The organism is Mycolicibacterium septicum DSM 44393, assembly GCF_000455325.1.
In the GTDB taxonomy this organism is placed as follows: domain Bacteria; phylum Actinomycetota; class Actinomycetes; order Mycobacteriales; family Mycobacteriaceae; genus Mycobacterium; species Mycobacterium septicum.
In genome coordinates this window covers 2893700-3001889 of record NZ_HG322951.1, presented here as the reverse complement: position 1 = coordinate 3001889, position 108190 = coordinate 2893700, and the positions used below count along the sequence as shown (strand labels likewise).

At 67.4% G+C, this 108190-nt stretch carries 100 protein-coding genes and 1 pseudogene; 28 read left to right on the top strand and 73 right to left on the bottom strand.

Translation table 11 applies throughout. The features are described 5' to 3' along the window. From TX88_RS14145 to TX88_RS14115, 7 genes are all read right to left on the bottom strand, one after another. On the bottom strand, positions 1 to 690 hold a 690-nt coding region (locus TX88_RS14145; RefSeq protein WP_044517592.1), incomplete at its 3' end, for an alpha/beta hydrolase. A gap of 3 nt (positions 691 to 693) precedes the next feature. Next, positions 694 to 2226, bottom strand: coding sequence for a flavin-containing monooxygenase (locus tag TX88_RS14140; RefSeq protein WP_044517590.1), 1533 nt, complete (start codon positions 2224 to 2226; stop codon positions 694 to 696). Then, positions 2208 to 2939: an SDR family NAD(P)-dependent oxidoreductase gene (locus tag TX88_RS14135; protein WP_044517589.1), complete on the bottom strand. Its 732-nt coding sequence runs from the start codon at positions 2937 to 2939 to the stop codon at positions 2208 to 2210. Before TX88_RS14135 ends, TX88_RS14140 begins: the two co-directional genes overlap by 19 nt. Before the next feature lie 11 nt (positions 2940 to 2950). Continuing rightward, positions 2951 to 3763, bottom strand: coding sequence for an HpcH/HpaI aldolase family protein (locus TX88_RS14130; RefSeq protein ID WP_044517588.1), 813 nt, complete (start codon positions 3761 to 3763; stop codon positions 2951 to 2953). Next, a complete protein-coding gene (locus TX88_RS14125; RefSeq protein WP_044517587.1) occupies positions 3760 to 4728 on the bottom strand; it encodes a zinc-binding dehydrogenase in 969 nt (322 codons plus the stop codon). Before TX88_RS14125 ends, TX88_RS14130 begins: the two co-directional genes overlap by 4 nt. 1 nt (position 4729) lies before the next feature. Next, positions 4730 to 5959 (bottom strand): cytochrome P450, encoded by a 1230-nt coding sequence (locus tag TX88_RS14120; RefSeq protein WP_044517585.1) that lies wholly within the window; start codon positions 5957 to 5959, stop codon positions 4730 to 4732. A gap of 7 nt (positions 5960 to 5966) precedes the next feature. Further along, a complete protein-coding gene (locus TX88_RS14115) occupies positions 5967 to 6671 on the bottom strand; it encodes a hypothetical protein (protein ID WP_044517584.1) in 705 nt (234 codons plus the stop codon). Positions 6672 to 6746: 75 nt separating this feature from the next. Between TX88_RS14115 and TX88_RS14110 the strand changes: the two genes are divergently transcribed. Together TX88_RS14110 and TX88_RS14105 are read left to right on the top strand one after the other, a co-directional pair. Then, positions 6747 to 7607: an SMP-30/gluconolactonase/LRE family protein gene (locus tag TX88_RS14110; RefSeq protein ID WP_044517582.1), complete on the top strand. Its 861-nt coding sequence runs from the start codon at positions 6747 to 6749 to the stop codon at positions 7605 to 7607. Positions 7608 to 7616: 9 nt separating this feature from the next. Further along, positions 7617 to 8438 carry a thioesterase family protein gene (locus TX88_RS14105; protein ID WP_044517581.1) on the top strand — a complete coding sequence of 274 codons (822 nt, stop codon included), beginning with the start codon at positions 7617 to 7619 and terminating at the stop codon, positions 8436 to 8438. Between the two features lie 45 nt (positions 8439 to 8483). Here the strand turns inward: TX88_RS14105 and TX88_RS14100 are convergent, their stop codons facing one another. Then, the gene (locus tag TX88_RS14100; RefSeq protein WP_044517580.1) at positions 8484 to 9662 is read right to left on the bottom strand and encodes an alpha-hydroxy acid oxidase; all 1179 of its coding nucleotides are present in this window, start codon (positions 9660 to 9662) and stop codon (positions 8484 to 8486) included. Next, positions 9659 to 10567 carry a cyclase family protein gene (locus TX88_RS14095; RefSeq protein ID WP_044517577.1) on the bottom strand — a complete coding sequence of 303 codons (909 nt, stop codon included), beginning with the start codon at positions 10565 to 10567 and terminating at the stop codon, positions 9659 to 9661. Before TX88_RS14095 ends, TX88_RS14100 begins: the two co-directional genes overlap by 4 nt. Before the next feature lie 29 nt (positions 10568 to 10596). On the opposite strand from TX88_RS14095, the gene TX88_RS14090 reads away from it, so the two are divergent. Further along, positions 10597 to 11826, top strand: coding sequence for a cytochrome P450 (locus TX88_RS14090; protein ID WP_084621902.1), 1230 nt, complete (start codon positions 10597 to 10599; stop codon positions 11824 to 11826). 3 nt (positions 11827 to 11829) lie between these two features. Here the strand turns inward: TX88_RS14090 and TX88_RS14085 are convergent, their stop codons facing one another. Both TX88_RS14085 and TX88_RS14080 read right to left on the bottom strand, forming a co-directional pair. Further along, positions 11830 to 12021: a ferredoxin gene (locus TX88_RS14085; protein WP_044517572.1), complete on the bottom strand. Its 192-nt coding sequence runs from the start codon at positions 12019 to 12021 to the stop codon at positions 11830 to 11832. An 11-nt stretch (positions 12022 to 12032) separates the two neighbouring features. Further along, entirely contained in the window at positions 12033 to 13289 is a 1257-nt protein-coding gene (locus tag TX88_RS14080) for a cytochrome P450 (RefSeq protein WP_044517571.1), read from the bottom strand. A gap of 87 nt (positions 13290 to 13376) precedes the next feature. Here TX88_RS14080 and TX88_RS14075 point away from each other — a divergent pair, with 87 nt between their 5' ends. Then, positions 13377 to 13913, top strand: a complete 537-nt coding sequence (locus TX88_RS14075; protein WP_044517567.1) for a TetR/AcrR family transcriptional regulator — start codon at positions 13377 to 13379, stop codon at positions 13911 to 13913. A 36-nt stretch (positions 13914 to 13949) separates the two neighbouring features. Continuing rightward, entirely contained in the window at positions 13950 to 16172 is a 2223-nt protein-coding gene (locus TX88_RS14070; protein WP_044517566.1) for a glycoside hydrolase family 3 C-terminal domain-containing protein, read from the top strand. Here TX88_RS14070 and TX88_RS14065 read toward each other — a convergent pair. Next, positions 16160 to 17341 carry a CaiB/BaiF CoA transferase family protein gene (locus tag TX88_RS14065; RefSeq protein ID WP_044517565.1) on the bottom strand — a complete coding sequence of 394 codons (1182 nt, stop codon included), beginning with the start codon at positions 17339 to 17341 and terminating at the stop codon, positions 16160 to 16162. The genes TX88_RS14070 and TX88_RS14065 overlap by 13 nt on opposite strands. A 55-nt stretch (positions 17342 to 17396) precedes the next feature. Between TX88_RS14065 and TX88_RS14060 the strand changes: the two genes are divergently transcribed. The 4 genes from TX88_RS14060 to TX88_RS14045 all read left to right on the top strand — a co-directional run bounded on the left by TX88_RS14060 (position 17397) and on the right by TX88_RS14045 (position 21167). Then, positions 17397 to 18536, top strand: coding sequence for a phosphotransferase (locus TX88_RS14060; RefSeq protein WP_044517564.1), 1140 nt, complete (start codon positions 17397 to 17399; stop codon positions 18534 to 18536). Positions 18537 to 18579: 43 nt separating this feature from the next. Next, on the top strand, positions 18580 to 19137 hold the full coding sequence (locus TX88_RS14055) for a TetR/AcrR family transcriptional regulator (RefSeq protein ID WP_044517563.1): 558 nt from the start codon (positions 18580 to 18582) through the stop codon (positions 19135 to 19137). 138 nt (positions 19138 to 19275) lie between these two features. Further along, a complete protein-coding gene (locus TX88_RS14050) occupies positions 19276 to 20760 on the top strand; it encodes an aldehyde dehydrogenase family protein (RefSeq protein WP_044517562.1) in 1485 nt (494 codons plus the stop codon). Further along, positions 20760 to 21167, top strand: coding sequence for a nuclear transport factor 2 family protein (locus TX88_RS14045; protein WP_044517561.1), 408 nt, complete (start codon positions 20760 to 20762; stop codon positions 21165 to 21167). The genes TX88_RS14050 and TX88_RS14045 overlap by 1 nt, the downstream gene beginning before the upstream one ends. Before the next feature lie 116 nt (positions 21168 to 21283). Here TX88_RS14045 and rlmN read toward each other — a convergent pair whose 3' ends face one another. Both rlmN and TX88_RS14035 read right to left on the bottom strand, forming a co-directional pair. Next, complete coding sequence (rlmN, locus tag TX88_RS14040; protein ID WP_044517560.1) at positions 21284 to 22375, bottom strand: dual-specificity RNA methyltransferase RlmN; 1092 nt, start codon at positions 22373 to 22375, stop codon at positions 21284 to 21286. Positions 22376 to 22388: 13 nt separating this feature from the next. After that, positions 22389 to 23240: a LysR family transcriptional regulator gene (locus TX88_RS14035; protein WP_044517559.1), complete on the bottom strand. Its 852-nt coding sequence runs from the start codon at positions 23238 to 23240 to the stop codon at positions 22389 to 22391. Positions 23241 to 23437: 197 nt separating this feature from the next. Here TX88_RS14035 and TX88_RS14030 point away from each other — a divergent pair, with 197 nt between their 5' ends. After that, positions 23438 to 24388, top strand: coding sequence for a DMT family transporter (locus TX88_RS14030; RefSeq protein WP_084622005.1), 951 nt, complete (start codon positions 23438 to 23440; stop codon positions 24386 to 24388). Here the strand turns inward: TX88_RS14030 and TX88_RS14025 are convergent. The 4 genes from TX88_RS14025 to TX88_RS14010 all read right to left on the bottom strand — a co-directional run bounded on the left by TX88_RS14025 (position 24299) and on the right by TX88_RS14010 (position 27338). Then, complete coding sequence (locus TX88_RS14025; RefSeq protein ID WP_409365860.1) at positions 24299 to 25153, bottom strand: phosphatidate cytidylyltransferase; 855 nt, start codon at positions 25151 to 25153, stop codon at positions 24299 to 24301. The genes TX88_RS14030 and TX88_RS14025 overlap by 90 nt on opposite strands. 23 nt (positions 25154 to 25176) lie before the next feature. Next, entirely contained in the window at positions 25177 to 25734 is a 558-nt protein-coding gene (gene frr, locus TX88_RS14020) for a ribosome recycling factor (protein WP_044517557.1), read from the bottom strand. Positions 25735 to 25749: 15 nt separating this feature from the next. Beyond that, the gene (gene pyrH / locus TX88_RS14015; protein WP_044517556.1) at positions 25750 to 26499 is read right to left on the bottom strand and encodes a UMP kinase; all 750 of its coding nucleotides are present in this window, start codon (positions 26497 to 26499) and stop codon (positions 25750 to 25752) included. Between the two features lie 146 nt (positions 26500 to 26645). After that, complete coding sequence (locus TX88_RS14010; protein ID WP_044517555.1) at positions 26646 to 27338, bottom strand: class I SAM-dependent methyltransferase; 693 nt, start codon at positions 27336 to 27338, stop codon at positions 26646 to 26648. Between the two features lie 36 nt (positions 27339 to 27374). On the opposite strand from TX88_RS14010, the gene TX88_RS14005 reads away from it, so the two are divergent. Beyond that, positions 27375 to 27815: a MarR family winged helix-turn-helix transcriptional regulator gene (locus TX88_RS14005; RefSeq protein WP_044517554.1), complete on the top strand. Its 441-nt coding sequence runs from the start codon at positions 27375 to 27377 to the stop codon at positions 27813 to 27815. 74 nt (positions 27816 to 27889) lie between these two features. After that, a complete protein-coding gene (locus TX88_RS14000) occupies positions 27890 to 29011 on the top strand; it encodes a glycerate kinase (protein ID WP_044517553.1) in 1122 nt (373 codons plus the stop codon). Between the two features lie 71 nt (positions 29012 to 29082). On the opposite strand, the gene TX88_RS13995 is transcribed toward TX88_RS14000, so the two are convergent. The 12 genes and pseudogenes from TX88_RS13995 to rpsB all read right to left on the bottom strand — a co-directional run bounded on the left by TX88_RS13995 (position 29083) and on the right by rpsB (position 41851). After that, positions 29083 to 29538, bottom strand: coding sequence for a DUF350 domain-containing protein (locus TX88_RS13995; protein ID WP_044517552.1), 456 nt, complete (start codon positions 29536 to 29538; stop codon positions 29083 to 29085). 18 nt (positions 29539 to 29556) lie between these two features. Continuing rightward, on the bottom strand, positions 29557 to 30720 hold the full coding sequence (locus tag TX88_RS13990; protein WP_044517551.1) for a glutathionylspermidine synthase family protein: 1164 nt from the start codon (positions 30718 to 30720) through the stop codon (positions 29557 to 29559). Beyond that, positions 30721 to 31275, bottom strand: coding sequence for a hypothetical protein (locus tag TX88_RS13985; protein ID WP_044517550.1), 555 nt, complete (start codon positions 31273 to 31275; stop codon positions 30721 to 30723). It abuts the gene before it with no gap. A gap of 153 nt (positions 31276 to 31428) precedes the next feature. Continuing rightward, a pseudogene (locus tag TX88_RS13980) lies at positions 31429 to 33406 on the bottom strand (primary-amine oxidase). After that, positions 33403 to 34938, bottom strand: coding sequence for an APC family permease (locus TX88_RS13975; RefSeq protein WP_044517549.1), 1536 nt, complete (start codon positions 34936 to 34938; stop codon positions 33403 to 33405). The pseudogene TX88_RS13980 and the gene TX88_RS13975 overlap by 4 nt, the downstream one beginning before the upstream one ends. Positions 34939 to 34964: 26 nt before the next feature. Beyond that, a complete protein-coding gene (locus TX88_RS13970) occupies positions 34965 to 35693 on the bottom strand; it encodes an ABC transporter ATP-binding protein (RefSeq protein ID WP_044517548.1) in 729 nt (242 codons plus the stop codon). A gap of 7 nt (positions 35694 to 35700) precedes the next feature. Beyond that, the gene (locus tag TX88_RS13965; RefSeq protein ID WP_110917939.1) at positions 35701 to 36267 is read right to left on the bottom strand and encodes an FtsX-like permease family protein; all 567 of its coding nucleotides are present in this window, start codon (positions 36265 to 36267) and stop codon (positions 35701 to 35703) included. Next, complete coding sequence (locus tag TX88_RS13960; protein WP_044517547.1) at positions 36264 to 37457, bottom strand: FtsX-like permease family protein; 1194 nt, start codon at positions 37455 to 37457, stop codon at positions 36264 to 36266. The genes TX88_RS13965 and TX88_RS13960 overlap by 4 nt, the downstream gene beginning before the upstream one ends. Before the next feature lie 145 nt (positions 37458 to 37602). Continuing rightward, positions 37603 to 39087 carry an amidase gene (locus TX88_RS13955; RefSeq protein WP_044517546.1) on the bottom strand — a complete coding sequence of 495 codons (1485 nt, stop codon included), beginning with the start codon at positions 39085 to 39087 and terminating at the stop codon, positions 37603 to 37605. 23 nt (positions 39088 to 39110) lie between these two features. Beyond that, on the bottom strand, positions 39111 to 39965 hold the full coding sequence (locus tag TX88_RS13950) for an LLM class F420-dependent oxidoreductase (protein ID WP_044517545.1): 855 nt from the start codon (positions 39963 to 39965) through the stop codon (positions 39111 to 39113). A gap of 209 nt (positions 39966 to 40174) precedes the next feature. Continuing rightward, entirely contained in the window at positions 40175 to 41002 is an 828-nt protein-coding gene (gene tsf / locus TX88_RS13945; RefSeq protein WP_044517544.1) for a translation elongation factor Ts, read from the bottom strand. A gap of 18 nt (positions 41003 to 41020) precedes the next feature. Continuing rightward, on the bottom strand, positions 41021 to 41851 hold the full coding sequence (rpsB, locus tag TX88_RS13940; RefSeq protein ID WP_044517543.1) for a 30S ribosomal protein S2: 831 nt from the start codon (positions 41849 to 41851) through the stop codon (positions 41021 to 41023). A gap of 326 nt (positions 41852 to 42177) precedes the next feature. On the opposite strand from rpsB, the gene TX88_RS13935 reads away from it, so the two are divergent. Next, positions 42178 to 42651 (top strand): M23 family metallopeptidase, encoded by a 474-nt coding sequence (locus TX88_RS13935; protein ID WP_110918073.1) that lies wholly within the window; start codon positions 42178 to 42180, stop codon positions 42649 to 42651. Here TX88_RS13935 and TX88_RS13930 read toward each other — a convergent pair. From TX88_RS13930 to TX88_RS13885, 10 genes are all read right to left on the bottom strand, one after another. Further along, positions 42632 to 43501, bottom strand: a complete 870-nt coding sequence (locus TX88_RS13930; RefSeq protein ID WP_244438422.1) for an alpha/beta fold hydrolase — start codon at positions 43499 to 43501, stop codon at positions 42632 to 42634. The two genes, TX88_RS13935 and TX88_RS13930, sit on opposite strands and share 20 nt — an antisense overlap. Before the next feature lie 45 nt (positions 43502 to 43546). Continuing rightward, positions 43547 to 44443, bottom strand: coding sequence for a tyrosine recombinase XerC (locus TX88_RS13925; RefSeq protein ID WP_044517541.1), 897 nt, complete (start codon positions 44441 to 44443; stop codon positions 43547 to 43549). Between the two features lie 68 nt (positions 44444 to 44511). Next, a complete protein-coding gene (locus tag TX88_RS13920; protein WP_044517540.1) occupies positions 44512 to 46434 on the bottom strand; it encodes an acyl-CoA dehydrogenase family protein in 1923 nt (640 codons plus the stop codon). After that, positions 46431 to 47477 carry an oxygenase MpaB family protein gene (locus TX88_RS13915; protein WP_044517539.1) on the bottom strand — a complete coding sequence of 349 codons (1047 nt, stop codon included), beginning with the start codon at positions 47475 to 47477 and terminating at the stop codon, positions 46431 to 46433. Before TX88_RS13915 ends, TX88_RS13920 begins: the two co-directional genes overlap by 4 nt. Before the next feature lie 22 nt (positions 47478 to 47499). After that, complete coding sequence (locus tag TX88_RS13910; protein ID WP_044517538.1) at positions 47500 to 48123, bottom strand: TetR/AcrR family transcriptional regulator; 624 nt, start codon at positions 48121 to 48123, stop codon at positions 47500 to 47502. A gap of 171 nt (positions 48124 to 48294) precedes the next feature. Then, positions 48295 to 49455 (bottom strand): lactate 2-monooxygenase, encoded by a 1161-nt coding sequence (locus tag TX88_RS13905; protein WP_044517537.1) that lies wholly within the window; start codon positions 49453 to 49455, stop codon positions 48295 to 48297. Between the two features lie 23 nt (positions 49456 to 49478). Continuing rightward, entirely contained in the window at positions 49479 to 50345 is an 867-nt protein-coding gene (locus TX88_RS13900; RefSeq protein ID WP_044519386.1) for a siderophore-interacting protein, read from the bottom strand. A gap of 138 nt (positions 50346 to 50483) precedes the next feature. Next, entirely contained in the window at positions 50484 to 51662 is a 1179-nt protein-coding gene (gene dprA / locus TX88_RS13895) for a DNA-processing protein DprA (RefSeq protein ID WP_044517536.1), read from the bottom strand. Beyond that, positions 51659 to 53170: a YifB family Mg chelatase-like AAA ATPase gene (locus tag TX88_RS13890; RefSeq protein ID WP_044517535.1), complete on the bottom strand. Its 1512-nt coding sequence runs from the start codon at positions 53168 to 53170 to the stop codon at positions 51659 to 51661. Before TX88_RS13890 ends, dprA begins: the two co-directional genes overlap by 4 nt. Position 53171: 1 nt before the next feature. Beyond that, positions 53172 to 53540, bottom strand: a complete 369-nt coding sequence (locus tag TX88_RS13885; protein WP_044517534.1) for a YraN family protein — start codon at positions 53538 to 53540, stop codon at positions 53172 to 53174. A gap of 184 nt (positions 53541 to 53724) precedes the next feature. Between TX88_RS13885 and TX88_RS13880 the strand changes: the two genes are divergently transcribed. The 5 genes from TX88_RS13880 (at position 53725) to TX88_RS13860 (ending at position 60579) form a co-directional block, all read left to right on the top strand. Next, positions 53725 to 54294 (top strand): hypothetical protein, encoded by a 570-nt coding sequence (locus tag TX88_RS13880; RefSeq protein WP_168441822.1) that lies wholly within the window; start codon positions 53725 to 53727, stop codon positions 54292 to 54294. 116 nt (positions 54295 to 54410) lie between these two features. Then, positions 54411 to 55427 (top strand): iron ABC transporter substrate-binding protein, encoded by a 1017-nt coding sequence (locus TX88_RS13875; RefSeq protein ID WP_044517532.1) that lies wholly within the window; start codon positions 54411 to 54413, stop codon positions 55425 to 55427. Further along, positions 55428 to 57002, top strand: a complete 1575-nt coding sequence (locus TX88_RS13870; RefSeq protein ID WP_044517531.1) for an ABC transporter permease — start codon at positions 55428 to 55430, stop codon at positions 57000 to 57002. After that, positions 56999 to 58057: an ABC transporter ATP-binding protein gene (locus TX88_RS13865; protein WP_044517530.1), complete on the top strand. Its 1059-nt coding sequence runs from the start codon at positions 56999 to 57001 to the stop codon at positions 58055 to 58057. The genes TX88_RS13870 and TX88_RS13865 overlap by 4 nt, the downstream gene beginning before the upstream one ends. Continuing rightward, positions 58054 to 60579: an AMP-binding protein gene (locus tag TX88_RS13860; RefSeq protein ID WP_044517529.1), complete on the top strand. Its 2526-nt coding sequence runs from the start codon at positions 58054 to 58056 to the stop codon at positions 60577 to 60579. Before TX88_RS13865 ends, TX88_RS13860 begins: the two co-directional genes overlap by 4 nt. Here TX88_RS13860 and TX88_RS13855 read toward each other — a convergent pair. From TX88_RS13855 to TX88_RS13830, 6 genes are all read right to left on the bottom strand, one after another. Next, complete coding sequence (locus TX88_RS13855; RefSeq protein ID WP_044517528.1) at positions 60499 to 61311, bottom strand: acyl-CoA thioesterase; 813 nt, start codon at positions 61309 to 61311, stop codon at positions 60499 to 60501. The genes TX88_RS13860 and TX88_RS13855 overlap by 81 nt on opposite strands. Beyond that, positions 61308 to 62537: a CoA transferase gene (locus TX88_RS13850; RefSeq protein WP_044517527.1), complete on the bottom strand. Its 1230-nt coding sequence runs from the start codon at positions 62535 to 62537 to the stop codon at positions 61308 to 61310. The genes TX88_RS13855 and TX88_RS13850 overlap by 4 nt, the downstream gene beginning before the upstream one ends. Positions 62538 to 62550: 13 nt before the next feature. Then, positions 62551 to 64698: a thiamine pyrophosphate-dependent enzyme gene (locus TX88_RS13845; RefSeq protein ID WP_044517526.1), complete on the bottom strand. Its 2148-nt coding sequence runs from the start codon at positions 64696 to 64698 to the stop codon at positions 62551 to 62553. Position 64699: 1 nt separating this feature from the next. Continuing rightward, positions 64700 to 65473 (bottom strand): HAD-IIA family hydrolase, encoded by a 774-nt coding sequence (locus TX88_RS13840; protein ID WP_044517525.1) that lies wholly within the window; start codon positions 65471 to 65473, stop codon positions 64700 to 64702. Between the two features lie 291 nt (positions 65474 to 65764). Then, the gene (locus TX88_RS13835) at positions 65765 to 67150 is read right to left on the bottom strand and encodes an aspartate aminotransferase family protein (RefSeq protein WP_044517524.1); all 1386 of its coding nucleotides are present in this window, start codon (positions 67148 to 67150) and stop codon (positions 65765 to 65767) included. A 13-nt stretch (positions 67151 to 67163) separates the two neighbouring features. Next, positions 67164 to 68657, bottom strand: coding sequence for a CoA-acylating methylmalonate-semialdehyde dehydrogenase (locus TX88_RS13830; protein WP_044517523.1), 1494 nt, complete (start codon positions 68655 to 68657; stop codon positions 67164 to 67166). A 112-nt stretch (positions 68658 to 68769) separates the two neighbouring features. Here TX88_RS13830 and TX88_RS13825 point away from each other — a divergent pair, with 112 nt between their 5' ends. From TX88_RS13825 to TX88_RS13810, 4 genes are read left to right on the top strand one after another with little or no spacing between them, the layout of a single operon-like run. Beyond that, on the top strand, positions 68770 to 70374 hold the full coding sequence (locus TX88_RS13825) for a PucR family transcriptional regulator (protein WP_044517522.1): 1605 nt from the start codon (positions 68770 to 68772) through the stop codon (positions 70372 to 70374). A 26-nt stretch (positions 70375 to 70400) separates the two neighbouring features. Next, positions 70401 to 70787 carry a DUF2237 family protein gene (locus TX88_RS13820; RefSeq protein WP_044517521.1) on the top strand — a complete coding sequence of 129 codons (387 nt, stop codon included), beginning with the start codon at positions 70401 to 70403 and terminating at the stop codon, positions 70785 to 70787. A 19-nt stretch (positions 70788 to 70806) separates the two neighbouring features. Next, on the top strand, positions 70807 to 72261 hold the full coding sequence (locus TX88_RS13815) for a protein adenylyltransferase SelO (protein WP_044517520.1): 1455 nt from the start codon (positions 70807 to 70809) through the stop codon (positions 72259 to 72261). Between the two features lie 24 nt (positions 72262 to 72285). Next, positions 72286 to 72990, top strand: a complete 705-nt coding sequence (locus TX88_RS13810; RefSeq protein WP_044519385.1) for a dienelactone hydrolase family protein — start codon at positions 72286 to 72288, stop codon at positions 72988 to 72990. Here TX88_RS13810 and TX88_RS13805 read toward each other — a convergent pair. The 5 genes from TX88_RS13805 to rplS form a co-directional block, all read right to left on the bottom strand. Continuing rightward, positions 72977 to 74179 (bottom strand): amidohydrolase, encoded by a 1203-nt coding sequence (locus tag TX88_RS13805; RefSeq protein WP_084622004.1) that lies wholly within the window; start codon positions 74177 to 74179, stop codon positions 72977 to 72979. The genes TX88_RS13810 and TX88_RS13805 overlap by 14 nt on opposite strands. A gap of 72 nt (positions 74180 to 74251) precedes the next feature. Continuing rightward, positions 74252 to 74557, bottom strand: a complete 306-nt coding sequence (locus TX88_RS13800) for a DUF2469 domain-containing protein (RefSeq protein WP_003881082.1) — start codon at positions 74555 to 74557, stop codon at positions 74252 to 74254. Then, the gene (locus tag TX88_RS13795; protein ID WP_044519384.1) at positions 74554 to 75339 is read right to left on the bottom strand and encodes a ribonuclease HII; all 786 of its coding nucleotides are present in this window, start codon (positions 75337 to 75339) and stop codon (positions 74554 to 74556) included. Before TX88_RS13795 ends, TX88_RS13800 begins: the two co-directional genes overlap by 4 nt. A gap of 22 nt (positions 75340 to 75361) precedes the next feature. Beyond that, on the bottom strand, positions 75362 to 76222 hold the full coding sequence (gene lepB, locus TX88_RS13790) for a signal peptidase I (RefSeq protein ID WP_044517518.1): 861 nt from the start codon (positions 76220 to 76222) through the stop codon (positions 75362 to 75364). Positions 76223 to 76289: 67 nt separating this feature from the next. Beyond that, positions 76290 to 76631: a 50S ribosomal protein L19 gene (gene rplS, locus TX88_RS13785; protein WP_029111328.1), complete on the bottom strand. Its 342-nt coding sequence runs from the start codon at positions 76629 to 76631 to the stop codon at positions 76290 to 76292. Between the two features lie 324 nt (positions 76632 to 76955). On the opposite strand from rplS, the gene TX88_RS13780 reads away from it, so the two are divergent. After that, positions 76956 to 77912, top strand: a complete 957-nt coding sequence (locus TX88_RS13780; protein WP_044517517.1) for a serine hydrolase — start codon at positions 76956 to 76958, stop codon at positions 77910 to 77912. On the opposite strand, the gene trmD is transcribed toward TX88_RS13780, so the two are convergent. The 5 genes from trmD to TX88_RS13755 all read right to left on the bottom strand — a co-directional run bounded on the left by trmD (position 77909) and on the right by TX88_RS13755 (position 80470). Beyond that, a complete protein-coding gene (gene trmD, locus TX88_RS13775; protein WP_044517516.1) occupies positions 77909 to 78592 on the bottom strand; it encodes a tRNA (guanosine(37)-N1)-methyltransferase TrmD in 684 nt (227 codons plus the stop codon). The two genes, TX88_RS13780 and trmD, sit on opposite strands and share 4 nt — an antisense overlap. Before the next feature lie 13 nt (positions 78593 to 78605). Then, positions 78606 to 79133, bottom strand: a complete 528-nt coding sequence (gene rimM / locus TX88_RS13770) for a ribosome maturation factor RimM (RefSeq protein ID WP_044517515.1) — start codon at positions 79131 to 79133, stop codon at positions 78606 to 78608. Positions 79134 to 79143: 10 nt separating this feature from the next. Further along, positions 79144 to 79386: an RNA-binding protein gene (locus tag TX88_RS13765; protein WP_003881089.1), complete on the bottom strand. Its 243-nt coding sequence runs from the start codon at positions 79384 to 79386 to the stop codon at positions 79144 to 79146. Positions 79387 to 79394: 8 nt separating this feature from the next. Continuing rightward, entirely contained in the window at positions 79395 to 79871 is a 477-nt protein-coding gene (rpsP, locus tag TX88_RS13760) for a 30S ribosomal protein S16 (protein ID WP_044517514.1), read from the bottom strand. Positions 79872 to 80050: 179 nt separating this feature from the next. Continuing rightward, positions 80051 to 80470, bottom strand: a complete 420-nt coding sequence (locus TX88_RS13755; protein WP_044517513.1) for a nuclear transport factor 2 family protein — start codon at positions 80468 to 80470, stop codon at positions 80051 to 80053. A 32-nt stretch (positions 80471 to 80502) separates the two neighbouring features. Here TX88_RS13755 and TX88_RS13750 point away from each other — a divergent pair, with 32 nt between their 5' ends. The 3 genes from TX88_RS13750 (at position 80503) to TX88_RS13740 (ending at position 83960) form a co-directional block, all read left to right on the top strand. Next, positions 80503 to 81405 carry a D-alanyl-D-alanine carboxypeptidase family protein gene (locus TX88_RS13750; RefSeq protein ID WP_044517512.1) on the top strand — a complete coding sequence of 301 codons (903 nt, stop codon included), beginning with the start codon at positions 80503 to 80505 and terminating at the stop codon, positions 81403 to 81405. A 78-nt stretch (positions 81406 to 81483) separates the two neighbouring features. After that, a complete protein-coding gene (locus TX88_RS13745) occupies positions 81484 to 82311 on the top strand; it encodes a D-alanyl-D-alanine carboxypeptidase (protein ID WP_044517511.1) in 828 nt (275 codons plus the stop codon). A 143-nt stretch (positions 82312 to 82454) separates the two neighbouring features. Continuing rightward, positions 82455 to 83960, top strand: coding sequence for a diflavin oxidoreductase (locus TX88_RS13740; RefSeq protein ID WP_244438512.1), 1506 nt, complete (start codon positions 82455 to 82457; stop codon positions 83958 to 83960). Between the two features lie 77 nt (positions 83961 to 84037). Here the strand turns inward: TX88_RS13740 and TX88_RS13735 are convergent, their stop codons facing one another. From TX88_RS13735 to ftsY, 6 genes are all read right to left on the bottom strand, one after another. Further along, the gene (locus TX88_RS13735; RefSeq protein WP_044517509.1) at positions 84038 to 85096 is read right to left on the bottom strand and encodes a metal-dependent hydrolase family protein; all 1059 of its coding nucleotides are present in this window, start codon (positions 85094 to 85096) and stop codon (positions 84038 to 84040) included. Between the two features lie 4 nt (positions 85097 to 85100). Then, a complete protein-coding gene (ffh, locus tag TX88_RS13730) occupies positions 85101 to 86654 on the bottom strand; it encodes a signal recognition particle protein (protein ID WP_044517508.1) in 1554 nt (517 codons plus the stop codon). Positions 86655 to 86717: 63 nt separating this feature from the next. Further along, positions 86718 to 89216: a [protein-PII] uridylyltransferase gene (locus TX88_RS13725; protein WP_044517507.1), complete on the bottom strand. Its 2499-nt coding sequence runs from the start codon at positions 89214 to 89216 to the stop codon at positions 86718 to 86720. 81 nt (positions 89217 to 89297) lie between these two features. Continuing rightward, positions 89298 to 89636 carry a P-II family nitrogen regulator gene (locus tag TX88_RS13720; RefSeq protein WP_003881099.1) on the bottom strand — a complete coding sequence of 113 codons (339 nt, stop codon included), beginning with the start codon at positions 89634 to 89636 and terminating at the stop codon, positions 89298 to 89300. A gap of 6 nt (positions 89637 to 89642) precedes the next feature. Beyond that, the gene (locus tag TX88_RS13715; protein WP_044517506.1) at positions 89643 to 90947 is read right to left on the bottom strand and encodes an ammonium transporter; all 1305 of its coding nucleotides are present in this window, start codon (positions 90945 to 90947) and stop codon (positions 89643 to 89645) included. A gap of 234 nt (positions 90948 to 91181) precedes the next feature. After that, the gene (gene ftsY / locus TX88_RS13710; RefSeq protein ID WP_044517505.1) at positions 91182 to 92546 is read right to left on the bottom strand and encodes a signal recognition particle-docking protein FtsY; all 1365 of its coding nucleotides are present in this window, start codon (positions 92544 to 92546) and stop codon (positions 91182 to 91184) included. A 404-nt stretch (positions 92547 to 92950) separates the two neighbouring features. Between ftsY and TX88_RS32805 the strand changes: the two genes are divergently transcribed. After that, positions 92951 to 94522, top strand: coding sequence for a PE-PPE domain-containing protein (locus TX88_RS32805; protein WP_162563138.1), 1572 nt, complete (start codon positions 92951 to 92953; stop codon positions 94520 to 94522). Positions 94523 to 94600: 78 nt separating this feature from the next. On the opposite strand, the gene smc is transcribed toward TX88_RS32805, so the two are convergent. Genes smc through TX88_RS13690 form a run of 3 tightly spaced genes read right to left on the bottom strand, consistent with a single transcriptional unit; the run spans position 94601 to position 98927 of the window. Continuing rightward, positions 94601 to 98188, bottom strand: coding sequence for a chromosome segregation protein SMC (gene smc / locus TX88_RS13700; RefSeq protein ID WP_044517504.1), 3588 nt, complete (start codon positions 98186 to 98188; stop codon positions 94601 to 94603). A 26-nt stretch (positions 98189 to 98214) separates the two neighbouring features. Further along, positions 98215 to 98523 (bottom strand): acylphosphatase, encoded by a 309-nt coding sequence (locus tag TX88_RS13695; RefSeq protein WP_044517503.1) that lies wholly within the window; start codon positions 98521 to 98523, stop codon positions 98215 to 98217. Continuing rightward, positions 98520 to 98927 (bottom strand): OsmC family protein, encoded by a 408-nt coding sequence (locus TX88_RS13690; protein WP_044517502.1) that lies wholly within the window; start codon positions 98925 to 98927, stop codon positions 98520 to 98522. Before TX88_RS13690 ends, TX88_RS13695 begins: the two co-directional genes overlap by 4 nt. Positions 98928 to 99065: 138 nt before the next feature. Between TX88_RS13690 and TX88_RS33330 the strand changes: the two genes are divergently transcribed. Continuing rightward, a complete protein-coding gene (locus TX88_RS33330) occupies positions 99066 to 99908 on the top strand; it encodes an Rv0361 family membrane protein (RefSeq protein ID WP_044517501.1) in 843 nt (280 codons plus the stop codon). Between the two features lie 10 nt (positions 99909 to 99918). On the opposite strand, the gene mutM is transcribed toward TX88_RS33330, so the two are convergent. The 8 genes from mutM to TX88_RS13645 all read right to left on the bottom strand — a co-directional run bounded on the left by mutM (position 99919) and on the right by TX88_RS13645 (position 108133). Next, positions 99919 to 100785: a bifunctional DNA-formamidopyrimidine glycosylase/DNA-(apurinic or apyrimidinic site) lyase gene (gene mutM / locus TX88_RS13680; RefSeq protein WP_044517500.1), complete on the bottom strand. Its 867-nt coding sequence runs from the start codon at positions 100783 to 100785 to the stop codon at positions 99919 to 99921. A gap of 6 nt (positions 100786 to 100791) precedes the next feature. Beyond that, on the bottom strand, positions 100792 to 101493 hold the full coding sequence (gene rnc / locus TX88_RS13675; protein WP_044517499.1) for a ribonuclease III: 702 nt from the start codon (positions 101491 to 101493) through the stop codon (positions 100792 to 100794). Then, on the bottom strand, positions 101490 to 102107 hold the full coding sequence (locus TX88_RS13670; RefSeq protein WP_044517498.1) for a YceD family protein: 618 nt from the start codon (positions 102105 to 102107) through the stop codon (positions 101490 to 101492). Before TX88_RS13670 ends, rnc begins: the two co-directional genes overlap by 4 nt. A 67-nt stretch (positions 102108 to 102174) precedes the next feature. Continuing rightward, on the bottom strand, positions 102175 to 102912 hold the full coding sequence (gene sepIVA / locus TX88_RS13665; RefSeq protein WP_044517497.1) for a cell division protein SepIVA: 738 nt from the start codon (positions 102910 to 102912) through the stop codon (positions 102175 to 102177). 110 nt (positions 102913 to 103022) lie between these two features. Beyond that, positions 103023 to 103499, bottom strand: a complete 477-nt coding sequence (gene coaD, locus TX88_RS13660; RefSeq protein ID WP_044517496.1) for a pantetheine-phosphate adenylyltransferase — start codon at positions 103497 to 103499, stop codon at positions 103023 to 103025. 38 nt (positions 103500 to 103537) lie between these two features. Further along, the gene (rsmD, locus tag TX88_RS13655) at positions 103538 to 104092 is read right to left on the bottom strand and encodes a 16S rRNA (guanine(966)-N(2))-methyltransferase RsmD (protein WP_084621900.1); all 555 of its coding nucleotides are present in this window, start codon (positions 104090 to 104092) and stop codon (positions 103538 to 103540) included. Continuing rightward, entirely contained in the window at positions 104089 to 107472 is a 3384-nt protein-coding gene (locus TX88_RS13650) for a pyruvate carboxylase (protein ID WP_044517494.1), read from the bottom strand. The genes rsmD and TX88_RS13650 overlap by 4 nt, the downstream gene beginning before the upstream one ends. A 34-nt stretch (positions 107473 to 107506) precedes the next feature. Beyond that, entirely contained in the window at positions 107507 to 108133 is a 627-nt protein-coding gene (locus tag TX88_RS13645; RefSeq protein WP_044519382.1) for a vitamin K epoxide reductase family protein, read from the bottom strand. Positions 108134 to 108190: the final 57 nt, after the last annotated feature.

Here is a 108190-nt window from a genome sequence, read left to right as displayed (position 1 = left end):
CCGGGCGGGCACAGCCGCCTCCGGCACGTCCCGGCCGCCCACATAGTGCCGCCACATCGCGACGGTCGCCGGGCCGTCGAACCCCGGGGTGTCGGCGAACTCCTCCTTCGACCGGGTGGGCCGGTCGTCGAGCACCGGCTGGTGCAGCGACTGGAACACGATGGGGGGCGCGGAGCCGGCCGCCGAATGCTGCGCCAGCAGCGCGGCCAGCGAGCCGCCCGCGCTGTTGCCGGCCACCGCGATGCGGCCCGCGTCGATGTCGAGCTCGCCGGCCAGCGTGGCCGCCCAGTTGAGCACCACCATCGCGTCGTCGAAGGCGGCCGGGTAGGGATATTCGGGCGCGAGCCGGTAGTCCATGGCGATCACCGTGCACCGGGCCCGCCGGGCCAGCTCCACACATTGGATCTGGTCGGTGTCGAGGTTGCCCAGGACGAAGGCACCGGAATGGCAGTACACCACCGCGGGTGACGGCGAGGGGCCACCGCGGTAGATCCGCACCGGGATGGTGCGTCGTCCGAGCGCGACGCGGGCGCCGACGATCTCGACGCCGGGCGTGTCCAGGACCTGGGCAGCGTCCCGGCGTCGCTGATCCAGCGAGGTACGCACCACGCCCAACTGCTCCGTGGACAGGTCGGTGCGCGCCTCGGCAAATCCGTGCAACGCGGGGTCGAGGCGCTCCAGCCAGGGCATGGCTCAGCCGTCCGTCCGATCGGCGGCCGCGGAGACCGGGGCCGGGTAGTTGGTGGGCGGTTCGAAAGTGTAGTCGGCGGACCGGAACCGGCGGGTCATCGACCAGAATGCGCGGGCACTGCGTGGCCATTGGGTGACCACCCGGCCGCTGGGTGCCCGGAAATAGCTGCTGCACCGGGTCAGCCACACGGTGCCCTGCATCCACCGGTCGATGTCGGCGAGAAACGCGGCCATGGCGCCGGGACGCACCGCCACATAGGACTTGTGTTTGCGCCGAAGGTGTTTCAGTGCCCGAACCACGTATCGGGCCTGCGCCTCCAGGATGAAGATGACGCTGTTGGAGCCGACGTTGGTGTTGGGTCCGTAGAGCATGAAGAAGTTGGGGAAGCCGGGCACCGCCATCCCCAGGTAGGCGAATGCCCCGTCACTCCAGGTGTCGTGCAGCGACACCCCGTTCTCGCCGGTCACCTCGATCTGCCCGAGATAGTCGGCGGCCGCGTACCCGGTGGCGCACACCACCACATCGACGTCGAGTTCCCGACCGTCCTCGGTGACCAGGGACCGGGCCCGCAACGCACGGGCCGGGCTGGACACCACCTCGACGTTGGGCCGGGTCAGGGTGGCGATGAAATCCGGCGAGAACACCAGCCGCTTGCAACCCAGCGGATGGTCCGGGGTGAGCCGTGCCCGCAGTTCGTCGTCGGCCACGGTTGATTCGAGGAGGTTGAGCGCGAGCGCCTTGAACTCCTGGGTCTTGTCGCTGCCGTTCTCGATGACGGCGATGTTGGACTCGCTGCGCAGCCAGAGCCGGGTCCGGTAGATCTTCTTCGCGAACGGCACGTGGGCGAACAGCCAGCGTTCCCGCTCGGTGTACGGCCGGTCGGGTTTCGGCAACACCCAGGTCGCCGAGCGCTGGACCGAATACACCTTCTCGGCGACCTTCGCCATCTCCGGAACCACCTGGGAGGCAGTCGATCCGGTACCGAGTACGGCCACCCGAGCCCCGTCGATGGCGACGCCGTGGTCCCATTCGGCGGTGTGCATGAGGGTGCCGGTGAACGGCTCCTCCTGTACCAGATCCGGTTGCAGCGGTTGGGTGAACAGGCCGATCGCCGAGACCACGAAGTCGAAGCGGTGCTGCACACCGGACCCGGTGGTCAACACCCAGTTGTTGGCTCCGGAATCCCACTGTGCCGCAACGATCTCGGTGTTCAGTTGCAGGTGCGAGCCGAGCCGGTAGCGCTCGGCGCACCGCTCGAAGTACTCCAGGATCTCCGGTTGCCCGGCCCACAGCCGGCTCCAGCCGGCGTTGAGATCGAACGAGTAGGAGTACAGGTGCGACTTCACGTCGCAGGCCAGGCCCGGGTAGGTGTTGATCCGCCACGTACCACCGACCCCGTCTTCGCGGTCGAAGATGGTGAAATCGTCGAAACCCGCCTTTTTCAGGAAGATTCCGAGCGCCAGGCCACCCGGGCCTGCACCGATGATCCCCACTGAGGGTGAGCTGGACATGCGCACTATCCGATCTGCAGACATTGGCCGCCGTCGACGAGGAGTTCCGAGCCGGTGATGAAGGCCGCCTGGCCCGACAGCAGAAACGCCACGGCGTCGGCGATTTCGTTCGGCTTGCCCAACCGGCCCAGGGTGGCCCGATCGGCCAGCCGGGCCTGGGTCGACTCGTCGAGCATCGGTGTCTCGACGGGGCCCGGGAACACCGCGTTGACCCGGATACCGTCGCGACCCAGTTCGGCGGCCGCCAGTTGGGTGAGCCCGCGCAATGCCCACTTCGACGACCCGTAGGCCGCATGGTTCGGAAACGGCCGGACGGCGCCGGTGCTGCAGGTGTTCACCACGGCAGCACCTTCGGCCTGCCGGAGCGACTCGAGCGCCGCCTGCAATCCGAGGAACGGCCCAAGGCAGTTGACGCGCCAGGAACCTTCGAATCCGGCCGCCGTTTCCTCGGCGATCGGGGCCCGATGCAGCACACCGGCGTTGTTGACCAGCGCGTTGAGCCCACCGAACCGCTCGACGGTGGCCCGCACCGCGGCCTGCCACTGCTCGGCCGAGGTCACGTCCAGCTGGACGGCCAGCACCCGGTCGCCGAATTCGGCTGTGCTCGTGGTCAGTTCGTCGATCAGCAGATCAGCTGCTGTCACCCGGTAGCCGTCGGCCACCAGTCGGCGCACGATGGCCGCGCCCTGGCCGCGTGCGGCGCCGGTCACCAGCGCGACCCGGTCGCCGCTCGGCACTGCTCCTGCGTTCAGTTGTAGCCTCCTCGTTCGGTGCCGGTCGCGGCCCGCCCGGGTGCGGGCGGACCGCCGGCGCTTCCTGTTGCCTCATCGAGGTGCTCGGCGGCACCACGGCGTAACGCCTGAGATTCCGAGGCCAGGGTGATCATCTGGAAACCCAAGTCGGCCATGGACTTTCCGAGTTTTCCGGCCCCGGCATGGATTCCGGAGACCAGTCCGGCCGCGCGGGCGGCAGTCTGGACCGCGACCATCGCCGCCCGCACCTCGGGGTGCGTCCAGGCATCGGAGAGTTGGTATCCCATCGAGATGGCCAGGTCCGCCGGGCCGACGTAGATCCCGGTGAGGCCGGGCACCGCACAGATCTCCTCGGCGACGGCCAGACCGCGCGCGGTCTCGATCATCGCGAACACACTCACCCGGGCCTCCAGCTCGGCGGTGTCGTGTCCGAGGCTCGCCCGCAACGGGCCGAAGCTGCGCACCCCGGCCGGGGCGTAACGGGTGGCCGCGACCGCGGCGGCTGCCTGTTCGGCGGATTCCACCATGGCGATGATCACCGCGTCGGCGCCCGCGTCGAGCACCCGGCCGATCGGCGCGGGGTCGGCCGAGGGCAGCCGCACCGCGGTGGCGATCGGCACATGCTCGAGCCGTCTCAACAGCAGCGCCACGTCCGCATCGTCGAGATAGCCGTGCTGGACGTCGAATCCGACGTAGTGGTAACCCGCCGCCGCGAACTCCTCGGGACCGAGGATCGTCGGCCCGACCACCCAGCCGCCCCAGACCTGGGCGTTGGCGGCCAACGCGTCCTGCAGTCTGCTCGCGCTCACCGGGTGATCGCGATCTTGACGCGCTCGGGCACCGGACGGCAGGCCAGTTCGAACGCCGCCTGCACATCGTCCGAGCCGAACGTGTGGGTCACGTACCTGGGCAACAGGTCGGGATGCTCCCGGGCGAACTCGTCGGCCCGGCGCAGCACGCGCTGACGGTCCAGTGTGACACCGGATTTGAGGGTCAGGTTGTTCCGCAACATGGTGCGCATGCTGATCGGATAGCTGTCGTCGTCAGGCACCCCGAAGTAGAACACCGTGCCCCCGAACGCGGAGGCTTCCAATGCGTGGTTGAGCGTGGCGACCTGGTGCCCGACGGCTTCGATGACGACATCAGGCTTGCCGACCGGTCCCAGATGCCGGACCCAGCGGTCGCTCGTGGCCCGGACCGCGTCGTCGACCCCGAAGTGCGCGCTCACCGAAGAACGATCCACGGGGTCCACCCCGGTGACCCGTGCGGCACCGAACGCCTTTGCCACATAGGAGAACAGCAAGCCGATCGAGCCCTGTCCGATGACGGCGACGTGGCGGCCTCGCAGATCCGGCAGTTGCTCGACGGCGTACAGGACGCATGCCAGCGGCTGCAGGCCGACAGCCAGTTCCGGGGTCAGTGCCGGGTCGTAGGAGACCAGCCCGGCTCCGTCGGCGATCACGCGGCCCATCAGACCGTCGAAGCCCGACGCCCAACCCACCACGCGCTCCCCCGGTCGGTGATCGGGATGGCGGCTGGCCAGTACCTCGCCGACGATCTCGTGGATCGGGAAGCCGGTCATCTCCGCCGCACAGCATCCGGTGTCCCCCGGCAGCTTGCCCTGGGTGCCACGGAATCCGGGCAGGTCGCTGCCACAGATCCCGGCCGCCAGGAAGTCCAGCAGCACCTGGCCGTCGGCCAGCGATTCCGGCGATGGTTCTGAAATATCTTTCCGCTCAAACACATACGGAGCGACGAGCCGATACGACCACACGTCACACCTCCACAGGGATGTTGTTCCAGCCCCACTGGAAACTCGACGGCGGCCGGGATGCCGCGGCCTCGTCGATGTGATAGTCGGGCACGCGTTTGAGGAACTCCTGGATCATGATGGTGATCTCCAGCCGGGCCACGTGTACGCCGAGGCAGAAATGCTGCCCGTGGCCGAACGACAACAGCCGTTCGATGGGCCGGTTCCACACGAAATCGTCCGGATTGTCGTATTCCCGTTCGTCGCGGGCCGCCGAGGCAAGCAGCGTGATGACACGTTGGCCGGGATTGATGGTGGTGCCGTGAACCGTGTAGGGCCGCCGCACCGTTCGGGCGAACCACTGCGCCGGGGCACTGTGCCGGATGATCTCCTCACGGGCGACCGGCACATTGCCGTCGAGATCGGAACGCACTGCGGCCAACTGGTCGGGGTGCCGAAGCAGCTGCCACAGCCCGGTCGCGGTGATCTTCGGGACCGTCTCGGTACCGCCGATGAACACGCCGAGCATCTGCACCGCGGCTTCCATGTCCCCGAAGGCCGATCCGTCGGGCAGCCGGAAGTCGAGCAGGGCATCGGCGATCGGCACGCTGCCGTCATGGCCGGCTGCGCGCCGCCGCTCGATGATCGGGGTGAGGTAGGACAGGTAGCCGGGGCGGGCATTGCCCACCTCGACCCCCTCCCCGGGCTGAGCGAGGCTGCCCGCGTTGACCGTCGCCAGCACCTCCGGCGCGAGATCGGCAGGTAGTCCGACGAATTCGCAGACCATCGCGGCGGCGACGATACCGCCGTAGTCCTGCGTCAGGTCAAACGTGCCGCGCGGCAGCAGTTCGTCCAGACGCTCGTTGGCCAGCGTCCGGATCCTGTCAGCCAGCTTGGCCGCCGATCGCGGCCGGAACTGCGCCGAAGTGCACCGCCGCACGTTCTCGTAGAGCGGAGAATCGAAGTTGGCGTGGAAGGGCATGGGATGAAGCGGCGGATCGGGCACCGGGCCGTCGTTGCGATGCGCCAGCACGTTCGCGGCCGGCAGGGTGCCCTCGGAGGCGACGAAGGTTCCGTCGTTGACTCCGAGCATGTTCCAGATGTCGTCGAACCGGGACAACGCATAGGTGTCCCATTTGTCGATGTAGTACACCGGGTACTCGTCGCGCAAGATCCGGTAGTACGGCAACGGGTCGGCCATCACGTCCGGATCGAACGGATCGTAGGTGAAATCCTGCAGCACAGGCTGATTCATGCCAGGCCTACTTCAGCGGTGAGGGCGGCAGGGCCGAGAGGATGGAATCCTCCCAGCCGTCGCGAAGCGCGGGGGCCACGCTCATCCAGGTGACGATCTCCGCGGGCGGGCTGCCCTTCCACGACGGGTAATGGTTCTCGAAGCAGTCCCAGTCGTCGTCGAGTGCCCAGTAGTGGATCACCTCGTTGAACCGGAAGGTGGTGATGAACGAGCCCAGCCAGCGCTTGCCGGTGCTCTCCGACCACGGCACATACAACCGCTCGAGTTCCCGGATGTAGTCGTCCTGGCGCCCGGGCTTGGTTTCCATGATCTCCTGAATCACCAGGCCCGCACCGAAGTTCGCCTCCTGGAGCTGCGCAAGGGTCCTGTTGTACTTGCCGGCGTACATGATCCGGCCCTCACCGCGGGCCCCGAGCTCGGACAGGTATGCCGCCCACTGGAGTGCGGGCTTCTCGTGACTGCCGCCGACCGCCTGCGCCTTGCCGATGCGGGCGTAGTCGGCGAAAGCGTCGATCTCCCAGATGATCGTCACCTGCGGCCAGTGCCCGTTGTAGGGCGTGGTTTCCCAGATCGCGAACAGCCGCGCGCCGAGGTCCTCCATCATCGGCCGGTAGACCTCACCGAAGGTCTCCGTGAACTGGTCGGTCCGACCTGATCCCAGGTCGATGGTCTCGTGCAAATACAGCAGCGTGTGGCCGTAGAACTTCTTCATCACGACGCTCCGATAGTTGACAGTGGCACCATGCGAGCGTGACACTTGAGGCGTGTTTTGTAAAGGCGCGAGGACATGACTGCGGGAACCGAACAAACCGGGACAACCGAACTGGCGCACGGTTTCTGTTTCGGCGAGGGGCCGCGCTGGTTCGAGGGCATGCTGTGGTTTTCCGACATGCTGGGCGAAGCCGTGCACACGGTCACGCTGGCAGGCTCCATGACCACCCTGCCCGTACCCGGACATTCGCCGTCCGGGCTGGGTTTCCGGCCCGACGGCACCCTGCTGATCGTCTCCACCGAGCGCCGTCAGGTGCTGCGTTACGACGGAGACACCGTCGAACTGCTGGCCGATCTCAGCGACCTGGTCCCCGCAGCCCTCGGTGACATGGTGGTCGACGAGCACGGCCGGGCCTATGTCGGATCGCAGGCCCGCACCGATGGGGTGATCGTGCGTATCGACCCTGATGACCAGGTGACGGTTGTCGCCGAGCATCTGGACTTCCCCAACGGCATGGTGATCACCCCGGATGGCACCACCCTGATCGTCGCGGAGTCCACCGCGCGACGGTTGAGCGCGTTCACCATCTCCCCCGATGGCGGGCTCACCGACCGGCGGGTGTTCGCCGACGGTCTCGACGGCCCGCCGGACGGCCTCGCGATGGACGTCGAGGGCGGGGTGTGGGCGGCATTGACGTTGGCGCAGGAGTTCCAGCGCTTCGCCCCTGACGGCTCCTCGGTGACGCACCGGGTCGACGCCGACGGCCGCACCGCGATCGCGTGTGCCCTGGGCGGTGCCGAGGGACGCACCCTGTTTCTGGTCACCACCACCGACGCCTATCCGGAACGCCTGATCGGCACCAAACTGTCGCGGGTCGACGCGCTGATGGTCGAAACCCCCGCGCCGGGCGATCACGACACCCACCATCACCACTGAACGGTAGATATGTCTGACTCTTACTACGAGCTGATCGACGAGAACGACGCGATCGGCGAGAAGTTTCGCGCGACCGACATGACACGTGGCACCTGGTCGGCGGCCATCCAGCACGCAGCGCCGGTCTCGGCGCTGCTGGTGCGCGCACTGGAGCGCTGCGAGCACCGCGCCGACACCCGCCTGAGCCGGGTGGCCATCGATCTGATGGGCGGCGTGCCCTCCGAAGGTGACCTGTGGGTGCGTGCCCAGTTGGAACGCCCCGGCAAGCAGATCGAACTGGTCAGCGCCGAGATGCTGGCGCCCCGCCCCGACGGGGAAGCCAGAGTGGTGGCCCGAGCCAGCGGTTGGCGGATGTTGCAACTCGACACCGCCGCCATCGCGCACGCCTCTGCCGAACCGCTGCCGCCGCTGGAGCAGGCCCGTAGCCACGACATGGCCAAGAACTGGGAGCCCAACTACGTGCACAGCGTGGATTGGCGCTGGCTGACCGTGCCGCAGGCGCCCGGCCCGGGTGAGTCCTGGCTCAAGCCGACCGTCGACCTGGTCAAGGGCGAGTCGATGACGCCGCTGCAGCGCTTGTTCGCCGTCGCTGACGACGCCAACGGCATCGGCTCCAAGATCGACATCCGCAAGTGGACGTTCCTCAACACCGATCTGGTGGTGCACATCCACCGAGTGCCCGACGGGGAGTGGATCGGCATCCGTGCCGACACCAACTACGGCCCCGACGGCATCGGCGCCACGGTGGGGACGCTGTTCGACCAGACCGGCGCGGTGGGCGCGATCCAGCAGTCGGTGCTGGTGCGCCCCCGCCCACCGAAAAGTTCCTAGCACGAGCAGACGCGGAAGTACCCTGCCGACACCAAAATTGGGTACCTACGTGTCTGCTCGCCGAAGAACGTCACGGGTCAAGTCAGCCACACTCGCCACACCCATCAACGTCAGCGTCGAGCGCATCTCGGCGGCCAGGATGTCGAGCACCGCACCCACTCCGGCACCACCGGCCACGGCCAGCCCGTAGATGTAGGGCCGGCCGATCATCACGGCGTCGGCCCCGAGGGCCAGTGCCGTCACGATGTCGGTGCCGGATCGCACACCGCTGTCCAGCAGCACCGTGGCGCGTCCGCCGACGGCGTCGGCGATGTCGGGCAACGCGTTCACCGAGGCGATCACCCCATTGAGTTGGCGCCCACCGTGATTGGACACCACCACCCCGGTGGCGCCCACGTCGTCGACCGCACGCACCGCGTCCTCTGGTTCCAACACACCCTTGACCACGAACGGCCCGTCCCAGCGCTCGCGGAGCGCGGCCACGTCACGCCAACTCAGGTCGGGCCGGATCCGGCGGTTCTGGATGCTCACGGATTCCACCGCGCCCTTCGCGCCTGCGGTGTGGGTGAGGCTGCGCATCGTCATCCGCTGGTGCCGCAGCAGTCCGTACCACCAGTGCGGCCGGATCGCGGCGTCGGCGATGCGGCGTGGCGTGAGGATCGGCGGGTGTCCCATGCCGGTGCGCCGCTCCCCGGTGCGGTTGCCCTGCACCGGAACGTCGACGGTCACCACCAGGGTGCGGTAACCGGTGTCACGGGCCCGGCTGAGCATGGAATCCGAGAACGGGCCATCGCCCCAGGGATACAGCTGGAACCAGTGGTCGGCCGACGTGCCTGCGGCGACTTCCTCGATGGAGTACGACGACGCCGTCGACAGTGTCAGTCGGGTGCCTGCCCGTTCGGCGGCCTGTGCGGCGGCCAGCTCACCCGACCAGTGCGCGAGCCCGGTGAGCCCGGTGGGAGCCAGCAGCACCGGCAGTTCGAGTCGCTGACCGTCGATCGTCACCCCCAACTCGGCACCGGGGTGCCCGGCCAGAACGCGTTGGCGCAGTGACCAATTCGCGAAGGCACTGCGATTGGCACGCAATGTGCGCTCATCCTCGGCCCCACCATCGAGGTAGGCCCACACCATGGCGGGCAGAGCCCGGCGCGCCGCACGCCGGTAGTCCTCGACGCTGACCAGCGGGGCCGGGGTACGCAGCCGGTACTGGAATGCCGGGCTCATTTGATCGCGATGGGCGTGACCGGCGAACCCACCGCATTGCTGATGTGCAGCGGCGGCGCCACGAACAGAAAACTCCACACCCCGTCGCCGGCACAGTCGGCGCTCAGTGCGTCGAGGTCGAGGATCTCGGCCAGCGGCATGCCCATGTCGCGGATCAGGATGCAGTGCAGCGGCAGCGTCTCCCCCGTCTCGCTTGGGATCACCTCGATGGCCCAGTTGTCACTGCCCACCGCCGCGACGCCGCGATCTCGCAACCAGCGCGCGCAGTCGATGCCCAGGCCCGGTTCGGTGGACATCCAATCGTCGCGGCCGTGGGCCAGCAGTCTGCCCCGCCAGCCCGTCCGCACCAGCAGGAAGTCAGCCTCTCCGACGGTGACACCCTGTGCCGCTTCGGCGGCCTCGAGGTCGTCCGGGGTGATCGCGGTACCGCCTTCGAGCCAGTCCACCCCGCCCAACCGGGCGATGTCGAGCAGTACACCGCGCCCGGCTATCCGGTCGGTGAAGGCGTCGACAGCCAGCTGACGGGCTCCGGCCCGGGTGCGGACCTGGTCTGTGGGGTAGCCGTTGTACAGCTTGTCGTCGTAGGCGACGTGCGACAACGCGTCCCATTGGGTCCCGGACTGCAGCGGCATGATGATCCAGTCGTCGGCGACCTGCAGCCCGTGCGGTTCCCAGTCGTCGGGCTGCATGGACATCAGGTGGACCGGGTTGAGCCGGCCGCCGATGCCGCTCTGCGGGCCGTCCTTGCCCACCGGAATGCTCAGCTGAAACACCTTGCCCGAACGGACTTCACCGGCTGCTGCCTGCACGTGACGCGGCTCGACGAGGTTGAGGGTGCCGATCTGGTCGTCGGGCCCCCATCGGCCCCAGTTGGACAGTTCGCGGCCGAGATCCTTGAAACTCACGCTTTACAGAATCGCACAAAATTGTCAACATGGCACCTATGGTTGCCGCCCATTTTCCGCTGCTGTCGTTCGACACCGCCGACCCGTCATTCGTCGCCGATCCGTGGGCGCGCTACCGCGAGATCCGGGAACTGGGCGGAGTGGTCTTCAACGAGCGGATCAACCGGTGGATGGTCGGCGAGTTCGCCCTGGTCAAGCAGATCCTCAGTGCCCCTTCACAGTTCGGCTCCGAACGCGGCCAGGTGGAGCACGCAGCGGTGTTCGGCGGACCCACGATGGAGTTCTACGACGGCCCACACCACGACCAGATCAGGTCGATCTGGTCCGGCGATTTCCGGCCGAGGACCCTAGCTCAGCTGCGCCCGGTGATCACCGACATCGTTCGCGCCAAGCTGGAGCCGGTCGCCGCCAGACTGCGCGACGGGGAAACCGTCGAGGTGGTCTCGGAGCTCACCCGCGGTATCCCGACCGAGGTGATCGCGCACATGCTCGGCGTGGAACCCGAGATGGTCGGCCAGTTCACCGCGTGGAGCGACGCGATGGGCGCTTCCGCCGAGGGGTACAGCATGCCCGGCGGGCACGGTGCCGAGTTGATCGCCGCCGGTAAACACGCGACGGCCCAACTGAATTCCTACATCCGCGAGCAACTGCCCCGCCGGGGCTGCCCAGCCGACGACAGTTGGGATCTGATCGGCACGATGGTCGGCCACGACTACGCCTGCGAGCACATGACCGAACAGGAGATCGTCGCCAGCAATACCCAATTGGTGTTCGCCGGCAACGAGACCACCGCCAAGCTGCTCGCCCAGATCGTGGCCACCCTGGCCGTTCATGCGGACCAGCGGCGAATCCTGCAGTCCGATCGCACGTTGGCCCTCGATGTGGCGGAAGAGGTGCACCGTCTGGAAACGGTGTCGCACTCCATCTTCCGCGATGTGGTCGGTGACGGCGTGACCGTCGGTGAGGTCGCCGTCGCCGACGGTGAGCGGATCACCCTGCTGCTGGGCGCGGCCAACCGCGATCCGCGACGCTGGGAGCGCCCCGACGAGTTCGACATCACCCGGCGCAAGCTGTCCCACCTGGGATTCGCCTTCGGTCTGCACAGTTGCCTCGGCATGAACCTGGCCCGCCTGGAGGCCCAGATCTTCGTCGAGGAGCTGATCGACACCGTCGGCGACTGGCAGCTGGCCGGGCCCCTGGACTACGGCACCAACTACACGGTGCGCGGGCCGGGCCGGGTGCTGATCGCGGCCGCCTGAGATTCAGCCCTGCATCCGCAGGGCGGTCGCCGGGCATTGGGTCACGGCCTGCTGCAAGCGTTCCCGGTCGCTCTCCGGATGATCATCCCCGTGGATGTGCACCATGCCCTCGTCGGAAACTTCGAACACGTCCTCGGCGATCGATTCGCAGATGCCGTGCCCGGTGCACTTGCCCAGGTCGACTTCGACGCGCATCGGGTGCCTACCTACGCGATGTGCGCGGGCACGCGCTTGATGCCGTGCACGAAGCTGCTGTACAGCAGTTCGGGCTCACCGAATTCGACGGTCTTCAGCCGGGTCAGCAGCTCGCGGAACAGGTGCCGCAACTCGGTCTTGGCCAGCTGGTTGCCCAGACAGAAGTGCGGGCCACCACCGCCGAACCCGACCTGCGGATTGGGAGAACGGCTCAGGTCGAACCGCTGCGGGTCGGTGAACACCGACTCGTCCCGGTTGCCCGAGCAGTAGAACAGGCCCACCTTCTCGCCTGCCCTGATCTGCTGGCCGGCCAGCTCGACGTCCTCGGTGGCGTGCCGCGCGAACTGGATCACCGGGGTGGCCCACCGCACGAATTCCTCTGTGGCCAGACCGATCCGGTTGTCGAAATCCTCCAACAGCCAATCCTTCTGGGCCGGATTGGCAGCCAGCGCCAGCATCGCGTGAGTGGTGGTCTGCTTGGTGGTGTCGTTACCCGCCGAGGCCAGCAGGATCAGGAATGCCCCGATCTCCTCGTCGGTCAGCCGGTGCCCGTCTACCTCGGCGTTGACGATGCTGGTCATCAGGTCGTCGCCGGGATTGGACCGCCGGAACTTGGCCAGCTCCACGCCTGTGTTCGAAATCAGCATGATCTCGTTGATGGTGGCCATCGCGCGCTCTTCGAGCGACGAGTACTCGTCATCGCTCATGCTGAACAGCTTCTCGGCCGCCTTGGCCAGCGCGGGCTGATCGGCAGCGGGTACACCGAGCATGTCGGAGATCGTCCGCATCGGCAGCTGCGCCGAGCATGCCTCGACGAAGTCGACGTCCCCGGCACCGATCAGGTCGTCGACGACGGCAACAGCGTTGCGGTGAATCTGCTCCTCGATCTTGCGCACGTTCCGCGGGGTGAACGCCGAGCTGATCAGGCGTCGGTACGTGGTGTGCTCGGGCGGATCCATCATCAGGAAGAAGGTGGCGAACTTCTGCACGTCGGCCGGCATCGGATCCAGCGCAACGCCCTGGGTCGAGGTGAACAACTCGGGGTGCTGGCTCACGAACTGGATGTCGGCGCGGCGGGTCACCGCCCAGAAACCGGGCTCCTCGACGTCGAACAGCGTCGACAGCGGCTGATGCCAGCTCAGGCCCTCACCCGCGCGCAACTGTGCGAATGTCTCGTCCCGCTCGGCGAAGGGCCGGCTCCAGAAATCGTGCGACGTGATGTCGAATGGGCTGTATTCGCGTGCCTGCGGTGAGCTGGCAACTGTCACGGTGTTCCCTCCTGCACGGGCGTCCGACAACGGTGTCGCGCCACGAATTAGCGTGACAGTTCGGCGATAGTTTGTAAAGCTGTGGGCATGGCGGAAATATCGTCCATCGACGACGACAGCAGCACCCGCGGACGGATCCTGGCCGCGACCGCCGAAGTGCTCGGGGCCAACGGCATGACCAAGCTCAGCCTGTCCGAGGTCGCCCTGCAGGCCGGGGTTTCCCGGCCCACGCTCTACCGCTGGTTCGCCTCCAAACAGGAACTGCTCGACGCATTCGTGGTGTGGGAGCGCAAGTACTACGAACAGGCCGTGGCGCAGGCCTCCGCCGACCTGCCCGACAACGAACACCTGGACGCCGCGCTGCGGACGGTCGTCGAGTATCAGCAGTCCTACCCGGGACTACGCATGGTCGACATCGAACCGGAACATGTCATCAAGCGCCTCACCCAGGTGATCCCGCTGATGCGGGAACGCCTGCAGCGACTGACAACCGGGCCGGATGCCGACATCGCCGCGGCCACCGCGGTGCGGGTGGCGGTCTGCCACTACCTGGTGCGCAGCGACGACGCCGACGATTTTCTGGCGCAGCTACGCCACGCCGCGCGGGTAAAACATCAGCATTGACCAGGTCTTTTCACTTCCGGCACTACCCTGGGCCCGGTGACGGACTCAGCTGATCCCATCGTCGGGCTCGACCTGGCCGAACAAGCCGCGCTGGGCAGCGGCGCAAGCTTCTGGACCACCAAGGCGATCGGCGCGGTGCCCGCGATCGTGCTGACCGACGGCCCGCACGGGGTGCGCAGGCAATCCGGCAGCGCCACAGATCATCTGGGCCTGTCCGGCAGTGAGCCGGCGACCTGCTTTCCGCCCGCGGTCGGACTCAGCCAGACCTGGGATCCCGAATTGGTGGAGCGAGTCGGCCGGGCACTGGGCGACGAAAGTCGCGCACTCGGCGTGCACGTGCTGCTCGGGCCGGGAGTCAACATCAAGCGTGACCCGCGGTGCGGGCGCAACTTCGAGTACTACTCGGAGGATCCGTTGCTCTCGGGGACGCTGGGCGCGGCGTGGGTGCGCGGTGTGCAGAGCCGCGGTGTCGGTGCATCGCTCAAGCACTTCGCGGTGAACAACGCCGAGCACGACCGGATGCGGGCCAGCTCCGACGTCGACGTCCGCACGCTGCGGGAGATCTATCTGCGGACATTCGAGATCGTGGTGCGCCAGGCCCGGCCCTGGACCGTGATGTGTTCCTACAACCGGATCAACGGGGTCTACGCGTCCGAGAACGCCTGGCTGCTGACCACGGTGCTGCGCGACGAATGGGGTTTCGACGGCGTGGTGGTCAGCGACTGGGGCGCGGTGGCGGACCGGGTCGCGGCGGTGGCCGCGGGCCTGGACCTGGAGATGCCCACGACCGGCGGCCTCTCCGACACCGAGGTGGTGAACGCGGTGCGTGCCGGGTCCCTGCACGCGGACGTCGTCACCCGCGCCGCGGGGCGTGTCGCTCGACTGACCCAGCGGGTCACCGAAACAGGCACCACCGCAGGTTCATTCAGTGCTGCCGATATCGATGCGCACCACGAGCTGGCCCGCGAGGCGGCACAGCGGGCCATCGTGCTGTTGAAGAACGACGGCGATCTGCTGCCGCTGGCGCCGTCACCGCTGGCGGTCATCGGCGAGTTCGCCCAACAGCCGAGGTACCAGGGTGGCGGAAGTTCCCACGTGAACCCCACCCGCCTCGACATCCCGCTGGACGAGATCCGCAGGCTCGCAGGCGATCAGCCGGTGAGCCATTGTTCGGGAAGCGATATCGCGGCCGCGGTCAGCGCCGCTGAATCCGCCGAGACCGCAATCTTATTCCTCGGGCTCACCGCCGAAGAGGAGTCCGAGGGCTACGACCGCGAGCACATCGATCTGCCCGCCGCCCAGCTGGATCTGCTCCGTGCCGTGGTCGAGGCCCAGCCCCGTACCGTGGTGGTGCTGTCCCATGGCGGCGTGGTGCGCCTCGACGCTGTCGCGGCCCTGGCCCCGGCCATCGTGGACGGGGCCCTGCTCGGGCAGGCCGGGGGTGGCGCGCTGGCCGATGCACTGTTCGGCGTCGTCAACCCGTCGGGCCGGCTGGCCGAGACCGTGCCGCTGCGACTGCAGGATTCTCCTGCCTACCTCAACTTTCCGTCCGAATCCGGCCATACCGTGTACGGCGAGCGGATCTTCGTCGGCTACCGCTGGTATGACACCCGGGACATCCCGGTGGCGTTCCCGTTCGGCCACGGCCTGTCCTACACCCGGTTCGATTACTCCGGCCTCGAAGTCGACGCCGTCGGCGAGGGACTGTCCGTACGGCTCACGGTGACCAACACCGGCGCCCGGTCGGGCCGTGAGGTGGTGCAGGTCTACGCCGGGCTACCCGGATCCACCGTCGGCAGGCCAGTCCGATGGCTGGCCGGTTTCGCGGCGGTGACGCTCGAACCGGGCGAGCAATGTGCCGTCGAAATCCCGATCGGCCGAAGCGATCTCGCGTACTGGAGCACGACAGCAGGGCGCTGGGTCGTCGAGCCCGGCGACTATGCCGTGTCGGTCGGTGCATCGAGCCGGGACCTGCGGCTGGCCGCGACGGTGACATTGGCCGGCGATGAACCGACCCAGCCGTTCACCCGCGATTCGACCCTGGCCGAGCTGCTCGCCGACCCGGCGGCGGCGCAGACGATTCTCGCGATACTCGGCAGCGTCTCCCCGTTCGGCGCAACCGATTCCGCTTTCGGCAGCAATCTGCTGCGGATGCTGGAATCGGTGCCGATCGGGCGGATGGCCGCATTCTCGGCAGGCAAGATCACCCGCGAGCAGCTCGATGACCTGCTCGCAGGCATCAACGCTCAGCGATCCTGACCACCGCGCAGCTCGGCCAGGATCTCGTCGGTGTGGGCGCCGAGCGCCGGGGCGACCATGCGTGGCTGCCACGGAGTGGCCGAGAAGTCGGCCGGGCTGGACACCATCGGCACCGTCGAAAGTCCGTCGGGGACTTCGACAATGCCGCCCGCGGCGTGGAACTGCTCGTCGGCGATCACGTCGTCGAGACTGTTGATCGGTGACCAGAAGAAGTCGGGTTCCTCGTCGAACAGGGTGGCCCAGTGCTCCATCGGATGCTCGGCGAAGATGGCGTCCAGATCGGCGATCAGCTCGCGGGCGTTGACGTATCGATCACGCGCGGTGGCGAAACGTGCGTCGGTCAGCCAGTCTTCGCGGGCCACCACGCGACACAGTGCGGGCCAGTGCCGGTCCCCCTGCAGGCCGACGATCCAGAACCGTTTCCCGTCACCGGTGGCGTAGTTGTTCATGCACGGGTTGGCCATCGCCTCACGCTGGCCGATCGCGATCTGCTCACCGCTCATCAGCACGGTGTTGAGATCGAAGCTGACGGTGTAGGCGCCCTGGCGGTAGAGCGAGGTGCTGACCAATTGGCCGGTCCCGGTGCGGTTTCGGGCCAGCAGTGCGGCACACACCGCAGCCGCCAGCGTCATCCCCGCGGAGTGGTCCCCCATCCCACCGCGCTGGAACGGCGGGGTGTCCCCGGGCCGGGTGAGCAGGTCGGCAAGCCCGGCGCGGGCCCAGAACGCGGCGACGTCGTAGGCCGCGCGGTCGGCCTCCGGTCCGGTCAGTCCGTATCCGGTGATCAGCCCGTACACCAGGCGCGGATTGCGTGCCGCGACGGTCTCGAAGTCGAGTTCCAGCCGCCGCAACGCTGCGGGCCGCACGTTGGTCAGGAAAACGTCTGCGGTGGAGAGCAATTCGCCTGCGGTGTCCCGCCCCTCGGCGGTACCGAGGTCGAGCACGATGCTGCGCTTGGACCGGTTGTCCATCTCGAAGGGCGGGTTGGCCGCCACGCCCAGGTCCGGATCCAGGCCGAGCATCCGGCCGAAGGTTCTCGCCGGGTCGCCCGACGGTGGTTCGATCTTGATGACGTCGGCGCCCCAGTCGGCAAGGAGCGCTCCGGCCGCCGGTGCGGCAACCCAGACACCCAACTCGACGACCCGAAATCCCTCCATCGGACCCGCCATGCCGCTCCTTCCCGAAACCGCTTTACAATTTGGATCACAATTGTAAACTTGCCGAATGCTCACATCGGCCCGCCGCCTCGTCCCCGCCGCCGGCCTGGCCGCACACATCGGCCACGGCGTGCAACGTATCGCAACCGACGCGGTCATCGGGCGCATGCGGTCACTACCCCGCCGGATCGCCGACCTCGACGCGGCCTACCTATCCGAACTGACCGGGTGCCGCGTCGAATCGGTGTCGGTGGTCGGCGGCGATGCGGGCACGTCGTCACGGGCCCGGCTGGCGCTGTCGGGCACCGGGGTGCCGGAATCGGTCTTCGTCAAGATGCCCGCCGAGACAGGCGCCACCCGGATGATGGGCGAGCTGGGCCGGCTGGGACACACCGAGGTTCGTTTCTACCAGCAGCTGGCCGACGGCCTGCCCGGCGTTCCCCGCGCCTACGGCGCGGCTTTCGACGTCCTCACCGGGCGGTACGTGCTCGTCCTGGAGGACCTGGCACTGAGTCCCTGCGAGTTCCCGGACACCCTGCACCCGCTGGACAAGGACCGGGCCGCCATGACGGTTGAGCTGCTGGCCCGCGTGCACGCCGCATTCTGGGGCCGCCTGCCGCAACGCAGCGGAAGCGGGCCGCTGGGCTGGCTGTACTCGGCATCGGGCGACCACACCTCGTTGATGACCGGCTCCCTGTTGAAGATGTCGACCAAACGACTCGCCGAGAACACCGACATCCCGGTGGCCGACGGCCGGTTCATCGACGAGAACTACCGTGCGGCGGCACAGCTGCTGGACCGCCCGCCGCATACCGTGATGCATGGTGACGCACATCCGGGCAACCTGTTCTTCCGCAACGGCGAGGCGGGCCTACTCGACTGGCAGGCGGTGCGCCGCGGCCATCCGGGCCGCGAGCTGGCATACACCCTGGTCACCTGCATGACCACGGCCGACCGGCAGGCCGCCGAGCGTGACCTGCTCGACGAGTACCGGCGGGCACTCGCCGCGGCGGGCGGCCCGACCCTGGAGCACGACGAATTGTGGGAGCGTTATCGCCTCGGGGCGATCTACGCGTACACCGCACCCGTCATCACCGCCGGACTCGGCGGTATGCAGGACGAAGGCATCGCACTGGAAGGCGCGAGACGGGGCGTGGCAGCTTTGGCAGACCTGGAGACTGTGGCAATACTCAAGAAGTTGCTGTGATGGTCCTACCATTTGGTGAACCACGATCAACCAAGGCCTGGACGTGAATGAACCTGTACCCGCGCAGCGGGACCTATCGCTAGAAGACACCTCGACGCGGAACCGAATCCTGGTCGCGACAGCCGAGGTACTGGCTCGCAGCGGCCAGACCAAATTGAGCCTCTCCGAGGTGGCGCTGCAGGCCGGCGTCTCGCGGCCCACGCTCTACCGCTGGTTCGCCGACAAACAGGAGCTTCTCGCCGCGTTCGGCACCTACGAGCGCGAGATGTTCGACCACGGCATGAGCCGTGCCACCGTCGGCCTGAGGGGCACCGAGAAGCTCGACGCCGCACTGCGTTTCATCGTGCAGTACCAACAGTCGTATTCCGGGGTCCGGCTGGTCGACATCGAGCCCGAGGTCGTGATCGCCCAACTGGCCAACGTCATCCCGCTGATGCGGGCGCGGCTGCTCAAACTCCTGTCGGGCGCCAACGCGCCGGTCAAGGCGGCCACCGCGATCCGGGTCGCGATCTCGCACTACATCGTGCGCAGCGACGACGGCGATCAATTCCTGGCACAGCTGCGCCACGCCGTCGGCATCAGACAGCCCGACACGAACTGATCCGCTTTCTACCGTTCGCCCATCCGTACGTCCCGTCCCGCGCGTCGACGACACTCTACGATCGCAGAGTCTTATCGATCGGTCAATCCTTCCTCCAAAGGGGTGACACGACACGCAATTTTTGTAAAGCTGTCTCCTATGACTCAGGTGCAGAGCGACACCGGCGTGCTCGCCGGTGACGAGCGGATGCTCATCGACGGTGAACTCCAATACACCGGCAGCGGTGCGAAATTCGACGTCATCCATCCCGCCAGCGAGCAGGTGGCCGGCCAGGCGACCGACGGCACGGTGGCCGACATCGAGCGTGCCGTGGGCGCCGCGCGAAGGGCGTTCGACGAAACCGACTGGAGCCGCGACGTCGAGTTCCGCTACCACTGCCTGATGCAGTTGCACGACGCGCTGGAATCCGAGAAGGAGCGGCTGCGCCGGGTGCTGGTCACCGAGGTCGGCTGTCCGGTGACCGTCACGGGCTCACAGATCGAGGACCCGATCGGCGAGGTCAAGCACTGGGCCGAGCACGGGAAGAGCTTCGACTACGTCGTCGACAACGGCGTGCACCAGACCCAGCTGGGGCCGGCGCGGCGCAAGATCGCCTACGAACCCGTCGGCGTGGTCGGCGCGATCACCCCGTGGAACGTGCCGTTCTACCTCAACATCGCCGAGACGGTGCCGGCGTTGATGGCCGGCAACACCGTGGTGCTCAAGCCCGCGCAGCTCACCCCGTGGTCGGGTACCGAGTTGGGCCGCATCGTCGCCGAACACACCGACATCCCGGCCGGCGTGTTCAACGTCGTGGTGGCAGGCGCCAATGAGGTCGGCGCCGCGCTGTCGGCCGACCCGCGGGTGGACATGATCACGTTCACCGGCTCCACCGCGACCGGGCGCGCCATCCTGGCCGCCGGTGCCTCCACGGTCAAGAAGACCATGCTCGAGCTGGGCGGCAAGTCGGCCCACATCGTGCTCGACGACGCCGACTTCAACTCGGCGCTGCCGATCGCGGCGATGATGGCCTGCGTCATGAGCGGGCAGTCCTGCATCCTGCCCAGCCGAATCCTGCTCCCCCGCAGCCGCTACGACGAGGGCCTCGAGCTCCTCAAGGGCGCGATGGAGAACTTCCCCGTCGGCGACCCGTGGACACCGGGCATCATGCAGGGTCCGCAGATCAGCGCGACCCAGCGTGACAAGGTGCTGGGGCTCATCAAATCCGGCATCGATTCCGGGGCACGCCTGGTCACCGGCGGCGGCATTCCGGAGAACCTGCCCACGGGCTACTACACCCAGCCCACCCTGCTCGCCGATGTCGACCCCGATTCGCAGGTCGCGCAGGAGGAGATCTTCGGGCCCGTGCTGACGGCCACCCCGTACGACTCCGACGACGAGGCCGTCGCCATCGCCAACAACTCCATCTACGGCCTGTCCGGCGAGGTTTCGTCCGGGGACGTGGACCGGGCCTTCGCCATCGCGCGACGCATCCGCACCGGCAACGTCACGATCAACAGCCGCAGCCACTTCGGCATCAACAGCCCGTTCGGCGGCTCCAAGCAGAGCGGCCTGGGCCGGCGTAACGGCGAGGAAGGCTTCAAGGAGTACTTCGAGTCCAAGACCATCGGGATGCCCGAGTAGTGAGCGAGCATTCGGAGATCTCGGCCCTGCTGTACCGCTACGCCCGGGCAGTCGACTCCAAGGACTGGGAGCTGTACCGGTCGGTGTTCACCGAGGACGCGCACATCGACTACTCGTCGGCGGGCGCCGTCGTGGGCACGCGTGACGAGGTGGTCGACTGGTTCGCCGCGAACTTCGAGGTGATGCCGTGGACGATGCACTACATCACCAACATCGAGATCCTCGAAACCACGGGGGACACCGCGAGCGTGCGGGCGATGTTCTACAACCCCATGCAGCTGCCGGGGATGGCGGAGATCAGTGCATGCGGCGGGTACTACCACCACGAACTGGTGCGCGCGCCCGACGGTTGGCGCAGCCGCAGCCTGCGCGAGGAGAATCTCTGGTTCACCAACCCGCCGGGGTAGGCCGGCTGCCGAGACTGCCTGCAGCTCATCGAGACTGCGTACAGATCGCTATTTTCCGCGAAGACGCGATCTGGGCGCAGTCTCGGTGATCTGGGCGCGGTCTCGGCGCAGAAAGCTCAGCCCTCGGCGGCCAGCTGGCCACAGGCCGCGGCGATCTCACGCCCCCGGGTATCGCGCACCGTGCACGAGACTCCCTTGGCCTGAACGCGTTTGACGAACTCCCGCTCCACCGGTTTGGGACTGGCGTCCCATTCACTGCCCGGTGTCGGGTTGAGCGGAATGAGGTTGACGTGCACCAGCTGCCCCAGCTTGGCGTGCAGCTTCTTGCCGAGAAGGTCTGCGCGCCAAGGCTGATCGTTGACATCGCGGATCAGCGCGTACTCGATGGACACCCGCCGTCCGGTGACATCGGCGTAGTACCGCGCGGCATCGAGAACCTCGTCGACCTTCCACCGGTTGTTCACCGGCACCAGTGTGTCGCGTAGTTCGTCGTCGGGGGTGTGCAGGGAAACGGCCAGGGTGACACCGAGGCGCTCGTCGGCCAGTTTCCGAATGGCCGGGGCCAGCCCCACCGTCGACACCGTCACCGAGCGGGCGCTGATCCCGAAACCGTTCGGCGGCGGGGCGATGATGCGCTTGACGGCCGCCAGCACCCGGTTGTAGTTGGCCAACGGCTCACCCATGCCCATAAAGACGATGTTGGACAGCCGCCCGTCATGCTCCAGCCGCATGGCCGACGACGCGGAGCGGACCTGTTCGAGGATCTCGCCGGTGGACAGGTTGCGCATCAGACCGCCCTGGCCGGTGGCACAGAACGGGCAGGCCATGCCGCAGCCGGCCTGCGACGAGATGCACACCGTGTTGCGCTGCGGATAGCGCATCAGCACCGATTCGAATGTCGTGCCGTCCACCGCGCGCCACAGCGTCTTGCGGGTCTCACCCGCGTCGCACTGGATCTGCTTCACCGGATCGATCAGCGCCGGGAACAGTGCCTCGGCCACCTGATCCCGCACGGCGGCGGGCAGGTCGGTCATCTGCTTCGGATCGGCGATCAGGCGGCCGTAGTACTGATTGGCCAGCTGCTTGGCACGAAATTTCGGCAGACCCAGCTCCGTGACGGCAGCAGCACGGCCGTCCTCGTCGAGGTCGGCAAGGTGCCGCGGCGGCATGCGGCGACGCGGGGCTTCGAAGACCAATTCCTGCTTCATGTCTTTTCCAGTATCAGGCTTGTCCGGCGAGAACGTCGTGAACAGTCCGCTCAACAGTGTCCAGGACACCGGTGTCCACCCCGGCGCGGCCGCGGACGAACACCGATGCGCGGCTGGCCGGGGGCAGCCCCTCGGCCAGACACAGCCCGTCGGGTAGTCGGCCGATCATCGGCAGCAGTGCCACGCCCAGGCCGGAACGCACCGCTGCGAACAGGCCGGACAGGTTCGCGGATTCGGCGGCGATGCGGTAGTCGGTCCCGCATCGGTCGAGCGTGGCGAACGTGGGTTCGCGCAAGGTGCAGGGTTCGGAGAACATCACCACCGGCAACGGCTGGTTCACGCCGGTGCCGAAGCCGCGGCCCGAAACCCACTTCAGCGCAAGCGTTCCGGAGGCGTGAGCGGGATCCATTCCGGAGCCGTCGAGCATCACGGCCAGATCGACCAGACCGTGTTCGAGGGCGTCGGCGAGCATGACATTGCGGTCGAGGCGAAACCGCAGCCGCCAGTTGGGCAACCGCTCGCCCAGCGCCGCGGTGAGGGCGGGCAACATGACGTCGGCGCCGTGCTCGGTGGCGCCGATCAGCAGCACTTGTTCTTCGGCCGCACCGAGATCGATCAACGCCGCGTCGTGAGCGGCAAGGATGCCCCGGGCGTGACCGAGAACGCGATGCCCCAGTTCGGTGAAGGCGACACCGCGGCCGGACCGTTCGACGACGGGACCGCCGACGACGGCCTCGATTCGCCGTACATGCTGACTGACGGCGGACTGCGTCATGTGCAACACCGCGGCGGCGCGGTGAAACCCACCACAGTCCGCCACCGCCACCAGACTGCGCAGCGGTGCGATATCCAGCACCTGACCCATGCGGCCAACGTACTCCGATCAGCGCTTACGATCAAAAACCAGGCGTTTCCTTCTATTCACCGAGTTATTCCGCCTTATTGATTAGCATCAACGATCAATCGCGATTGCCGATAATCGTTGGACCGCACATGGGGAGCTCACCCACCATTGGCGTCATGGCGCCCACTCCCCTGCGCACGCACGGAGCAATCCAGCCGATGCCGATGCGCACGGCGACGACCGTGACGTTCTTCTACGCCCTGGGCTATCCGATCGGCAACCTCGCGGTGCACGCGCTCTCCCCGATGGCGGTGTTGGCCTTCCGGTTCGGGCTCGCGGGCCTGTTCCTCGGGACGTGGGCAGCGCTGGCCCGGGTCGGCTTTCCCACCGGGCGCAAGCTGCTCCACGTCGCGGTGGCGGGTCTGCTCATGCAGGCCGTGCAGTTCTGTGCCCTGTACATCGCGATTCAGCATGGCGCCCCGGCGGTGCTGTGCGCGGTCGTCATCGCGATGAACCCGGTCGCGACCGCACTGCTGGCCGCGGTTTTCCTGCGCGATCGGTTGACGCCGCGCCGGGTGCTCGCCTTGGGGCTCGGCGTCGCCGCCGTGCTGGCGGCCTGCGCGACGCGACTGATGGCCTCTGGCGGAATCGACCCCGCGGTCGGATTGCTGTTGGTCGCGCTGCTCGGCCTGGCCGCCGGCGGGGTGTATCAACAGCGGTTCTGCTCCGATGTCGACTTCCGGGCCTCGACGTCCGTGCAGAACGCCGTCGCGTTCATCCCTGCCTTGGCGCTTGCGCTCACCACACCGGTCGAGGTGCACGACGTCACCAAGGCGGTGCTGGCGGTGGCCGGCGTGGTGCTGCTCAACGCAATGCTCGGGGTGTCGCTGTACGTGCGGGCCATCAATCTGCACGGCGCCTCGGCGGTCGCGATGCTGTTCTGCGTCATTCCCGCAGTCGCAGGGGTGTTGTCCTGGTTCATGCTCGGCGAGCGGGTGAACCTCGGTATCGCCGCGGGACTGGTCCTGGGTGCGGTCGCATGCTGGCTGAACGCGTCAGGCGCACGCAGCGACCGCAACCTACGCGAGCAGCGTCAGAACGATCCAGCCGACGACAGCGGACGGCAGCATCGCGTCGATGCGGTCCATGATCCCACCGTGGCCCGGTAGCAGCGTGCCCATGTCCTTGATCCCGAGGTCCCGCTTGATCTGCGATTCGACCAGGTCACCGAGCACGCCGGTGATGACCAGCAGCAAGCCCAGCGGCACGCCGACCCACGCGGGCTTGTCCAGCAGGAACGCCACCGACACAACGGCTGCGGTGATGCCGAACACCAGCGAACCGCCGAGGCCCTCCCAGGACTTCTTGGGACTGATCGCCCGCGCCAGCAGGTGTTTGCCGAACAGGACGCCCGCGACATAGCCGCCGATGTCGGCGAACACGACCGTCACGATGATGGTGAACACCCGGGCTCCGCCGTGGTCGGCGAAGATCAGTAGCGCGGTGAAGGCCGCGAACAACGGCACCCAGGTGGCGAGCAGGATCGTGGCGGCGATATCGCGCAGGTAATTGACCGGTTGCTGGTCCAGACCCTGTCCGACGAGACGCCACACCATGCAGACGACGATGGTGCCTCCGAAGGCGCCCAGCAGACCGGCTGCCCCGAACGGCCAGGTCAACCAGATCATCGCCTGGCCACCGAGTAGCAGCGGGACGGCGGGCAACGCGTAACCGTGTTCGCGCAGCCGTCGGATCACCTCATGGGTGGCGATGGCGATGGCCACCGCGAGCAACGGCAGCCACCAGATCGGCGCGAACAAGAGGGTCCCGATCGCCAACGCGCCGAGGACGACGCCGACGGCGATGGCGGCCGGGAGATCACGGCCGGCCCGGGATTGTTTTTTCTGCGGTTCTCCGACCGGTGTGTTTGTCACGAAAGGTATTTGCTGATCGGCCACTAGACCTCCAGCAGTTCGCCTTCCTTGTGCTTGACCAGGTCGTCGATCTGGCTGGTGTAGGTGTGCGTGGTCTTGTCCAGGTCCTTCTCGGCCCGTCCGACCTCGTCCTCGCCTGCCTCGCCGTCCTTCTTGATCCGGCTGAGCTCTTCCATGGCCTTGCGGCGGATGTTGCGCACGGACACCTTGGCGTCCTCGCCCTTGGACTTGGCCTGCTTGACCAGGTCGCGGCGACGCTCCTCGGTGAGCTGCGGGATGGAGATCCGGATGATGCTTCCGTCGTTGGTCGGATTGACGCCGAGGTCGGAATGGCGGATCGCGTCCTCGATCGGCTTGAGCTGCGACGCCTCGTAAGGCTTGATGACGACCATGCGCGCCTCGGGAACGTTGATGCTCGCCATCTGCGTGATCGGCGTCATCGCCCCGTAGTAGTCGATGTTGATACGGGAGAACATGCCAGGGTTGGCCCGGCCGGTCCGAATGGTGGACAGGTCGTCACGGGCCACACTCACGGCCTTTTCCATCTTCTCTTCAGCGTCGAAGAGAGTTTCGTCGATCACGTCGGCTTCTCCCGTTTAGGTGGTGACCAGTGTTCCGATCTTCTCACCCGCCACCGCGCGGGCGATATTGCCTTCGGTGAGCAGGTTGAACACCAGCATCGGCATCCGGTTGTCCATGCACAAACTGAAGGCGGTGGCATCGGCGACCCGCAGGCCGCGATCGATGACCTCGCGATGGCTGACCTCGGTGAGCAGCTCGGCGTCCGGATCCTCACGCGGATCGGCGGTGTAGACGCCGTCGACGGCCTTGGCCATCAGTACGACGTCGGCCCCGATTTCCAGGGCCCGCTGCGCAGCGGTCGTGTCGGTGGAGAAGTACGGAAGGCCCATGCCGGCACCGAAAATGACGACGCGACCCTTTTCGAGGTGCCGCACGGCCCGCAACGGGATGTACGGCTCGGCGACCTGACCCATGGTGATGGCGGTCTGCACGCGGGTGTCGATGCCTTCCTTCTGCAGGAAGTCCTGCAGCGCAAGGCTGTTCATCACGGTCCCGAGCATGCCCATGTAGTCGCTGCGGGTGCGTTCCATCCCGCGCTGCTGCAGCTGGGCGCCGCGGAAGAAGTTGCCGCCGCCGATCACGACCGCGACCTGGACCCCGCTGCGCACGACAGCGGCGATCTGGCGGGCTACCTGATGCACGACGTCGGGGTCGAGACCGACCTCGCCGCCGCCGAACATCTCTCCGCCAAGCTTCAGCAGAACCCTCGTATAGAAGGGACGAATGGGTGCTGCGCCCTCGCCGGCGACATTCGGATCCGCCATCGGTCTCCTCGGCACTCCTCGCATGTAGAGAGCCACCCGGGTTACCCCTGGACGGCCTCTCTATCCTGCCCTATGGCGGGCAGCACACCTAGCGGGGGGAGCCCTCGCGGACCGAGTGTCGCCGGCGGACGCAGGTCAGCTGGCAGCTACCCGAGGTGCGCCTGAAGCAGCCAGGCCGCGATCGATTTGCGGTCGTTGGCCTCGTCGCGGAGGTCCATCCCGGCGAAATCGGCAAAGTTGGCGAATTCCGCTGGCACGTGGGCGTGGATGCGGGCCGGCCGGACATCGTCGATCACCCAGTACTTGCCGACGACCTCGCGCAATTCGTCCTCGCTGACCGGATTGGCAGGCCCGGTGTCGCCCATCGTCCCCTTGTCGAACACCAGCACGAAGTAGGACGCGCCGGGCGCCGCGGCCCGCACGATCGACTGCTGGTAACCGTCGCGAAGTTCCACCGGCATGGAGTGGAACAGCGTGCTGTCGACGATGGTGCCGAAACGACCGTCGTAGCCGGTGAACGCGCTGATGTCGGCGACTTCGAAGCTGGCGTTGGTCAGGCCCCGCTTGGCGGCCTCGGCCCGGGCCAATTCGATCGCCGTGGCCGACTGATCGAGCCCGACGGTGGTGAATCCCCGTTCCGCCAGGTCCAGGGCGGTGGCCGCTTCACCGCAACCGGCGTCCAGCACCTCCCCGTGGAACTTGCCCTCGGCGATCAGGGCCGCGATCTCGGGCTGCGGTTCGCCGATGCTCCACGGCGGGCGCACCCCGGCGAACTCGGGAGCCTCACCGCGGTAAGCCGATTCGAACATTGCGTCAGACATTTCGCTTGGTGTGGTCATACGTCCGGTATATCAACCTGGTTGATATGTGTCAATATGCTTGATATGAACTCCGATACTGGGGGCGTCCTGGCGGAACAGCCACTCGGGTACCTGATGTATCGCGTGGTCGCCGTGCTGCAGCCCAAGGTCGCCGCACAACTGCAGCCGCTCGGGCTCACGCTGCCCGAATTCGTCTGCCTCCGACTGCTGTCCATGGCCCCTGGTCAGTCCAACGCGGAACTCGCGCGCCACACCAACGTCTCACCGCAGGCCATGAACAACGTGCTGCGCGGACTGCAGGATCGCGGCGCGGTACGCAGACCCGCCACCGTGGACTCCGGACGGGCGCTGCCGGCGGAGCTGACTGCCGAGGGAACCGCCTTGCTGAAACGGGCCGAAGCCGCGGTGCTGGCCGCCGAGGACGAGGTGCTCGAAGGGCTCGACGCCGAGCAGCGACGCGAACTCAAGCGGCTCCTGGCCCATGCCGTGACGTGAACTCCCCCGGGCCGGCCCGAGGCGGTCCGCTACGGCGCGCCGCGCGGCCCCACAGTGGGTAATGTCGCCAGCCAATGAAGATCGTGCTGGCCCCGGACTCCTTCAAGGAGTCGATGACCGCGTCGCAAGCGGTGGCGGCGCTGCGCGAAGGTGTCCGGTCGGCACTTCCCGACGCCGAGTGCATCGGGGTACCGATGGCCGACGGCGGTGAAGGCACCGTGGATGCCGTCGTCGATGCACTCGGCGGCGATGGCGTCACGGTCGAGGTCAGCGATCCGCTCGGACGCCCGGCGCGCGCCACCTATGGCTACGTCGCCGAACACCGCCTGGCCGTGATCGAGATGGCCAGCGCCTCCGGCCTGGAGCTGGTGGCACCGGCAGACCGGGACATCCTGCGCGCCAGCACATTCGGAGTCGGACAACTCATCATCTCGGCGCTGGATCAGGGCGCGACCGAGTTGTTGATCGGGATCGGCGGTTCGGCGACCAATGACGGTGGAGCCGGCATGCTCGCGGCCCTGGGCGTGTCCTTCACCGATGCCGACGGCGCCGCACTGCCGCCCGGTGGTGCGGCACTGGCCCGGCTGGAGCACATCGATGTCTCGGGGATGGATCCCCGACTGGCCGATGTCCGGGTCCGGATCGCGTCCGACGTCACCGCGCCGCTGCTCGGAACCGGTGGTGCCAGTGCGATTTTCGGCCCGCAGAAGGGGGCAACTCCCGACGATGTCGAGGTGCTCGAAGCCGCGCTGACCCGGTTGGTGGAGGTGACCGGCACCGCACTCGGCCATGCCCGGCCCGAACGCCCGGGGTCCGGTGCCGCGGGCGGCCTCGGCTTCGGACTGCTGGAGTTCCTTGCCGCCGACTGCGCTCCCGGTGTCGAAGTGATCGCCCAGACCGTCGGACTGGAGCAGTCCCTGACCGGGGCGGACTGGGTGTTCACCGGCGAAGGCAGCGTCGACGCCCAGACCATGTTGGGAAAGACACCGTTCGGTGTCGCCCAGGTGGCTGCGCGCACCGGCGCCCGGGTGGTGATCTTCGCCGGCCGGGTGGCCCCCGACGCCGACGTACTCCTGGACAACGGCGTCGACAAACTGGTGGCGATCACCGCGCCGGGCACCCCGCTGGATCAGGCCTTGCGTGACGGCCCGGCCGCCTTGACCCGGGCGGCCGCCGAAGTCTGCCGCACCTTCTAGAGCGAGCAGACGCATAGGTACCCGAAATCGCGCGATGTGGGGTACCTACACGTCTGCTCGCGCAGCGAAAACTAGAGAATCGCCGCCGCGATGATCAAGCCGAAGGCCACGTAGGAAGCCGTCACAACCAGGACCTGCGGGGTGAACTTTTCGGAGGCCAGGACGCCGCCGATGTCGATCCCCTTGATCGCGCCGACCAGCCGGACCGAGAACGCCTGGGCCGCAATGCCCAACAGGCCGAACACCAGCGTGGTGATCAGGCCCTGGATCAGGTCGCCCGACGAACTGTAGATGGCCAGCACGACGATGAATGCCATCGACACCACGCCGGAGGCCGCCACCGCGGCGGCGTTGGGACGCCCGGCCTGCACCAGGGTCCGCAACGGACCCGGCGTGGTCCAGTCGATCACGTAGAAACCCAGGACCATCAGCGCCACACCGACAATCGAGTACAGCACGATCGCCGACACCCCGTGACCGAGGACCGACCAGTAATCAGAGCCGAGCGCAACCAGAGTGGTTGTCATAGGGGTATTCCTTCCAGGTCACTGCGGGATGCGGTGTGGCACAAAGGCAGCGCCGTTGTCGGTGACGAGACCGGAGGTCTCGCGGATCCCGAGTCCGGCGGATTCGTCGCCGACGATCCACGCGCCCAGCGCGGGGCGCATGTCGTCGAATTGCGGTAGCGGATCGAGCAACTGGTACACGTAGCCCTCTTCGCCGTACACACCGCCGGTCTCGGTCTCGAACCCGGGACCGACGATGGTGATGTTGGCACCCTCACGCCCAAGTTTGGGTTTGCGCACATACTCGGTCAGCTCGTGCGGGTCATCGACGTAGGCGGGCAACAGGTTCGGGTGCCCGGGATACATCTCCCACAGCACCGCCAGGATCGCCTTGTTGCTCAACAACGTCTTCCACAGCGGTTCCACCCACATCGTGGCGGGCATCTGCTCGACCGCCCTGCGACCGAAATCGTCGTCGAGCATCCACTCCCAGGGATAGAGCTTGAAGATCGAGTCCATGGGCGCTTCCGCGAGGTCGACGAACCGGTCGAGGTCAGCGTCGAACCCGATGTCCTCGATCGCCAGGCCCACGGTGTTCAGGCCGGCCTCGGCCGCGCATTCCTGCAGGTAGGCGACCGTCACATGATCCTCGCCGCTGAGCTCGGCGCCTGACCAGGTGAAGTACGTCTCGGCCCCCGGCAGGCGGTCCCGGATCTCGCCCCAACGGGCAACCAGCTTCTCGTGCAACGAGTTCCACTGATCGTCCTCCGGATAGACGTCCGTCTTCCAGTGCCACTGCAGGATCGCCGCCTCCAGCAGTGTGGTCGGGGTGTCGGCGTTGTACTCCAGCAGCACCGGCGGTCGGCGACCGTCGTAGCGAAGATCGAAGCGGCCGTACAGATGCGGATCACTGCGCCGCCAGGACTTCTCGATGTGCTCCCAGCTCCATTCGGGAAGCCCGAAGTCGCGGTAACGCTCGGTCAGTACGACGTTCTCGACGGCCTCAAGACACATCGAGTGCAGCACCTCGACGGAGGCCTCGATCGACAGCACCTCGTCCATGTCGAAGACGTAGTGCACCGACTCGTCCCAGTACGGGCGGTCGGCACCGGTCGCGTCGCGCGCCGGGGTCCCGTAGCACATCCCCTGGTCAGCGACGATCTGTTCCCAGCCGGCTCGCGGGGAACTACGTTGACGGCGCATTCAGCTCCCCGAGCTCTTGCCGTAGCTCGACGACGAACCGAAGCCGCCACGCGAGATCGACGTCCCCGACTTGGTCTTGGCCGTGGTGCCCTTGGGCTGTTCGATGGTCCCGCCCCGGGCAATGGTGCCCACCCCGCCGCTGTTGCCGCCGTAGTAGTACCGGTACGGCGAGCCCAGGTAGATGAACGTGCCCCCGGAACCGCTGTGGCCACTGGAGCAGTACGAATCGGGCACCACCTCGTTGGTGCCCTCCTTGACGCACGAGGCCGCGATTTCCTCTTTGTGCAGCAGGTGGTAGCCGAGTGCGATCACCCCGACGACACCGACCACTGCCACCGAGCCCATCAGGACCTTCTTGCCGGTGGCGGCGCGACGTTCGCGCTGCTCCTCCTGCTGCCTCGCCCACTCCTCGGCGGCCTCGCGCGCCTTCTGCGCCTTGTCTCGCTGGCGCGCCTCGGCCACCGTAGGCGGCCGCGGCGTGGTCGTAGCCGGATCCTGCCAACGTATCGATCCCCGAACGTCCTCGCTCGGCTGCTCGTCTGGCCCAGACGTCATTCACACCCCCGCAAACTCCAACACCTGCCGGTCATCATAAGAGCAAGCTGGCACTCGCCGCCCCGGCAGTTGACGAAATGTCCGCGCGAGCAGGCGCGGGCGCCCCCGATTCACTGGTGTCCGGGGGCGTCCGCGCCTGTCAGTGGCCGTGACTCAGTGGTGGTGGCACGCCGCCGGCGGTGAGGGCGGAACATCCAGTGCCGGGTTGCCGTCGAAGAATCCCACCGGTTTGAGCTTGAAGCCCGTGTAGTGGCACGGCATCACCGGCCAGTCCTCCGGGCACACCACATGGTGGGCACCCACGGTGTACCAGAGCACCACATCGGTGTCGTCCAGCGGCGCGTCGTCGGCGACATATTCCGGCAGGCCCTGGGCATCCGCGGATTGATACATGTAGTCCCCCGCGGCGTAGAGCTCTCTCGGGTCGTAGCGGGTGACCCACAGGTTGTGCTGGACGAACCTGGCCCGGTCGTAGATCACCGACCCCTCCTGCACCATCACCGGGACGATGTCCTTGGGCATCAGCTTGTAGCCGACCGGCGCGCCGAACTCGTTGAGCTTTGGAGGGGTTGACCACCTTCCAGTACCGGCCGGTCGAGTACTCCCAGTCCCGGGCTCCTTCGGACTCCGAGGCCACCAGCGTGTCCCGGGTGATCCAGGCGTTGTGATGGGGGTTCAGCTCCGGGTTCGGCTCGGGGATCGAATCCACCTCGTACACACTGTTTCCCGGGCCGTCGATGCTCATGTCCATGCGGAAGTTGAAGAAGTGCTGATGGTTGGGGCCGTACATCCCGGGTGCCACCATCTTGCCCCAGCGCGGCGTCTCGCCGTCGGGCACCGCACCGGTGGTCAGCACCCCGGTGAGTTTGACCTCCATCTCGATGGACGCATCGTTGTAGAAGTACCAGAAGAAGCCGTACTCATAGTTGCCGACGGTGCAGATCATCGAGATCACCAACCGCCGGGACCGCCGAACCTCGACCTCCCCGGTGCGGAAATCGGTGTGCTTCCAGGAGATCCCGTAGTCCTCCTCGTGCATGCAGATGGCATTGGGGATGGTGACGGCGTTGCCGCTGGAGTCGTTGACCGTACCGTCGAAGTAGAAGATCTCACCGAGACAGTCACAGCCAAGGGTCAACGGGTTGGCCGAGAAGCCCATCCCCACCTCACCCATGTCGAAGACGTTCTTGTTCCAGTGCGTCGGCGACGAATCACCGTATGGCACCACCATTTCCGACAGTGCGGCGCGATACATGATGGGCCGGACCTCGCCACGGTCGGTGTAGGTCACCTCGTGCAGCACCAGGCCCTCGCGGGGGTTGAAGCCGACCCGCATCGACCATTTCTGCCAGGTGACGTTCCATCCGTCGACGGTGAAACTGGGCCCGTGCGGTTGGGTGATGTCGATGGTCTTGACGTCGTCACGGAACTGCGTGAACGCGGGCCGGTTGTCGGGCGTGAACATGAACTGCCCGGAGTAGTTGCCGCCCTTGGCCGGTAACGGGACCGTGCCGTGGTCCTCGATGTCGATGATCTCCATGTTGTCCAGGTCGAACGTGACGATCAGGCCTTCGACGGGCCGCGCGTAGCCGTTCTCCGACGGTGCCGCGCGCATGAAGGTCAGCGGCCGGCAGATCAGCGGCGAGTTCTCGTAGTGATCCTGCGCACCGTAGTAACCGGCCGGCCACGGGTCGATCATCGCCAGGCTGAAATCGGTGACACCCCGTTTGCGCATGGCCTCCTGCCATCGCGGGTCCTCCCGCACCTTCTCCTCCACCCCTGTCATGTGTTCGACGAGATAGGACGGGAACCGGCCGGGAATCGGGGTCCACGAGTCGATCACCCTCGCGTCGAGGTCGACGACAGCCTCATAGATCAGCTTGGCGGCACCGTCGTACATCGTCACGAACGCCTGCCGCGGCACCTCGGTCACGTCCGCGAAGGACAGCGCGGCAGTCTTGGCCGGCTCGGCCAGCTGGATCATGACGAATTTCAATGTCGTTGTGGCGTAGTCTGATCCGATGATGACGGCCGCGGCCGCTTCGATCTCTGCACCGGTCAGCGGATCGAGCGGATAGCGGCTGGTGGCGTCGGTCGACTCGGCAGGCACCAGGGTGCTGTCCATGGTCATCTGGGGGAATCCTCCTTGGTTGCGGTCGAGTCGTCGGCGGTGAGGTCGAACACCGCGAGATGGGCCAGGGCATCTTCCTGCGAGACCTTGTGCGCCGAGCGGCGGCCGAAGATGTAGACCACCAGCCCGAGTGCGAACATGCCGACACTGATGCTGCCGACCCACTTCATCCACTCGGCGTCCCCGACCCCGGCACTGGTGAGCCACGATTTCGCGAACGAGTAGTAAACGCCGCCGATGGTGCCGAGGGTGCCAACGATCACGGTGATCCAGACGCCGACCATGCCGCCGGGGATGCGCCAGAACGTCTCGTTCTCATAGCGATCCGCGTACTTCTTCCGGGCGATGACGACCGGGATCAGGAAGAAGAAGCCCGAGAGCAGCCACACGGTCGACAGGCCGCCCTGGAGGAAGATCGTCGTGTTGACCAGGCTGCTCTGCGAGTACAGGCCGACCAGGATCAGCGATGAGATCACCCCCTGGATCAGGATGGCGGACACCGGATTACGGGTGCGCGGGTTGAGGTGGGTGAAGATGCGCGGCAGGTGCCGCTCCAGCCCGGAGACGAAGATCAATCGTGAGTAGGCCACCTGATAGGTCATCAGCGCGACGACGATGATCAAGGCGAGCACGACTGCGCAGATTTCCATCAGCCCGGGGAATCCCGCGACGTCCAGCATGCCGATGACACCCGTCACGGCGTCGATCTCCGCGGTGGGCAACGCCATCATCGTGCCCAGCGTTGTCAGCAGGTAGATGGCGACCAGCGCCGCCGAACCCCACAGGATCATTCGCGGGCCGCTCTTGCGCACCGACAGGAACTCCGCGCCCATGTTGTACGGCGTCTCCACACCGAGCAGATAGAGCAGCACAGTGCCGTACAGGAAGCCCGATTCCGCGAAGTTGGGAATCGTCGCCTCGGACCAGCTGAACGGTGTTGCCGAACCGTGCTTCACGGCGAAGAGCGCGCCCGAGAAGAAAATCGTCAGCGCGAGGATGCCGAACACCACGAAGACGACGTTCATTATCCGTTGGTTGGCGGAGAGTTTCGCCAGTGCCAGGCCGACAACCGTCCACAGGATCACCAGCTGCAGGATGACGCTCGTCATCACGCCGAGTTCGGTGTGGAAGGCCAGCAACAGGAATGAGAGGACCACCGCGGGCGATGACGCGGCGTTGAGGATCACCGGCACCCACGACAGGTACCCGCCGATGAATCCCCAGGTCTCCCCCATCGTCCGGGTGGCCCAGATGTAGACACCACCCTGCCCGGGCCACAGGTTGCCCAGTTCCACCACGGCCATGCCGGCAGGGACCAGGAAGGTGAGGATGCCCAGCACCCACATGGGGATGGCGGTCCATCCACCTGTCGCCATCACCGAGGAGCCGGTGATCCAACAGATGATGAAGACATAGGCCGCGGTCAGGCCGAAGGTGCTCATCACCTTGGGCAGGATCTGTTCGGGGACCAACTCGGTCGTCATCAGCTTGTCACGCTCTGACGGCGCCGCGGCCTCCAGTTCTTGAGTCATTGAGTTCGTCTCCCAATACCGTTGATTCAGTTGACGATTTGTCCGTCTCGCATCCGGACTACACGGCTCGCTTCGTCGGCCACCGTGGGATCGTGGGTGCTTGCGACGACCGTGACGCCCAATGTCGAGCACAGGTCACGCAGCATGCGCACCACCGTCTCCCCCGTGCGGTGGTCGAGGTTGGCCGTCGGCTCGTCGGCCAATACCAGGGTCGGGTTGCTGATCAGCGACCGTGCGATCGCGGTGCGCTGCTGTTCACCACCCGACATCTTCGTGGGCTGGTGGTGCACCCGGTGCCCGAGGCCCACCAGCTCGAGCAGTTCGGTCGCGCGCTTGCGCAACGACTTCCGGTCGTACGGCTCGAACATCAGCGGCAGCTCGACGTTCTCGACCGCGGAGAGGAACGGGATCAGGTTGTAGCTCTGGAAGATGAAGCCGATGGTGTCGTGCCGCAGCGCGGCGAACTGGCTCTCCGTCAACTGTGCGGTGTCCTGTCCGCCGATCGTGACGGTGCCCTTGGTCGGACGGTCCAGCCCGCCGATGATGTTGAGCAGCGTGGACTTTCCGCTGCCGCTCGGCCCCATCAGACAGACGAACTCCCCCGGCATCACCTGGAGTTCGGCGGCGACCAGGGCCTTGACCACCTCGTCGCCGAGCTTGTGCAGTTTCCACACGTTGCTGACCTCGATGACGGGCTTCTGGACCGGGTCGGTGTCTTCCGGTGCGGCAGCGGCGGTGTCGTGAAGTGCGGTCATGTTCGGGCTAACCTCCCGCGGTCAGGGATCGAATGGGTGGACGTGATGCGGCGTTGAAGGTCGGCACGAAACTCGTTGCGACCGCGGCCGCGACGCTGACCCCGACGGCGATCGCCGCGCCGACCGCCAACCCGGAGTAGGACACCCCGGTGGGCGCCAGACCCAGCAGCGCCACCACCACACCGGTGACACCCGCGCAGACCGCACCCAGCAGTGAGCCCAGCACGGCGGCCACCACCGGTTCGACGAGGAGAGCGGCGATCACGGGGGCTCGAGGTATGCCGTTGGCTCCGAGCACCCCGAGTTCACGGGTGCGGTGCGCCACGGTTCGGGTGGTGGCGACCGCGACTTCGACCACCCCGACGAGCAGCACGGTGACCGCGATCAGGATCACCGCCCGGTTGATCTCGTCGGCGTGCCCGAGTGCCGCCGACTGCGCGCGGATCCCCGACGACATGCCGAACACCAGCACCACGAGGAAGGCTCCGGTGGCAGTGGTCACCACCGGCAGCACCATCTCGCGGATCCGCCGCCGGGCGGACAGCCAGCCGTAGGCCAGTCCCTTGCTGTTCACCTTGCCCCCAGGAGGTCGACCGGACGTTGTTGCAGGAGCCGGTGCACGGGCACCAGGGCGCCGACGATGGCCATCGCGGGCAGGAACGCAGCCACCATTCCGGCCGCCTGGGCCCAGGCGGTCAGGGTGGCGATCTCCGGAATCACCAGTGCGACAGCGATTCCCGCTCCGACCACACCGACCACATAGGCCGCCACAAAGACGATCCCCGACTCGACCAGGAAGAAGTACAGCACCTCGTCGGCCAGTCCGATGCTGCTCATGATCCCGAATTCGCGTTTGCGTTCGGCGACTGCGGCCAGGAAGGACGAGACCGCGATGACGAATCCAAGAGCGAGCCCGATGGTGGAGATCAGGCCCAAGGTCGAGCCGGTGACCTGCCCCGAGAACAGCGCCGAGAACTTCTGCTCGAAGCTCAGTGGACCAGATCCGCCGACTGTGTCATAGATCAGGCCATGACCGCCGGGGTCCGGCTGTACCGACGGATCGGCCGTGAACGGCAGCCCGACCGCGGACCCGAACGTCTGCGCCAGGTCGTGGCGGTGTTCTTCACCCGGCGGCGCGTTGATCGTCCACCAGCCGTTGTCGCCGACCAGCAACCGCGCCAACGCGGGTGCCACGGTCATCGACTCCCCTGGCCCGGAGACCTTCGCGGTGAGTGGCAGAGCCCCCACGTCGATCACGTCCCCGGACGCGACCCCCAACCGACCAGCCAGACCGGATCCCAAAACTGCTTGACCAGAAGATATTTCGTCATCACCGCGTAGGGACACCGCGGCGCCGTCGATCACCGTCACCCCGGAGATCGTCATCCGGCCGTGCCAACCGTCGGGCAGGTCGAACGCCGGCGGCGGCCCATCGGCAACCAGGGCGCGGGCCTCGTTGTCATAGTGCACCCCGGCGGCCGGCACCACCCACAGCTGGGCATCTCCCAGTACATCGGTGACCGAATCGGCCCCGGTGATCGCAAAACTCGCCGAGATGGTGCGCACCACGGTGACGCAGGCGATCGCCAGCGCGATCCCGAGCACCGACAACACAAAACGTTCGGGCCGGCGACGAATGTTGGCCAGTGCGAATCGAATCAGACACCCGAAGGTGCCCCCGGTTCGCACCGCAGTAGTCGCGATCTCCGGCGATCGACGGGCTGTGGATGCTTGAGACGGCGGTATCGAAGCTACGGTCTCCACAGTGGGGAATGCTGCGAGCCGCGTGTTTCACCTGGAGCAGATCGCGGTGTCGCGGGAGTTAACACCCGCTGGTTGGCGTTACGTCATGATGTCGCCGACGCAACGGATTTCGTCGTCAGCCCTCGCCGACGAAGTCAAAAACTGCTTATTTCACTGCTTTTCGCGCGCGTTTGCGTGGGGCGGCCGGGGCCTGATCCTGAATGCGCGCCCAGGGCCTGGCCTCCTCGAGCTCGTAGGCCAGTTCCAGCAGCAGAGCTTCACGGCCGCGGGTCGCCGACAGCATCATGCCCACCGGGAGGCCGGCATCCGTCTGGGCCAGCGGCAGTGAGATCGCCGGATCACCCGTGGCGTTCTGCAGCGGCGTGAACGCCACCCAGCCCAGCAGCCGGTCGATGATCTGCTCGTAGTCGGCGGTCGGGTCGAGCCGGCCGATCTCCAGGGTGGGCTCGGCCAGGGTGGGCATGAGCACCGCATCATAGCTGTTGGACAGCCGCTCGGTGACCCGCCGCGACCGGGCCAACCGCGCAATCGCGGTCGGGAGCCGATGCAGATTGCGCGATGCGTGCCGTTCGAGACCCAGCGTGAGATTGTCCAGCTTGTCCCGATCGAAGCTCGGGCCGAACGACCGCTTCCCGCCGCGCACCAACGCATACGCCAGGAACGCCCAGTACAGCAGGAAGTCATCCTTGAAACGCGCTTGGACCGGGTTGCCGATCACGGTGATCTGGTGGCCGAGTTCCTCCAGCAGCGCGGCGGTCTTGTGCGTCAGCTCGGTCATCTCCGGGCCTGCGTCGTGCACAACGGATTGCGTGCACACCGCAATGCGCAGCCGCTGCTTTCCCGGACGGCTGACGTCGCCGATCGGTGGAAGTTTGGGACTGCGGTAGACCTTCTCCATCTCGCGGTAGAGCGCCGCGGTGTCACGCACCGAGCGGGTGAGCACACCGTCGGACACGATCCTCAGCGGCATCATCCGCATGTTCTTGTCCTGCGGCAGCCGGCCCCGGGTCGGCTTGAGGCCGACCAGCCCGTTGCAGGCGGCGGGGATGCGGATCGAGCCGCCCCCGTCGTTGGCGTGCGCGATGGGTACGGCGCCCGCCGCGACGAAGGCACCCGAACCCGACGACGACGCACCGGCTGTGTAGATGGGGTTCCACGGGTTGCGCACCGGGCCCAGCCGAGGATGCTCGCACGACGCGCTGAAACCGAACTCCGAGAGCCGGGTCTTGCCCAGCGGCACCAGACCGGTGGCGAGATACGCGCGGGCGAAGTCGCCGTTGGCCGGTTCGGGCCGAGGTTCCCAGGCATCCGTGCCGCTCATGGTCGGCATGCCCTCGACGGCGGTGTTGTCCTTGACGAAGGTCGGGACACCGTCGAAGAACCCGCCGTAGGGACTGGGTGCGGCACCGCGGGCATGGGCCCGGTCGAAGGCCTCGAACGCCAGCCCGTTGAGGGTGGGATTGACCGCCTCCACCCGCGCGACAGCAGCCTCGATCAGGTCGGCGGCAGATACCCGGCCGGCCCGCAGTTCCGCCACCAGGCCGACGGCATCGTGCTCGCCGAGGGCGTCGTCCGTGAAGGCACTGACCCGGCTCGGGACTTTTCGCGCTCCGCGCTGACCGCTAGTCACGCCCCGACGCTAGCAAGTCGGTTTTATTGCGTCCGAGCCACGCTCTGCAGCGCGGCCAGATGCTCGTCGACTGTGCGCAGTCCGGCGCCCATGGTGTTGACCGTGACGTGGGTGGCCCCGGCCTCGGCCCACGCGGCGATGTCGGCCGCGGCCTTGTCCGGATCGCCCACCCAGCCCACGCGGCCCTCCATACCGATGGTGGACGGATCGCGCTCTGCGGCCACGGCCGCGCGCTCAACCCGGGCACGGGCGTCCTCGAGCTCCGGACCTGGGCCCACCATGGGGAACCAGCCGTCGCCCAGCCGGCCCGCGCGCTCCAGCGCTCGCGCGGAGGCCGCTCCGAACCACACCGGGATCGGGCGCTGCACCGGCAGCGGGGCCAGGCCGGCACCGGTCACCCGGTGGTAGCGGCCCTCGAACGTCACCGACGATTCGGTCCACAGCCGGCGCATCAGCTCGACCTGCTCCTCCGATCGCTTGCCGCGGTTCCCGAAGTCTTCGCCGAGCGCCTCGTACTCGACCGCATTCCAGCCCAGCCCGACGCCCAGGCGCAGCCGTCCGCCGGTGAGCAGGTCGACCTCGGCCGCCTGTTTGGCCACCAGCACGGCCTGGCGCTGCGGCAGGATGATCACCCCGGTGACCAGTTCCAGCGACGTCACCGCGGCCAGATAACCGAACATGACCATGGGCTCGTGGAACGTGGTGTACAGGTCGTAGGGCCCTGCCCAGTCCCGGTGGACGGCCGGATCCGCGCCCACGACGTGGTCGTAGGCCAGGATGTGGGTGAAGCCCAGCTCTTCGACACGCTGGCCGTAGGCGCGCACGGCTCCCGGATCTCCGCCGAGTTCCGTCTGCGGAAACACCACACCTACGCGCATGTCACCTCCCACACCATTGGTACCTGCCACACTCCCACATCGGCAAAGCCCCTTGCCCCTGCGTGAGCAACTACCCGGCACCGACCATGTCACGAATGAACAAAACCCCGCACTTTCCGGGATCGCCGGAATGAGCGCGGGGTTTTGCGACGGGCGGCGACGGCCGAGCCGTCAATCGGGTGTGATGTGCCGCCCGAGTCTTCTGGTGCTTAGGCCTGACCGACCTCGAACCGCACGAAGCGGGTCACGGTGACGCCGGCCTCGTCCAGCAGCGCCTTGACGGTCTTCTTGTTGTCAGACACCGACGGCTGGTCCAGCAGCACGACGTCCTTGTAGTAGCCCGTCACGCGACCTTCGACGATCTTGGGCAGAGCCTGCTCGGGCTTGCCCTCTTCCTTCGCGGTCTGCTCGGCGATACGACGCTCGTTGGCGACGATGTCCTCGGGCACGTCCTCGCGGGTGAGGTACTTGGCCTTGAGCGCGGCGATCTGCAGGGCGACCGCGTGCGCGGCCTCCTTGCCCTTCTCCGCGTCGCCGGCCTGGTACTCGACCAGCACACCGACGGCCGGCGGCAGGTCCGCGGCACGCTTGTGCAGGTAGGTCTCGACCGTGCCGTCGAAGTAGGCGGCCCGACGCAGCTCGAGCTTCTCACCGATCTTGGCGCTCAGGTCCGCGATGGACTGCTCGACCGTGGTGTCCCCGACCTTGGCGGCCTTGAGGGCGTCCACGTCGCCGGCCTTCGCAGCGGCAGCGGCCGCCACGACCTGGTCGGCGAGCTCCTGGAATTCGGCGTTCTTGGCGACGAAGTCGGTCTCGGAGTTGAGCTCGATCAGCGCGCCGTCCTTGGCCGCGACCAGACCCTCGGCAGTGGCGCGCTCAGCGCGCTTGCCGACGTCCTTGGCGCCCTTGATACGAAGCAGCTCGACAGCCTTGTCGAAGTCGCCGCCGGCCTCGACCAGAGCGTTCTTCGAGTCGAGCATGCCGGCGCCAGTCAGCTCCCGCAGTCGCTTGACGTCGGCAGCGGTGTAGTTAGCCATTTAAGACTTCTCCTGGAATTACGAAGCGTCAGTGGATGTTTCGGGTGCAGCAGCGGCCTCGCCCTCGGCGGTTCCAGCGGTCGCACCGGCGAGCAGCTCCTGCTCCCACTCGGCGAGCGGCTCGACACCCTCGGTGGCCTGCTTCTCGCCACCGGCCTGGCCGGCCCGGGCCTGCAGGCCCTCGGCCACCGCGGAGGCGACGACCTTGGTCAGCAGCGCGGCCGAACGGATGGCATCGTCGTTGCCCGGGATCGGGTAGTTGACCTGATCGGGATCGCAGTTGGTGTCCAGGATCGCGATGACCGGGATGTTCAGCTTGATGGCCTCGTTGACGGCCAGGTGCTCCTTGTTGGTGTCGACGACCCAGATGGCCGAGGGCACCTTCTGCATGTCCCGGATACCGCCGAGGCTGCGCTCAAGCTTGTTCTTCTCACGCGTGAGCATGAGGATTTCCTTCTTGGTGCGACCCTCGAAGCCACCGGTCTGCTCCATGGCCTCAAGCTCCTTCATCCGCTGAAGGCGCTTGTGCACGGTGGAGAAGTTGGTGAGCATGCCGCCCAGCCAGCGCTGGTTCACGTAGGGCATGCCGACGCGGGTGGCCTCTTCGGCGATGGACTCCTGCGCCTGCTTCTTGGTGCCGACGAACAGGACGGTGCCGCCGTGGGCCACCGTCTCCTTGACGAACTCGTAGGCCTTGTCGATGTAGGTCAGCGTCTGCTGCAGGTCGATGATGTAGATGCCATTGCGGTCGGTGAAGATGAACCGCTTCATCTTGGGGTTCCAGCGACGGGTCTGATGCCCGAAGTGAGCGCCGCTGTCAAGCAGCTGCTTCATGGTTACAACAGCCATGAGTTGGTGGTTCCTTTGTATGTCGGTTGTCGCCCGGCGTCGGGTGATGCCAGGCCCTGGTGCCTGCCGGCTGCCGAACCCGATCCGGGAAATCCCAGGTCAGGACCGTCGGCATCCGTGTACGACCCCGTGGAGGCGATCGATATGCGCAGACACGCGAAGTCAGCCCGCTAGCGAGCTGCGGGTAGAAGTTTACACGCTGAACAGGCGTGCTTTTACCACGCGGCAAAGCGGGGCGCATTCATCCACAGCGCCGGGTTTCGGGGCTTCCGCGCGGCCCGAGGCGGCGTTGAACTGAGGTGGTGAGATTTGCCGCGGCGGTGTTGATGCTGGGTATGGCGTTGGCGTGGCCGGTCTCCGCCCACGCCGAGGGCTCGCGGCTGCATTGGCCGGTGTCACCGCGACCGGTGGTGACCAGGGGTTTCGACGCCCCCTCCCCCAATTGGAACCGCGGCCACCGGGGCATCGACCTGGCGGCCGCACCCCGGCAACCCGTCTACGCCGCAGGCTCGGGCACCGTCGTCTTCGCCGGCGTGCTCGCGGGGCGTCCGGTGGTCTCGCTGGCCCACCCGGGTGGGCTGCGCACCAGTTACGAACCGGTACAGGCCGCCGTGCGGCCCGGTCAGACCGTGGGTCAAGGCCAACTGCTCGGCACGCTGCTGGCCGGTCATCCCGGTTGTGGGGCGGCGGCGTGCCTGCACTGGGGTGCGATGTGGGGTGCGGCGGCCCGGGCTGACTACGTCGACCCGCTCGGGCTGCTGGTCGAGACCCCGATCCGGCTCAAGCCGATGGATGGTTGACCGCACGCAGGAATCCGCTGATCGCGTCGAGCACGACGTCCGGCTGATCACGCTGAACCCAGTGCCCGGCACCGGCAACGATTTCCAGGCGCGCATCTGGCATCCGCTCAGCAGCGGCGCGGGCTCGCGCGACGGGAACGCCGGGGTCACGATCGCCGTGGATGACGAGTGTCGGACACCTCACTTCGGCCAGCCGCGGCATGTAGTCGGTGCGCAGCCGGTCCCACCCGACCTGGTCGTGTTGCCACTGTTCGAAGGCGTCGAATCCGCCGGGTTGTGCTGCGGCAGCCATGATCTCGTCCATCAACGCGTCAGTCAGCTGCTGGGGATCCCTGATCAGCGCGTGCATGCTGCGAGTCATCGCGGCCCGGTTGGTGCCGACCCACCGGGTCACCGCGCCAAGCAGACCCGTGCGCAACATCGCCCAGGTGACCAGTTGACGGACGCCTGACAGCGCTCCGTCCGACAGCCGGGGCATGATGCCGTAGCTGCCCAGCAGCATCGCGCCGGCCACCCGGTCCGGGCGGTCCAGCACGTGGCCGATCGTCATGCCGCCACCGAGCGACAACCCGCCGATCACATAGCGGTCCAGCTCCATCCCGTCGACGAACTCCGAGACATAGGCGACCAGCCGGTCCTGGGTCACCGGCTGTCGCGCCGGCGGACTCTGGCCATAGCCGGGGTGGTCGGGGGCGATGACGCGGTAACCCGCGTCGGCCAGTCGGGGGCCGATGCCACCCCATGACAACGACGCGTTGTCCACGCCGCCGCCGTGCAGCAGCACCACGGTCGACGTGGGGTGGTGCGGCGCCCAGGTGAGATACGAGACGGGTCCAGACGGCAGGTCCACGATGGATCGGATTGCGCCTACTCCTAAATCTTCTGTTCCGGGATGTCAGGCCCTCGGGTGGGCCTGGTCGTGCACCGCTCGCAGCCGTTCGACGGTCACGTGGGTGTAGAGCTGCGTGGTGGCCAACGAGGTGTGGCCCAGCAACTCCTGCACGACGCGCAGATCGGCGCCGCCTTCGAGCAGGTGGGTGGCAGCGCTGTGCCGCAGTCCGTGCGGGCCGATATCGGGGGCACCGTCGACGGCAGAGACGGTCTGGTGCACGACGGTGCGCGCCTGACGCGGATCGAGTCGTTTACCGCGGGCCCCGAGCAGCAGTGCCGGACCGGAATCGGCAGTGGCCAGGGCGGGGCGGCCCTCGGTGAGCCAGGCCGTCAACGCGATGTGTGCGGGCTGTCCGAACGGGACCGTGCGCTGCTTGTTGCCCTTGCCCAGCACCTGCAGCACCCGGCGTGACGTGTCGATGTCGTCGATGTCCAGCCCGCACAACTCGCTGACCCGGATCCCGGTGGCATACAGCATCTCCACGATCAACCGGTCCCGCAGAGCCAGCGGATCACCCTCGCGCGCCGCGGAATTCATCGCCTCCATGGCGTCGACGGCCTGATCGCGACGCAGCACCGCCGGCAGGGTGCGGTGCGCTTTGGGGACCTGCAACCGGGCCGCGGCGTCGTCGGACAGCAATCCCCGCCGGCTCGCCCAGGTACAGAAGGTCTTGACCGTGGAGGTGCGCCGCGCCAGCGTGGTCCGGGCAACTCCGGCCGCGGCCTGGCTGGCCAGCCAGGACCGCAGCCTCGGCAGGGTCACGGTGTCCAGATCACCGCCGGTGAAGTCGAACAACGCCAACAGGTCACCCCGGTACGCCCGGCGGGTGTGCTCAGACCTGCCGCACTGCAGCGCCAGGTATTCGTCGAACTCGGCGAGCACATCCTGAACTGCGGGCACCGTGCCACCGTGGCAGAACTACGCCCGCGCTGCACCCGACGCGCCGAGCCGCTACCGTCGCGTGACCATCACGGGTTCATCTCGTAGCGGCCGGCCAGTCCGCGCACACCTGCCACCACGCGATCGCGGCGGGCGCCGTCGGCCACCGGCTGCCTGACGATGTCGAGGGCGCGCTGCTGTTGCACCGCAGTGGCATCCGGATGGCAATGCAGCTTGGTCGCGTGCGTGGACATGTCGGTGACGAGCACCTCGAACAGCTGGTCGATCAGATCGGTGTCGATCGCTTCGATCTCCGCCTGCTCCAGGATCAGCTGGGCGTAGGGAATCAGGGTGAACATCTCACCGATCGCGAACAGGAAGTCGACGTTGCGTTGTTGGTCAGCGGTGGGTGTCGCCACCGCCAGCAGGGTCTGCAACGCCTGAGCCTGGTCGAGGAAGACCGCGACATTCGGCGTCGACGAAAAGCGGCGCAGCACCGACTGCCAGTCGCCGAACCGGATCTTCGCCAACCCACTGCTCGGCCCCTGCCGGAACAAGAAGTCGTCATTGGTCGCATCCCTGCGCGTCGGAATCTGCGGCACCTCGGCCAGCAGCGACTTGAGCTGTGGAATGCGTTGCGCCACAGGTGAACCAGCGATGGCACCGCCGGCCGCGCGCAAGCCACCGGCGAGCGCGCTCACCAGCGGCGCCGGAGCCCGGCCCACGGGCAGAACGGACATCGCGGCCAGCGCCGCATCTGACGCGCCGAACATGTAGTTCTGCATGAACTTCAGCGACAGCGCCATGTTGACGTGCACCGTGCCCTCCAGCCGCGGCAGGCCGGTGAGCCCCAGCAGGGCCATGGTGAAGTACATGTCGGATTCGAACGCCCGGGCCGCGATGGTGTCGGCGAGCAACGTCACGATCCTCTCGCCCTCGCGGGTGACGTTCATCTTCTCGATCGCGTTGAACAACAGGTAGCGCCGGTCGTCCGGGCTTGCGCTGCGCATGTAGTCGATGGCCCGCTCGCTGTAGAGCTTCATCCCGATCAGGCGGGCGTAGCCGTCGGCGAGCATGCGGCGGATCTGCGGGAACTCGGTGACCCGCTGGCCGAACAGCACGCGGTTCTCGGCGTGGGTGACGGCCTCGTACATGGCGTGCTCGCAGGCCCCGATCGCCCCGAATCCGAGGTTGAACTTGCCGATGTTGACGGTGTTGATCGCGGCGTTGAAGGCTGCCTTGCCCTCGTGCAGGATGTCGTCGGCACTGACCGGATAGTTCTCCAGGTCGAACGCCGCGACGTACATCTGGCCGTCGACGACGTTCTTGCGCAGGTGGTAGTTCGAATGCTGACTGTCGGCGGCGAAGAACAGGTACCCCTCGAAGTCCTGCGCGGGACGGCGCCGGTCGAGATCGGAACTGTCGATGATGGGTTTGTCGGAGCGACGGCCGAACACCGAGACCATGCCGGCCAGGTTGCCGTTGCCGATGTAGTACTTGCCGCCGTTCGCCGCGTACGACCCGTCCGCGTTCGGTGTCAGCACCATGTCTGTCGAGTAGACGTCGGCGCCGTGGTCCTGCTCGGACAGCCCGAAGGCGAAGATCTCCCCCGAATCCAGCAGGGCGGCAGCCTTCTTGCGCGCCACCGTGTTCTCCGACTGCCAGATCGGACCGAGGCCGAGGATGGTGACCTGCCAGACGTACCAGTACTGCATGCCGTAGAACCCGAGGATCTGGCTGTACATCGCATTGCGCGCGGTGTCCCAGCGCTTGTCGGGATCGCCGGCGGCCTCCGACGCCGGGGTCAGGAACGTCGCGAAGATGCCCTCCCGCTTGACCAGGTCGAGAAAGTCGCTGTACCAGACCCGATCCCGGTCCTGCTGCTTGAGCCACCGCTTGCCGTGGGACTCGAAGAAATCGATGGTGGCCCGGAAGATCTCCCGGGTTCTGCTGTCGAACTGGTCGAAGTCGGTCCGGTTCGGGTCGAACAGGACATCAGATCGTGCGGTCACGCCAAACTCCCTAGGTAGGACTGAGATTCGATGAGGCCTTCGTCGCTGGGCAGTTGGCCCCGTCCGAACACCCGCTCGTGCTGGCGGGCCCGCAAATCCTTGTGCGCATCGGCGGGCTTGACGTAGCCGTAGCGCTTGCGCCCTTCTTCGGGGCTGAGCACCTCGGTCGACCGCGGCGGTATCCCCATGATGTAGGGCCCTGCGATCGGCACCACGGACGGCGAAATGATCTTGGCCACCAACAGCTTCAGCCGCGGTACCCGGTCCACTATGCCGAACCCGAGCTTGAGCACCGGCCGCACGGCCAGGTCGACCGCGCGCGGCTGGTCGAAGCCGCTGAGCCGGCGCATCCAGCGCGGCATGGTGGCGATGGTGCCCCTACGCAGGAACCAGTTGAGAACTTCGACGGCCGGCTTCGCAGCACGCGGTGCTGGCGGCAGCACCACTTTGGCGTTGAGCAGGTGGTCCATCATCGCGCGGGCGGCCTCGCTGACGGCGAGGTGCGGCCGCATCTGCTCGAAGTACTCGTTGATGCCCTCGCGGGTCCGCGGGACGTCGGCCGGATCGCAGGTCTGAAACTCGGCGGCGCGGGCGCAGTCCTGCCAGTAGCGGGCCTCCTCCTGGGCCGTCAGCTTGCCGCCGCCGTACAGCTCGTAGGCCTTGAGCACCGAGTGCCAGCCGGTGAGCAGGATCCACAGCTGCGACTGGGGGTCGTTGGCGTCGTACTTGTTGCCGCTCAGGGGTTCGGTACCAATGGCTTTCGAGTGGACTTTCACCAGGACATCGGCGGTCTTGAGCACCGATTCGGTGTCGGCGAAAGCGACCATGGCGAAGTAACGCACGGTCCGGTCGTAGCGGGTGCGGGGCCGGTCGTAATTGGCGCCGGTGGTGTCGACCGCGGCGATCAGCGCAGGGTCGAGTTCCTCGACCACCACGGCGCGCTGCAGTCCGATGATCGGCGTGGTGGCATGGCCCCACACCTTCCAGGTCACCGAATCCGGCCCGAAGAACCCGTAGTCAGCCATCGGCTGGAGATCAGACATGCGATAACTCCTCTGTTCTGGATCAGGCGGTGCGAAACGCCCGGTAGGTGGCCGATCCGATGAATTCACCCAATGTGGTTGGGGTCCAGTCTTTTCCGTCGTCATGCAACAAGGTCCGCACCGCGCCTTCACAGGTGGACACGAACTGCTCGACCAGCACCGGCAGCTTCTTCTCGGCGTCGGTGGTGCCCCAACGTTCCAGGGTGGGCGCCAGCCGCCGGGAGACCTTGCCGACCATCAGCACGCGACCGTTGCGGAAGTGTTTGGCCACGGCCGGATCCGGGTCGGCGCTCATCACGAGCCGCCAGGAATCAGGCCGGCCGGCGACCGTCTCAAGCAGCGCCTGGAAGCCCTCGACGAAGACGGTCTCGTCGGCGTCGGCGCGGCCGTACGGCAGCGCATCGATCGCCCCCTGGACCAGCAGGGCCAGCTCCCGCTCGAGCAAGGCCCTCAGCAATTCGACCCGGTCGGGAAAACATGAGTACACCACCGGGCGCGTGACCTTGAGCCGCTGAGCCACCGCGCCGATCGTGACTGCGGCGATCCCCTCGTTCACCGCAATCGCCAGGGCCGCATCCAGCACCTGTGGACGCCGCCGCTCGGGGCCCAGGTGGGCGGCCCGCTCGCGGACGGTTTCTACACTCATGAAGGAAAATGCTACACCGATGAATAATCGATGACCAGAAGATATGACCTGCGTCTTTATCTGTGATTCGTCACGTTGAGGTGGCGATCGAGCCCGACCGCCACCCCAACGCGGCAAAGAAGGCGCGCTACACCGACCCAGCGGACCGCGGCGCCGGGAGCGCTACGGAGATCAGTCGACCCGCCGCAGCGCCTCGGGCGTGAGGTCGGCCAGCGTCGGATACCCGTCGACACCCATGATCAGGTCGGCCTCGGCGAGCAGCGACCGCAGCACGTGCACGATGCCGTCGGCGCCGCCCAAAGCCAGCCCGTACGCATAGGGGCGGCCCACGCCGACCGCGGTGGCCCCCAGTGCGAGCGCCTTGACGATGTCGGCACCGTTACGGATGCCCGAGTCGAACAACACCGGCAGCCCGTCGGCGGCCTCGACCACCCCGGGCAGGCAGTCGATCGCGGGAATGCCGCCATTGGCTTGGCGCCCACCATGATTGGAGCAGTAGATCCCGTCGACGCCACCGTCCTTGGCCCGCCGGACGTCATCGGGATGGCAGATGCCCTTAAGGATCAGCGGCAGCTTGGTCAGTGACCGCAGCCACGGCAGGTCGTCCCAGGTGAGCGGATTGCCGAACAGGCTGACCCAGCGCAGCACGGTGGCCTGTGGGTTCTCCTCGGGCGGTTGCTGCAGACCGGCGCGGAACACCGGATCGCTGGTGTAGTTGGCCAGGCACTTGCCGCGCAGCTGCGGGAAGTTCGAGGTGGCCAGGTCCCGCGGCCGCCAGCCGGGCACCCAGGTGTCGAGCGTGACGACGATGCCCTTGAATCCGGCCTTCTCGGCGCGCTGCACCAGGCTGGCGGCCAGATCTTTGTCGGTCGGTGTGTACAGCTGGAAAAAGCCTGGGGTGTCACCGAATTCGGCGGCGACGTCTTCGAGCGGGTCCTCGGTGAGGGTGGACAGCACCATCGGCACCCCGGTGCGCGCGGCGGCACGGGCACCGGCCAGGTCGCCGTGACCGTCCTGCCCGCAGATCCCCAGCACCCCGATGGGGGCCATGAACAACGGCGTGGGCAGCGTGAGCCCGAACAGGTCGACGGACAGATCGCGTTCCCGGTGGGCGTTGAGCATGCGCGGCATCAGGCCCCACCGGTCGAACGCAGTGCGGTTGACCTGCTGGGTGCGCTCGTCACCGGCCCCGCCGGCCACGTAGGACCAGATCGAGGCCGGCATGGCCGCCTGGGCCTTGGCCTCCAGTCCCGCGTAGTCCATCGGCATGGTCGGCAGCACGCCGGACAGCCCCTGCAGGTAGATCTCGAGTTGATAGTCGCCATAGGCCATGACGGCTACCTTGCCATCTGGCCTCAGCCCGCGGTGTCGGCCTCCGCTTTCGCCAGCTCGGCCTTCCACTGCCGGAAAGTCTCCTCGGTGCGCCCGCGGCGCCAGTACCCCGAGATCGATCCCGCCCATTTCGCCGGGACGCCGCGCTCCTTGCGGATGTAGGGACGCAGATTGTGCATGACGGCCTGAGCCTCGCCGTGGATGAACACCTGAACCTGACCCGGCAGCCAGGCCGCATCCTTGACCGCCGCGATCAGCGGTGCGTTGTCCCCGGCCTTGTCCTCGCCGACCAGGTCGGCGCGCCCACCCCGGTGAATCCAGTTGACCTCGACCCCGGCCGGAGCGGCGAGCTCGATCTCGTCCTCATCGCCGGCGACCTCGATGAAGACTTTGCCGGTCGCATCCGCGGGCAAGGCCTCCAGGGCCGCACCGATGGCCGGCAGAGCGGCCTCGTCACCGGCCAGCAGGTGCCAGTCGGCGGCCGGGTCCGGGGTATAGGCCCCACTGGGCCCCATCAGGTAGGCGGGCTGGCCCGGTACCGCTGCCGCAGCCCAGGGTGCGGCCACGCCCTGCTCACCGTGCACGACGAAGTCGATGGTGATCTCGCGGCGCTCCTTGTCGAACTTGCGCACGGTGTAGGTCCGCACCGTGGGGCGCAGTTCGGTGGGCAGCTCCTCAAAGCTGTCCAGCGTCAAGGGTTTCGGCAGCACTGACACATCGACAACAGCGGGGACGATGGCGATTTTGACGTAGGCGTCGCTGAAGTCGTTGGCCGAGAAGGTGTCGAAGCCCGTCCCTTCACCCGATCCACCCAGTACCAACCTGACCATGTGGGGGGTCAGCTGCTCGCGATGCACCACCTGGAATGTGTGCATTGGTCGTCCTGCCATGGCGCCTCCAAACATCATCTGCCGCTCGCTTATTAGCCGACCTCATCGACTATACGGAGGCCGCGGGCCGGCCTGGGTGCTACGTGAATGCGGCCTCGGGTCGCCGCGACATCGCATCCAGGTCTACCCGTTCCTCGTTCATGCGGATACCTGCTTCTCCCCTGCCGACCCGGGAGCTGGTGGGCGGACGCGTCGCCGACGCGTGATCCGCCAGCATCCGTCGACGCTTTCGACCAGCCCGGCGAACTCCAGCATCGTCAACGGCCCCAGCACCTGGTGCGGAGGCAGCGCGGCGAGCATCGCGATCTCGTCCACGGTGTGGGCACCGCGCGCCGGCAGCGCGTCATAGACCTGTTTCTCAACTGGCGCGAGCCCATCGAGCGGCGCAGAGGGATGGGGCTCTTCCGGTGCCGGTTCGCCCATGCGACCGACGAGTTCGACGATCTGCTCGGCCCGGTCCACCAGGACAGCATCATTGCGCAGCAGCGCATGGCAGCCCGCCGATGCAGCCGAGGTCACCGGACCCGGGACGGCACACACCGAGCGGCCCAGCGCCTTGGCCCACGACGCAGTGTTGGCGGCGCCGCTGCGTAACCCGGCCTCCACCACCACGGTCGCCCCGGAAAGGGCGGCCACCAACCGGTTCCGGGTGAGGAACCGCAACCGGCCCGGCGCCATCCCGGGCGGGTACTCGCTGACCAACAGGCAGTCCTGGCGGATCCGGTGGAACAGCGCGCTGTGCCCGGCCGGGTACGGGTTGTCGATACCGCCGGCCACGATTGCGACCGTCACTCCCTCACATGCCAACACTGCACGGTGGGCTGCCCCATCGACGCCATAGGCCCCGCCGGACACCACCGTGACATCCCGTTCGGCCAGACCGGCGGCCAATTCGGCGGCGACGTGCTCGCCGTAGGCGGTGGCCGCGCGGGTTCCGACGATCGCCGCGGCCCGCTCGGCCGCCTCGTCGAGGCGCGCGGGCCCGACGGCCCACAACACCAACGGTGGGTGACCGTTCCGACGCTTTTGCACCTCATCCCCGCGAAAGGCCCCGAAGCGCAGCAGCGGCCACTCGTCGTCATCAGGTGTGATCAAACGCCCGCCCATTCTGTCGAGGACATTCAGGTCGTCTGCCGCACAATCGAATTCCCGGCGTCCCTCGACGCGGCGCAACAACTCGGCATCGACCTGACCGGCCTTGACCCGGCCGCCCGCCTCGACCGGACCGACATGCGCGACCAAGGCCGTCAACTGCGGGCACGGCGGTTCGGCCACCCGCGACAGATACGCCCATGCGCGCCGCACCTCGTCGGTCATGACACACCCCCGGCCTGCCGGAAGCTCAATGCGGCGGCGACGTCTTCATGGGCGGGGATGGTCCGTCCGGCCAGATCCGCCAGGGTCCACGCGACCCTCAGACACCGGTCGGCGCCGCGCATGCTGATCACGCCACGGTCGAGTACCGACCGCAGCGGTTCCATCGCGGCTTTGGGCAATCGGAAGTCGCGCCGCAGCAGCGGGCCGCTGACCTCGGCGTTGGTGCCGATCCCATAGGGTTTCCACCGTTCCTGGGCGGCGAGGCGCGCGGCCGCGACCCGCTCACGCACCACTGCGCTGGACTCGCCCGCCTGCGGCATGAACGCCCCCGCGCTGACCGGGTACAGCTCCACCCGCAAGTCGACACGATCCACCAGCGGCCCCGACAACTTCCCCCTGTACCGGAGCTTGGCTTGGGCCGAACAGACGCAGTCAGCCGAGTTCGGCGGCGCGCACGGGCAGGGATTCGCCGCCAGGACAAGTTGGAACCGGGCCGGATAGCACGCCACACCGTCACGGCGAGCCAACCGGATCTCGCCGTCCTCCAAGGGAGTTCGCAGCGCTTCCAGGGCACTCGATCCCATTTCCGGGAACTCGTCGAGGAACAACACACCCCGATGCGCCCGGCTCACCGCACCGGGGCGGGCGAACCCGCTTCCACCACCGACCAGTGCGGCCACGCTCGAGGTGTGGTGCGGAGCCACAAACGGCGGTCGGGTGATCAACGGGGTATCCCCCGCCAACAACCCGGCAACGGAATGGACCGCCGTCACCTCAAGCGACTCAGCCGACGACAAGGGCGGCAACAGCCCCGGAAGCCGTTGCGCCAACATCGTTTTCCCGATACCCGGCGGACCGGTGAACATCAGGTGATGCGCACCCGCGGCCGCCACCTCGACGGCGTAGCGGGCCTGACCCTGTCCGACCACGTCGGCCAGGTCTGCCATCGGCTCCGGCGCCCGCCCCGTCGCGGCGACGCGGGCCTGCAGATCCCCCTTGCCATCGAGCCAGGCCTGCAGCTGCCGCAGGGTCCGCACACCGCACACCTCGATCCCGTCGATCAGGCTGGCCTCGGCCAGGTTGTCCACCGGCACCACCACCGTGGGCCAGCCCTCCTGTTTGGCGGCCAGCACCGCCGGCAACACACCGTGAATCGGCCGGACCCGGCCGTCGAGGGCGAGTTCACCGAGCAGCACCGACTTTTCCAGCCGCGCCCACGCCGTCTTGGTGTGCGCCGAGAGCACCGCCGCCGCCAGTGCCACGTCGTAGACCGAACCGACCTTGCGCAACGTGGCCGGGGACAACGCCAGCGTCAGGCGCGACATCGGCCACTCATTGCCGCAGTTGGTGATGGCCGCGCGCACCCGATCCCGCGACTCCTGCAGGGCGGTGTCGGGCAGCCCCACCAAGTTGACGCTGGGCAGCCCCGAGGTGATGTCGGCCTCGATCTCCACGATGACGCCGTCCACCCCGCGCACGGCCACCGAATAGGCTCTACCCAAACCCATCTCAGCCCACCCCCTTGAGGTGCGTCAGCTCGGGTTCTCGGCGGCGGCCGAGGCGCACCCTGACCACGTCGATGCGCAATGCGGCGAAGCGAACCTCCTGTTCGGCCAGCCACAGCGCCGCCAACCGCCGGATCCGGCGCACCTTCTGCGCCGTCACCGCCTCGGCCAGCCCACCGAAGCCGTCGCCGGTACGGGTCTTCACCTCGACGAAGACCGCCGTGTTCGTGGCGACGTCCACGGCGATTACGTCGAGCTCGCCGTAACGACACCGCCAGTTGCGGGTCAACGTGCGCAATCCCTGTGCCGCCAGATGTTCGACGGCCAGCTGTTCACCCAGTGCGCCGATCTCGGCCCGTGTCAGAGAACTCATGACCACACCGTGCGGACACGGTCCGACAGAACGGGCTCAGTCAGGCCGAGTTATCCCCAGCGTGGATTTCATCCACAGGTCCACCGGGACTGCCGTCGTGAGTCGATGTAATTCGGGTAGCCCGCTACTCATGCCCTCCCCGACCGTCAACGCGACGATGAATCCAGGGCAGGAGGAGGCGGCAATGCAAAACCAGCAGCCACCGGTGCGAATCGGCCGCACCACAATCGTGGTGATCACGGCTGTTGCCGCGTGTCTCGCCGGATTGTCCGGCACGTCGACCGCACACGCCGATCCGTGTCAACAGTGGCGGTTCGACGGGTACACCCAACTGAACAACCCGAACGGAAACACTTTGGAGTTCGACACCCGCGAGTCGAGCGTAAGAGGACAGCAGGCCCGTTTCGTGTTCAACAACGGCACGGTGGTGGACGGTTCAATGGACGGCGGTATCTACCGTGACCGGGTGCACGTGAGCTTCGACACGAAGTTGTACAGCCCCGGGGACTACAACAAGATCGTGGGCAATTACGACGGTGCCGTTGCTGCCGATGGATTTGCTTACGGCACAACGTTCTTTTGGGAAGTCCCGACGATAGGCACCACGAACGACCGACCTGTTCCCAACCCGCGCTACAGCGACGGAACGGGTCCATGGAAGTCGGCCACACCTCTGCGCTGTGCCGACGCGGCCGCCGATGACGATGTCCTCACGCCCGCCGGCGTGAACGAGAACTCGGGAGCCTTCGGTTAGCCCGACTATTCGAGAGTGTCCGCCGCTCGGCGATTCCCGCTGTCTCCGGCTCCGCGCCCGTCCACCCCGGTAGTGTCCTTAGGTGATGCTCAGCTAATACCGAGAGGATTCACTTGATGCGCTCACGTTGGAGCCGCCGGGTTGCTGTTGTCCTGTCCGCCGTCGCGGTCGCAGCCGGCATGGTCGGATGCTCCAGTTCTGAGTCAGACGAGCTGCTGATCTACAACGCCCAGCACGAGTCCCTCACCAAGGAGTGGATCGACGCGTTCACCAAGGAGACCGGGATCAAGGTCACCTACCGGCAGGGCGGCGACACCGAACTCGGCAACCAGCTGGTGGCCGAAGGCAACGCCTCACCCGCCGACGTGTTCCTCACCGAGAACTCCCCGGCGATGGCCGCGGTCGAGAAGGCCGGGCTGTTTTCCGACGTCGAGCAGCAGACCCTCGAGCAGGTCCCGGCCCAGTTCCGGCCCTCGTCGGGCAAGTGGACCGGCGTGGCGGCGCGCTCGACGGTGTTCGTCTACAACAAGGCCAAGCTCCCGGCCGACCAGCTGCCGCACTCGATCATGGATCTACAGCAGCCGCAGTGGAAGGGCCGATGGGGCGCACCGCCGGCCAAGGCGGATTTCCAGGCGATCGTCGCGGCCATCCTCGAACTGAAGGGTGAGCCGGCCACCGCGCAATGGCTGGCCGGCCTGAAGACCAATGCCGTTGTGCTCCAAGACAATATCGCGACACTGCGCGCCGTCAACGACGGCCAGGTCGACGGCGGAATCATCTACCACTACTACTGGTTCCGTGATCAGTCCAAGACCAAGGAGATCAGCGGCAACACCGCACTGCACTACTTCAAGAACCAAGATCCCGGGGCCTTCGTCAGCCTGTCGGGCGGCGGGGTTCTGAAATCCAGCAAGAAGCAGGACCAGGCCCAGCAGTTCCTCCGGTTCGTCACGGGCAAGGCCGGTCAAGAGGTGCTGCAGAAGGGCACCTCGTTCGAATACCCGGTCGCCAGTGGCGTCGCGGCCAACCCGGCGCTGCCGCCGTTGGACACGTTGCAGGCTCCCGAGGTCAACCCGTCCACACTCGATGCCGCCAAGGTCACCGACCTGATGACAAAGGCTGGCTTGCTGTAATTGGTCGCGACCGAGCCCCCGTCAACGCAGCAGGCGACACCGCAGCGCTCCGTAGGTGCCCGGCCGGGACCAGGGCTGAGCGCCGCGGTGGTGCTGTTGCTGGCGGCCACGTTCATCCCGCTGGGCTACGTCGCCTGGTCGGTGATCACCACCGGTCCGCACCGGGTGATCGAGCTGGTGGTGCGGCCCCGGGTCGGAGAACTCCTGCTCAACACCGTCGGCCTGGTCGTGATCACCGTGCCGGTGTGCGTGGTGCTCGGGGTGGGTGCGGCGTGGCTGGTTGAGCGCACCGACCTGCCGGGACGTACGTGGTGGCGGCCGGTGTTCGTCGCGCCGCTGGCGGTTCCGGCGTTCGTCAACAGCTACGCGTGGGTCAGCGTGCTGCCGACGCTGCACGGAATGCCGGCAGGCATTCTGATCGCGACGCTGTCGTACTTCCCGTTCGTCTATGTGCCCGCCGCGGCCACCCTGCGTCGCATCGACCCGGCGCTGGAGGAATCGGCCCGGGCGCTGGGATCCGGATCGTCCGGGGTGTTCTTCCGGGTGGTGCTGCCGCAGCTGCGTCTGGCCATCCTGGGTGGCGGCCTGCTGATCGGTGTCCACCTGCTGTCCGAGTACGGCGCCTTCGCGATGATCCGCTTCTCGACCTTCACCACCGCGATCTTCGAACAGTTCCAGGCCACCTTCGACGGCGCCGCCGGCGCCACCCTGGCCGCCGTCCTTGTGCTGTTGTGCCTGCTGCTGTTGGTCACCGAGGCGGCGGCCCGTGGCAACGCCCGGTTCGCGCGGATCGGTTCCGGCGCCCAGCGCGCCGGCACGCCGATGCGCCTGGGCCGCACCATGTTGCCCGCCACTGTCGGGCTGCTGGCGCTGGCCGCACTGGCGCTGGGGGTGCCGCTGTGGACGCTGACGCGCTGGCTCTGGATCGGCGGCACGCAGGTGTGGGATGCGACGGAGATCGGTACCGCGCTGACCCAGACGGCCACGCTCGCCGCTGCTGCCGCGGTCCTGACCACCGTGCTGGCCTTTCCGTTCGCCTGGGTCGCCGTCCGCTACAGCGGTCTGCTGGCCCGCTCGATCGAGGGCGCCAACTTCATCACCAGCTCGATGCCCGGCATCGTCACCGCGCTGGCCCTGGTCACCGTCGCGATCCGGTACGCTCCCCCGCTCTATCAGACTGCGGCGCTGGTGATCTGCGCCTATGTGCTGTTGTTCTTGCCGCGCGCGCTGGTCAGCCTGCGCTCGGGCCTGGCGCAGGTGCCGCCGTCGGTGGAAGAGGCTTCACGCTCGCTGGGTGCGTCGCCGGCGCGCACGTTCGTGCGTGTCACCCTCCGGCTGACCGCCCCGGCCGCCGCTGCCGGCGCCTCGCTGGTATTCGTCGCGGTGGCAACGGAATTGACGGCGACGCTGCTGCTGGCACCCACCGGCACCCGCACCCTGGCGATGCGGTTCTGGTCGCTGAGTAGCGAACTGGACTACGCCGCGGCGGCACCCTACGCCCTGATGCTGATCGCCCTGTCGATCCCCGTGACCCTGATGTTGTTGCGCCAGTCGACGAAGGTGGCCGCCCTGTGACCGACGATGTTCTGCAGGTACGTGGACTTCGCAAGTCCTTCAACGGCACTGCGGTGCTCGACGGTATCGACCTGACCCTGACACCGGGGACCATCACCGCAGTGGTCGGCTCGTCCGGCTGCGGCAAGACCACGCTGCTGCGGGTGATCGCCGGCTTCGAATCTCCCGACGCGGGCACCGTGACCATCGCAGGCCGCCAGATGGCAAGCCCCACAAACACTGTCGCCCCGCATCGCCGCGACGTCGGCTATGTGGCGCAGGACGGCGCGTTGTTCCCGCACCTGACGGTGGCCCAGAACGTCGCCTACGGCCTACGTGAGCGCGGCGCCGCGGCCCGAGCCCGGGTCAGTGAACTGCTGGACACCGTGTCCCTGGATTCCTCATTCTCGCAACGCCGGCCGCACCAGCTCTCCGGCGGGCAGCAGCAGCGCGTCGCACTGGCCCGGGCACTGGCCCGCCGGCCGGTGCTCATGCTGCTCGACGAGCCGTTCAGCGCCCTCGACACAGGGCTACGCGCGGCCACCCGCAAATCCGTGGCGAGGGCGCTGTCCGACACCGGGGTGACCACCCTGATCGTGACGCACGACCAGGAGGAGGCGCTGTCGATCTCCGATCAGGTCGCGGTGATGCGCGAGGGCAGGTTCACCCAGGTCGGAACGCCCGAGCAGGTGTACCGCCAACCCGCCGACCGGTTCACCGCCGAGTTCCTCGGAGATTGCATCACGGTGCCCGGCACCGTCACGTCCGGATGGGCCGACAGCGCGCTGGGCCGCATACCGGTCCAGTCCGGCGCCGCCGAGGGTCCCTGCACTCTGGTACTGCGGCCTGAACAGCTTGTCGCCACAGCGATTTCGGACAGCACAGATGACGCTGAAGCGGCGGCCACCGTGGGGACCGTGGTCGCCACCGAGTTCCTCGGCCACGACGTGCTGCTCACCATCGAACCGCCGGCGGCCGGTGAGCCCATCGTCGTGCGGCAGCACAGCCTGAATCCGCCGGCCTGCGACACCAAGGTCCGAATCGACGTGCGTGGCACCGGGACGGCATTGCCTTGAACTCCATCGTCGAGGCGTTGCGGGCTCACGGTGACCGGATCGCGGTGGTGACCGAGACCCAGCAGGTCAGCTACTCGACTCTTGCCGATCTCGTGTCGCGGGCCTCGACGGCGCTGGGCCCCGAACGTCGACTCGTGCTCCTCGAAGCGCGCAACGACCTGCCCACCCTGGTGCACTACCTGGGCGCACTCGCCGGTGGCCACGTATCCCTGCCGGTACCCGCGGGCGGCGATCACCGCGAGATCCTGGGGACCTACTCCCCCGATACCGTGATCGACGCCGCCGGCATCCACCATCGGCGCGCCCACAGCGCGCACCGACTGCACGACGACCTTGCCCTGCTGATGTCGACGTCGGGCAGCACCGGGTCACCGAAGCTGGTCCGGGTGTCCCACACCAACCTGGCAAGCAACGCCGCCGCCATCGCCGAGTACCTCGGTATCAATGAGAATGACCGGGCGGCAACCACATTGCCGCTGTCGTACTGCTACGGCCTTTCGGTGGTCAACAGCCACCTGCTGCGCGGCGCCGCCCTGATCCTCACGGACCGCTCGGTGGTCGACGACGAATTCTGGGACCTGTTCACTCGCCACCGCGCCACCACCTTCGCCGGGGTACCCCACACATTCGAGCTGCTCGACCGCATCGGCTTCGACTCCATGGACCTCCCTCACCTGCGCTACATCACCCAGGCCGGCGGACAGATGGCACCCGACCGGGTGCGCCACTTCGCAGCGCTGGGACGACGCCGCGGCTGGCAGCTGGTCGTGATGTACGGGGCCACCGAGGCGACCGCCCGGATCGCCTATCTGCCACCGGAATTGGCCCTGTCACACCCCGAGGCCGTCGGCCGTCCGATCCCCGGCGGCAGCCTGTCCATCCGCCCCGGCGCCGCGTGGCCCGACGGCACCGGCGAACTGATCTACCGCGGTGCCAATGTGATGCTCGGGTACGCGCGACAGCCCGAGGATCTCGCCCTCGGCGCCACCGTCGAGGAGCTGCGCACCGGCGACATCGCCCGGTGCACCCCTGACGGCCTGTACGAGATCATCGGCCGCAGTAGCCGGTTCGTGAAACTGTTCGGACTGCGCATCGACCTGGATCGCCTACAAGGCGCGCTGGCCGACCGCGGGGTGACCGTGTTGTGCACTGACGACGGTGACTCCCTCGCCGTCGCAGCCGTCGACACCGGCGGAGCCAGCGCCTCCCAAGTGCAACAACTGACCGCCACCGCGGCGGGCGTGCCCGCCGCGGCGGTGCGCGCCGTGCTGGTCCCCGAACTGCCCCGGCTGGTCTCGGGCAAGCCCGACTACGCCGCGGTGCGCACGTTGGCTGCCGAACCACCCGTCACCGACGTCACGGATATGAGGGAACTCTTCGCCGAGGTTCTCCATCTCCCCGCCGAATCCATGGACCGCGACGCCAGCTTCGTCGACCTCGGGGGCAACTCGCTGTCCTATGTGGCGATGTCGGTCCGGCTGGAACGTGCCCTGGGCCGGCTGCCGAAGGATTGGCACCGGATGCCGCTGCGTGAGCTGGAGTACAGCTGCACACCCCGATCACGCCGATGGGCAACCGTGGAAACCAGTGTCGCGCTGCGCGCGGCGGCCATCGTGCTCATCGTCGGCTCGCACGCCGAGTTGTTCGCGCTGTGGGGCGGTGCGCACGTCCTGCTCGGGGTGGCCGGCTACAACTTCGGCCGGTTCTGCCTGACACCGGTGCCGCGGCTGACGCGGTTGCGCCACCTGCGCAACACGATGGCCTGGATCGCGGTGCCCTCGATCGTGTGGGTCGCCGTCGCGCTGATCATCACCGACGACTACCGCGCGTCGAACCTGTTGCTGGCCAACAAGTTCCTCGGGCCGCACGACAGCATGACCGCGGGACGGTTGTGGTTCGTCGAAGTGCTGTTCTGGATCCTGGTGGCGCTGACCGCGGTGTGCGCGCTGCCGGGCGCCGACCGGCTGGAGCGGCGGCGTCCCTTCGCCTTCGCCGCGGCGTTCCTGGCGTTGGGTCTGGTATTGCGTTACGACCTACCCGGTTTCGGCTTGGGCCGCGACGCCTGGTTCACGGTGCTGGCGTTCTGGTTCTTCGCTGCCGGATGGGCGGCGGCCAAGGCCACGGCCACCTGGCAGCGCGCGATCGTCACGCTGGTGCTGGTGGTCGGCCTGCACGGCTACTTCGACAACACTGGCCGAGAAACCCTGGTGCTGGCCGGATTCGCACTGTTGATCTGGCTATCCGCGGTGCGCTGTCCCGCAATCGTGGCGACTGGTTGCGGTCTGCTCGCCGAGGCGTCGCTCTACATCTACCTCACCCACTACCAGGTCTACCCGCTGTTCGGTGATCACCGGGTGCTCGGTGTGGTGGTCGCACTGATCGTGGGCGTGGCGCTCACTTACGTCGTGAACGTGACGCGGAAGCGGTTGGCGGGCAGAAACTCAGGCCGGATCGCGCTCGGCGACCAACCCCTCCTGCACCATGGTGGCGGCGACCGCACCGTCGGCGCGCAACAGGCTTGACGTGATCAGGCCGCGGCCCCGCGCCGCGGCCGGGGAGCGCGACTCCAGCAGATTCCACTCCCCTGCGCGCACCGGACGGTGAAACCAGATCGACGAATCGGTTGTGCCGCCGCGGTGACTGCGCGACCGCATGCTGTGCCCGTGCACGGCCAACGCCGGATCGATCCCGTACAGATCGCTGATGTAGACCGCGATCAGCGTATGCACCAACGGATCCTCGGGCAGGTCGGTGGTGACCCGCCACCACATCCGGCGTACGAACTCGTCGCCCTCCCCGTCGTCGGCGATGCGGATGTCGAACTCGTCGAGCGGCAGGGACGGCGCCGGGCCGGGCGGGCCGGTACACGGCAGCACCTCAGGATCGTGCGGCATCGCACTCAGCCCGTGCTCGGGCCCGGCGAGCGCCGTCGCGAACGACACCGTCGCCGTCGTCAGCATTCGGCCGTGCTCATACGATTCGACGCGCCGGGCCGAGGCGGTGCGGCCGTCGTACACATGCTGCACGCGATACTCGGCGGCTTCCCCGGCGTCCCCGCCGCGCAGGAACTGCAGGTGCATGTTGGTCGGTGCCCGATCGTCGCCCACCGTCCGGCAGGCGGCCGCCAGGCTCTGCGCGGCCATCAGACCGCCGTAGGCCCGCTTGCCGGCCGGACCGCTGGCCTGCCCTGTGAAGACCTCTCCGTCGGCGGCACCATCTACCCGGACGTCCAACAGCGTCAGTAGCGTGCTCACCGCTCGTCGGTACCCGTTGCGACGGTGCCGGATTCGGTCAGTGCCGCGATCTGGTCGGCACCGAGGCCAAGGTGTTCGGCCAGCACGGCGGTGGTGTCATCCCCGAGCGCGGGCGCGGGAACGGCGGGCGGATACATCCCACCGATCGACACGGGTAGGCCCGGCGCCAGGTAGGTGCCGATGCGGGGCTGCTCCAGCGGGGTGAACAGCGGGTTGGCGACCACCCGCTCGTTGACGGCGACCTCGGCGAAGCTGCGGTACCGCTCCCAGAGCACCGACGTACCCGAGAGTGCCGCGCTGATCTCCTGGGCGGTGTGCTCGCTGAACCAGAGGGTGAACAGTCCGGTCAGGGCGTCGCGGTGGGTGTAGCGCTGACCTTCGTCGCTGAAGTCGGCACCGAAGGCCTCGGCAAGGGCGGCAACGGCTTTGGTGGTGCCAGTGACTTCGGTGAGGTCGCGGAAATGCCGGCCGGTCAGCGCCACGAGCATGAAGCCGACGCCGTCGCTGCTGGTGAAGTTCTGCCCGTAGGTGCCGTACAGGGTGTTGCCGAGCCGTTCGCGGCCGGTGCCGTTGATCATCACCTCGGTCAGGAATCCGAGGTTGCCCGCCGTGGCGAGTGCGACGTTCTCCAGCGGGATGCTGATCCGTGCGCCCTCACCGGTGGAATCGCGGTGGCGCAGCGCGGCACTGACTGCCAGCGCCACGTACAACCCGCAGCTGACATCCCAGGCTGGAAGCACATGGTTGACCGGGGTGGACAACTGCGCGGGCCCGGTGACCATCGGGAAGCCCAGCCCGGCGTTGACCGTGTAATCCACCCCGGTGCCGCCGTCGGCGCGCCCCGATACCTCGACGTGGATCAGGTCGGGGCGCAGCGCGGACAGCTCGTCGTACGAATGCCACTGCCGCCCGGCCACATTCGTGATGAGAACGCCGGCCTCGGCGATCAGCCGCTGTACCAGCTGCTGCCCCTCGGGTGAGCGCATATCGGCGGCCAGCGAGCGCTTGCCCTTGTTCAGCCCGGCCCAGTAGATGCTGTCGCCGCCGTCGGCGAGCGGCCAGCGGTGATAGTCGGCAGCACCCCCGATGGGGTCCACCCGCACCACCTCGGCACCCAACTGGGCCAGGGTCATGCCGGCCAGCGGCACAGCGACGAAACTGGAGATCTCGATGATCCGCACCCCGGCCAGCGGGCGGGTCGGGTCCGGCGTTACGGATTCGGCCATGGGAGTCAAGCTATCAAGCCGGTTCACCCACCAGTTTCACCGCGGCCGCCTCGATGGTGTCCTCGGACAACAGCACCTCCAGTGCGGCGTCGCCCAGCGGGATGAAACTGTCGGCGCTGGACACCCGCTGCACCCGGCCGGTGAAGCCGTGGTCGCTGAGTTCGGCCAGCACACCTTCCCCCACACCCCCGGTGCGACGGGTCTCGTCGACGATGAGCACCCGCCCCGTCGCCTCTGCCTCACGCAGCATGTCCTCGACCGGCAGCGGTGACAGCCATCGCAGGTCGACCACTCGCGCGGCGATCCCGGCCTGCTCCAGGCGACGGGCCACCCGCAGGCTCATCCACAGCCCGTTGGCGAACGTCAGGATGGTCAGGTCGGCGCCGTCGCCGTAGGTGCGGGCCGCACCGATGCGCACCGGCCCCTGCGGATAGGGCGCAAGCCACTGCTGGTCGCCGTCGGCGTGGAGGTCCTTGGTGTGATACAAGGCGATCGGCTCAAGGTAGATACACACCGCGCCAGCGGTTTTCGCGGCGGTCACGCAGGTGTGCAACATGGCCGCGGCGTCGTCGGGCCGGGCCGGTGAGGCGATCACCACCCCCGGGATGTCGCGGATCGCGGCGATCGAGTCGTCGTTGTGGAAGTGACCGCCGAATCCCTTCTGGTAGCCGTAGCCCGCGATCCGCACCACCATCGGGTTGCGGTACTGACGGTTGGAGAAGAACTGCAGCGTGGCTCCCTCACCGCGGATCTGGTCGGCGGCGTTGTGCAGATAGGCCAGGTACTGGATCTCGGGGATCGGCACCAGGCCCGAGACGCCGGCTCCCAGGGCCAGTCCGAGGATGGTCTGTTCGTCTAGCAGGGTGTCGAACACCCGCGCGGGCCCGGCGGCGGCCTGCAGGCCGCGGGTCACGCCGTAAACCCCACCTTTGCGGGCGATGTCCTCACCGAACACGATCGTCTCCGGATGGGCCTGCAGTACCTCCTGCAGCGCCCGGTTGATGGCCAGAGCCAGGGTCAGCGGCGGACCACCGGGCTCACCCGGCGCGATGACCGACACCGCCCTGGCGTCGTCCAGCGTGTCGCGCAGCGGTTGCATCACCGCCGTCGCACTGTCCAACTGCGGACAACCGCTGACCTCCCGGGCCAGGCCCATCACCTCGGCGCGTTTGCCCTCATACCGTTCCAGCACCTGTTCCGGCGTCAGGATGCCATGGGCCACAAGTGTTCTCGCGGTGTTGAGCACCGGGTCACGTTCATAGTCGGCGACGATGTCGGCGGGCCGCCGGTAGGCCTGCTCGTAGTCGGTGCCGGCATGTCCCATCAACCGCACCGTCCGCAGATGCAGGAATGCGGGCTTGCGTTCGCGGCGGACCCAATCGGCCGCAGCGCGTGCGGTGTCGAACGCGTCGACGACGTCGCAACCATCGGCCGCGAAGTACCTCAGCCCCTGCCTGTCCCCGTAGGCGCGGGCGATCCAGCCGCGCGGTGTCGGCGTGCTGATCCCGATACCGTTGTCCTCGCAGACGAACAGCAGCGGCATCGGCAGGCCCTGGTAGGCGGCGTGCAGGGCCGCGTTGACGGCGCCCACCGTTGTCGAGTGGTTGGCCGAGGCGTCGCCGAAACTGCACACCGTCACCGCATCCTCCGGCCACGGGCAGGCCACGCCGAGCTTGCGGGTGCGGGCGATCGAGAAGGCCACCCCGACCGACCGTGGCAGGTGTGAGGCGATGGTGGAGGTCTGCGGAATGATGCTCAGGTCGTGACGGCCGAACACCTTGTGCCGTCCGCCGGAGATCGGTTCGGCGGTGGCCGCCACCAGTCCGAGCAGCACGTCCCGAAGCGGATCGGACCCGTCGACCTGCGCGGCGCGGGCCAGGTAGAAGCCGCCCGACCGGTAGTGCAGCAGCGCCGGATCGCTGGGGCGCAGGGCCGCGGCGACGGCGGCATTGCCCTCGTGCCCGGACGATCCGATGGTGTAGAAACCCCGCCCCTGCGAGCGCAGCCAGCGCGCGGTCAGGTCCAGATGCCTGCTGCCCAGCTGAGCATCGAAGAGCGCCAAGGGATTCGGCACGGACAGTGCGGGCAGATCCCGGGGCCCCGCCGCGGTCAGCGCCGATACCGTCGCGGTGAAGTACGAGTCGATGGGCTCGATGGTCATCTCAGATCAGCTCGATCGCCTCGGCGATCGACGGCAGCACCCGGCTGGGCCGGAAGGGATAGCGCTCGATGTCCTCGACCGACGTCGACCCGGTGAGCACCAGGATGGTGTCCAGCCCCGCCTCGATCCCGGCCACCACATCGGTGTCCATCCGGTCCCCCACCATGACGGTGTTCTCCGAGTGCGCCGCGATGCGGTTGAGCGCGCTGCGGAACATCATCGGATTGGGCTTGCCGACGAAGTAGGGGTCGCGTCCGGTGGCCTTGGTGATCATCGCGGCCACCGATCCGGTCGCGGGCAGCGGCCCCTCCGCCGACGGACCGCTGACGTCAGGGTTGGTGGCGATGAACCGGGCACCGCCAAGGATCAGCCGGACGGCCTTGGTGATCGCCTCGAACGAGTACGTGCGGGTCTCGCCAAGCACCACGTAGTCCGGCGCGATGTCGGTCAGGGTGTAACCGGCCTCGTGCAGCGCGGTGGTCAGCCCGGCCTCACCGATCACATAGGCCGAGCCGCCCGGCAGCTGATCGTCGAGGAACGCCGCGGTCGCCAGCGCCGACGTCCAGATCGCAGCCTCGGGGACGATCAAGCCCGAGCGCGCCAGCCGGGCAGCGAGGTCACGCGGCGTGAAGATCGAGTTGTTGGTCAGCACCAGGAATGGCCGTTCCTTGTCGGCCAATGTCTGCAGGAATTCGGCGGCACCCGGGAGCGCATGTTCTTCGCGCACCAGGACGCCGTCCATGTCGGTTAGCCAGCACTGGGCAGGTGAACGCACGAGTCCAGTGTCCCAACTTGCGCCGCGAATCAGGGGCCAACGAAGTTATCCGCAGGGTGTGGTGATCGCATGGCCGACGCATTCGCGCGCACTTACGCTGGGGCGATGGCCGCGTTGGAAGACCTCGAAGCTCCTACGTTCGGTCCATGAGCGCGTCGCCGAGATCAAAGACCTGATCGTGGCTCAACAGCGGGCGATAGCCCCGTAGCGGAAACCGAAACTGCACCCAGGGACAGATATCTCGCGATTCTCGTCCCTGAGTGCAGTCTCAGTGAAGGACAGCCCTGGAGATCAGTTCGTGTGCTGATCGGCGACGTCGAGCGCCTTGTCCAGGATCGCCAGACCTTCGCGCGCCTCTTCCGCGGTGACGTTGCACGGCGGCACCACGTGGACGCGGTTGAAGTTGGCGAACGGCAGCAGACCGTTGGCCTTGCACGCGCCGACCACGGCGTTCATCGCCGGGCTGGAGCCACCGTAGGGCGCCAACGGCTCCCGGGTCTCCTGGTCGGCGACCAGTTCGACGGCCCAGAACACACCGGCGCCGCGCACCTCACCGACGCTGCGGTGCTTGGCGGCCAGCTCGGCCAGGCCCGGTGCCAGAACCTCGGCGCCGATCGTGGCCGCGTTCTCGACCATGCCCTCATCAGCCATCGCGTTGATGGTCGCGACGGCGGCCGCGGTGGCCAGCGGGTGCCCGGAGTAGGTCAGCCCACCCGGGTAGGCCCGATGCGCGAACGTCTCGTAGATGGCCGGGCTGATCGCCACACCACCAAGCGGCACGTAACCGGAGTTGACGCCCTTGGCGAAGGTGAGCAGGTCCGGCACCACGTCGAAGTGGTCGATGGAGAACCACTTTCCGCTGCGGCCGAATCCCGCCATCACCTCGTCGGCGATGAACACGATGCCGTAGCGGTCGCAGATCTCCCGCACCCCGGCCATGTATCCGGGCGGGGGCACCATGATGCCGGCAGTACCCGGGATCGACTCCAGGATGATCGCGGCGATGGTGGTCGGGCCCTCCATCTGGATCAGCTTGTCGAGGTACTCCAGCGCGCGCTGGGATTCCTGTTCCTCGGTCTCGGCGTAGAACGACGAGCGATACAGGAACGGTCCGTTGAAGTGCACGATGCCGGCGTTGCCGCGGTCGTTGGGCCAGCGCCGCGGGTCACCGGTCAGGTTGATCGCGGTGTCGGTGCCACCGTGGTAGGCGCGGTAGCGGGACAACACCTTGTAGCGACCCGTGTGCAGGCGGGCCATCCGCACCGCGTGCTCGACCGCGTCGGCGCCGCCGTTGGTGAAGAACACCTTGTTCAGCTCACCGGGGGTGCGCTCGGCGATCAGCCGGGCCGCCTCCGAGCGGGCCGCGTTGGCGTACTGCGGGGCCACCGTGCACAGCTTGGCGGCCTGCTCGGCAATGGCGGCAACAACTTTCGGGTGCTGGTGGCCGATGTTGGTGTTGACCAACTGGCACGAGAAGTCCAGCAAGCGGTTGCCGTCGCCGTCCCACACGTACGAACCCTGCGCGGCGGTGATCGTCATCGGCGAGATCTCCTCCTGCGCCGACCAGGAGTGGAACACGTGTGCGCGGTCGAGTTCATAGGCCCGCGCGGCCTCGGCCTTCGCCGCCTCGACGGTCAACCCGTTGGGCAGCGCGGCGGACTCTTGAATCACAGTCATGGGTGAAATTCTCTCACTTGTTCTCGGGGAAGCCGAGGTTGATGCCCCCGTGGCTGGGGTCCAGCCAGCGGGTGGTGATGGCCTTGGTCCGGGTGAAGAAGTGCACGCCTTCGGCACCGTGGGCGTGGCTGTCGCCGAACAGCGAAGCCTTCCAGCCGCCAAAGCTGAAGTAGGCCATGGGAACCGGGATCGGCACGTTGATGCCGACCATGCCGACCTCGACCTCGTTCTGGAAGCGTCGCGCGGCGCCACCGTCGTTGGTGAAGATCGCCGTGCCGTTGCCGTAGGGGTTGTTGTTGATCAACTCAAGAGCCTCGTCGTAGGACTCGACGCGCAGCACCGACAGCACCGGGCCGAAGATCTCGTCGGTGTAGACGCTCATCTCGGGGGTGACGTTGTCGAGCAGGGTCGGGCCCAGCCAGAAGCCGTCGGCTCCGCCGTTGGCGATGACGGTGCGGCCGTCGAGCACGACCTTGGCCCCATCGGCCTCGCCGGCATCGATGTAGGAGGCCACCTTGTCGCGGTGGACCTTGGTGACCAGCGGGCCCATGTCCGAATCCTTGGTTCCGTCACCGGTTTTGATGGTTGCGGCGCGCTCGGCGATCTTGGCCACCAGGTCGTCGGCGATGGGACCGACGGCGACCGCGGCGGAGATGGCCATGCAGCGCTCACCGGCGGAGCCGAAACCGGCGTTGACCATGGCGTCGGCGGCCAGGTCCAGATCGGCGTCGGGCAGGATCACCGCGTGGTTCTTGGCCCCGCCCAGTGCCTGCACGCGCTTGCCGGCCGCGGTGGCGGTGGCGTAGACGTACTGCGCGATCGGGGTGGAGCCGACGAAGGAGATCGCCTTGATCTTGGGGTTGGTCAGCAGCTCGTCGACCGCGGTCTTGTCGCCCTGCAGCACGTTGAACACGCCCTCGGGCAAGCCGGCCTCGGCCCACAGGCGGGCCATCCACAGCGCAGCGCTGGGGTCCTTCTCCGAGGGCTTGAGCACCACGGTGTTGCCCGCGGCGATGGCGATCGGGAAGAACCACATCGGCACCATGGCCGGGAAGTTGAACGGCGAGATGATGCCGACCGGCCCCAGCGGCTGCAGCACGGAGTGCACGTCCACGTTGGTCGAGGCGTTCTCGCTGAATCCGCCCTTGAGCAGACTGGGGATGCCGCAGGCGAATTCGACGACCTCAAGGCCCCGGCTCACCTCGCCGAGGGCATCGGAGAGCACCTTGCCGTGCTCGGCGGTGATGAGCGCGGCCACCTCCTCCTTGCGGGCGTTGAGCAGCTCACGGAACGCGAACAGCACCGAGGTGCGCTTGGCGAGCGACGTGTCGCGCCAGGCCGGGAAGGCCGCCACGGCGGCGTCGATCACCGCGCGCGCGTCATCCACGCTGGCCAGTGCGACCTCACCGGTCACCGCGCCCGTGGCCGGGTTGGTTACCGGGGCGGTGGCGGTCGAAGTCCCGGCAAAGATCTTGCCGTCGCGCCAGTGCTGGATGACATTGCTCATGGGTCCGAACCTTCCTGCGGCATTGGGGTACGGCTATCACTCTGAGCCACCATCCACACTGCCGGGGCGATCAATTTGTAAGTCTCATCCGTTTGTTCATTACACTTTGTCAATGATCCCGACCGTGCGCGACATCATCGGGCTCCCGGTGGTCCAGGCCGGCCAGCCCGAGGTACTCAGCGCGCAACAACTCGACCGCCCGGTGCGGTGGGTCCACGTCAGCGATATGCCCGACCTCGCGGGGCTGCTGCAAGGCGGCGAACTGGTGCTCACCACCGGCGCCGCGCTGCGCGACGCGCCCCGTGACTACCTGCGAGGGATGCAGCGTGCCGGCGCGGTCGGCGTGGTGGTCGAACTGGGCACCCGCATCGAATCGCTTCCCGACAGCGTCGGCCAGACAGCCCAAACCCTCGGGCTCGCGCTCGTCGTGCTGCACCAGGAGACCAAGTTCGTCGAGGTCACCGAGGCGGTGCACCGGCTCATCGTCGCCGACCAGTACGAGGAACTCGAGTTCGCCCACCGCACCCACAAGACCTTCACCGAGTTGAGCATGAAGCGCCCGACGATGGCGGACATCGTGCGGGCAGCGGCCGAGATGATCGACGAATCGGTGGTACTCGAGGATCTGTCGCACCAGGTGCTGGCGATCTCACCCCGCAACGAACCTGCCACGGGCGTCCTGTCCGACTGGCAACGCCGGTCCCGGGCGATGACCGAACCGTGGGCCACCACCGCCGTGGGCCCCCGCGCCGAGGAATGGGGCCGGCTGATCGTGCCGCGCGCCCCGTCCGCACCGGCCAAGACCAAGATGGTCCTCGAACGCGCCGCCCAGGCGCTGGCCCTGCACCGGATGGCCGAACGTGGCCGGTCCGGCCTGGAACATCAGGCCCAGAGCGGGTTGATCGACGACGTCCTGGGCGGACGGATCGACGACGACCGCGAGGCGGACGCGCGGGCGCTGGCCCTCGGCCTGCGGGCCGGAGGCCCGTACCTCCCGGCCACGGTCCGGGTCGGTGCGCCACCGGACCGGCTCGACCCGGTCGGCACGCAACGCCGGAACATCCGCATCCTCGACGCCGTCGCCCACAGCGTGAAAGCCCAAGGGCACAGCGCGATCTGCTCGATCCGGCGGGACGGCGAGATCGGCCTGGTGCTGGCACTGAACCACCGGCGCGGATCCACCGCCGATGCCACGCTGAGCCGCCTGGCCGAGGGCTGGCGCGAGGCCATCGCGCGCGGCGGCGACACCGACAAGGTCGTCATCGCCGTCGGTGGTGACGCCGGTGCGTTCGCCGACGCCGTCCACGGCTTGCGCGAGGCCGCGCACGTCGCCGAGGTCGCGGCGTCGATGTCGGATCTGACGCGCCCGTTCGTGCGGGCCTCCGATGTCCGGCTGCGCGGGCTGATCACACTGCTGCTCGACGATCCGCGAGTCCAGATGTTCGCCGAAACCGAACTCAGGACCCTGCTGATCCACGACGCCGAACAGGGCAGCGACGACGTGGCAGTGCTGCGCGGGTACCTGGAACTCGCGGGCAACAAGTCCGCACTGGCCAAACGCCTGCACATGAGCCGCCCGGCCCTCTACAGCCGGCTGGCCGCGATCGAACGCCGGCTCGGCGTCAACCTCGACGACGGCGAATCGATGACCTCACTGCACGTGGCGCTGCTCATCCTCGACGCCCAACACAGCGCAGCCCCACAGTCACCACTCTGAGCCCACTGGGGACTCATACTGATCCGATGGCTGATCGCAACGTGCTGGGCGGCAAGCTCGAAGAGTGTGGCACTGACCCGCTCACCGGCTTCTACCGCGACGGCTGCTGCTCGACCGGCGACGCCGACGCGGGCCGGCACACCATCTGCGCCGTGGTGACCGCCGAATTCCTCGAGCATCAGCAGTCCATCGGCAACGACCTGTCGACACCGGCACCGCAGTACCGGTTTCCCGGCCTGACACCCGGGGACCGCTGGTGCGTCACCGCGGTCAACTGGCTGCGCGCACACGATGACGGCAAGGCGGCCCCGGTGGTGCTGGCAGCCACCCATGAGCGCACCCTCGACCTGGTACCCCTCGACGTCCTCCAGCAGTACGCCGTCGATGTGCCCGACGACCTGGGCAGCCTCTGAGGCTCCGTAGGCTCGTGCTGTGAGCGTCGCACCCGATCCGACCGTCATCCTGGACAACCGCTTCGCCCGCGCGCTTCCCGAGATGGCCGTCGCGTGGCAGGCCGAGGCGGCCCCGGCACTGCGGCTGCTCGTGCTCAACGAGCCGCTCGCCGATGAGCTCGGCCTCGACACCTCCTGGCTGCGCAGCCCCGACGGGCTCGGGCTGCTGTCGGGCACCGTGGTCCCCGACGGGGCCACCCCCGTCGCGCAGGCCTACGCCGGTCATCAGTTCGGCGGATACGTCCCACGGCTGGGCGATGGCCGTGCGCTGCTGCTCGGTGAGTTCGTCGGCCCCGGCGACCGTCCCCGCGACCTGCATCTCAAAGGATCGGGACGTACCCCGTTCGCCCGGGGCGGCGACGGCCTGGCCGTCGTCGGGCCCATGCTGCGCGAGTACATCGTGAGCGAGGCCATGCACGCCATGGGCATTCCCACGACCCGGGCACTGGCCGTCGTCGCCACCGGACGCGACGTCCGGCGCGAAACCCTGCTGCCCGGGGCGGTGCTGGCCAGGATCGCCGGCAGCCATCTACGCGTCGGCAGTTTCCAGTACGCCGTCGCACACGCCCAGGCCGCCGGGGACATCGGGTTGCTGCGCCGGCTGGCCGACCACGCCATCGCCCGCCACCATCCCGGTGCGGCCGACGCCGCCAACCCATACCTGGCTCTGTATGAGGCGGTCATCTCGGCGCAGGCCGCGCTGCTCGCGCAGTGGATGCTGGTCGGGTTCGTACACGGCGTGATGAACACCGACAACATGACCATCTCGGGCGAGACCATCGACTACGGCCCGTGCGCATTTATGGAAACCTTCGATCCCGCAACGGTATTCAGTTCGATCGACCACAGCGGCCGGTACGCCTACGGCAACCAGCCGACTGTGGCCGCGTGGAACCTGGCCCGCTTCGCCGAAACCCTGCTCCCCCTGCTCGCCGACGACGGTGAGCAGGCCGTCGAGCTGGCCACCCGAGCGCTGCACGGATTCGGGCCGCAGTTCGACGCGGCGTGGTCGGCGGGTATGCGCGCCAAGCTCGGCCTGTCCGCCGATGTCGACGACGAGGCGGCGCGCACTCTGATCGACGACCTGCTTGCACTGCTGCAGCAGAACCGAACTGACTACACGTCGTTCTTCCGTGACCTGAGCCGTACCGCGGGCGGACAGAGCAGGATCGCCGCCGGATTCGACGAGTGGCTGGCGCGGTGGCGCGCCCTCGACCCCGACACCGCCGCGATGGACCGGGTGAATCCCGTCTACATCCCCCGCAATCACCTCGTCGAGGAAGCATTGGACGCGGCGACGCACGGCGACCTGGAACCCGTCGAGCACCTGATGGACGCCCTCACGGCGCCCTATGACGAACGCCCCGGGCTCCAACGGTATGCCGCACCCGCGCCCGCCGACTTCGGTGCCTACCGCACGTTCTGCGGAACCTGAGGACCAGCCGCTACCGTGGGTCGGGTGACGACGATCACGATGGATACCCCGGCCGGCCCGATCGACGCTCTCCTCAGCCTCCCCAGCGGGGAAGGACCGTGGCCCGGGGTGGTGATCATTCATGACGCGATCGGCCACGGACCCGACAACGAGGCGATCTCGGAACGCGTCGCGGCGGCCGGCTATGTCGCGCTCACGCCGAACCTCTACTCCCGTGGTGGCAGGGCCCGGTGTATCACCCGGGTGTTCCGTGAACTGCTGACCCAGCGCGGCCGGGCGCTCGACGACATTCTGGCCGCCCGCGACCACCTGCGCGCGCACCCGCAATGCAACGGGACCATCGGCATCGCGGGGTTCTGCATGGGCGGCCAGTTCGCTCTGATCATGGGCCCCAAGGGATTCGGCGCCTCAGCTCCGTTCTACGGCACCCCGCTGCCGAGGCGGCTCGACCAGACATTGGACGCCTCGTGCCCGGTGGTGGCCAGCTTCGGCCGCCGGGATCCGATGGGCATCGGTGCCGCAGGCCGGTTGCAGCGCGTCGTCGACGACAAGAACATCCCGGCCGACATCAAGGTGTACCCCGAAGCCGGGCACAGCTTCGCCAATCAACTGCCCGGGCAGGCCTTTCTGCGAATCGCCGGCTTCGGCTACAACGAGGCCGCCACCGCCGACGCCTGGTCGCGGGTGTTCGCGTTCTTCGGCGAGCACCTGGCGGCTAAAGCCAACTGAGCCCGGCCACCACCAGCGCCTCGGTACCGGTGTCCAACGTCGGCTGGAGCACCGGGGCGAACCGCGGTGAATGGTTCACCGGAATGTCCACGCGGGCGCGATCGGCGGCCACCGCCGCGCGGAAGGCCTCCTCGTCGATGCCGCCGAAGCCCCAATAGGTGTAGGGCGCTCCCAGCGCAGCCGGGATGTCGCTGAAGTCTTCACTGGCCGACCCGGCAGGCATGGTCTGCGCGCGGTCGCCGAAGTACTCATTGAACGCGGCCTCGACACGAGCCGTCACCGCATCGTCGTTGACGGTCAGCGGAAAGCTGGCGTACAGCTCGAATTCCGGGTCGCGCGGCGAGTCGGACGCCTGGCACTCGGCGATCACCACGCGCCGGATCGCCGCGAGCACCGCCTTGCGCACCGATTCGTCGAAGGTGCGCAGGTTGAGTTCCAGTACCGCATGATCGCCGATGACGTTGCTCTTGGTCCCCGCCTGAATGCTGCCGACGGTCAGCACGACCGTCTGGCTCGGATCGACCTCGCGCGACACGATCGTCTGCAAGCGGATGACGATCATCGACGCCAGCACCACCGGATCCACCGTGGCCTGCGGCATCGAACCGTGCCCACCACGACCGTAGACCGTGATTCTCATGCTGTCGGCCGCGGACAACACCGGTCCGCTGCGGGTACGCAGCTGCCCGGCCGGCGCCGGAAACACATGCTGGGCCAACGCCACATCGATCGGGCCGACCAGATCGGCCAGGCCGTCCTCGGCCATCCCGCGGGCCCCGTCGCCCACCTCTTCGGCGGGCTGGAAAACCGCGATCACGGTGCCACGCCAGTGATCCGTCGCCCGGGCGAACAATTCCGCCGCACCCAGCAGACACGTCACGTGCGTGTCGTGACCGCAGGCATGCATCACGCCGGGCTCGCTACTCGCATACGGCAGATCCGTCGCCTCGGTCACCGGCAGCGCGTCCATGTCCGCACGCATCAGCACCCGGGGACCGTCACCGTTGCTCAGCACCCCGACCACACCGGTTCCGCCGACGCCTTCATGGACGGTCAGGCCGGACTCCCGTAGGCGGGCGGCTGCCAAGCCGGCAGTGCGTTTTTCCTGATGTGAGAGCTCGGGATGCTGATGCAGGTCGCGATAGAGCGGCTCTTGCCAGGCGCGCACCGCGGGCAGGTGCGCCAGCACGGCCTCGGCGCGGCGGCGAACATCGTCGGGTCCGGTACTGACAGTCGCCATCGCGTCGCCCCCTGTCCGTCGCTATTCCGGCAACCGCAGCTCGGGCTTTTCGACCTCTTCGATGTTCACGTCCTTGAACGTGATGACGCGTACCTGCTTGACGAACCGAGCCGGGCGGTACATGTCCCACACCCAGGCATCGGCGAGCCTCAGCTCGAAATAGACTTCGCCCTCGGAGTTGCGCGGAATCAGCTCCACGCTGTTGGCCAGGTAGAACCGGCGCTCGGTCTCGACGACGTAGCTGAACTGCCCGACGATGTCCTTGTATTCGCGGTAAAGCGAGAGCTCCATCTCGGTTTCATACTTCTCGAGATCCTCGGCGCTCATCTGGTGTGCTGTCCTTCTGGTTGTGCTGATGCCCTGTCGATCATCTTTGCGTACCCCACTTCAGCATGCCGCATTGGTGCCACATCCCGTCGTACGTCTGTCATCTCTGCGGTCCGCCGCACGCCGGTGCTCTCTGCGGCCCGCCGCACGTTCACATACGAGTAGCGGTGCTCCACACACGGTCCCAACTCGGCCAACGCCTCGGAATGCGCCGCAGTGCTGTACCCCTTGTGCTCGGCGAACCCGTAGCCGGGATGGTGCTGCTCCATCTCGACCATCAACCGGTCCCGGCTGACCTTGGCCAGCACGCTGGCCGCCGCGATGCAGGCCGCCGCGGCGTCTCCCCCGATCACCGGCAAGGACGGCACCGCCAGGCCCGGCACCCGGAACCCGTCGGACAGCACGTACCCGGGCCGCAGAGACAACCCCGCCACCGCACGCCGCATGCCCTCGATATTGGCGACGTGAACGCCGAGCCGGTCCACCTCGTCGGAGGGGATGAACACCACGTGATAGGCCAGCGCATACCGGCGAATCAGGGGAAACAGCCGCTCCCGCTCCCGCTCCCCGAGCTTCTTGGAATCGTCGAGAGACGCCAGGCTGTCCATCCGGTTGGGCCCCAACACACAGGCGGCCACCACCAGCGGTCCCGCACAGGCTCCGCGGCCCACCTCGTCCACCCCGGCGACCGGGCCGAGACCGTTGCGGTACAGCGCGGATTCCAGGGTGCGCAGGCCGGATGACCTCCGGATGACCGTTCGCGGCGGCCACGACGTCTTCACCACTGGAGGCACAGGGCAGCTCCTAGGAGTCGGTCTGCGGGTTCACGCCGTTGATACCGCCCCAGCGGGACGGTGGCCAGGCGATGAACCGTGCCTTTCCGATTACATTCTCCACCGGAACGGTGCCGGCCATCGGATCGCCGGTGCACTGAAGTCCGTGCCGCGCGTCGGCGGGCAGGTTGCTGCAGTGCACGCGTGAGTCGGCCGAGTGCGTCCGGTTGTCACCCATCACCCACAGGCGATCGGATGGGACCGTGACGGGTCCGAACTCAGGACCCAGGCACGGGTAGATGCCCGGGTCGGCCATCATGGTGGCCGGGTCCAGGTACGGCTCGTTGAGGCGTTTTCCGTCGACCGTCAGCCCCGTGTCAGCACGGCACTGCACGGTCTGACCGCCGACCGCGATCACCCGCTTGACCAGGTCGTTCTCGTCCGGCGGCACAAACCCGACAAACGAGAGGGCGTTCTGCACCCAGCGGATGGCGGTGTTGTCCGAACGGATCGACTTGTAGCCGATGTTCCACGACGGCGGGCCCTTGAAGACCACCACATCGCCAGGCTCGGGCTTGGAGAACCGGTAGGTGACCTTGTCGACCATGATCCGGTCTCCCACGCAGCCGGCACAGCCGTGCAGCGTCGGCTCCATGGACTCCGACGGAATCAGGTACGGACGTGCGATGAACGTCAGCGTCACGTAATAGAGCACCAGGGCGATGGTGGCCAGAATGGCAATCTCGCGCGCAGTGGAATGCTTGCGCTTGGGGGACTCGTCCGGCGCTTCGCCGGTGGCCGACTCCGCCGAATCTGCGGCGGAATCTTGCTCTGAGTCCGATTCGAGGCTGCCCTCCGAGCACGCGTCGGCGGAATCGGTGGGTCCGGTCACAGGCACCACAGTAGCGAGCGTTGTGACCGGTCCCGCGACGAGACCTTCGTCAGACGGAGCAGCGCGCTCAGCGCTTTTCCTTGATCTTCGCCTTCTTGCCACGCAGTTCGCGCAGGTAGTAGAGCTTGGCGCGACGCACGTCACCGCGGGTCACGACATCGAGGTGATCGATGTTGGGCGAATGCACCGGGAAGGTCCGCTCGACGCCGACGCCGTAGCTCTCCTTCCGCACGGTGAAGGTCTCGCGGATTCCGCCGCCCTGGCGACGGATCACGACGCCCTTGAAGACCTGGATGCGCTCCTTCGAGCCCTCGATCACCTTCACGTGCACGTTGACGGTGTCGCCGGGGCTGAAGGTCGGGATGTCGTCGCGCAGCGACGCCTGATCGACGAAGTCCAGCGTGTTCATCGGTGACACTTCCTTGTTGTTCGCGGCTCCGGACGGGCACGCACGTGGCGCGCAGCCGAAGCTATTTTCGGGTGTATCGGGGTGTATCTCGCAGCGGAACGCGGACAAGCCGGCCCAGTCCTGCGCAGACAACTGCTCAATTGTGCCAGACGGGTCCCCATACCGTGAAATCCGGCGAGTCTGCGCACCCATCTGCAGCGACTCGGGCAGCATACTTCGAGCACGACTAAGCACGCGAGCCACAAGGCGAACAGTTAGGCTGCACACACCGATGTGCCGGTCCTGCAGAGCCCATCGGATTTTCTTGACGGTGCAAGGAGGACCATGCGACGGCGGCCGTCGAAGCTGAGGATTGCGAACGCAGCGGGCGCAACGGCAGTGGTCGCGATGGCCGTCGTAACGGTTGGTTGCGAAGCCCGGGTCTACGGAACGCCCCCGGCCCCGGCCGGGGCACCGCAGCTGACCGTCGTCGTCCCCCAGGGCAGCCTGGCCCCGCTGCCCGAGGCGCCGCCCGGCGAACCCGCCGCCGCCTTCATGGGGCTCGGGGACCGAGCCCAGCTGGCCACCGAGAACGCCGCCGACGCCGGCGCCGAGATCACCCTGCTGGTCCTCGACCGCAACACCGGCCAGCTGGTTTCCAACGGAAACGGGACCACCATCGCCATCGCATCGGTGGTCAAGTTGTTCATCGCCGATGACCTCCTGCTGCAGGAGGCCAAGGGACAGACGGTGATCACCCCCGACGACCGCGAACAGCTCGACGTGATGCTGCGGTCCTCCGACGACAGCGCCGCCGAGGTGTTCTGGAACCGCAGCGGCGGCAGCGCGATCGTGAACCGGGTGGCGGCCCGCTACGGCCTGGGTTCCACCCGGCCGCCCAATGACGGGCGATGGTGGAACACCATCAGCACCGCAGCCGACCTGGTGCGCTACTACGACATGCTGATGAACGGCAGCGGCGGCCTTCCCGCCGAGCAGGCCAACGTGATCCTGGCCAACCTGGCCCAGTCCACCCCGAACGCCATCGACGGCACGCAACCGGGCGGCATCTACCCCCAGCGATTCGGCATTCCCGAAGGCCTCTACGCCGAACCGGTCGCGGTCAAGCAGGGCTGGATGTGCTGTATCGGTTCGGACTGGATGCACCTGTCGACCGGCGTGATCGGCCCCGACCGCCGCTTCATCATGGTGATCGGTTCACTGCAGCCCACGAACGCCGCCACCGCGCGCGACACCATCACCGACGCCGTGAAGACGATGTTCCCCGGCGGCCGGATCTAGGACTCGTCGAGCAGGTCCGGTCGGCGCTCGCGCGTGCGCTGCAGCGACTGCTCGTGGCGCCACGCTTCGATCTTGGCGTGGTCCCCCGACCGCAGCACATCGGGCACATCCAACCCCCGCCAGCTCTGCGGCCGGGTGTAGCTCGGCCCCTCAAGCAGACCGTCGGAATGCGAATCCTGTTGGTGCGACGCCGGATTACCCAACACGTCGGGCATCAACCGGACCACCGCCTCGATCATGACCAACGCCGCGGACTCGCCGCCGTTGAGGACGTAGTCGCCGATGGAAACCTCTTCGACCCGCATCCGGCGGGCCGCGTCGTCGGCCACCCGCTGGTCGATCCCCTCGTAGCGTCCACACGCGAACACCAGGTGAGACTCCGCACTCCAGCGTTCGGCCACCGCCTGGGTGAACGGCCGTCCCGCAGGGGTCGGTACGACCAGAAGTGTTTCCTCGGAACAGATTTCGTCGAGCGCCTCACCCCATACGGGCGCTTTCATGACCATTCCGGGTCCCCCGCCGTACGGGGAGTCATCCACCGACCGGTGCACATCGCGGGTCCAGTCCCGCAGGTCATGCACGGCCACGGAGAGGATTCCGGCGTCGATCGCCTTGCCCGGCAGCGACTGCCGGATGGGATCGAGGTAGGCCGGGAAGATCGTGACGACGTCAATGTGCACAGTTGCGCACCTTCTAGACCAGGTCCAGGTTCAGCAGACCGTCCGGAGGATCGATGACGACCGTCCCGGTGTCCCGGGACACCGAGGTGACGATGGCGCTGACGAACGGGATCAGTACTTCGCGGCCATCCGCGTCGGCCTTGACCGACAGCAGTTCGCCGGCGGCGGTGTGCAGCACCTCGCGGACCGCCCCCACCGCGGTGCCGTCAACCGTGACGACCCGCAGACCTTCGAGTTCATGGTCATAGAACTCGTCGGGATCATCGATCGCGGGCAGGTCGGCGGTGTCGACGATGAACACCGTGCCGCGCAATTCGTCGGCCGCATTGCGGTCGCCGACACCGGCCAACCGGATCAGGAGCCGACCCGCGTGATCACGCACGGACTCGACTGAGAAAGTGCGCTCGGCACCCCCCTTGGCGCGGCCCCGAAGGGTCACGCCAGGGGTGAACCGAGCGTCTGGGTCGTCGGTACGGACCTCGACAACGACCTCACCGGAAATGCCGTGAGCTTTGACAACCCGCCCGACAACCAGGTCCATGGATCCGACGCTACTGGTCGGTGTCCACCACGTCGACGCGGATGCCGCGCCCACCGATGCCTGCGACCAGGGTCCGCAGTGCAGTGGCGGTACGGCCTCCGCGCCCGATGACCTTGCCCAGGTCATCGGGGTGCACGTGCACCTCGACGGTGCGCCCGCGGCGGCTGGTGACCATGTCGACGCGTACGTCGTCGGGATTGTCCACGATGCCGCGGACCAGGTGCTCGACGGCGTCGACCACGACAGAACTCACTGCGATGCTCAGCTCTCGCTTGCGGCTTCGTCGGCAGCGGCCTCAGCAGCCGGCGCCTCGGCCTCGGCGGTCTCGGCAGCAGCCTCGTCCTTCTTGGGAGCCTTCTTCTTCTTGGGCGTCACGGCCGCGGCACCAGTGCCGCTCTCAGCCTCGGCCAGCGCCGCGTTGAACAGGTCCAGCTTGGACGGCTTGGGCTCCTTGACCTTCAGCGTGCCCTCGGCGCCCGGCAGGCCCTTGAACTTCTGCCAGTCACCGGTGATCTTCAGCAGGGCCAGCACCGGCTCGGTGGGCTGGGCGCCGACGCCCAGCCAGTACTGCGCGCGCTCCGAATCGATCTCGATCAGGCTCGGCTCTTCCTTGGGGTGGTAGCGGCCGATGACCTCGATGGAGCGGCCTTCGCGGCGGGTGCGCGCGTCGGCGACGGCGATGCGGTACTGGGGGTTGCGGATCTTGCCAAGCCGGGTGAGCTTGATCTTGACAGCCATGGTTAAGCACTTCTCCTCTGTGTCACGCTGCAATTCAGCGATGCGGGCGGAATTGCCCGATCCGGTTTTGCCTTACGTGTATGACCGCCGCGCAGCGCATTGAACGAGTCGCACGGCAGACAGCCGCCAATTGTGCCAGAGCAGGCAGTATCGGCCAAAATCGCGCGGAGTCAGACGACTCAGACGACCTTGTCGAAACACTTGGTCTCGACCCGGCGGCTCATCCGCCAGCCGTCGGCAGTCCGGACGAACTCGTCCTCGTACCAGAGCCCGCAGAACAACACCTGTTGCTCCAACCCCGGCAGCACCATCGGGTTGAAGCAGATGGTGCGGGAGGTGGCCTTGTCGCCATCGATGTGGACATCGAAATTGCCGAGCATGTGCGCGTAGGCCGGGAAGTTCGGCAGCACCTCGGCCAACCAGGCCTTGACCTCCGGATACTGGCCGTCGATACCGCCCATCGCCCGGTAGTCGATGTAGGCGTCAGAGGTGAACACCGCATCCAGGTCATCGAACAGTCGACGGTCTATCGCCGTGGAGTAGTCGATCAACAACTGCTGGATCTCCAGACGATCCGAAATCTCGGCCAGGCTCAACATGTCTCGATTCAACACGATTAGGCTGACCCGCCATGGGGAGGTTCGTCAGGTTCTCTGTTGCAGCGACAGCCGCGGTTGCCGTCGCGCTGATCCCGCTCTCATCGGGCCCCGGGGCACTGCCGGTGGCCAGAGCCGATCTCGAAGTGCAGCAGGTCGGATCCGCGCCGATCCCGGACGGTCCCGCGCAAGGCTGGGTGGTCGCCGACCTCGACACCGGCCAGGTGCTGGCCGCCCGTAACGAGAACACCCACTACGCACCCGCGAGCACGATCAAGACCCTGCTGGCCCAGGTGGTGCTCGACGAGGTACCGCTGGACACCACGATCGTGGCCGACGACGCCGACACGAAGGTCGAGTGCAACTGCGCCGGCGTCGCACCCGGGCAGACCTACACCGCGCGCCAACTGCTGGAGGCGGCCCTACTGGCATCCGGCAATGACGCCGCCAACACCCTGGCCCGCATGGTCGGCGGCCCCGAAGCGGCCGTGGCCAAGATGAACGCCAAGGCGGCCGCGCTCGGGGCGAACAGCACCAACGTCGCGACGCCGTCCGGATTGGACGGGCCCGGCATGCCCTTCTGGTCCACACCGCACGACATGGCGACGATCTTCCGCGGAGCGATGGCCAACCCGGTCTTCGCACAGATCACCGCGATGCCATCGACCACATTCCCCGGCAAGAACGGCAACCGGGTGCTGGTCAACCAGGACGAGCTGCTGCATCGCTACCCCGGTGCGATCGGTGGCAAGACGGGGTTCACCGACATCGCTCGCAAGACGTTCGTCGGCGCCGCACAGCGTGACGGCCGCCGACTGGTGGTCACGATGATGTACGGGCTGATCAAGGAGGGTGGCCCGACCTACTGGGACCAGGCCGCCACCCTTCTGGACTGGGGTTTCGCCCAGGATCGGTCCTCCAGCATCGGGTCGCTCTAGGCTGCGCGGTTCAGTCGATATCTGAAGGAAACCTGACCGCGCGCTGATCGAGTCCGAAGCTCCGTAGCGTCGGCGCTCGTGCGAAGACTGTTCGGGGCGCTCGCGCTCGCCCTCGGCACGGCAATGACCGCCGCGGCCATCGGGTCCCCGCCGGTCGCTGCGCAGCCCGGTGTTCAGCCGGCGGGCGCCCAGATTCCCGACGGGCCGGCCAAGGCCTGGCTGGTCGCCGACATGGACACCGGCCAGGTGCTGGCGTCCAAGGATCCCAACGGCTCATACGCCCCGGCCAGCACCATCAAGCCGCTGTTGGCGATGGTCGTGCTCGACCACCTTCGGCCCGACAATTTCGCCCGGGCCAACGAGTCGCACACCAAGGTCGAATGCTCGTGCGTGGGGCTCAAGCCAGGGCAGCCCTACACCACCCGCCAGCTGCTCGAAGCACTGCTGATGGTGTCGGGCAACGATGCGGCGAACATGCTCGCCGACATGCTCGGTGGGCGGCCCGCCACCGTGGCGGCGATGACGCGCAAGGCGGCGAGCGTCGGAGCCCGCAACACCCGGGCCGGCTCACCATCGGGCCTCGACGGCCCTGGCTGGGAAACCGTCACCACCCCGCACGACCTCGCGGTGATCCTGCGGGCGGCGCTGAAATACCCGCTGATCGCCCAGATCATGGGGCAACCGTCGGCCCAGTTCCCGGGCAAGACCCTGACCAACCAGAACGAGCTGCTGCAGCGCTACCCCGGTGACATCGCCGGCAAGACCGGATACACCGATCTGGCCCGCAAGACGTACGTGGGTGCTGCCCAACGCGGTAACCGCCGCCTGATCGTCGTGCAGATGTACGGCACCGGGGATCTGTACGGTCAGGCGATCGACTTGTTCGACTACGGCTTCTCGCACTGACGCCGAGGGGTAAGAGGTAGCGCCCCACCGGGACTCGCAACAAACTAAGGTCACCCTAAATTCGCGTGGTGTGCCCGCGCGCGATGAGGGGAGCCGATTTGTCCGAACGTGAGTTCTCGTTGGTGGTCGCCTATGGCACCGACATGGGCAACGCCGAAGACGCCGCCATGTCGTTCGCCGAAGCCGCCACTGCCGCCGGAATTCCCGCCGAGGCCGTCGAACTCAATCAGGTGGAACTCGACCATCTCACTACCACAACGCATTTCATCGTGGTGACGTCAACCTTCGGCGACGGCGAGTTCCCTGACACCGCCACGTTGTTCTGGGAGGCGATCAGTGCCTCGACCGAGCGGCTGGAGCACATGAGTTTCGCAGTGCTCGCCCTCGGAGACACCTCCTACGAATTGTTCTGCAACGCAGGGATACTCCTCGACGCACGGTTGGAAGAACTCGGCGCAACCCGGCTGACCGACCGGGTCGACGTCGACGGTTACTACGAACAACCCGCCGCCGCCTGGACCACTGACCTCGTCAAGCAGCTCACAGCCACCCAGAGCGCGCCCTCGACCGGTGCTGTCACCGTCGTCGAAAGCCCCCCGGCCGATCCCCCGCAACGCAGTCAGGAACGCAACCACCCCTTCGAAGCACCCCTGAGGGTCAATCGACTGCTCACCTCGGCGGAATCCGACAAGGAGGTCCGCCACTACGAGCTCGAGCTCGCCGGTTCCGGGATCGCCTACCAGGCAGGCGATTCGCTGGCGGTCCACCCGCTCAACGATCCTGAACTGGTCGCGGCGATCCTGGCCGAACTCAAGGTGGGCCCAGAGCACCGCGTCGCCGGAACCGATGAGACCCTGGGCACCCTGCTCGCCGAGCAGCTCGAGATCCGGACACCGTCGCGCGCACTGCAGGAGGTGGCGGGTCCCGCCGCCTACGGCGAGGACGTTCTCGACCTCATCAAGCGCGCCGACCTCACCGTCGATGAGGTCGTCGATACGTTGCGCCCGTTGCAGTTCCGCGACTACTCGATTGCCTCAAGCCCCCTGGTGCACCCCGATCACGTGCACCTGACCGTGGCCACGGTGCGCTACCCCGCCGCCGACCGTCAACACGGCGGCGTGGCCTCGACCTACCTCGCGGAGCGCACCCAGGCCGTTCGGATTCACCTGCGCCCCAACCATCATTTCCGGCTGCCGGCCGCCGAGGTGCCGATCATCATGATCGGGCCGGGCACCGGCATCGCACCGTTTCGCGCCTTCCTGCAGGAACGACAGGCCGCCGGCGCGTCGGGCCGGTCCTGGTTGTTCTTCGGGGACCGGCGCCGGGCCACCGACTTCCTCTACGGCGAGGAGCTCACGGGATTCGTCGAGTCCGGCGCGCTGACCCGGCTCGATGTGGCGTTCTCCCGTGACCAGGACACCAAAGTGTATGTGCAGCAACGTATGCGGGAGAATTCAGCAGAGCTGTTCGCCTGGTTGCAAGACGGTGCCCATCTCTATGTGTGCGGCGACGCCGACCACATGGCCAAGGACGTCGACGCCGCCCTGCACAAGATCGTCGCCGAGAGCGGCGGCATGGACGCCGGTGCCGCACACGCCTACGTCAACGACCTGATCAAGACCCACCGCTACCTGCGGGACGTCTACTGAGCCCTACTCCGCGAGCAGACGCGTAGGTACCCGAGAACGCGGAATTTCGGGTACCTACGTGTCTGCTCGCCGAATGATCAGTACACCCGGCCGCGCAGGATCACCAGATCCGGGTGGCTGACCCCGCCGTGACGCGGATCCTCGGTGTAGCAGACCAGGTCCGCTGACGCCCCGTGCTCCAGCGCGGGCCGGCCGAGCCAGGTCCGGGCGTCCCAGCTGGCCGCCCCCAACGCGGCGGTGGGGCTCATCCCGATGCCTTTGAGTGCCTCGATCTCGTCGGCGATGCGGCCGTGGGCGATCATGCCGCCGGCATCGGTGCCCGCGAAGATCGGCACGCCCGCCTCGTGGGCCGCGCCGACCCGGCCCCGGCAGGACGCGTAGAGATCGCGCATGTGCTTGGCGTACGCCGGGTACTTGCCGGCGCTGTCGGCGATACCGGGAAAGTTCTCGATGTTGATCAAGGTCGGCACCAGTGCGGTGCCGTGTTCGAGCATCAATTCGAGGGTGTCGTCGGTGATGCCCGTGCCGTGCTCGATGCAGTCGATGCCGGCCTTGATGAGCCCGGGCAGGGCATCCTCGCCGAACACGTGCGCGGTGACCCGGGCGCCCTCGGCGTGGGCCGCGTCGATCGCGGCCTTGAGGATCTCATCGGACCACAGCGGGGCCAGGTCGCCGATCCCCCGGTCGATCCAGTCGCCGACCAGCTTCACCCAGCCGTCGCCCCAGCGGGCCTGCTGGGCCACCGCGTCGGGCAGCTGCGACTCGTCCTCGACATCGAAGGCGATTCCGTGCCCATAACGCTTGGGCCGGGCGATATGCCGGCCGGCCCGGACGATGCGCGGCAGGTCGTCGCGCTCGTCGAAGCTCCGGGTGTCCACCGGTGAACCGGCATCCCGCAACAACAGTGCGCCGGCATCGCGCTCGGTCTCGGCCTGTGCCACCGACTCGTCCAGTGACACCGCGCCACCGGGCCCCAACCCCACATGACAGTGTGCGTCGACCAGGCCGGGGATGATCCAGCCACCGTCGAAAACAGTGTCGGCGTTGGCAATCGGCTCCGCTGACAACACGCCCCGGTCCACCCACCACTCGACGGGTTCACCGTCGGGCAGGCCGCGTCCCCGGACGTGGAGCACAGCGCTACTTCTGGCCGGGGAACTTCAGCTTCGACAGGTCGAAATCGGCCAGGCCGGGCGGCAACTCGTCCAGGCCCTTGGGCATGTTCGACAGGTCCGGGAAGCCGGCAGGCATCCCGGCGCCGAACGGGTTCTTCGGCGGGGTCGGACCGCGGCCCTTCTTCTTGCCGGCCTGCTTGTTCTTGCCCTTGGCGGCCTTGCGCGGAGAGTTCTTGCGCCCGAACGGCATGCCCATCTGGCCGGCCATCGACGACATCATCTTGCGGGCGTCGAAGAACCGGTCGACGAGCTGGTTGACCTCGGACACCTCGACACCGGAGCCGTTGGCGATACGGAGCCGGCGCGAGGCGTTGATGATCTTGGGGTCGGCCCGCTCGGCCGGGGTCATGCCGCGGATGATGGCCTGCACGCGGTCCAGCTGCTTGTCGTCGACCGCGGCCAGCGCATCCTTCATCTGGCCGGCCCCGGGCAGCATGCCCAGCAGGTTGCCGATCGGGCCCATCTTGCGGATGGCCAGCATCTGCTCGAGGAAGTCCTCCAGCGTCAGCTCGCCGGAGCCGATCTTGGCGGCGGCCTCCTCGGCCTTCTGCTGATCGAAGACCTGCTCGGCCTGCTCGATGAGGGTGAGCACATCGCCCATGCCCAGGATGCGGCTGGCCATCCGGTCGGGGTGGAAGACGTCGAAGTCTTCGAGCTTCTCTCCCGCGGACGCGAACAGGATCGGCACACCCGTGATCTCGCGGACCGACAGGGCCGCGCCACCACGCGCGTCGCCGTCGAGCTTGGTCAGCACGACACCGGTGAAGCCGACGCCCTCGCGGAACGCCTCGGCGGTGGCGACGGCGTCCTGACCGATCATGGCGTCGAGGACGAACAGCGTCTCGTCGGGTTTCACGGCATCGCGGATGGCCGCGGCCTGACCCATCAGCTCGTCGTCGATACCCAGCCGGCCGGCGGTGTCGACGATGACGACGTCGTAGTGCTTGGCCCGGGCCTCGGCCATACCGGCCGACGCGACCGCCACGGGATCGCCGTGGCCGCCGATCTCCAGGCCATCCGGCGAGGTGCCCGGGTGCGGGGCGAAGACACCCACACCGGCGCGCTCTCCGACGATCTGCAGCTGGTTGACCGCGCCGGGCCGCTGCAGGTCACACGCCACGAGCAGCGGGGTATGGCCCAGTCCCTTAAGCCATTTCGCCAGCTTGCCGGCCAGGGTGGTCTTACCGGCACCTTGCAGGCCGGCCAGCATGATCACCGTCGGCGGGTTCTTGGCGAACGCCAGCTGACGGGTCTCGCCGCCGAGGATGCCGATCAGCTCCTCGTTGACGATCTTGACCACCTGCTGCGCGGGGTTCAGCGCGGCCGACACCTCGGCGCCCTTGGCACGATCCTTGATGCGCGTGACAAAGGAACGCACCACCGGCAGCGAGACGTCGGCCTCCAGCAGGGCCAACCGGATCTCGCGCGCCGTGGCGTCGATATCGGCGTCGGTCAACCGCCCCTTGCCGCGTAGGCCCTGCAGGGCTCCGGTCAACCGGTCAGACAAGCTCTCAAACACGTGGTAAGCCTAGCGGCCGGGCGCGGGCGGGGTGGTGAGCCCACCAGCCAACCCGCTCAGAGGTCAGCTGGCGTGCTCGGCCGGTTTGGCCGGTTTGGCCGGCGGCGGCGCGGGAAGGATCGCGAACATGTCGCGCTCCAGTTCCTCGCGGAACGCGGCCCGCCGCTCCTCGTCGGCAGCCAGTGCCGGCGCGGTGATGCAGAACACGTCGACCACCGAAGAGCCCAGCGTGGTCACCTTCGCCCACGAGACATCCACGCCGTCCCGCTCGAACACCGCGGTCAGGCGGGCCAACAGGCCGGACCGGTCGATCGTGCGGATCTGGACGATCAGGTCTTCGGGCACGGTGCCCGCCGACCACAGGATGCGCGGCGGGGCGGGCACGTGATTGGCCGGTACCGAGGCCAGGATCTCGCCGGCCCGGGTCGTCGGATGCTGGGCGGCCTCCAGATCACGCCGTTCCAGCGCACCGATCACGTCCAGTTCGCCGTCGAGCGCCAGGATGAACTGCTGACGCAGCAGCTCGGCAGGTGGCGGGGCACCGAAATGCGGGGACACCGCGAAGGTGTTGATCGCCGAGCCCTCGTGACTGTTGACCGAGGCCGAGTGGACCCGCAGGGAGTTCAACGCCAGCACACCGGCCGCCTTGGACAGCAGGCCGCGCCGGTCCGCGGCGATCATCGTCACGTTGTAGATGTGTGGGCTGTCGCCCTCGGTGAGCTCGACGTGGACACCCGCTTCGGCGGCCAGCGCCATGAACCGCGGCTCGATGGGATCGGGTTTCGGTAGCGATTCACCGGCCATCACCAGCCGGCACCGGCGGACCAGGTCACCGATCAGCGATGCCTTCCAGTCCCCCCACACCCCCGGTCCGGTGGCCAGCGAATCGGCCTCGGCCAGGACGTGGAGCAGCTCCAACAGCACCATATCGCCGCCGAGTGCATCGGCTACGGCGTCAATGGTCTTGGGATCCTGCAGATCTCGCCGTGTCGCGGTGTCGGGCAGCAGCAGGTGGTACCGGACGATCTTCGACAGCACGTCGATGTCGGATGGCCACAGACCCAGCCGGGTGCCGATCTGGGTGGCCAATTCCGCACCGATCACGCTGTGGTCGCCGCCGCGCCCCTTGCCGATGTCGTGGCACAGCGCACCCAGCAGCAGCAGGTCCGGACGTGACACCCGGGTGGTGAAAGCACCTGCCCGCGAGACGGTTTCGACCAGGTGCCGGTCAACTGTCCAGGTGTGCACGACATCCCGCGGGGGTAGGTCTCGCACCGCGCCCCACTCCGGGAACAGCCGGCCCCACAGACCGGTACGGTCCAGTGCCTCGATGGTGGCGACCGCTGCGGGGCCGGACGCGAGCAACACCAGCAGGTCCTTCAGGGCCTGGCGAGGCCAGGGCGTGCGCAGTTCAGGTGCCGTTTCGGCCAGTCGGCTCAACGTGGACACCGCCATCGGCAACCCGGTACTGGCCGACGCGGCCGCCACCCGCAGAATCAGGCCGGGATCGCGTTCCGGCCGGGCGTCGCGGGCCAGGATCACCTCGCCCGCGTACTCGATCACCCCTTCGTCGAGCGGACGGCGCACCGGGCGGCGCAGGGCGGCGAAGCCACGCCGCGGTAAGGCATTGGCGGCTGTGCGAATCCCGGAATCGACGTAGTAACTGACGGTGCGCGCGGCATCCGAGAGGGTGCGCGCCAGATCGAATCGGTCCCCGATCCGCAGGGCCGCGCCGATCTCGTCGGCGTGCTGAGCCAGCAACAACTCCCGGCCCCGGCCAGAAGCCCGGTGCAGTTCGGTCCGAACATTGAGCAGCGCCAGGTGTGCATCGCCCAGAGTTCCTGTCGGCGAGGCCAGAGCCCGGCTCGGATACACGTCGGCCAGTTGCGCTATCGCGAGCGCGTTGAGCAGCTGGACGTCCCGCAGACCGCCCCGGCCCGATTTCAGGTCCGGTTCGGCTCGGTGCGCGATCTGGCCGCTGCGCTCCCACCGCGACTGCGCATGCTCGACGAGTTCGTCGAACCGCGAAGCGATTCCGATCCGCCACTGCCGGCGTGAGCCGCCGACCAGCAGTGCCGACAGATCGGCATCACCGGCGATGTGACGCGCGTCGAGCATCGCCAGACCCACCGAGATGTCTTCACCTGCGACTTTGAGCGCCTCGGGCACGGTGCGCACGCTGTGATCGATACGAATGTTGGCGTCCCACAAGGGGTACCAGAGTTTCTCGGCCACTTCGGACACGAGTTCGACAGGCATGTTGTCATGCAGCAAGGTGAGGTCGAGGTCGGAGTAGGGCAACATCTCGCCGCGGCCCAAACCACCCGTGGCCACGATCGAGAATCCACTGGTGGCGGTGATACCGATCTCGGCAGCCTTTGTGGTGAGCCAGAATTCGTGCAGATCGAGTAACGCGTTGCGCAGCGCGGCCGCATCCAGCTGGCGCGATCCCCCGCTGAGCAACTGCTTGGTGGCCGCCGTCAGATCGTTGGCGGGCCGGGACGAAACCGCCGGAGCCCCTTGGGGAGAGACTCCGGCGGATTCTGCGTTGTTCTCTGTCATTTCGACTCCTCCCCGGCCGATCACCGGGTTGTGCTCACGCGATTGCTGGCCGGGGAGAAGGCGTCTCGACGGACGCTCCGACTACAGCGCGTCAGCTCCTCGCTCACCGGTACGCACCCGAACCACGGTGTCGACCGGGCTGACCCAGACCTTGCCGTCACCGATCTTTCCGGTACGTGCGGCCTGCACGATGACATCCACGACCTTGTCGACCGCGGAGTCGTCGACAACGACCTCCACCCGGACCTTCGGCACGAAATCGACCGAGTACTCAGCACCGCGGTAGACCTCGGTGTGGCCCTTCTGACGGCCGTAGCCCTGCACCTCACTGACGGTCATTCCCAGAATGCCCGTCTGTTCAAGGCCGGTCTTGACATCCTCCAGCGTGAACGGTTTGACGATCGCAGTGATCAGCTTCATATTTCCTTATTCCTCCCCGCCGTGACGACCAAGAACAGAACCGGTTCCGACAGCGACGAAGTCGTAAGCGCTCTCCGCGTGCTCGGACTCGTCGATACCGGAAGCCTCCTCTTCTTTGTCCAGGCGCAGGCCCACGGTGTATTTCACAATCAACGCCAAGATAGCCGTACCCACCGCCGAATAGAGCAGAACAGCACCCGCCCCGACGGCCTGTCGCCACAACTGATCGAACCCGCCACCGTAGAACAGACCGGCAACAGCGGCAGGCGCCTCCTTGGTGGCCACCAGGCCGACCAGCAACGTGCCCACGATGCCACCGACCAGGTGGACACCCACGACGTCGAGCGAATCATCGAAACCGAACTTGAACTTCAGGCCCACCGCCAGCGCACACAGCACACCTGCGGAAACACCAATCACGAGTGCGCCCACCACATTCACCGACGAGCAGGACGGCGTGATCGCCACCAGGCCTGCGACGATGCCAGAAGCCGCACCCAGTGATGTGGCGTGGCCGTCGCGGATGCGCTCGGTGAGCAGCCATGCCAGCATGGCCGCCGCGGTCGCCACCGTGGTCGTGACGAAGGTCGAACCGGCAACTCCGTTGGCCGACACCGCAGAACCGGCGTTGAATCCGTACCAACCGAACCAGAGCAGGCCGGCGCCGAGCATCACGAACGGGAGGTTGTGCGGGCGCATCGGCGTACCGGGCCAACCGAGCCGCTTGCCGAGGATGATGGCCAGGACCAGGCCGGCCGTACCTGCGTTGATGTGCACCGCGGTACCACCCGCGAAGTCAATTGCCTTGAGCTGGTTGGCGATCCATCCCCCGTGGTGAATCACGGTCTCGCCGTCGGAGCCCTTGACGTCGAAATCGAAGACCCAGTGCGCGACCGGGAAGTAGACGATGGTCGCCCACAGCGCGGCGAACAGCAGCCAGCCGCCGAACTTGATGCGGTCGGCGACGGCACCGGAGATCAGTGCGACCGTGATGATCGCGAACATCAGCTGGAAGCCCACGAACACGGAGGCCGGGATCGTCCCGGCCAGCGCGATGGGCGCATCGGCCGAACCATTCCCGCCGATCAGGCCCTTGAGACCGAAGAACTGTGCCGGATTGCCGATCACGCCGGCGGTGTTGTCACCGAATGCGACCGAGTAGCCGTACAGCGCCCACAGGACGGTCACGACACCCATGGCGCTGACGCTCATCATGATCATGTTGAGCACGCCCTTGGCACGGACCATGCCGCCGTAGAAGAAGGCCAGGCCCGGTGTCATCAGCAGCACAAGTGCGGCGCTGGCCAGCATCCATGCTGTGTCACCGGTGTCCGGCGCGCCCAATATCGGGAATTGCTCCACTCGCAGTTTCCTCCTTCACCACGCCACGGCCGCAAGGATTTACGACCATTGACCTGGTCCAAGACAATGCTGAGTGGATGTTTCAGCCACGGCGCCGTTGCGTTTCGCTCGTGTGAACGGATAGCCAGGCTGCGTTTCGCCGGTGTTACACCGTGCGTTTTCCGGGGTTTTTCGACCGGTTTTTCAGCCCAGGAGGGCGTCGACGAAGGCCGCCGGCTCGAACGGGGCGAGGTCGTCGGGGCCTTCACCGAGTCCGACGAGTTTGACCGGGACACCGAGTTCCTGCTGGACCCGGAATACGATCCCGCCCTTGGCGGTCCCGTCGAGTTTGGTCAGCACCACCCCGGTGATGTCGACGACCTCGGCGAACACCTTGGCCTGCGGCAGGCTGTTCTGCCCGATGGTGGCATCGAGCACCAGCAGCACCTCATCGACGGCGGCCCGCTTCTCCACCACTCGCTTGACCTTGCCGAGTTCGTCCATCAGGCCGGTCTTGGTGTGCAGGCGGCCCGCAGTGTCGATCACAACGACATCGGCCCCGGCCTTGACGCCCTCGTCGACGGCGTCGAACGCCACCGATGCGGGATCGGCGCCCTCGGGACCCCGCACCACCTCTGCGCCGACGCGCGCGGCCCAGGTCTGCAGCTGGTCGGCGGCCGCGGCACGGAACGTGTCGGCGGCGCCGAGCACGACGCGGCGGCCGTCGGCCACCAGCACCCGCGCCAGCTTGCCCACGGTGGTGGTCTTGCCGGTGCCGTTCACGCCGACCACCAACAGCACGGACGGCTTCTCGGCATGTGGCAGGGCCTTGATCGAACGGTCCATCTCGGGTCGCAGCTCCGCCATCAGCACCTCGCGCAGCACCGCACGCGCATCGGCTTCGCTACGCACGCTCTTGCTGGCCATCCGCTCACGCAATGCCGCGACGACGGATTCGGTGACCACCGGGCCGAGGTCGGCGATCAACAGGGTGTCCTCGACCGCCTCCCAGGAGTCTTCGTCGAGATCGCCGCCGCCGAGCAACCCGAGCATGCTGCGGCCCAACGCGTTCTGTGACTTGGCGAGGCGTCCGCGCAGCCGGTCCATCCGGCCCTCGGCCGGGGCGATGTCCTCGACGGCGGCAGCGACCGGATCGGCGGTCTCGGCCGGCTCAACGGCTGGTTCCGGTTCGACGGCCACTTCCGGCTCGGCCGGTTCGACCGGTGTCTGCGGTGCGACCGGCTCGACCGGCTCGACCGGCGGCTCCGGCAGCTGCACATCGGAGATGGTGCGTTTGGGTGCGTCGCGCGGAATGGTGGCGTCATCGCCGACCGCCGGCAGCCCGCTGGTGTCGATGCGCTCGACCGTGGCGGTGCCCGACTGGCTGAACGTGATGCCCGACGAAGCCGTGTAGCCGCCGGAGCGGTCGATCGGTTTCGCGGCGTCACGCTCGGACAGGCTGATCCGCCGCCGGCGGTATCGCACCAGCCCCACGGTGAGAGCGACGACAACGAGAACGGCGACGACCGCGATAGCGATCCACAGACCCAACAACGCACCTTCTGACACGCCGTCATTGTCTCAGGGCGGCCGTGCGGGAACGACCGGCCCCGTTGCCCGCCCATCTACCGCCGATTGTCGCGCCCATCGATCCCGGCGAAACCTCGGTTCAACGGATTACTCAAAACCGTGGTACATGCACGTACCGACGCGGTATCTTTCATTCACCACGCCACCGGACGAACCCGATTGCTCCAGCCGTAGATATCTTCTACGGCTTAGCTGACGTGATGACGGCGACCATTCTTAAAACGCTTTCTAGCTGTCCTTTTTCGGTTTTCAAGCACACTTTTTTCAATTCGCTGACATCAGGCCAGAATGTGGTTCACGATCCACGTGGGTCGGGAATGACTTCAGCATTTGGGCGGCATGTGGTCCTTCCCTCGGGATTTTTCGCGAAAGGGAGGAAAAGGATGCACATTCGTGTGCTTCGGGGGCTGGCAGTGACGCTGGTCGCCCTGGTCGGCACCGTCGGGCTCGTCGTGACGGCGAGCATGACGACATTGGTTCAACTGGCGGCCACAGCGCTCATCATGGGCGGAACCGGAATGAAGGCGCTGGGAGATCCGCATCAATGGGGTGCAGGCACTTACCTGGACCAGGTGAACAACACCTATCTGTCCGATCGGCACCTCGACGAGGACGACTTGAAATGGGTGCAGACACCCGAGCAGTTCTGGCCCGCGACCAGCCTGACCGACATCAGCTTCGACACCTCGGTCGCCCGCGGCGTCCTCAGCCTCAACAACGCCGTACTGAGCACGCCGGGCGAGAAGGTCGTCGTCGGCTACTCACAGAGTGCCAACATCGCCACCCGGGAGAAGCGGAACCTGGCCGAGCTGCGCGCCCAGGGCGCCACGGTGCCCTCACCTGACGAGCTGTCCTTCGTGTTCGTGGCCAATCCCAACCGGCCCAACGGCGGAATCCTGGCCCGGTTCGAGGGCCTCTACATCCCGATCCTCGGGGTCAGCTTCGACGGCGCCACCCCGGATGACGAATACGAGACGATCGATGTCGCGCGCCAGTACGACCTGATCGCCGACTTCCCCAAATATCCGCTCAATCTGCTGGCCGATCTCAACGCCCTGATGGGCTACGTCTACCTACATCCGAACTACGGGTCATCGGTGGTCGACCTGGACGATCCGAGCACATACGACTCCTACACCTCCGGCAACACCACCTACTACCTGGTGCACACCGAGCACCTTCCGCTGCTGCAGCCGTTCCGCGACATAGGAATCCCGGCGCCGGTGATCGACCTGGTCGAGCCCACCCTGCGGGTGTTGATCGAGCTCGCCTATGACCGCACGCCTGCCAACATGGGTGTGCCGACCCGCGCCGGGCTGATACCCCACGTCGATCTCGACAAGTTGGCGTCGGATCTGAAAGCCGCGGCCGAGGAGGGCGTGCGCAATGCCCTCGCCGGCCTCGGGATCGACACCGCCGACACCGCCGACCGCCGCACGGAAGACGTTGCCGCACCGGATAAGTCGGCTCCGGAGAAGGTGACGACCGGCGTTTCGGCACCGGAGAAGCCTCAGCCCGGGCCGACCCGGCTGCACGTGCCCCGCGTGCATCCCACAACGGACAACGACGTCCTCGCCGCAGCCGACGCCGACATCCCGAAGTCCGATCCGGAGGCGAAGGATCCCGAGGCCGACACCGCCGTCGACACGTCCGTGGACACGGCTGTCAAAGCCGAGGGCGACATCAAGACCGAGGTCAAGACCAAGACGCCACCGAAGCCGAGATCGGCGGCCGAGCGAATCAGGCAGTCGGTGCGGCAGGCACTCTCGCCCAAGGCATCCGACGGCGTCAAGGCCGACGAATCCGGCTCCGACTCGCGCCCGACCCGCAGGGTTCATCGCGCCGACGAAAGCGGTTCGGCCCAGCCCACATCCGGAACTGCGGAGGCGAAAGACAGCGGTACACACGAGAAGCCGCGCCGTAGCCACCGCGCCGCACACTCCGGCGCGGCATAGGGGGACATCGGTCGAGCGTGGGGGTGAGACCCGGATCCGCGGGGGAATCCGGATCTCACCCCCACGCTCGGCACCCGATCAGCTCGGGTTGGCCGCCAGTTCCTGTCCCCGCATCCGCTGCGAGATCACCGTGGTGATGCCGTCACCGCGCATCGTCACACCGTAGAGCGCGTCGGCGACCTCCATGGTGGGCTTCTGGTGGGTGATCACGATCAGCTGGGACTTTTCCCGCAGCTGCTCGAACAGGCTGATCAACCGGCGCAGGTTCACATCGTCGAGCGCGGCCTCGACCTCGTCCATCACGTAGAACGGGGACGGGCGGGCCCGAAAGATCGCCACCAGCATGGCCACCGCCGTCAGGGACTTCTCGCCACCGGACAGCAGCGAGAGTCGCTTGATCTTCTTGCCCGGCGGCCTGGCCTCGACCTCGATGCCAGTGGTCAGCATGTCACTGGGGTTCGTCAGCAGCAGCCGGCCCTCGCCGCCGGGGAACAGCGTGGAAAACACCTGCTCGAACTCGCGCTCGACATCGACATATGCCTCGGTGAACACCTGCAGGATGCGCGTGTCGACATCGGCGATCACATCGAGCAGATCGGTGCGGGCGGCTTTGACGTCCTCAAGTTGCGTGGACAGGAAGTTGTAGCGCTCCTCCAGGGCGGCAAACTCTTCCAGCGCAAGCGGATTCACCCTACCCAACTCCGAGAGTTCGCGTTCGGCCTTCTTGGCCCGACGCTCCTGGGTCGGCCGGTCGAACGGCATCGGCGCGGGCGCCATGACCTGTTCGCCCCGCTCGCGCGCCTGCTCGTACTCCGCCATCTCCAGCTCGGTGGGCGGCAACGCGATCTGTGGGCCGTACTCGGCGATCAGATCGGCGGCAGGCATCCCGAACTGCTCCAGCACCTGCGCCTCGAGCTGCTCGATGCGAAGTGACGCTTGCGCTTTGGCCATCTCGTCGCGGTGCAACGCGTCGGTCAGCGCGGTGATCCTCGCGGTGAGTTCGGTGACCGTCTCGCGCACCTGGGACAGCGCGGTGGCCCGAATCTGACGCTCGGTGGCCAGCTCGTCACGCATCCGCGAGGCCACCGACACCACGGCGCTCAACCGCCCCGCCACAATGCGTCCCGCTTCGGACACCGCCGCGGCCACCCGCGCCGCATGTTCGCGCGCCTCCCGGGCCCGTTGCGCACGCGCCCGGGCCTCGCGCTCGGCGGCAGCGGCGCGGCGTAGTGAATCAGCCCGTCCGCGAACCGCATTCGCGCGTTCCTCGGCTGTGCGCACCGACAGCCGGGCCTCCACCTCGACCGAGCGCGCCGCCTCGGCGGCGGCCATCGAGGCCTGGCGGTCCACGGGCTCGGCCTCGAACGTCGGAAGCTGTTCGGCGTTGTGCAGCCGCGACTCGAGTTCGGTGAGTTCCTCGACCGTCTTGGTACGCCCGGCCTCGAGCTCGTCGCGCTGGCGGATCAGCCGCTGCCACTCGTCACCGGCGCCACGGGCATCCTGTCCCAGGCGGCCCAGCTGTTCGTAGATGGCCGAGATCGCGGCGTCGGATTCGTTGAGCGCGGCCATCGCCTCTTCGGCCGACTCCTGTCGGGCCGCCTGCTCGGTCAGCGCACCCGACAATGCGGCCGCCAGCTCACCGGTCTGCCGCTCGACGATCTCCAGTTCGTGTTTCGCCTTGTCGATCTCGGAACTGATCTCAAGGGTGGAGGGCTTGCGGTCGGACCCGCCACTGATCCAGCCGGCACCGACCAGATCACCGTCCGCGGTCACCGCGCGCAGGTCCGGGCGCGCCGACACCAGTTGCACCCCGGCGGGCAGATCGGTCACCACCGCCACCCCGGCCAGCATCGCGGTGATCGCGCCGCGCAACCGATCCGGGACGGTGACCACCTCGTTGGCCCAGATCGCACCGTCGGGAAGCGTGCCCGATGCTGCCGAGCCGTTGACCTTCCAGTCCCCCAGCAGCAGTGCGGCCCGCCCGCCGTCGGATTCCTTGAGCGCAGCCACGGCAGCGGCGGCAACACCGAAATCCTCGGCGGCCAACGCGTCGGCGGCAGCCCCCAGAACGGTGGCCACCGCCACCTCATGTCCCGGCTGCACTTTCAGGTATTCCCCGATGGTGCCGAAAAGCCCTGAGCCGCTGTGGTTCTTCTGCAACCAGGCAGCACCGTCGCGTCGGTCCAGGCTGACGGAGAGGGCCTCGATGCGGGCCCGCAGCGAGGCGACCTGCCGTTCGGCGGCACGTTCGGCCGACTGTAGTTCGGCCACCCGTTCATCGGCGATCCGCAGGGCTGCCACCGAGCGGTCGTGCTGCTCGTCCAGACCCACTTCCCCGGCATCGAGTTCACTGACCCGGCTCTGTACGGTCTCGAATTCGGCCCGTGTCAGTTGGGCTTTGGCGCCGGCTTCCTCGATGTTGACCGACATCCGCATGACCCCGTCGTCGATCGACTCGACCCGGGTGCGCATCGTGTCGACCTGCCCGGCCAACCGGGCCAGCCCCTCGCGACGGTCCGCCTCGGCCCGGGCCGCGGCCAGATGCGCCCGCTCGGCCTCCGCGGCGATCTGTTCACGTTCGGCCAGCTCGGCGCGGGCGCTCTCCAGGACGATGCGCGACTCTTCGAGCTCGCCCAGCAGCTCCATCTCGAGCTCGGCGACCTCGTCGGCCTCGGCTTCCAGCGCCTCGGGGTCCTGCCCGGTGGAGACCTCGGCCTCCGCCTCGAACGACTGAGCCCGGTCGGTCGCGATGCGCACGGTGGCGCTCACCCGTTCGGCCAGGGCCGAGGCCCGGAACCAGGTCTGTTGAGCGGCCTCGGCGCGCCGGGTCAGTTCGGCCACCGCGGCCTCGTGCGCCTGCAGTTCGACCGTCGACGTCTCCAGCCGGACCGTCGCCTCGTCGTGCTCGCGGCGCAGCGTGGTCTCGGCCTGGTTGGTGTTGTGGAACTCGACCTGCCTTCTCACCAGATCATCGGCGGCCAGGCGCAGGCGGGCGTCTCGCAGATCGGCCTGGATCGTCGCCGCGCGCCGCGCCATCTCGGCCTGGCGGCCCAGCGGTTTGAGCTGGCGGCGCAATTCGGTCGTCAGATCGGTCAGACGGGCCAGGTTCGCCGCCATCGAGTCGAGCTTGCGGACCGCCTTTTCCTTGCGTTTGCGGTGCTTGAGAACCCCGGCGGCCTCTTCGATGAAGGCGCGGCGATCCTCGGGACGCGACTCCAGGATCTCGGCGAGCTTGCCCTGGCCGACGATGACGTGCATCTCGCGGCCGATGCCGGAATCACTCAGCAGCTCTTGAACGTCCATCAGCCGGCAGCTGCTGCCGTTGATCTCGTATTCGCCTGCGCCGTCACGGAACACGCGGCGCGTGATCGACACCTCGGAGTACTCGATGGGCAGCGCGTTGTCGGAGTTGTCGATGGTCAGCGTCACCTCGGCGCGGCCCAGCGGCGCCCGCGAGGACGTACCGGCGAAGATGACGTCCTCCATCTTGCCGCCGCGCAGGGTCTTGGCGCCCTGCTCGCCCATCACCCAGGTGAGGGCGTCGACCACGTTCGATTTGCCCGACCCGTTGGGGCCGACGACGCAGGTGATGCCGGGTTCGAACCGCAGAGTCGTCGGCGAGGCGAAGGACTTGAAGCCCTTCAGCGTCAGACTCTTGAGGTGCACGGAGTCAAACCCTACCGCCGACTCGGCTACCGTTCGCTGAACCCCGCCATCGGGGCGTCGGCATCCGCCCAATCTGCGACGACGTTGTCCACCGACCCTGGGGTTTCACCGCTCTGCAGCAGCTCAAGCAATCGCTGACATTTCACGCGCGGTCCCTGCGCCACGACGTGCACCCGGCCGTCGGGCCGATTCGAAGCAAACCCGGTCAGACCGAGCTCCAGCGCCCGTGCCCGGGTCCACCACCGGAACCCCACGCCCTGCACATGACCGTGCACCCAGGCGCTCAGACGCACTTCGGCGTCGGGCCCGGTCGCGGGGAGTTCCGGGCCGGTCATCGAGTGGCGACCTCGAACTTCACCTCGGTGCCGGACTTGAGGGTGCGGCCCACCGTGCAGACCTGGTCGATGGCGCGCTCGACCACGGTCAACAGCCTGGCCACCTCGGACTCCGAAAGACCCGACAGGTCGATTTCGAGTTTCTCCTCCAGCAACGGGTAGCGCTCCTGCTCCCGGTCCGCCGGCCCGGACACCCTGATGGTCGCCGGGTAGTCGTCGCCCAGACGCCGGCGCAGTGGCTGATCGCTGGACATCCCGCTGCACGCTGCGAGGGCGATCTTCATCAGCTCACCCGGGGTGAACACGCCCTCGACGTCCTCACTGCCGACGAGTACCTCTGCGCCGCGTGAACTGCGCCCGACATACCGGCGCACGCCGGTGCGGTCAACCCAAAGTTCGGTCATGCGGTATTTCTACACGTCGCGACACACGGTTATTCCAGCGGTGATGGCCGCGCACCCTGCTCGGGGGCCCCAGTTCACCACAGCGGTGAACCATGCAGCGACGATAGACTCGGCAGACCGACTTCGCCGAGGAGCACCGTGACGTACCCGCCGAGCAATCCGCCCACCCCGCCATCAGGCTCCCCCGAGCCCTGGCAGCAGCAGTATCAGCCGGGCGGGCCTCAGGGATATCCGAACACCGGTGCCAACCCCGAGCAGCCCTATGGCTCGCCCTACGGAGCACCCCAGCAGCCCCAGCAGCCCTACGGCTCGCCTTACGGCGCACCTCAGCAGCCCGAGCAGCCTTACGGCTCGCCCTACGGCGCACCTCAGCAGCCCTACGGCGCGCCCCAGCAGCCCCAGTCTCCGTACGGAGCTCCGTACGGTGCGCCCCAGCCGCCCTACGGTTCGCCCTATGGAGCCCAACAGCCTTACGGCGCGCCGCAGCAGCCGTACGGCTATCCCGCTCCCCAGCCACCCAAGAGCGGCAACGGTAAGTGGCTCGCGATCGCCGGCGCGGTGCTGGCCGTGGTGATCCTGGTCGGCGGCGTCGCCATCTTCGCGTTGAGCGGCGATTCGAAGGACAGCCGCACCAATGCGGGGTCGTCACAGTCGTCCAGCGAGAGCGCGGCCGAGCAGGAGGTCCGGGATTTCCTCGATGAGGTGATGTCGAGCAGCAGCGACCTCAACGAAGCCCTGCCCTACTTCTGCCAGGCCGATCAGGACCTGTTCGACAAGATCGGCGGTCTGGATGCCATCGACATTCCGAAGACCACTGATTCCAGCGGGACGGCAGAGATCACCAAGATCACGGTGAACGGGAGCAAGGCCGTCGTCGACATCTCCAGCAGCGCGGGCCCCGGCAAGTTGTACCTGCGCAAGGAAAGCGGATCGTGGAAGATCTGCATGTCCGATATGCCGGGCATGCCCAGCATGCCGTGATCCGTCCGGGTCAGCCCCGGGGACGGGGCTGACATTTCGGGCAGTAGAACGACGATCGGTTCATGAACTTCTCGCGGCGCATCACCGCGCCGCACCGCCGGCACGGCTCCCCTTCGCGGCCGTAGGCGTCCAAAGACCGTTCGAAGTAACCGGATTCGCCGTTGACGTTCACATAGAGCGAATCGAATGACGTCCCGCCCTGGCTGAGCGCATCGGTCATCACCGCGGCGGCGGCATCGAGCACCTCGGCCAGCCGGCGGCGCGGCAGCAGCGCGGCGGTTCTGGCGCCGTTGACCTTGGTCCGCCACAGCGCCTCGTCGGCGTAGATGTTGCCGATACCGGACACCACGGTCTGGTCGAGCAACTGACGTTTGATCTCAGAGTGCTTGCGCCGCAACACGGTGACCACGCTGTCTCGATCGAACAGCGGGTCGAGCGGATCGCGTGCGATGTGAGCGACAGGCTCAGGCAATGCAGCGCCGTCGACCGTCACCAGATCGGCCAGCTGCCAGCCCCCGAACGTCCGTTGGTCCACGAAGCTCAGGGCCGTGCCGTCGTCGAGGAGCGCGGCGATCCGCAGATGCCGGTCGTCACGCAGCGGCCCCAACAGCATCTGGCCGCTCATCCCCAGATGCACCACCAGGGCATCGGTCGCGGCCTCGCTGCCGTCCTCCCCCAGCGTCAGCCAGAGATACTTGCCCCGGCGTCCGGTTCCGGTGATGCGGGCGCCGAGCAGTCGCGCGGTCAGATCGGCGGGACCGGCCTCGTGGCGGCGTACGGCACGCGGATGATGCACGCGTACCGCTGAAATCGTCTTGCCCGCAACATGTTCCTGCAACCCGCGGCGGACGACCTCTACCTCGGGCAGTTCGGGCATCGGTACTCACGCATTGTCGAGTGCGTTCCAGGCCGCGGCCGCCGCCTTGAGCTCGGCCTCTTTCTTGTTGCGCCCCACGCCCCTGCCGTATTCCACATCGGCCACCACCACCGACGCCGAGAATTCCTTGTCGTGGTCGGGCCCGGTGGAGGTCACCACATAGGTGGGTGCACCGAGGCCGCGGGAGGCGGTCAGCTCCTGCAGGCTGCTCTTCCAGTCCAGACCGGCGCCCAGCGTCGGGGCGGTGTCGAGCAGTTCACCGAACAGCCGCAGGATCACCTCGCGCGAAGTGGTCAGGCCATGCTGCAGATATATTGCGCCGAGCAGGGATTCGACGCCGTCGGCGAGAATGCTCGACTTGTCGGCACCGCCGGAGTTCTCCTCCCCCTTGCCCAGCAGCAGGTGACTGCCGAGACCGCCGTCGGTGAGCCCACGGCCGACATCGGCGAGAGCCTGGGTGTTGACGATGCTGGCCCGGAGCTTGGCCAGGTCACCCTCCGACCGTTCGGGGTGGCGGTGATAGAGCTCCTCGGTGATCGTCAACCCCAGCACCGCGTCGCCGAGAAACTCCAGCCGCTCGTTGGTCGGCAGGCCGCCGTTCTCGTAGGAGTAGCTGCGATGCGTCAACGCGATGGTGAGCAGTTCTGCGGGCAAGTCGACGCCGAGTACTTCGAGCAGCGCCGCATGCGAGTCGGTCGCGTCGGTCACTCGTCGCCGCCGGGGCGCTCGTCGTCGGGCATCATCGCCGCCAGCTTGGCCCAGCGGGGATCGATCTTGTCGTGGTGGTGCCCCGGCTCGGCGGTGGCCAGTGCGACACCGCAATCGGGGCACAGTCCCGGGCAGTCCGGACGGCACAGCGGCGAGAACGGCAACGCCAATCCGACAGCGTCGATGATCGGCTGTTCCAGGTTCACCGTGTCGGCATGACCGGAGGCGCCCACCCGGCCCATCTCGTCGGCCTCGGTCGTCTCGTCGGTGGTGCTGTCGGGGTACGCGTAGAGCTCGGTGAGGTCGATCTCGACGTCCCCGGTGAGTTCGGTCAGGCAGCGCGCACATTCGCCGACCGTGGGGGCCGATACGGTCCCACTGACCAGCACGCCCTCCGACACCGACTGCAGTTGCAGGTCGAGGTCGAGCGGTGCGCCCTTCTCGATGGCGACCAGCTCGGCGCCGATCCGCACCGGACTCGGCACCGTCTCCTGGTAGGCCAGGAACGAACCCGGGCGCCGGCCGAGTCGGGAGACATCGATCACCAGCGGCGATCGGGAATCAAAGCGCCTCTCAGGCCCTCCCCGTCCAGCTGATTTCGCATGCGTCGCCATGCATCGATCCTACGGCGGCGTCAGATCACGCCACGACGCAGTGCGCACCGACAACTGCGCAACGTCGTCAGCGGGTGGCGTAGTCGTGCGTGCCGGCGGTCGTGCGTAGCTGGTGACGTCCGCGGCCGACGGAGCGCAGCGTGCCGTTGAGGAAGTCCTCGAACTCGGCCAGTTTGCTGTCGACGTAGATGTCGCACTCGCCGCGAAGCCGGTCGGCCTCGGCGTGCGCCGCGTCGATGAGCCGGGTGGCCTCGGCGGTGGCGGTCGAGACGATCTCGGTCTGCGACACCAGGCGCTGCTGCTCCTTGATGCCCTCCTGCACGGCCTTCTCGTAGGAGATGTTGCCGTTTTCGGTCAGACGATCGGCTTCGGCCTTGGCGCGGCCCGTGGTCGCGTCGTACTCACGCTTCGCCGCGGTCGCGACCCGCGCCGCCTCCTCACGCGCCTCGCCGACCATGCGCTCACTGTGCTGACGGGCCTCGGCGACCATCCGGTCGGCCTGCGCCTTGGCGTCGGCCAGCAGTCGGTCGGCCTCACCCCTGGCGTGATTGATCATGCCGTCGGCGTCGGCATTGACCTTGGACATCACCGACTCGGAGTGTTCCTTGGCCTCGCGCAGCAGCGAATCACGCGCGTCGAGCACGTCCTGGGCATCGTCGAGCTCACCGGGGATCGCGTCCTTGATGTCATCGATCAGTTCGAGCACATCACCGCGCGGGACCACGCAACCGGCGGTCATCGGCACACCACGCGCCTCTTCGACGATCGCGCCGAGCTCGTCGAGCGCTTCAAAAACTCGGTACACGGCAAAACCCTCCAGGTCGTCGTTGTTAGTAACCAGTGTGCCTGGTGTTACGCCTGTGACTTGGGAGCACAATCGGTGTGTCGCCGCCGGACCATGCCCGGCAACCGGCGTCAGCCGTTCAGTTTGGCCTGCAACCTGCGGTTAACCGGCTCGGGAAGCAGCGCAGAAACGTCGCCGCCCAGGGAGGCGACCTCCTTGGCCAACGACGACGACACGAACGAATACTGCGGGGTGGTCGCGACGAAGAACGTGTCGACCCCGGCCACATGCTTGTTCATCTGAGCCATCTGCAGCTCGTATTCGAAGTCCGTACCGGTGCGCAGACCCTTGACGATCGCGGTCAGCCCGCGCGTCTTGACGAAATCGACCACCAGGCCCTGACCGGACTCGACCCGCAGATTCGGCAGGTGCGTGGTCGACTCGGCGATCATCGCCATGCGCTCGTCGAGATCGAACATGCCCTTCTTGTTGGGGTTCACCAGAACCGCCACCACGACCTCGTCGAACTGCGCAGCCGCACGCTCGAAGATGTCGACATGGCCAAGGGTCACCGGGTCGAAGGAGCCGGGGCATACCGCGCCACTCATGGGTGACGACGGTACAGGCCGCCGTATCGACGGATCCGCTAGCCCACTTCGGCGAGTTCGACGCGGGTATCGCCGTATCGCCGGGTACTCAGCTCATCCCAGCCCGCGGGCCAACTCGCCGGCCGGCTCGACGCGCGCCGCTCCACCAGCACGACGCTGCCGGCGGTCACCCACCCGGCGTCGGCCAACACCGTGAGCATCGCATCTACCGCAGCGTCGTCGAGGTCGTAGGGCGGGTCGGCGAACACCAGATCCACCGGCCGCGTGGTGCCCCCGGCCAACACCGTGTCCACACTGCCGCGGCGCACCGTGGCCCCGCGAACCCCCAGAGAGGCGATGTTCTCGGTGATGACGCCGGCCGCGCGCGCGTCGGCCTCGACAAAGGTCGCCGAGGTCGCACCACGCGAAAGCGCTTCCAGGCCAAGCGCTCCCGAACCGGCGTACAGATCCAGCACGGACAATCCCGCGAAATCCAGCCGCGCCGTCAGCGCGTTGAACACGGCCTCCCTGACCCGATCGGAGGTGGGTCGGGTGCCGCTGCGGGGCACCGCAATCCGCCGCCCGCCGAGCGCACCGGCGATGATGCGGGTCAGCTCACTACCACCAGCAGGTCGCCACCCTCGACCTGTGCGGTGGCAGCCACCGCGACACGTTCGACGGTCCCGGCCTTGGGGGCCGTGATAGCGGCTTCCATCTTCATCGCCTCGATGGTGGCGATGGTCGCGCCCGCCTCCACGGTGTCGCCCGCGGCGACACCGACGGTGACCACACCCGCGAACGGGGCCGCGACATGATTCGGGTTGTTGCGGTCAGCTTTCTCCGCCGCCGGGACCTCACTGGCGATGCTGCGGTCACGCACCGTGATCGGACGCAGCTGCCCGTTGAGAATGCACATCACCGTGCGCATCCCGCGCTCGTCGGCGTCGGAGATCGCCTCAAGACCGATCAGCAACTGCACACCGCGCTCGAGCTCGACGCGATGCTCCTCGCCGTAGCGCAGCCCGTAGAAGAACTGGTTGGCACTCAGGCTCGAAGTGTCGCCGTAGGTTTCGCGGTGCGCCTCGAACTCCTTGGTCGGCGCCGGGAACAGCAACCGGTTCAATGCCGCCTGACGCTTGGGCCCGGGCGCCGCCAGCAGCGCCTCGTCCTCGACCGAGAGCTCCTGGACCGGCTTGGCCGGTTCCCTGCCCTCAAGCGCCTTGGTGCGCAACGGTTCCGGCCATCCGCCAGGAGGATCACCGAGTTCGCCACGCAGGAACCCGATCACGCTGTCGGGGATGTCGTAGCGGGCCGGATCGGCGGCGAACTCCTGCGCGCTGACCCCGGCACCCACCAGCGCCAGCGCCAGATCCCCGACCACCTTGCTCGACGGGGTCACCTTGACCAGCCGGCCCAGTACCCGATCGGCCGCGGCGTAGTTGGTCTCGATCTCCTCGAACCGGTCCCCCAGCCCCAGGGCGATGGCCTGCTGGCGCAGGTTGCTCAACTGCCCGCCGGGGATCTCGTGGGTGTACACCCGCCCGGTCGGGGCAGGCAGTCCCGATTCGAACGGCGCGTAGACCTTGCGCAACGCCTCCCAGTAGGGCTCGAGATCGCAGACCGCGTCCAGCGACAGCCCGGTGTCGTACTCGGTGTGCGCGGCGGCGGCCACGATCGAGGACAACGCAGGCTGACTGGTGGTGCCGGCCAACGGGGCCGCAGCACCGTCCACCGCCGACGCCCCGGCCTGCCACGCCGCCAGGTACGTCGCCAGCTGCCCACCCGGAGTGTCATGGGTGTGCACATGCACCGGCAGGTCGAACCGCGACCGCAACGCCGAGACCAGCGTGTGCGCCGAGTGCGGACGCAACAACCCGGCCATGTCCTTGATCGCGAGCACGTGCGCACCCGCATCGACGATCTGCTCGGCCAGCTTCAGGTAGTAGTCCAGCGTGTACAGGTTCTCGCTGGGGTTGCTGAGGTCCCCGGTGTAGGACATCGCCACTTCGGCGATCGCCGTGCCCGTCTCGCGGACCGCATCGATCGCCGGACGCATCGACTCGACGTTGTTGAGCGCGTCGAAGATCCGGAAGATATCAATGCCGGTGCGGGTTGCCTCGTCCACGAAGGCCGAGGTCACCAATTCCGGATACGGCGTGTATCCCACGGTATTGCGGCCCCGCAGCAACATCTGCAGACAGATGTTGGGGACCGCCTCCCGCAGGGCGGCCAGCCGCTCCCACGGATCTTCCTTCAAGAACCGAAGCGCCACATCGTAAGTCGCGCCACCCCAGCACTCGATGGACAGCAGCTGCGGCATCGTCCGGGCCACATACGGCGCCACCTTGAGCAGGCCGGTGGACCGCAACCGGGTGGCCAACAGTGACTGGTGCGCATCACGGAACGTCGTGTCGGTGACCCCGACCGCCTTGCTGTCCCGCATCCACCGCGCGAAACCTTCGGGCCCCAGCTCGACCAGGCGTTGCTTGGAGCCCGGCGCCGGCACCGACGACAGATCCAGCGCAGGCAGTTTGTCCTGCGGATACACTTCGGTCGGCCGTTCCCCGTTCGGCTTGTTCACGGTGATATCGGCCAGGTAGTTCAAGATCTTGGTGCCGCGATCGGCAGGGGTGTGCGCGGTCAGCAACTGCGGGCGGTCGTCGATGAACGAGGTGGTGACCCGTCCGGCACGGAAATCCGGGTCCTCGATCACGGCCTGCAGGAACGGGATGTTCGTCGACACACCGCGGATGCGGAACTCGGCCAGGGCACGGCGGGCCCGTGAGACGGCCGTGGAGAAGTCCCGTCCGCGACAGGTCAGCTTGACCAGCATCGAGTCGAAGTGCGCGGAGATCTCCGCACCCAGGTTGGATCCGCCGTCCAGGCGGATACCGGCGCCACCGGGTGATCGGTAGGCGGTGATCCGGCCGGTGTCCGGACGGAATCCGTTGGCCGGGTCCTCGGTCGTGATCCGGCACTGCATGGCCGCCCCGCGAATGACCAGCGAGTCCTGGCTCAAACCCAGATCGGCCAGGCTCTCCCCGGCCGCGATCCGCAACTGTGAGCCCACCAGGTCCACATCGGTGATCTCCTCGGTCACCGTGTGCTCCACCTGGATCCGTGGATTGCACTCGATGAACACGTGATGACCACGCTCGTCGAGCAGGAACTCGATGGTGCCCGCGCAGCTGTACCCGATCTGGCGGGCCAGGGCCACCGCATCCGCGCAAATCTGTTCGCGCAGAGCAGGATCCAGATTCGGCGCGGGTGCCAGCTCGATCACCTTCTGGTGCCGCCGCTGCACGCTGCAATCCCGCTCGAACAGGTGCATCACGTTGCCCTGCGTATCGGCGAGGATCTGCACCTCGATGTGGCGCGGGTTGATGACGGCCTGCTCCAGGTACACCTCGGGGTCGCCGAACGCCGACTCCGCCTCGCGCGAAGCCGCCTCCACCGCCTCGGGCAGCGCCTCCGGGTCGGTGACGCGGCGCATTCCGCGCCCACCACCACCGGACACCGCCTTGACGAACAGCGGGAACGTCATATCCCGTGCGGCAGCGACCAATTCGTCCACCGACGACGACGGCGCCGAGGATGCCAGCACGGGCAGTCCCGCTGCCTTCGCCGCCGCGATCGCCCGCGCCTTGTTGCCGGTCAGTTCCAGAACGTGCGCCGAGGGCCCCACAAAGGTGATTCCGGCTTCCGCACAGGCCGAGGCCAGTTCCGGATTCTCCGACAAGAAGCCGTAACCCGGATACACCGCATCCGCGCCGGAATGCCTGGCGACCCTGATGATCTCGTCCACCGATAGGTACGCCCGTACCGGATGGCCGATCTCGCCGATCTGATACGACTCATCGGCCTTCAGGCGGTGCAGCGAATTGCGATCCTCGTACGGATACACCGCCACCGTTGCGATGCCCATCTCATAGGCAGCACGGAATGCACGGATCGCGATCTCGCCACGATTGGCGACTAACAGCTTGGAAATCACGGGTAGACCTAACCGACAAGTTATTTCGGAAGTGTTACAGCAGCGTTGACCAGTATTCCCAGAAACGCACCAAGATCAACAGCACAAGTGAGGTGAACCAGAGCGCCACCAGCGACCACCGCCACTGATAGATCGCGCGGGCAACCCCGTTGGTGTGCAGCGGCCGAAGCGCGATGGAGCTCGTCACCACGAGCAGCGGGATGGTCACCGACCACACCACCATGCAGTACGGGCACAGGGCGCCGATGCGGTAGAGGCTCTGGAAGATCAGCCAGTGCACCATGACGGCACCGAGCAGGGTTCCGGCCGCAAACCCGGACCAGTACCACCGGGGCAGCCGAACACCCGCCACGGCCAGCACACCGGTGACCAGGGTGACCGTGAAGGCGACCACCCCGATCAGCGAGTTGGGGAATCCGAAGGCCGATGCCTGCCAGGTCGTCATCACCGACCCACAGGAGATGACCGGGTTGATGCTGCAGGTCGGAACGTAGGACGGATCGATCAGCAGCTCGATCTTCTCGACCGTCAGCGCCAACGCGGCGGCCAGACCGAGGACACCGGCAATCAGGATCCAGACCGCCCCGGCCTTGCCGACGGCCACTCCCGGGGCCTTCTCGGTCCCCGACTCGTCTAGCTCGGACGCGGCGGTGTCGGTCATGGCTGCGCCGGTGCCGGGGCCGCAGGTGCGGCCGGCGCTGCGGGAGCGGGCGCGGCC

Excerpts from the sequence above, each read along its gene's own strand:
- TX88_RS14140 (WP_044517590.1), bottom strand. The coding sequence starts at position 2,226 with ATGTCTGCAGATCGGATAGTGCGCATGTCCAGCTCACCCTCAGTGGGG.
- TX88_RS14120 (WP_044517585.1), bottom strand. The coding sequence starts at position 5,959 with ATGAATCAGCCTGTGCTGCAGGATTTCACCTACGATCCGTTCGATCCG.
- TX88_RS14115 (WP_044517584.1), bottom strand. The coding sequence starts at position 6,671 with ATGAAGAAGTTCTACGGCCACACGCTGCTGTATTTGCACGAGACCATC.
- TX88_RS14110 (WP_044517582.1), top strand. The coding sequence starts at position 6,747 with ATGACTGCGGGAACCGAACAAACCGGGACAACCGAACTGGCGCACGGT.
- TX88_RS14105 (WP_044517581.1), top strand. The coding sequence starts at position 7,617 with ATGTCTGACTCTTACTACGAGCTGATCGACGAGAACGACGCGATCGGC.
- TX88_RS14100 (WP_044517580.1), bottom strand. The coding sequence starts at position 9,662 with ATGAGCCCGGCATTCCAGTACCGGCTGCGTACCCCGGCCCCGCTGGTC.
- TX88_RS14090 (WP_084621902.1), top strand. The coding sequence starts at position 10,597 with ATGGCACCTATGGTTGCCGCCCATTTTCCGCTGCTGTCGTTCGACACC.
- TX88_RS14085 (WP_044517572.1), bottom strand. The coding sequence starts at position 12,021 with ATGCGCGTCGAAGTCGACCTGGGCAAGTGCACCGGGCACGGCATCTGC.
- TX88_RS14075 (WP_044517567.1), top strand. The coding sequence starts at position 13,377 with ATGGCGGAAATATCGTCCATCGACGACGACAGCAGCACCCGCGGACGG.
- TX88_RS14065 (WP_044517565.1), bottom strand. The coding sequence starts at position 17,341 with ATGGCGGGTCCGATGGAGGGATTTCGGGTCGTCGAGTTGGGTGTCTGG.
- TX88_RS14060 (WP_044517564.1), top strand. The coding sequence starts at position 17,397 with ATGCTCACATCGGCCCGCCGCCTCGTCCCCGCCGCCGGCCTGGCCGCA.
- TX88_RS14050 (WP_044517562.1), top strand. The coding sequence starts at position 19,276 with ATGACTCAGGTGCAGAGCGACACCGGCGTGCTCGCCGGTGACGAGCGG.
- rlmN (WP_044517560.1), bottom strand. The coding sequence starts at position 22,375 with ATGAAGCAGGAATTGGTCTTCGAAGCCCCGCGTCGCCGCATGCCGCCG.
- TX88_RS14035 (WP_044517559.1), bottom strand. The coding sequence starts at position 23,240 with ATGGGTCAGGTGCTGGATATCGCACCGCTGCGCAGTCTGGTGGCGGTG.
- TX88_RS14030 (WP_084622005.1), top strand. The coding sequence starts at position 23,438 with ATGCCGATGCGCACGGCGACGACCGTGACGTTCTTCTACGCCCTGGGC.
- pyrH (WP_044517556.1), bottom strand. The coding sequence starts at position 26,499 with ATGGCGGATCCGAATGTCGCCGGCGAGGGCGCAGCACCCATTCGTCCC.
- TX88_RS14010 (WP_044517555.1), bottom strand. The coding sequence starts at position 27,338 with ATGACCACACCAAGCGAAATGTCTGACGCAATGTTCGAATCGGCTTAC.
- TX88_RS14005 (WP_044517554.1), top strand. The coding sequence starts at position 27,375 with ATGCTTGATATGAACTCCGATACTGGGGGCGTCCTGGCGGAACAGCCA.
- TX88_RS14000 (WP_044517553.1), top strand. The coding sequence starts at position 27,890 with ATGAAGATCGTGCTGGCCCCGGACTCCTTCAAGGAGTCGATGACCGCG.
- TX88_RS13995 (WP_044517552.1), bottom strand. The coding sequence starts at position 29,538 with ATGACAACCACTCTGGTTGCGCTCGGCTCTGATTACTGGTCGGTCCTC.
- TX88_RS13990 (WP_044517551.1), bottom strand. The coding sequence starts at position 30,720 with ATGCGCCGTCAACGTAGTTCCCCGCGAGCCGGCTGGGAACAGATCGTC.
- TX88_RS13985 (WP_044517550.1), bottom strand. The coding sequence starts at position 31,275 with ATGACGTCTGGGCCAGACGAGCAGCCGAGCGAGGACGTTCGGGGATCG.
- TX88_RS13975 (WP_044517549.1), bottom strand. The coding sequence starts at position 34,938 with ATGACTCAAGAACTGGAGGCCGCGGCGCCGTCAGAGCGTGACAAGCTG.
- TX88_RS13970 (WP_044517548.1), bottom strand. The coding sequence starts at position 35,693 with ATGACCGCACTTCACGACACCGCCGCTGCCGCACCGGAAGACACCGAC.
- TX88_RS13950 (WP_044517545.1), bottom strand. The coding sequence starts at position 39,965 with ATGCGCGTAGGTGTGGTGTTTCCGCAGACGGAACTCGGCGGAGATCCG.
- tsf (WP_044517544.1), bottom strand. The coding sequence starts at position 41,002 with ATGGCTAACTACACCGCTGCCGACGTCAAGCGACTGCGGGAGCTGACT.
- rpsB (WP_044517543.1), bottom strand. The coding sequence starts at position 41,851 with ATGGCTGTTGTAACCATGAAGCAGCTGCTTGACAGCGGCGCTCACTTC.
- TX88_RS13935 (WP_110918073.1), top strand. The coding sequence starts at position 42,178 with ATGCTGGGTATGGCGTTGGCGTGGCCGGTCTCCGCCCACGCCGAGGGC.
- TX88_RS13915 (WP_044517539.1), bottom strand. The coding sequence starts at position 47,477 with ATGTCTGATCTCCAGCCGATGGCTGACTACGGGTTCTTCGGGCCGGAT.
- TX88_RS13910 (WP_044517538.1), bottom strand. The coding sequence starts at position 48,123 with ATGAGTGTAGAAACCGTCCGCGAGCGGGCCGCCCACCTGGGCCCCGAG.
- TX88_RS13905 (WP_044517537.1), bottom strand. The coding sequence starts at position 49,455 with ATGGCCTATGGCGACTATCAACTCGAGATCTACCTGCAGGGGCTGTCC.
- TX88_RS13900 (WP_044519386.1), bottom strand. The coding sequence starts at position 50,345 with ATGGCAGGACGACCAATGCACACATTCCAGGTGGTGCATCGCGAGCAG.
- dprA (WP_044517536.1), bottom strand. The coding sequence starts at position 51,662 with ATGACCGACGAGGTGCGGCGCGCATGGGCGTATCTGTCGCGGGTGGCC.
- TX88_RS13890 (WP_044517535.1), bottom strand. The coding sequence starts at position 53,170 with ATGGGTTTGGGTAGAGCCTATTCGGTGGCCGTGCGCGGGGTGGACGGC.
- TX88_RS13885 (WP_044517534.1), bottom strand. The coding sequence starts at position 53,540 with ATGAGTTCTCTGACACGGGCCGAGATCGGCGCACTGGGTGAACAGCTG.
- TX88_RS13880 (WP_168441822.1), top strand. The coding sequence starts at position 53,725 with ATGCAAAACCAGCAGCCACCGGTGCGAATCGGCCGCACCACAATCGTG.
- TX88_RS13875 (WP_044517532.1), top strand. The coding sequence starts at position 54,411 with ATGCGCTCACGTTGGAGCCGCCGGGTTGCTGTTGTCCTGTCCGCCGTC.
- TX88_RS13850 (WP_044517527.1), bottom strand. The coding sequence starts at position 62,537 with ATGGCCGAATCCGTAACGCCGGACCCGACCCGCCCGCTGGCCGGGGTG.
- TX88_RS13845 (WP_044517526.1), bottom strand. The coding sequence starts at position 64,698 with ATGACCATCGAGCCCATCGACTCGTACTTCACCGCGACGGTATCGGCG.
- TX88_RS13835 (WP_044517524.1), bottom strand. The coding sequence starts at position 67,150 with ATGACTGTGATTCAAGAGTCCGCCGCGCTGCCCAACGGGTTGACCGTC.
- TX88_RS13830 (WP_044517523.1), bottom strand. The coding sequence starts at position 68,657 with ATGAGCAATGTCATCCAGCACTGGCGCGACGGCAAGATCTTTGCCGGG.
- TX88_RS13825 (WP_044517522.1), top strand. The coding sequence starts at position 68,770 with ATGATCCCGACCGTGCGCGACATCATCGGGCTCCCGGTGGTCCAGGCC.
- TX88_RS13820 (WP_044517521.1), top strand. The coding sequence starts at position 70,401 with ATGGCTGATCGCAACGTGCTGGGCGGCAAGCTCGAAGAGTGTGGCACT.
- TX88_RS13800 (WP_003881082.1), bottom strand. The coding sequence starts at position 74,557 with ATGAGCGCCGAGGATCTCGAGAAGTATGAAACCGAGATGGAGCTCTCG.
- rplS (WP_029111328.1), bottom strand. The coding sequence starts at position 76,631 with ATGAACACGCTGGACTTCGTCGATCAGGCGTCGCTGCGCGACGACATC.
- TX88_RS13780 (WP_044517517.1), top strand. The coding sequence starts at position 76,956 with ATGCGACGGCGGCCGTCGAAGCTGAGGATTGCGAACGCAGCGGGCGCA.
- rimM (WP_044517515.1), bottom strand. The coding sequence starts at position 79,133 with ATGGACCTGGTTGTCGGGCGGGTTGTCAAAGCTCACGGCATTTCCGGT.
- rpsP (WP_044517514.1), bottom strand. The coding sequence starts at position 79,871 with ATGGCTGTCAAGATCAAGCTCACCCGGCTTGGCAAGATCCGCAACCCC.
- TX88_RS13755 (WP_044517513.1), bottom strand. The coding sequence starts at position 80,470 with ATGTTGAGCCTGGCCGAGATTTCGGATCGTCTGGAGATCCAGCAGTTG.
- TX88_RS13750 (WP_044517512.1), top strand. The coding sequence starts at position 80,503 with ATGGGGAGGTTCGTCAGGTTCTCTGTTGCAGCGACAGCCGCGGTTGCC.
- TX88_RS13740 (WP_244438512.1), top strand. The coding sequence starts at position 82,455 with ATGGGCAACGCCGAAGACGCCGCCATGTCGTTCGCCGAAGCCGCCACT.
- TX88_RS13725 (WP_044517507.1), bottom strand. The coding sequence starts at position 89,216 with ATGACAGAGAACAACGCAGAATCCGCCGGAGTCTCTCCCCAAGGGGCT.
- TX88_RS13720 (WP_003881099.1), bottom strand. The coding sequence starts at position 89,636 with ATGAAGCTGATCACTGCGATCGTCAAACCGTTCACGCTGGAGGATGTC.
- TX88_RS13715 (WP_044517506.1), bottom strand. The coding sequence starts at position 90,947 with ATGCTGGCCAGCGCCGCACTTGTGCTGCTGATGACACCGGGCCTGGCC.
- TX88_RS32805 (WP_162563138.1), top strand. The coding sequence starts at position 92,951 with ATGCACATTCGTGTGCTTCGGGGGCTGGCAGTGACGCTGGTCGCCCTG.
- TX88_RS13695 (WP_044517503.1), bottom strand. The coding sequence starts at position 98,523 with ATGACCGGCCCGGAACTCCCCGCGACCGGGCCCGACGCCGAAGTGCGT.
- TX88_RS13690 (WP_044517502.1), bottom strand. The coding sequence starts at position 98,927 with ATGACCGAACTTTGGGTTGACCGCACCGGCGTGCGCCGGTATGTCGGG.
- mutM (WP_044517500.1), bottom strand. The coding sequence starts at position 100,785 with ATGCCCGAACTGCCCGAGGTAGAGGTCGTCCGCCGCGGGTTGCAGGAA.
- TX88_RS13670 (WP_044517498.1), bottom strand. The coding sequence starts at position 102,107 with ATGGCGACGCATGCGAAATCAGCTGGACGGGGAGGGCCTGAGAGGCGC.
- coaD (WP_044517496.1), bottom strand. The coding sequence starts at position 103,499 with ATGAGTGGCGCGGTATGCCCCGGCTCCTTCGACCCGGTGACCCTTGGC.
- TX88_RS13645 (WP_044519382.1), bottom strand. The coding sequence starts at position 108,133 with ATGACCGACACCGCCGCGTCCGAGCTAGACGAGTCGGGGACCGAGAAG.